This window comes from Campylobacter sp. VBCF_04 NA7 (assembly GCF_027737405.1).
GTDB lineage: Bacteria > Campylobacterota > Campylobacteria > Campylobacterales > Campylobacteraceae > Campylobacter_B.
On record NZ_JAOVTT010000003.1, the window covers coordinates 1 to 115,343 of the forward strand.

At 40.5% G+C, this 115,343-nt stretch carries 110 protein-coding genes, 1 tRNA gene, 1 other RNA gene and 1 CRISPR repeat array (1 of these 113 running past the window's edge); of the genes, 59 read left to right on the forward strand and 53 right to left on the reverse strand.

The features are described from left to right. The first annotated feature begins 215 nt into the window (after positions 1–215). Both OFO00_RS03325 and OFO00_RS03330 read left to right on the forward strand, forming a co-directional pair. Positions 216–419 (forward strand): hypothetical protein, encoded by a 204-nt coding sequence (locus tag OFO00_RS03325; RefSeq protein WP_270864868.1) that lies wholly within the window; start codon positions 216–218, stop codon positions 417–419. 84 nt (positions 420–503) lie between these two features. Then, a tRNA-Glu gene (locus OFO00_RS03330) sits at positions 504–578 on the forward strand. Positions 579–729: 151 nt separating this feature from the next. Here the strand turns inward: OFO00_RS03330 and OFO00_RS03335 are convergent. The 9 genes from OFO00_RS03335 to OFO00_RS03375 all read right to left on the reverse strand — a co-directional run bounded on the left by OFO00_RS03335 (position 730) and on the right by OFO00_RS03375 (position 10,674). Further along, positions 730–1,068 carry a chaperone NapD gene (locus OFO00_RS03335; RefSeq protein WP_270859412.1) on the reverse strand — a complete coding sequence of 113 codons (339 nt, stop codon included), beginning with the start codon at positions 1,066–1,068 and terminating at the stop codon, positions 730–732. Continuing rightward, positions 1,065–1,967, reverse strand: coding sequence for a WD40 repeat domain-containing protein (locus OFO00_RS03340; RefSeq protein ID WP_270864869.1), 903 nt, complete (start codon positions 1,965–1,967; stop codon positions 1,065–1,067). Before OFO00_RS03340 ends, OFO00_RS03335 begins: the two co-directional genes overlap by 4 nt. 55 nt (positions 1,968–2,022) lie before the next feature. Then, positions 2,023–2,742 carry a nitrate reductase cytochrome c-type subunit gene (locus tag OFO00_RS03345; protein ID WP_270864870.1) on the reverse strand — a complete coding sequence of 240 codons (720 nt, stop codon included), beginning with the start codon at positions 2,740–2,742 and terminating at the stop codon, positions 2,023–2,025. Beyond that, positions 2,739–3,518, reverse strand: coding sequence for a quinol dehydrogenase ferredoxin subunit NapH (napH, locus tag OFO00_RS03350; RefSeq protein ID WP_270864871.1), 780 nt, complete (start codon positions 3,516–3,518; stop codon positions 2,739–2,741). Before napH ends, OFO00_RS03345 begins: the two co-directional genes overlap by 4 nt. Next, the gene (gene napG / locus OFO00_RS03355) at positions 3,515–4,255 is read right to left on the reverse strand and encodes a ferredoxin-type protein NapG (protein ID WP_270859416.1); all 741 of its coding nucleotides are present in this window, start codon (positions 4,253–4,255) and stop codon (positions 3,515–3,517) included. The genes napH and napG overlap by 4 nt, the downstream gene beginning before the upstream one ends. A gap of 2 nt (positions 4,256–4,257) precedes the next feature. Next, the gene (gene napA, locus OFO00_RS03360) at positions 4,258–7,035 is read right to left on the reverse strand and encodes a nitrate reductase catalytic subunit NapA (protein WP_270864872.1); all 2,778 of its coding nucleotides are present in this window, start codon (positions 7,033–7,035) and stop codon (positions 4,258–4,260) included. A gap of 293 nt (positions 7,036–7,328) precedes the next feature. Continuing rightward, positions 7,329–9,200 carry a molecular chaperone DnaK gene (gene dnaK / locus OFO00_RS03365; RefSeq protein ID WP_270864873.1) on the reverse strand — a complete coding sequence of 624 codons (1,872 nt, stop codon included), beginning with the start codon at positions 9,198–9,200 and terminating at the stop codon, positions 7,329–7,331. A 68-nt stretch (positions 9,201–9,268) separates the two neighbouring features. Continuing rightward, positions 9,269–9,889: a nucleotide exchange factor GrpE gene (locus tag OFO00_RS03370; protein ID WP_270864874.1), complete on the reverse strand. Its 621-nt coding sequence runs from the start codon at positions 9,887–9,889 to the stop codon at positions 9,269–9,271. Then, on the reverse strand, positions 9,886–10,674 hold the full coding sequence (locus OFO00_RS03375; protein ID WP_270859420.1) for an HrcA family transcriptional regulator: 789 nt from the start codon (positions 10,672–10,674) through the stop codon (positions 9,886–9,888). Before OFO00_RS03375 ends, OFO00_RS03370 begins: the two co-directional genes overlap by 4 nt. Positions 10,675–11,013: 339 nt before the next feature. Here OFO00_RS03375 and OFO00_RS03380 point away from each other — a divergent pair, with 339 nt between their 5' ends. The 3 genes from OFO00_RS03380 (at position 11,014) to OFO00_RS03390 (ending at position 12,598) form a co-directional block, all read left to right on the forward strand. Beyond that, the gene (locus OFO00_RS03380) at positions 11,014–11,259 is read left to right on the forward strand and encodes an XRE family transcriptional regulator (RefSeq protein WP_270859471.1); all 246 of its coding nucleotides are present in this window, start codon (positions 11,014–11,016) and stop codon (positions 11,257–11,259) included. Position 11,260: 1 nt separating this feature from the next. Further along, entirely contained in the window at positions 11,261–11,386 is a 126-nt protein-coding gene (locus OFO00_RS03385; RefSeq protein WP_270859421.1) for a hypothetical protein, read from the forward strand. A 390-nt stretch (positions 11,387–11,776) separates the two neighbouring features. Continuing rightward, on the forward strand, positions 11,777–12,598 hold the full coding sequence (locus OFO00_RS03390; protein ID WP_270864875.1) for a hypothetical protein: 822 nt from the start codon (positions 11,777–11,779) through the stop codon (positions 12,596–12,598). Between the two features lie 523 nt (positions 12,599–13,121). Here OFO00_RS03390 and OFO00_RS03395 read toward each other — a convergent pair. Together OFO00_RS03395 and OFO00_RS03400 are read right to left on the reverse strand one after the other, a co-directional pair. Then, positions 13,122–14,186 (reverse strand): tyrosine-type recombinase/integrase, encoded by a 1,065-nt coding sequence (locus tag OFO00_RS03395; RefSeq protein WP_270864876.1) that lies wholly within the window; start codon positions 14,184–14,186, stop codon positions 13,122–13,124. Then, positions 14,183–16,780, reverse strand: coding sequence for a YhdP family protein (locus OFO00_RS03400; protein ID WP_270864877.1), 2,598 nt, complete (start codon positions 16,778–16,780; stop codon positions 14,183–14,185). The genes OFO00_RS03395 and OFO00_RS03400 overlap by 4 nt, the downstream gene beginning before the upstream one ends. 107 nt (positions 16,781–16,887) lie before the next feature. Here OFO00_RS03400 and mltG point away from each other — a divergent pair, with 107 nt between their 5' ends. From mltG to OFO00_RS03415, 3 genes are read left to right on the forward strand one after another with little or no spacing between them, the layout of a single operon-like run. Next, positions 16,888–17,844 carry an endolytic transglycosylase MltG gene (gene mltG / locus OFO00_RS03405; protein WP_270864878.1) on the forward strand — a complete coding sequence of 319 codons (957 nt, stop codon included), beginning with the start codon at positions 16,888–16,890 and terminating at the stop codon, positions 17,842–17,844. Between the two features lie 15 nt (positions 17,845–17,859). Continuing rightward, positions 17,860–20,043 carry an NADP-dependent isocitrate dehydrogenase gene (locus tag OFO00_RS03410; RefSeq protein ID WP_270864879.1) on the forward strand — a complete coding sequence of 728 codons (2,184 nt, stop codon included), beginning with the start codon at positions 17,860–17,862 and terminating at the stop codon, positions 20,041–20,043. Further along, positions 20,043–20,924 (forward strand): lactate/malate family dehydrogenase, encoded by an 882-nt coding sequence (locus tag OFO00_RS03415; RefSeq protein WP_270864880.1) that lies wholly within the window; start codon positions 20,043–20,045, stop codon positions 20,922–20,924. The genes OFO00_RS03410 and OFO00_RS03415 overlap by 1 nt, the downstream gene beginning before the upstream one ends. Positions 20,925–21,034: 110 nt before the next feature. On the opposite strand, the gene OFO00_RS03420 is transcribed toward OFO00_RS03415, so the two are convergent. From OFO00_RS03420 to OFO00_RS03435, 4 genes are all read right to left on the reverse strand, one after another. Then, a complete protein-coding gene (locus OFO00_RS03420) occupies positions 21,035–21,241 on the reverse strand; it encodes a hypothetical protein (RefSeq protein ID WP_270864881.1) in 207 nt (68 codons plus the stop codon). Between the two features lie 41 nt (positions 21,242–21,282). Beyond that, a complete protein-coding gene (locus OFO00_RS03425; RefSeq protein ID WP_270864882.1) occupies positions 21,283–22,173 on the reverse strand; it encodes a radical SAM protein in 891 nt (296 codons plus the stop codon). A 91-nt stretch (positions 22,174–22,264) separates the two neighbouring features. Continuing rightward, complete coding sequence (locus OFO00_RS03430; RefSeq protein ID WP_270858981.1) at positions 22,265–22,585, reverse strand: ArsR/SmtB family transcription factor; 321 nt, start codon at positions 22,583–22,585, stop codon at positions 22,265–22,267. Between the two features lie 83 nt (positions 22,586–22,668). Beyond that, the gene (locus tag OFO00_RS03435) at positions 22,669–23,172 is read right to left on the reverse strand and encodes a hypothetical protein (protein ID WP_270858980.1); all 504 of its coding nucleotides are present in this window, start codon (positions 23,170–23,172) and stop codon (positions 22,669–22,671) included. Positions 23,173–23,259: 87 nt separating this feature from the next. Here OFO00_RS03435 and OFO00_RS03440 point away from each other — a divergent pair, with 87 nt between their 5' ends. Next, positions 23,260–24,138, forward strand: coding sequence for an aminotransferase class IV (locus OFO00_RS03440; protein WP_270864883.1), 879 nt, complete (start codon positions 23,260–23,262; stop codon positions 24,136–24,138). Positions 24,139–24,823: 685 nt separating this feature from the next. Here OFO00_RS03440 and OFO00_RS03445 read toward each other — a convergent pair. Further along, positions 24,824–26,167 carry an ATP-dependent DNA helicase gene (locus OFO00_RS03445; protein ID WP_270864884.1) on the reverse strand — a complete coding sequence of 448 codons (1,344 nt, stop codon included), beginning with the start codon at positions 26,165–26,167 and terminating at the stop codon, positions 24,824–24,826. Positions 26,168–26,222: 55 nt separating this feature from the next. Here OFO00_RS03445 and OFO00_RS03450 point away from each other — a divergent pair, with 55 nt between their 5' ends. Both OFO00_RS03450 and OFO00_RS03455 read left to right on the forward strand, forming a co-directional pair. After that, complete coding sequence (locus tag OFO00_RS03450; RefSeq protein ID WP_270864885.1) at positions 26,223–27,554, forward strand: SH3 domain-containing C40 family peptidase; 1,332 nt, start codon at positions 26,223–26,225, stop codon at positions 27,552–27,554. Next, positions 27,551–28,501 (forward strand): hypothetical protein, encoded by a 951-nt coding sequence (locus tag OFO00_RS03455; RefSeq protein WP_270864886.1) that lies wholly within the window; start codon positions 27,551–27,553, stop codon positions 28,499–28,501. The genes OFO00_RS03450 and OFO00_RS03455 overlap by 4 nt, the downstream gene beginning before the upstream one ends. A 50-nt stretch (positions 28,502–28,551) precedes the next feature. Here OFO00_RS03455 and OFO00_RS03460 read toward each other — a convergent pair whose 3' ends face one another. The 5 genes from OFO00_RS03460 to OFO00_RS03480 all read right to left on the reverse strand — a co-directional run bounded on the left by OFO00_RS03460 (position 28,552) and on the right by OFO00_RS03480 (position 33,893). Continuing rightward, positions 28,552–29,895: an anaerobic C4-dicarboxylate transporter gene (locus OFO00_RS03460; RefSeq protein WP_270864887.1), complete on the reverse strand. Its 1,344-nt coding sequence runs from the start codon at positions 29,893–29,895 to the stop codon at positions 28,552–28,554. A 70-nt stretch (positions 29,896–29,965) separates the two neighbouring features. Beyond that, the gene (locus OFO00_RS03465) at positions 29,966–31,375 is read right to left on the reverse strand and encodes an aspartate ammonia-lyase (protein WP_270864888.1); all 1,410 of its coding nucleotides are present in this window, start codon (positions 31,373–31,375) and stop codon (positions 29,966–29,968) included. A 134-nt stretch (positions 31,376–31,509) separates the two neighbouring features. Then, on the reverse strand, positions 31,510–32,112 hold the full coding sequence (locus tag OFO00_RS03470) for a DedA family protein (RefSeq protein ID WP_270864889.1): 603 nt from the start codon (positions 32,110–32,112) through the stop codon (positions 31,510–31,512). A gap of 78 nt (positions 32,113–32,190) precedes the next feature. After that, positions 32,191–33,003: a peptidylprolyl isomerase gene (locus tag OFO00_RS03475; protein ID WP_270858971.1), complete on the reverse strand. Its 813-nt coding sequence runs from the start codon at positions 33,001–33,003 to the stop codon at positions 32,191–32,193. 113 nt (positions 33,004–33,116) lie between these two features. Then, positions 33,117–33,893: a MetQ/NlpA family ABC transporter substrate-binding protein gene (locus OFO00_RS03480; RefSeq protein ID WP_270858970.1), complete on the reverse strand. Its 777-nt coding sequence runs from the start codon at positions 33,891–33,893 to the stop codon at positions 33,117–33,119. Between the two features lie 188 nt (positions 33,894–34,081). On the opposite strand from OFO00_RS03480, the gene OFO00_RS03485 reads away from it, so the two are divergent. Continuing rightward, a complete protein-coding gene (locus OFO00_RS03485; protein ID WP_270858969.1) occupies positions 34,082–34,729 on the forward strand; it encodes a ferritin family protein in 648 nt (215 codons plus the stop codon). Positions 34,730–35,085: 356 nt separating this feature from the next. Here the strand turns inward: OFO00_RS03485 and OFO00_RS03490 are convergent, their stop codons facing one another. The 3 genes from OFO00_RS03490 to ppk2 form a co-directional block, all read right to left on the reverse strand. Continuing rightward, complete coding sequence (locus OFO00_RS03490; protein ID WP_270864890.1) at positions 35,086–36,357, reverse strand: ankyrin repeat domain-containing protein; 1,272 nt, start codon at positions 36,355–36,357, stop codon at positions 35,086–35,088. Between the two features lie 77 nt (positions 36,358–36,434). Then, positions 36,435–38,024, reverse strand: a complete 1,590-nt coding sequence (locus OFO00_RS03495; RefSeq protein ID WP_270864891.1) for a long-chain-fatty-acid--CoA ligase — start codon at positions 38,022–38,024, stop codon at positions 36,435–36,437. Positions 38,025–38,146: 122 nt separating this feature from the next. Then, positions 38,147–39,067 (reverse strand): polyphosphate kinase 2, encoded by a 921-nt coding sequence (gene ppk2, locus OFO00_RS03500; protein ID WP_442867879.1) that lies wholly within the window; start codon positions 39,065–39,067, stop codon positions 38,147–38,149. 101 nt (positions 39,068–39,168) lie between these two features. Here ppk2 and dsbD point away from each other — a divergent pair, with 101 nt between their 5' ends. After that, the gene (gene dsbD / locus OFO00_RS03505; protein ID WP_270864892.1) at positions 39,169–40,959 is read left to right on the forward strand and encodes a protein-disulfide reductase DsbD; all 1,791 of its coding nucleotides are present in this window, start codon (positions 39,169–39,171) and stop codon (positions 40,957–40,959) included. A gap of 188 nt (positions 40,960–41,147) precedes the next feature. Further along, a complete protein-coding gene (locus OFO00_RS03510) occupies positions 41,148–42,086 on the forward strand; it encodes a hypothetical protein (RefSeq protein ID WP_270864893.1) in 939 nt (312 codons plus the stop codon). Between the two features lie 100 nt (positions 42,087–42,186). Here the strand turns inward: OFO00_RS03510 and OFO00_RS03515 are convergent, their stop codons facing one another. Further along, positions 42,187–42,372, reverse strand: coding sequence for a hypothetical protein (locus tag OFO00_RS03515; RefSeq protein WP_270864894.1), 186 nt, complete (start codon positions 42,370–42,372; stop codon positions 42,187–42,189). Positions 42,373–42,669: 297 nt separating this feature from the next. Here OFO00_RS03515 and OFO00_RS03520 point away from each other — a divergent pair, with 297 nt between their 5' ends. The 9 genes from OFO00_RS03520 (at position 42,670) to rnpB (ending at position 48,754) form a co-directional block, all read left to right on the forward strand. After that, the gene (locus OFO00_RS03520) at positions 42,670–42,894 is read left to right on the forward strand and encodes a hypothetical protein (RefSeq protein ID WP_270864895.1); all 225 of its coding nucleotides are present in this window, start codon (positions 42,670–42,672) and stop codon (positions 42,892–42,894) included. A gap of 96 nt (positions 42,895–42,990) precedes the next feature. Further along, positions 42,991–43,479 (forward strand): KdsC family phosphatase, encoded by a 489-nt coding sequence (locus OFO00_RS03525; RefSeq protein WP_270864896.1) that lies wholly within the window; start codon positions 42,991–42,993, stop codon positions 43,477–43,479. Further along, positions 43,470–44,000, forward strand: coding sequence for an LPS export ABC transporter periplasmic protein LptC (gene lptC / locus OFO00_RS03530; protein WP_270864897.1), 531 nt, complete (start codon positions 43,470–43,472; stop codon positions 43,998–44,000). Before OFO00_RS03525 ends, lptC begins: the two co-directional genes overlap by 10 nt. Continuing rightward, entirely contained in the window at positions 43,964–44,479 is a 516-nt protein-coding gene (gene lptA, locus OFO00_RS03535) for a lipopolysaccharide transport periplasmic protein LptA (protein WP_442867904.1), read from the forward strand. Before lptC ends, lptA begins: the two co-directional genes overlap by 37 nt. Continuing rightward, positions 44,476–45,114: a GTP-binding protein gene (locus OFO00_RS03540; protein WP_270864898.1), complete on the forward strand. Its 639-nt coding sequence runs from the start codon at positions 44,476–44,478 to the stop codon at positions 45,112–45,114. Before lptA ends, OFO00_RS03540 begins: the two co-directional genes overlap by 4 nt. After that, the gene (locus OFO00_RS03545; protein ID WP_270864899.1) at positions 45,111–45,710 is read left to right on the forward strand and encodes a GNAT family N-acetyltransferase; all 600 of its coding nucleotides are present in this window, start codon (positions 45,111–45,113) and stop codon (positions 45,708–45,710) included. The genes OFO00_RS03540 and OFO00_RS03545 overlap by 4 nt, the downstream gene beginning before the upstream one ends. Then, positions 45,677–46,165, forward strand: a complete 489-nt coding sequence (locus tag OFO00_RS03550; RefSeq protein ID WP_270862396.1) for a hypothetical protein — start codon at positions 45,677–45,679, stop codon at positions 46,163–46,165. The genes OFO00_RS03545 and OFO00_RS03550 overlap by 34 nt, the downstream gene beginning before the upstream one ends. Next, positions 46,162–47,982, forward strand: a complete 1,821-nt coding sequence (gene mrdA / locus OFO00_RS03555; RefSeq protein WP_270864900.1) for a penicillin-binding protein 2 — start codon at positions 46,162–46,164, stop codon at positions 47,980–47,982. The genes OFO00_RS03550 and mrdA overlap by 4 nt, the downstream gene beginning before the upstream one ends. Before the next feature lie 445 nt (positions 47,983–48,427). Next, positions 48,428–48,754, forward strand: an RNA gene (rnpB, locus tag OFO00_RS03560) — RNase P RNA component class A. Between the two features lie 28 nt (positions 48,755–48,782). On the opposite strand, the gene OFO00_RS03565 is transcribed toward rnpB, so the two are convergent. From OFO00_RS03565 to rsmH, 4 genes are all read right to left on the reverse strand, one after another. Continuing rightward, positions 48,783–49,196: a DUF4156 domain-containing protein gene (locus tag OFO00_RS03565; RefSeq protein WP_270864901.1), complete on the reverse strand. Its 414-nt coding sequence runs from the start codon at positions 49,194–49,196 to the stop codon at positions 48,783–48,785. Positions 49,197–49,230: 34 nt separating this feature from the next. Further along, entirely contained in the window at positions 49,231–49,641 is a 411-nt protein-coding gene (locus OFO00_RS03570; protein ID WP_270864902.1) for a hypothetical protein, read from the reverse strand. 490 nt (positions 49,642–50,131) lie between these two features. After that, positions 50,132–50,509 carry a hypothetical protein gene (locus tag OFO00_RS03575; protein WP_270864903.1) on the reverse strand — a complete coding sequence of 126 codons (378 nt, stop codon included), beginning with the start codon at positions 50,507–50,509 and terminating at the stop codon, positions 50,132–50,134. A 128-nt stretch (positions 50,510–50,637) separates the two neighbouring features. Then, the gene (gene rsmH, locus OFO00_RS03580) at positions 50,638–51,573 is read right to left on the reverse strand and encodes a 16S rRNA (cytosine(1402)-N(4))-methyltransferase RsmH (protein WP_270864904.1); all 936 of its coding nucleotides are present in this window, start codon (positions 51,571–51,573) and stop codon (positions 50,638–50,640) included. A 63-nt stretch (positions 51,574–51,636) separates the two neighbouring features. Here rsmH and OFO00_RS03585 point away from each other — a divergent pair, with 63 nt between their 5' ends. The 5 genes from OFO00_RS03585 to OFO00_RS03605 all read left to right on the forward strand — a co-directional run bounded on the left by OFO00_RS03585 (position 51,637) and on the right by OFO00_RS03605 (position 58,741). After that, positions 51,637–52,203 (forward strand): class II aldolase and adducin N-terminal domain-containing protein, encoded by a 567-nt coding sequence (locus OFO00_RS03585; protein ID WP_270859434.1) that lies wholly within the window; start codon positions 51,637–51,639, stop codon positions 52,201–52,203. 127 nt (positions 52,204–52,330) lie between these two features. Beyond that, positions 52,331–53,788, forward strand: coding sequence for a peptidylprolyl isomerase (locus tag OFO00_RS03590; RefSeq protein WP_270864905.1), 1,458 nt, complete (start codon positions 52,331–52,333; stop codon positions 53,786–53,788). Then, positions 53,781–55,160 (forward strand): cell division protein FtsA, encoded by a 1,380-nt coding sequence (gene ftsA / locus OFO00_RS03595; protein WP_270864906.1) that lies wholly within the window; start codon positions 53,781–53,783, stop codon positions 55,158–55,160. The genes OFO00_RS03590 and ftsA overlap by 8 nt, the downstream gene beginning before the upstream one ends. A gap of 20 nt (positions 55,161–55,180) precedes the next feature. Next, complete coding sequence (gene ftsZ, locus OFO00_RS03600; RefSeq protein ID WP_270864907.1) at positions 55,181–56,341, forward strand: cell division protein FtsZ; 1,161 nt, start codon at positions 55,181–55,183, stop codon at positions 56,339–56,341. A gap of 216 nt (positions 56,342–56,557) precedes the next feature. Then, entirely contained in the window at positions 56,558–58,741 is a 2,184-nt protein-coding gene (locus OFO00_RS03605) for a TonB-dependent siderophore receptor (protein ID WP_270864908.1), read from the forward strand. Between the two features lie 70 nt (positions 58,742–58,811). Here the strand turns inward: OFO00_RS03605 and OFO00_RS03610 are convergent, their stop codons facing one another. Beyond that, the gene (locus tag OFO00_RS03610) at positions 58,812–59,120 is read right to left on the reverse strand and encodes a heat shock protein transcriptional repressor HspR (RefSeq protein WP_270859439.1); all 309 of its coding nucleotides are present in this window, start codon (positions 59,118–59,120) and stop codon (positions 58,812–58,814) included. Positions 59,121–59,129: 9 nt separating this feature from the next. Further along, entirely contained in the window at positions 59,130–60,005 is an 876-nt protein-coding gene (locus OFO00_RS03615) for a DnaJ C-terminal domain-containing protein (RefSeq protein WP_270864909.1), read from the reverse strand. Positions 60,006–60,171: 166 nt separating this feature from the next. On the opposite strand from OFO00_RS03615, the gene OFO00_RS03620 reads away from it, so the two are divergent. Next, positions 60,172–61,584 (forward strand): DegQ family serine endoprotease, encoded by a 1,413-nt coding sequence (locus tag OFO00_RS03620; RefSeq protein WP_270859441.1) that lies wholly within the window; start codon positions 60,172–60,174, stop codon positions 61,582–61,584. Positions 61,585–61,697: 113 nt separating this feature from the next. Here OFO00_RS03620 and OFO00_RS03625 read toward each other — a convergent pair whose 3' ends face one another. Next, entirely contained in the window at positions 61,698–62,663 is a 966-nt protein-coding gene (locus tag OFO00_RS03625; RefSeq protein ID WP_270859442.1) for a methionine ABC transporter ATP-binding protein, read from the reverse strand. A 46-nt stretch (positions 62,664–62,709) separates the two neighbouring features. Continuing rightward, entirely contained in the window at positions 62,710–64,341 is a 1,632-nt protein-coding gene (locus tag OFO00_RS03630; protein WP_270864910.1) for a cation:proton antiporter domain-containing protein, read from the reverse strand. A 169-nt stretch (positions 64,342–64,510) separates the two neighbouring features. Between OFO00_RS03630 and OFO00_RS03635 the strand changes: the two genes are divergently transcribed. The 4 genes from OFO00_RS03635 (at position 64,511) to OFO00_RS03650 (ending at position 69,617) form a co-directional block, all read left to right on the forward strand. Then, positions 64,511–67,129: a valine--tRNA ligase gene (locus OFO00_RS03635; RefSeq protein ID WP_270864911.1), complete on the forward strand. Its 2,619-nt coding sequence runs from the start codon at positions 64,511–64,513 to the stop codon at positions 67,127–67,129. A gap of 43 nt (positions 67,130–67,172) precedes the next feature. After that, positions 67,173–67,541, forward strand: coding sequence for a DMT family protein (locus OFO00_RS03640; RefSeq protein ID WP_270864912.1), 369 nt, complete (start codon positions 67,173–67,175; stop codon positions 67,539–67,541). A gap of 115 nt (positions 67,542–67,656) precedes the next feature. Beyond that, complete coding sequence (locus OFO00_RS03645; protein WP_270864913.1) at positions 67,657–68,640, forward strand: diaminopimelate dehydrogenase; 984 nt, start codon at positions 67,657–67,659, stop codon at positions 68,638–68,640. Between the two features lie 98 nt (positions 68,641–68,738). Beyond that, positions 68,739–69,617, forward strand: coding sequence for a restriction endonuclease (locus OFO00_RS03650; protein ID WP_270864914.1), 879 nt, complete (start codon positions 68,739–68,741; stop codon positions 69,615–69,617). A gap of 165 nt (positions 69,618–69,782) precedes the next feature. On the opposite strand, the gene OFO00_RS03655 is transcribed toward OFO00_RS03650, so the two are convergent. Continuing rightward, positions 69,783–71,186 carry a DUF4139 domain-containing protein gene (locus OFO00_RS03655; RefSeq protein ID WP_270864915.1) on the reverse strand — a complete coding sequence of 468 codons (1,404 nt, stop codon included), beginning with the start codon at positions 71,184–71,186 and terminating at the stop codon, positions 69,783–69,785. A 98-nt stretch (positions 71,187–71,284) separates the two neighbouring features. Between OFO00_RS03655 and OFO00_RS03660 the strand changes: the two genes are divergently transcribed. Continuing rightward, the gene (locus OFO00_RS03660) at positions 71,285–71,926 is read left to right on the forward strand and encodes a Crp/Fnr family transcriptional regulator (RefSeq protein WP_270864916.1); all 642 of its coding nucleotides are present in this window, start codon (positions 71,285–71,287) and stop codon (positions 71,924–71,926) included. 118 nt (positions 71,927–72,044) lie between these two features. Here OFO00_RS03660 and OFO00_RS03665 read toward each other — a convergent pair whose 3' ends face one another. Continuing rightward, positions 72,045–74,333, reverse strand: coding sequence for a hypothetical protein (locus OFO00_RS03665; protein WP_270864917.1), 2,289 nt, complete (start codon positions 74,331–74,333; stop codon positions 72,045–72,047). A gap of 107 nt (positions 74,334–74,440) precedes the next feature. On the opposite strand from OFO00_RS03665, the gene OFO00_RS03670 reads away from it, so the two are divergent. Beyond that, complete coding sequence (locus OFO00_RS03670) at positions 74,441–75,349, forward strand: helix-turn-helix transcriptional regulator (RefSeq protein ID WP_270864918.1); 909 nt, start codon at positions 74,441–74,443, stop codon at positions 75,347–75,349. Positions 75,350–75,903: 554 nt separating this feature from the next. Next, positions 75,904–76,080, forward strand: a complete 177-nt coding sequence (locus tag OFO00_RS03675) for a YgaP family membrane protein (RefSeq protein WP_270864919.1) — start codon at positions 75,904–75,906, stop codon at positions 76,078–76,080. 32 nt (positions 76,081–76,112) lie between these two features. Here OFO00_RS03675 and OFO00_RS03680 read toward each other — a convergent pair whose 3' ends face one another. Genes OFO00_RS03680 through OFO00_RS03695 form a run of 4 tightly spaced genes read right to left on the reverse strand, consistent with a single transcriptional unit; the run spans position 76,113 to position 78,903 of the window. Beyond that, positions 76,113–77,186 (reverse strand): TRAP transporter substrate-binding protein, encoded by a 1,074-nt coding sequence (locus OFO00_RS03680; protein ID WP_270864920.1) that lies wholly within the window; start codon positions 77,184–77,186, stop codon positions 76,113–76,115. Positions 77,187–77,217: 31 nt separating this feature from the next. After that, positions 77,218–77,451, reverse strand: coding sequence for a hypothetical protein (locus tag OFO00_RS03685; RefSeq protein ID WP_270864921.1), 234 nt, complete (start codon positions 77,449–77,451; stop codon positions 77,218–77,220). Further along, positions 77,441–78,487 carry a DHH family phosphoesterase gene (locus OFO00_RS03690; RefSeq protein ID WP_270864922.1) on the reverse strand — a complete coding sequence of 349 codons (1,047 nt, stop codon included), beginning with the start codon at positions 78,485–78,487 and terminating at the stop codon, positions 77,441–77,443. The genes OFO00_RS03685 and OFO00_RS03690 overlap by 11 nt, the downstream gene beginning before the upstream one ends. Continuing rightward, on the reverse strand, positions 78,487–78,903 hold the full coding sequence (locus tag OFO00_RS03695; RefSeq protein WP_270858996.1) for an Rrf2 family transcriptional regulator: 417 nt from the start codon (positions 78,901–78,903) through the stop codon (positions 78,487–78,489). The genes OFO00_RS03690 and OFO00_RS03695 overlap by 1 nt, the downstream gene beginning before the upstream one ends. A 108-nt stretch (positions 78,904–79,011) precedes the next feature. Here OFO00_RS03695 and rpsO point away from each other — a divergent pair, with 108 nt between their 5' ends. Continuing rightward, positions 79,012–79,284: a 30S ribosomal protein S15 gene (rpsO, locus tag OFO00_RS03700; RefSeq protein WP_270858995.1), complete on the forward strand. Its 273-nt coding sequence runs from the start codon at positions 79,012–79,014 to the stop codon at positions 79,282–79,284. Positions 79,285–79,424: 140 nt separating this feature from the next. On the opposite strand, the gene proC is transcribed toward rpsO, so the two are convergent. The 7 genes from proC to ilvC are packed head-to-tail and all read right to left on the reverse strand — an operon-like array spanning position 79,425 to position 85,915. Then, a complete protein-coding gene (gene proC, locus OFO00_RS03705) occupies positions 79,425–80,198 on the reverse strand; it encodes a pyrroline-5-carboxylate reductase (RefSeq protein ID WP_270864923.1) in 774 nt (257 codons plus the stop codon). A 10-nt stretch (positions 80,199–80,208) separates the two neighbouring features. Beyond that, positions 80,209–81,456 carry a glutamate-5-semialdehyde dehydrogenase gene (locus OFO00_RS03710; protein ID WP_270865048.1) on the reverse strand — a complete coding sequence of 416 codons (1,248 nt, stop codon included), beginning with the start codon at positions 81,454–81,456 and terminating at the stop codon, positions 80,209–80,211. Continuing rightward, on the reverse strand, positions 81,457–82,575 hold the full coding sequence (gene proB, locus OFO00_RS03715; RefSeq protein WP_270861904.1) for a glutamate 5-kinase: 1,119 nt from the start codon (positions 82,573–82,575) through the stop codon (positions 81,457–81,459). It abuts the gene before it with no gap. Between the two features lie 36 nt (positions 82,576–82,611). Beyond that, positions 82,612–83,004 (reverse strand): Holliday junction resolvase RuvX, encoded by a 393-nt coding sequence (gene ruvX / locus OFO00_RS03720; RefSeq protein WP_270864924.1) that lies wholly within the window; start codon positions 83,002–83,004, stop codon positions 82,612–82,614. 19 nt (positions 83,005–83,023) lie between these two features. Continuing rightward, a complete protein-coding gene (locus tag OFO00_RS03725; RefSeq protein ID WP_270864925.1) occupies positions 83,024–83,815 on the reverse strand; it encodes a DNA-processing protein DprA in 792 nt (263 codons plus the stop codon). Beyond that, on the reverse strand, positions 83,799–84,890 hold the full coding sequence (locus tag OFO00_RS03730; protein WP_270864926.1) for a divergent polysaccharide deacetylase family protein: 1,092 nt from the start codon (positions 84,888–84,890) through the stop codon (positions 83,799–83,801). Before OFO00_RS03730 ends, OFO00_RS03725 begins: the two co-directional genes overlap by 17 nt. Positions 84,891–84,892: 2 nt before the next feature. Further along, on the reverse strand, positions 84,893–85,915 hold the full coding sequence (gene ilvC / locus OFO00_RS03735) for a ketol-acid reductoisomerase (RefSeq protein WP_270859109.1): 1,023 nt from the start codon (positions 85,913–85,915) through the stop codon (positions 84,893–84,895). Between the two features lie 108 nt (positions 85,916–86,023). Here ilvC and OFO00_RS03740 point away from each other — a divergent pair, with 108 nt between their 5' ends. The 6 genes from OFO00_RS03740 (at position 86,024) to rpsR (ending at position 91,116) form a co-directional block, all read left to right on the forward strand. Beyond that, entirely contained in the window at positions 86,024–86,824 is an 801-nt protein-coding gene (locus tag OFO00_RS03740; RefSeq protein WP_270864927.1) for a hypothetical protein, read from the forward strand. Continuing rightward, positions 86,821–88,743, forward strand: a complete 1,923-nt coding sequence (locus OFO00_RS03745; RefSeq protein ID WP_270864928.1) for an RNB domain-containing ribonuclease — start codon at positions 86,821–86,823, stop codon at positions 88,741–88,743. Before OFO00_RS03740 ends, OFO00_RS03745 begins: the two co-directional genes overlap by 4 nt. Further along, positions 88,743–89,726, forward strand: a complete 984-nt coding sequence (locus OFO00_RS03750) for a hypothetical protein (protein WP_270864929.1) — start codon at positions 88,743–88,745, stop codon at positions 89,724–89,726. Before OFO00_RS03745 ends, OFO00_RS03750 begins: the two co-directional genes overlap by 1 nt. 109 nt (positions 89,727–89,835) lie before the next feature. Beyond that, positions 89,836–90,243 carry a 30S ribosomal protein S6 gene (rpsF, locus tag OFO00_RS03755; RefSeq protein WP_270859105.1) on the forward strand — a complete coding sequence of 136 codons (408 nt, stop codon included), beginning with the start codon at positions 89,836–89,838 and terminating at the stop codon, positions 90,241–90,243. A gap of 11 nt (positions 90,244–90,254) precedes the next feature. Next, complete coding sequence (locus OFO00_RS03760; protein WP_270864930.1) at positions 90,255–90,842, forward strand: single-stranded DNA-binding protein; 588 nt, start codon at positions 90,255–90,257, stop codon at positions 90,840–90,842. Between the two features lie 13 nt (positions 90,843–90,855). After that, entirely contained in the window at positions 90,856–91,116 is a 261-nt protein-coding gene (rpsR, locus tag OFO00_RS03765; protein WP_270859103.1) for a 30S ribosomal protein S18, read from the forward strand. Between the two features lie 46 nt (positions 91,117–91,162). On the opposite strand, the gene OFO00_RS03770 is transcribed toward rpsR, so the two are convergent. The 5 genes from OFO00_RS03770 to hemW are packed head-to-tail and all read right to left on the reverse strand — an operon-like array spanning position 91,163 to position 95,630. After that, positions 91,163–92,212 (reverse strand): hypothetical protein, encoded by a 1,050-nt coding sequence (locus OFO00_RS03770; protein ID WP_270864931.1) that lies wholly within the window; start codon positions 92,210–92,212, stop codon positions 91,163–91,165. Then, positions 92,209–93,225 (reverse strand): tRNA preQ1(34) S-adenosylmethionine ribosyltransferase-isomerase QueA, encoded by a 1,017-nt coding sequence (queA, locus tag OFO00_RS03775; RefSeq protein ID WP_270864932.1) that lies wholly within the window; start codon positions 93,223–93,225, stop codon positions 92,209–92,211. Before queA ends, OFO00_RS03770 begins: the two co-directional genes overlap by 4 nt. Next, on the reverse strand, positions 93,225–94,010 hold the full coding sequence (gene tatC / locus OFO00_RS03780; protein ID WP_270864933.1) for a twin-arginine translocase subunit TatC: 786 nt from the start codon (positions 94,008–94,010) through the stop codon (positions 93,225–93,227). The genes queA and tatC overlap by 1 nt, the downstream gene beginning before the upstream one ends. A gap of 3 nt (positions 94,011–94,013) precedes the next feature. Further along, positions 94,014–94,514, reverse strand: a complete 501-nt coding sequence (gene tatB / locus OFO00_RS03785; RefSeq protein WP_270864934.1) for a Sec-independent protein translocase protein TatB — start codon at positions 94,512–94,514, stop codon at positions 94,014–94,016. Between the two features lie 57 nt (positions 94,515–94,571). Beyond that, positions 94,572–95,630, reverse strand: coding sequence for a radical SAM family heme chaperone HemW (gene hemW, locus OFO00_RS03790; RefSeq protein ID WP_270864935.1), 1,059 nt, complete (start codon positions 95,628–95,630; stop codon positions 94,572–94,574). Positions 95,631–95,743: 113 nt separating this feature from the next. On the opposite strand from hemW, the gene OFO00_RS03795 reads away from it, so the two are divergent. The 16 genes from OFO00_RS03795 to OFO00_RS03870 all read left to right on the forward strand — a co-directional run bounded on the left by OFO00_RS03795 (position 95,744) and on the right by OFO00_RS03870 (position 113,643). Then, positions 95,744–96,208: an RNA pyrophosphohydrolase gene (locus OFO00_RS03795; RefSeq protein ID WP_270859098.1), complete on the forward strand. Its 465-nt coding sequence runs from the start codon at positions 95,744–95,746 to the stop codon at positions 96,206–96,208. Further along, positions 96,208–97,413 carry an aspartate kinase gene (locus OFO00_RS03800; RefSeq protein ID WP_270861890.1) on the forward strand — a complete coding sequence of 402 codons (1,206 nt, stop codon included), beginning with the start codon at positions 96,208–96,210 and terminating at the stop codon, positions 97,411–97,413. Before OFO00_RS03795 ends, OFO00_RS03800 begins: the two co-directional genes overlap by 1 nt. Further along, the gene (locus OFO00_RS03805) at positions 97,413–97,946 is read left to right on the forward strand and encodes a HobA family DNA replication regulator (protein WP_270861889.1); all 534 of its coding nucleotides are present in this window, start codon (positions 97,413–97,415) and stop codon (positions 97,944–97,946) included. Before OFO00_RS03800 ends, OFO00_RS03805 begins: the two co-directional genes overlap by 1 nt. Continuing rightward, complete coding sequence (locus OFO00_RS03810) at positions 97,943–98,560, forward strand: DNA polymerase III subunit delta' (RefSeq protein WP_270861888.1); 618 nt, start codon at positions 97,943–97,945, stop codon at positions 98,558–98,560. The genes OFO00_RS03805 and OFO00_RS03810 overlap by 4 nt, the downstream gene beginning before the upstream one ends. Then, entirely contained in the window at positions 98,560–99,696 is a 1,137-nt protein-coding gene (gene folP, locus OFO00_RS03815; protein ID WP_270864936.1) for a dihydropteroate synthase, read from the forward strand. The genes OFO00_RS03810 and folP overlap by 1 nt, the downstream gene beginning before the upstream one ends. 74 nt (positions 99,697–99,770) lie before the next feature. Beyond that, on the forward strand, positions 99,771–100,712 hold the full coding sequence (locus OFO00_RS03820) for a TAXI family TRAP transporter solute-binding subunit (RefSeq protein ID WP_270864937.1): 942 nt from the start codon (positions 99,771–99,773) through the stop codon (positions 100,710–100,712). An 8-nt stretch (positions 100,713–100,720) separates the two neighbouring features. Further along, positions 100,721–102,760 (forward strand): TRAP transporter permease, encoded by a 2,040-nt coding sequence (locus tag OFO00_RS03825; protein ID WP_270864938.1) that lies wholly within the window; start codon positions 100,721–100,723, stop codon positions 102,758–102,760. Continuing rightward, on the forward strand, positions 102,761–103,000 hold the full coding sequence (locus OFO00_RS03830; RefSeq protein WP_270864939.1) for a hypothetical protein: 240 nt from the start codon (positions 102,761–102,763) through the stop codon (positions 102,998–103,000). It begins immediately after the preceding gene. A 28-nt stretch (positions 103,001–103,028) separates the two neighbouring features. Continuing rightward, positions 103,029–105,173: a CRISPR-associated helicase Cas3' gene (gene cas3, locus OFO00_RS03835; RefSeq protein ID WP_270864940.1), complete on the forward strand. Its 2,145-nt coding sequence runs from the start codon at positions 103,029–103,031 to the stop codon at positions 105,171–105,173. A gap of 9 nt (positions 105,174–105,182) precedes the next feature. After that, positions 105,183–105,908 carry a type I-C CRISPR-associated protein Cas5c gene (gene cas5c / locus OFO00_RS03840; protein WP_270864941.1) on the forward strand — a complete coding sequence of 242 codons (726 nt, stop codon included), beginning with the start codon at positions 105,183–105,185 and terminating at the stop codon, positions 105,906–105,908. After that, a complete protein-coding gene (gene cas8c / locus OFO00_RS03845) occupies positions 105,902–107,680 on the forward strand; it encodes a type I-C CRISPR-associated protein Cas8c/Csd1 (protein ID WP_270864942.1) in 1,779 nt (592 codons plus the stop codon). The genes cas5c and cas8c overlap by 7 nt, the downstream gene beginning before the upstream one ends. Next, the gene (cas7c, locus tag OFO00_RS03850; RefSeq protein ID WP_270864943.1) at positions 107,670–108,533 is read left to right on the forward strand and encodes a type I-C CRISPR-associated protein Cas7/Csd2; all 864 of its coding nucleotides are present in this window, start codon (positions 107,670–107,672) and stop codon (positions 108,531–108,533) included. The genes cas8c and cas7c overlap by 11 nt, the downstream gene beginning before the upstream one ends. Continuing rightward, positions 108,530–109,138: a CRISPR-associated protein Cas4 gene (gene cas4 / locus OFO00_RS03855; protein ID WP_270864944.1), complete on the forward strand. Its 609-nt coding sequence runs from the start codon at positions 108,530–108,532 to the stop codon at positions 109,136–109,138. Before cas7c ends, cas4 begins: the two co-directional genes overlap by 4 nt. Next, on the forward strand, positions 109,123–110,145 hold the full coding sequence (gene cas1c, locus OFO00_RS03860; RefSeq protein ID WP_270864945.1) for a type I-C CRISPR-associated endonuclease Cas1c: 1,023 nt from the start codon (positions 109,123–109,125) through the stop codon (positions 110,143–110,145). The genes cas4 and cas1c overlap by 16 nt, the downstream gene beginning before the upstream one ends. Positions 110,146–110,153: 8 nt before the next feature. Beyond that, complete coding sequence (cas2, locus tag OFO00_RS03865) at positions 110,154–110,444, forward strand: CRISPR-associated endonuclease Cas2 (protein WP_270864946.1); 291 nt, start codon at positions 110,154–110,156, stop codon at positions 110,442–110,444. Positions 110,445–111,010: 566 nt separating this feature from the next. After that, positions 111,011–112,992: a CRISPR direct-repeat array (repeat unit 33 nt; unit sequence GTCGCGCCCCACACGGGGCGTGTGAGTTGAAAT). A 147-nt stretch (positions 112,993–113,139) separates the two neighbouring features. After that, positions 113,140–113,643: a hypothetical protein gene (locus tag OFO00_RS03870; RefSeq protein ID WP_270864947.1), complete on the forward strand. Its 504-nt coding sequence runs from the start codon at positions 113,140–113,142 to the stop codon at positions 113,641–113,643. Between the two features lie 365 nt (positions 113,644–114,008). Here the strand turns inward: OFO00_RS03870 and OFO00_RS03875 are convergent, their stop codons facing one another. Further along, the gene (locus tag OFO00_RS03875; RefSeq protein ID WP_270864948.1) at positions 114,009–114,773 is read right to left on the reverse strand and encodes a septal ring lytic transglycosylase RlpA family protein; all 765 of its coding nucleotides are present in this window, start codon (positions 114,771–114,773) and stop codon (positions 114,009–114,011) included. A gap of 14 nt (positions 114,774–114,787) precedes the next feature. Beyond that, a protein-coding gene (locus OFO00_RS03880; protein WP_270864949.1) for a lytic transglycosylase domain-containing protein crosses the window boundary here: on the reverse strand, positions 114,788–115,343 show its 3' portion. The gene runs 497 nt beyond the window's last position; only the last 556 of its 1,053 coding nucleotides appear in the window; its start codon lies off the right edge, out of view — the gene reads right to left on this strand; it ends in the stop codon at positions 114,788–114,790.

Here is a 115,343-nt window from a genome sequence, read left to right on the forward strand (position 1 = left end):
TGAATTTGAAATTGTGAATTTGAAATTGTGAATTTGAAATTGTGAATTTGAAATTGTGAATTTGAAATTGTGAATTTGAAATTGTGAATTTGAAATTGTGAATTTGAAATTGTGAATTTGAAATTGTGAATTTGAAATTGTACTAAATTTGCCCGCAGAATTTGCATTTAAAATTTGCTCATTGAATTTGAATTTGTGCGCAAATTTAGGTTGATTTGAGAGAAATTTTCGCTGTTTTCACACGCTGTTTTCACACGCTGTTTTCACACGCTGTTTTCACACGCTGTTTTCACACGCTGTTTTCACACGCTGTTTTCACACGCTGTTTTCACACGCTGTTTTCACACGCTGTCTTGGCGGGCTGTTCATTTCCGCGCCAAATTTCAAAATTTGATTTTAAATTTAGCTATTTAACTTAAAATTTGAAATTTAGCGCAAATTTGCTTTCAAATTTATCTTAAATTTATAATCCTTTGGGTAAAATCATATTTCTTATTTTTTGTGGCCCATTCGTCTAGCGGTTAGGACACTGGCCTCTCACGCCGGTAACAGGAGTTCGAGTCTCCTATGGGTCACCAAAACATTTCTATACGCAATTTTAATCAGCTAAATTATCGTTTTTTTCTATCTTTAAGGTAAGTTTATCGGTAAGTTTTGAAATTTTTAGTAAGTTTTGGATTTATAAAAAGGCCAAATTCTGCCAAATTCAGCCTTTAAAAAGAGGTAAATTTAGATATTTAAACTACCACCGTATTTGATTTTTTTGATTTCTGGTTCTTCGTCGATTTTTTGCATAATCTCTTCTATATTGTTGCTGTTCGCGGCGTCGATTTGTTCGTCTAGGTCTTGGTATGAGTATATCATAGCTACATCGCTTACGCCTTTTAGGGCTTGCATAGCCTTAAACGCGCCCAGCTCTTGATCTAGGCTCTCGGTTTGGATAGTCGCTACGATTTTGCCATCTTGTGCAGCCACGACTTCGCAAAACTCTATCTTTGCCACGAGAGCGCTAAGCTCGTCCAAATTTGTCTTATTATCTGTGTAGATTATCACACTTGAAATGTTCATTTATAGCTCCAAAAATGAATTGTTTTGTCGTATCCTGCGCCAACTAAGCGATCGCCATAAAATGTCATGTTGTTTATGATTTCACCATCATAAGGGATTTTTTTGATGATGCTTCCGGCTTTGTTTATGATATTTATGCCATCAAGTGTCGTAAATGCGCCAAAATCCTCGCTTAATGCCACGCTATACACGATAAAGCCAGTTTCGAAAAATTTAGACTCTCTTGCGTTTTCGTAATAGCAGGTTTTGTCGTTTGAGCCAGTTATCACCCTCTCGCCTACAAAGGCTACATTGAAGACATTGTCTTTGTGGATACTTTTTTCGCGTAAGAATTTTTTCTCTTTTGTGTCAAAAAAGTAAATCATACCGCCTTCGTTTGAAAGAAGCAATAAATTTTTCTCGCGGTCAAAGCTCACGCCACCAAAAGGTGAATCTGAAATTTTGTGCTCAAATTTCACAGATTTTGAGGCTATGTCGTAGTATAAAATTTCGCTTCCCACGCCTAGTAAAACGATAGTATTGCTATCTAGCAAAAATAGTCTTTTGATACCAGTTATCGGTAAATCAAAGGTGTCAAGCGTGCCATTTTCATACACGGCGAGTTTTTTGTGCATATAATCGCCATTTATCAAAAGGGCAAATTTTTCACCTAGTTTATCGACATCGATGACCTTAGAATCGATATCGCCATCGACATAGCTTTTGACTTGCGGAAGAGCTAAAACAAGAGTAGCGTTCTCATCGCTCCCGCTTATACTAAAAAGCTTTCCAGTGTCCGTGCCAGCATAGATTTTTTCATCCATTTGCTTTAAAATCGCGATGTTGCCATCTACTATGACTTTGTCATTTGCAAAAAGAAAGGTTGCTAAAAAGATAAAAGCAACGAATAATTTTTTCATTTTTTACCTCGTAAATTTTGTGTGAGTTTGGAGGTCCAAACTCACAACAAAATGGTTATTTGATATCAGCGCCCTGATTTAAAATGTCAAGCAAATTTGAGCTAGTATTTGAGTCTGCAAAGCGACTAAAATCTGCTTCAAATTTGTTTTGAACTAGCTCGGTTGCGTTTGTTTGAGTGACATGGCAAGAAACGCAGTCGTATCTAGCCATAGAAAGTGCGCCATCAAGGCTCTTTTGATTCTCATCACGCAAATCTGCTAAGTGGCTTTGTGGGACCGATTTGATCTGCATAGCCTGTGCAGCCTCTGGAAGGTGGCATGTGGTGCACATGTTGTTTTCGGCTGTGATAGGTAGCATATCGTCCAAAGTGTGTGGGATTAGCGGAGGAGCGTTCTCGAAGCTTCTCTCGAATACCATATTTTCGCCTGGTGCGCCACCTTTTACCTCATAAGTAGGCAAGGTTAGGTTTTCGTTAGTGTAATCCTCTCTAAATTTAGGACTTTGCGCAAGCTCTAAATTTGGTATATCTTCCTTTTTCTCGACAACCGGCGCTGGTGCGGCTGGCTCTTGTGGTGCAGCAGCTGGCGCTACCTCTGCCTTAGGCGCTTCTGCTTTTACTTCGTTAGTAGCAGCAGGTGCTGAGGCGGCTTGTGTTTGCGCTACTGGTTGGTTTGTATTTGAGCTCGCTTTGCCTTTTTCATCTTGGCAACCGCTCAAACCCAAACAACAAATTGTAGCTGCAACAAGGCTTAAAAAAGCAAATTTCTTTTTCATTTTTTTACTCCTAGTATGCTAAAATTTAACGCATCATCATCGCAAATTTGGACACATCTACCGCAACTTATGCACTCAGAATCGATTTTAAAACTCTCTTTTGAGACCATTTTTAGCACCTGAACCTCAGGGCAAACGCTCTTGCATTTGTTGCATTTGGTGCATTTGTTTGCATTATGATAAATGCGAATTAAGCTAAATTTACTTGCTATCGCCCAAAATCCCCCTAGTGGGCATATATGGGAACATATTATTCTATTTCCTGCGAAAATTTCAAATATCACAATGATTGCGGCTATACTAAATGCGCTAACGCTAAGGCTAACGACCGCTCTTGTGAAAAATCCGACGAAATTTAGTATCTCAAAGGCTGCTATACTAAACAATCCGCTACAAAGTAGGACTAAAACTAACAAATAGTATCTAGCGTTTTTGCTAACGCTAAACATTTTGGTTTGGATATTTAAAACTTTTCTTATCCAAGCTGCCAAATCTGTTAGGATATTGATAGGACATACCCAACCGCAAAAAGCTCGTGGCGCAATCAAAGCGTAAAACGCAAATATGATTAACGCGCCAACTATGCTAAGCGCACCTAGGCTAAAACTTGCCAAAACTAGTTGAAGCACGGCAAAAGGATCGCTTAAATTTATAACTCCAAAAAGCACTGACGAACTTAAATTTCCTTGCAAAATTTTAAATCCATAGCAGTTTCCGGCTATGAAAAGGCCAAGGATTAGGAATTGAACTAATCTTCTTAAAAGTGTGTATTTCATAGCTCGCCTCCGTTTAAGTAATCAATACCTTTTTTCAAATTTAAGTTGATTTGGCTATCAGCGTCTTTTAGCTTCGCGTCATCGCCTTCGATCCAACCTTTGACATAGTTGTCATTTACCTTGCCTAAAACTGAATTTCGTGGTAGCACCGTAATGGCTGCTTTTTCGGTTATACAGGCTTTTTCGCATTTTCCACACCCTGTGCAGTAATCGCTATCTACAACAGGTAGCAAAAATGCGTGTTTTTCTGTTCTTGTGTTGCGTTTGTATTCGATAAATAGTGCCTTATCCATGACAGGGCAGGCTCTATAACATGCATCGCATTGAATTCCAAAGTATGCAACGCAGTTTTTCTGATCCACTACTGCAACGCCCATTTGTGCTTTGTTGATATTTAATTTGTCATTTTCGCTAACATTTTGTTTATCTAACGCGCTAGTTGGGCACGCTACTGTGCAAGGGATATCCTGGCACATATAGCATGGAGTTAGTCTTGGCTGGAAAAACGGAGTTCCGTTTGGCACTCCGCTATCGCCAAATTCTGCTAGTTTTAGCGTATCAAATGGACATGCTTCGACGCACAGCCCGCAACGAATACATTTGCTCATAAATTCTTTTTCATCAAGGGCACCTGGCGGTCTTAGACGGATTTTATCCTCTGCTCTGGCAAATTCACAAAATCCACTTCCGCCTGCTACAAGCAGTCCTAATAAACCTAAAACTTCGCGTCTTTCCATAATTATGCCTTATAAATTTTTACTGCGCATTTTTTATAGTCTGTCTCTTTTGAAAGAGGGCAGGTCGCGTCTAGACAAACTTTGTTGATAAATACATTTTCATCAAACCAAGGAACATAAACAAGACCCACAGGCGGAACATTTCTACCTCTGAAATCTACTCTTGCTTTTACTTTTCCTCTTCTTGATTCTACCCATACAATATCATTTTGAGCTATGCCCATTTTATCGCCGTCTGCTTTGTTCATAAAGCATAGAGCTTCTGGAACAGCGCGGTAAAGCTCAGGAACACGCATTGTCATAGAGCCTGAGTGCCAGTGTTCTAGGACGCGTCCAGTACATAGCCAGAACGGATACTCTTCGCTTGGCATTTCGCATGGATCCATGTAAGGGCGGAAGAAAATTTTACCTTTGTTTTTAAATGAAGTTTTCTCATCGCCTGAGGTTGTGCTTTTCATATCGCCTGTCGGAAGTGCGCCTTGGTTACCATAAAATGCGAAATCGCCGTCTGGATTAGCTTTTTTAGCGTAAGTGTCGTATTTGGTATTAAATCTCCATTGAGTCTCTTTACCATCGACAACTGGCCATCTAAGACCTCTAACTCTGTGATATGTATCAAAATCAGCTAAATCGTGTCCGTGTCCGTCGCCGAAAATTCTATACTCTTCGAATAGATATTTATGCACGAAGAATCCATAGCCTTTAAATACCTCTCCGTCGCTTCCTACGACATTTCTGCTATCGCCGAAAACTTCGGTGCAGTCAAAGCCTGCGATGATTGGATCATCTGCTTTGTATTCAAGTGCGCGTTTGTTAGCGAACAATACATCAAATAGAGTATCTTCTGGATCGTAACCCATTTTTTTAGCTTCTTCTAAAACATCTGGCAAGGTTAGCTTATCATCGATTTTTCTCTCGCCCCAGAAATCTTTAATTTTAAAGCGTTTTGAGAATTCTAAAATTTGCCATGTATCACTCATCGCTTCGCCTACTGGCAATACTTGTTGTCGCCAGTGTTGAGTTCTACGCTCAGCATTACCATAAGCTCCCCATTTCTCATAAATCATAGCAGTTGGCAAAATCAAATCCGCTACTTTTGCAGATACGCCCGGATATGGATCGCTTACTACGATGAAGTTATCCATCTCTCTTGCTGCTTTGATCCAGTGGTTGGCATTTGCGGTGTTGTGCCATGGGTTATTTACATGAACCCAAGCAAATTTAACCGCTCCGTCTTCAATGTCTCTCATAAGTTTTACATAAGGGAAACCTGGGCGTGGGTTGATTGTGCCAGCAGGGATTTGCCATACTTTTTCTGTCATTTCTCTGTGTTTTGGATTTGCTACGACCATGTCAGCTGGCAATCTGTGGCAGAAAGTTCCTACCTCGCGTGCAGTTCCGCAAGCGCTTGGTTGTCCTGTTAGTGAGAACGCACCTTCGCCCGGTTTTGCTTGTTTGCCTAGCAAGAAATGCACCATATAGCTTTGCTCATTTACCCAAGTTCCTCTTTGGTGTTGATTCATACCCATTGTCCAGAAGCTTACTACTTTTCTGCCTTTTTCGACATATAAATCAACTAAGCCTTGAAGTTTTTTCTTGAAAGTTTCTAAATCCTCGTTGTCATCGCCTTTGGCAAGCTTGGCAACGAAATCTAGTGTATAAGGCTCTAATGCTTTTTTGAAATCTTCAAAACCGATTAACCAGTGAGCGTCGGCTTTGCCATTGTTTTTATTTTCTAGCGTATCGCCAGCTTTCATACCAAGGTATGATAGTGTCACACCCTCATCTTCGCTAAGAACTTTTGATAGCTCTTTTTCTACTGTATCGACCTCTTTTGGATCAAATTTAGGGTGTTTTGGATTTGGTCTCATACCATAACCGATATCAACTGGACCTGTTGCAAACACGCAGTGATCTTTGACAAATTTCTCATCAAACGCTTCTGGGTGGTTATAGACAATCTCGTGAGCAATCAAATTCCAAATCGCAAGGTCAGTATGAGGTTTGAAAATAATCTCAATATCTGCAATGCTAGAAGTTCTGCTTGAAAAAGTTGATAAATTTACAACTTTGTATTTATCAGGATTTTTAAGTTTAGCGTCATTTACGCGAGACCACAAAACTGGGTGCATTTCGGCCATATTCGCGCCCCAGCAAACAACTGTATCAGTTAGCTCGATATCATCGAAGCAGCCTGACGGCTCATCTATACCAAATGTTTGCATAAACGCAACAACCGCACTTGCCATACAGTGGCGAGCATTCGGGTCGATATTGTGAGATCTAAAACCTGCTTTGATAAGTTTGACAGCAGCGACACCTTCCATGATAGTGTATTGACCGCTACCAAATACAGCTAGACCGCTTGGACCTTTTTCCTCGTAAGCTTTTCTGAATTGCGCTTCCATGACATCAAAAGCTTTTTTCCAGCTAACTTCGCCGAATTTACCTTTTTTGTCAAATTCGCCTTTTTCGTTCATACGCAAAAGAGGTTTTGTGATACGGTCCTCGCCATACATAATCTTAGCATTAAAATAACCTTTAATGCAGTTAAGACCACGATTTACAGGGCATAGTGGATCGCCTTTTACAGCTACGATTTTTCCGCCTTTTGTGGCAACCATAATACCACAACCGGTTCCGCAAAAACGACAAGCCGCTTTGTCCCAGCGCCAGTCTTTTTCGCCGTCAGCGGCACTAGCTAGGCTTGGGGCAGAAATTCCAGCGGCACTACACGCAGCAGCAGCTGCTGAACTTTTGATAAATTCTCGTCTGTCCATAGAATTATCCTTTCTTTCAAAGAAATTTGTGAAACACAAGGCAAATTATAACAAATTATTAATCAAATTTATTGATTTAAATCAATAAAATTTGCAATAAATCCCTAAATTTCTAATATGTATAAAATTATAATTTTTAAATTTAAATAAATTTAGCACGATTTTGCGCTAATAATCGAATTCCTAGAAATTTTGTATTGATATAGAATATTAATGTATATGGATAAAATTAAAATTTGATATTTTGGAAATTTGGGCGGAAATTTGAGCTAGCAAGCTAGCTCAAATTTTATTTATTCGACTTCTGCGTCGATGACATCATCGTCTTTTTTAGCGTTGTTTGAATTTGCGCCTTGGTTTTGGTTGGCGCTGGCTGCTTTGTAAAGATCCTCAGCCGCCTTGCTTAGGGCATTTACCTTAGCGTCAATTTGATCTTTTGTCGCGTTTTCGTTTTTGAGAACTTCTTTTAGATCATTTAGTGCGCTTTCGATATTTGCTCTTAGCTCGCCTGGGACTTTTTCGCCCATTTCAGCAAGTGATTTTTCTGTTTGGTGAGCGATAGCGTCAGCGTGGTTTCTAGCATCTACGCTTTCTTTGCGCTTTTTATCCTCTTCTTTGTGAAGTTCGGCGTCTTTTACCATTTTGTCGATTTCTTCGTCGCTTAGACCGCTTGAACCAGTAATGCGAATATCAGTTGCCTTGCCTGTGGCTTTGTCTTTTGCGGTAACTGTTAAAATTCCGTTTGCGTCGATGTTAAACTCAACCTCGATTTGAGGCACACCGCGAGGGGCTGGCATAATGCCTTCTAGATTGAAATTTCCTAGCGATTTGTTATCTCTGGCAAACTCTCTCTCGCCTTGCAAGACATTGATCGTAACGGCTGTTTGATTATCCTCAGCAGTCGAGAAGACTTGCGATTTTTTGGTTGGGATTGTAGTGCCTTTGTCGATGATTTTAGTCATTACATTGCCAAGCGTTTCGATACCAAGGCTAAGTGGCGTAACATCGAGTAAAAGCACATCTTTTACATCGCCTTTGATAACAGCGCCTTGCACGCTTGCACCGATTGCGACGACTTCGTCTGGATTGACGCTTTTATTTAGCTCTTTGCCAAATGCTTTTTTGACCTCTTCTTGCACAAGTGGCACGCGAGTAGAGCCACCGACCATAACGACCTCTTTGACATCGCTCATACCAAGACCAGCCTCGCTAACGACGCGTTTTAGAGTATCGATTGTTTCATCGACTAGATTATCAATCATGCTTTCAAATTTAGCCCTAGTTATGGTTTTCATAAGGTGTTTTGGACCTGTGGCATCAGCTGTGATAAATGGTAAATTTACAGTTGTTTCCATTGCGCTTGAAAGTTCTTTTTTAGCGTTTTCAGCAGCTTCTTTTAGGCGTTGCATTGCCATAACATCGTTTTTGAGGTCGATTCCGTTTTCTGCTTGGAATTCGCTTGCTAAAAAGTCGATTACTTTGTTATCAAAATCATCGCCACCAAGGAAGGCATTTCCGCCAGTTGCTAGCACTTCTACTACGCTATCGCCAGTTTCTAGCACGGTAACATCAAATGTTCCGCCACCCAAATCATAAACCACGATTTTTTCGGCTTCTTTTTTGTCTAATCCATACGCCAAAGCTGCCGCAGTTGGCTCATTTACGATACGAAGGACATTTAGCCCCGCGATTGTGCCAGCTTCTTTTGTCGCTTTTCTTTGGCTATCGTTGAAATACGCAGGCACAGTGATGACCGCATCGACCACAGGCTCGCCCAAGAAGGCCTCTGCGTCCTCTTTTAGCTTGATTAAAACTTTTGCTGAAATTTCTTGTGGGGTATAGACTTTGCCCGCGATTTCGACCGCGCACGCACCGTTGCGATCTACGATTTTATACGGAAGGCGTTTTTTGGCCTCTTGCGCGTTTTTCTCGTTCATCATCAAACCCATAATTCTTTTAATCGAATAAATCGTTTTTTCAGGGTTTGTTACGGCTTGGCGTTTTGCGCTATCGCCGACTAAAACTTCGCCTTTGTCGGTAAATGCGACAACTGAGGGAGTTGTGTTTTTGCCCTCTTTGTTAGGAATAATCTTGCTTTCGCCACGCTCAAAAATGCTAACGCAAGAGTTGGTTGTTCCTAAGTCGATACCAATTACTTTTCCCATGTTTTATCCTTTTTATTAAATTTTATTTCTTTAAATTTTGTAAATTTGCGAATTCGTAAATTTCAAATCTACTTCGCCAAAATAACCATTACAGGGCGTAAAATTCGCTCTTTGTAAAGGTAACCTTTTTGCAAAACTTGAACGATTTCGTTCGTTTTTGCGCCATCTTTTTCTACGAGTTGGATTGGGTAAAATTTACCGCTTTCGCTCTCGTAGCCATCGTCCGTTGAAATCGGCGTAATGCCGTATTTTTCAAATGTGCTTAAAAACAAATTTATACATTGTTTCACGCCTTCTTCGATTTTATCGGCTAGTTCATTGCCCTCAATGTCGATTTTCGCGGCCTCTTCAAGTGCGTCGATTATCGGCAAGAGATCTTTTGCGAATTTTTCCGCCGCATACTCCACGGCTGTGGTTTTTTCGCGCTCCAAACGCTTTTTGATATTGTCGAAATCAGCACTAGCGCGGTAAAATTTATCTGTAATCTCGCTAAGTTCGTTTTGTAGCTTAGTGATTTCATCATCTTGCGCGCTTTCGCACTCACACTCGCTTTGTACCTCTTCGCTAAATTCATCGCCGTCGTCAGCTAGCGGGCTTTGGCAGCCGCAACCAGCGCCGCAGTTTTTGTGCTCTTTTTCCTCAAATTCACCTGCTGAATTTTGCGTTTTCTCGTCAAATTCTTGGCTCATGCTACTCCTTTACTAAATTTAAAAAATTTTTCATAATCCTCATAAACACTTCCAGCGCAAATCATCGTAGCGTCCTTGTTTTCGAATTTTACTGGGCATTTTATCCCCATAAAACCAGGCTCGAAATAGGGCGCAAAGATTAAATTTTTGTCAAAATTCACGGCGATTGAGGGGTTTAGCAAAATTTTAAATCTCTCATCTTTAAAAATTTTATACGCCATGACCTCGTTTGCGATAAACTCGATTTTTGAGTTTTTCAGCTCGCGGATTTTGGTGTTTAGCTCTCTAAGACCGATTTGCATAGAGGCGACTTCCAAATCTTTGAGCGAAATTCCGATTAAATTCGACAGAAGCTCGAAAATTCTGTTATCAAATTTCAAAATAATCTCATCTTTGTCGAAAACCAAAATCATAAAACGCTCATCGTGCTTTATGACCTCGGTCAAACACTCGCTTTCTGCGCTAAAAATCATACAATAAATATCAAAATCCTCTAAGATTGCTTCTAACTCATCGCCGTCTCTTAGCGATAAAATCTCGCTAAAATCGAGTTTAGCGCGCCAGTAATCTTGCATGGTAGCTACTGTGGGGATTCGTCCGCCACTGACATGAAGTTGCGTGATTGCGCCCTCGTCGCTGAGTTTTTTGAAATACACCCTAATCGTCGAGGCTGGTATAGCGACCTCCATGCGCCCGCCTAACTGCGACGAGCCAATCGGAGCGTTGAGGTCCAAATAGGCTTCGATGATAGAATCAAGTATCAAATCACGCTTGTTTGTTTTCATTTATTAGCACTCTTTCGTTTTGATTGCTAATATTATACAACATTGAGTGGCAAAATGTCAAGGTTTTTTAAAAATTTTAGCACTTTACTTGTTTGTTTGCTAAAATTTTGAAATTTCAAAATTTGGTTTTGAGTGCAAAATTCGGCGGTTTCATAGCTAAATTTCCCCCTTAAAATTCTTGGAAATTTTGTAAAATTTTATGTTTGTTTTATGAGAAATTCTGTATAATTCACACGATATAACGCAAAAATTTACTAATTTTGCTTATAAACAATACAAAATTTAGATAAACTATACAGATTAATGTATAATTAATCCTAAAACTTGTATAATTTTGGCATGTTAGAAACGAGCGATATATTCAATATTTTGCATAATGCCGTCGAGGCAAAAAATATGGGCAAAAAGATTTCTCACGCTGTAATGGCGAAAAAGCTTGGCGTGTCGATGAGGACATACCAGGATTGGCGCCTTGGCACGACCAAACCGCAGGCAGCGACTGCGATTTGCCAAATGCTCTGCGAGCTCGATAGCGACGAGGCTTCTTTTGTGCTACATAAAATAAAAAAATTATTAGGAGACTGATATGTATAAGATCACATTGCAAGAAAAAATGGATTTACAAAGCGTATTTTGCGCAATTTATGCAAAAAAAGAGTCAAAATTTAGCGCATTTTATCGCGCGTTTTTTAGACGAATTTTGGCTAGATAATTTTCGTTAAATTTTATTTTTAGATACTGCCGCGGCTGAATTTAAATAGCCAAAATTCAGCCAAATTTTAAATTTTACACATTTTATCATTAATTAAATATGCAGTTTTGTTCGATTTGTCATTGCGAGCTTTCGTAGAAAGCGAAGCAATCTACGAGTTTAAAATTCCGAAGTGTCGGTTTTGCAAAAACACAAACCTTAAATTTTAAGTTCATAGACTGCTTTGCTAAGGCTTTGTTTTTCTTTGCAATGATAAATCAAGCAAAGCCAAAATTTCAATAATTCAAATCAAAAAATTTTCAAATTTCCTCGCAAATTCTCCAAATTTTAGCCCATTTTAAGGGGGGGGGGATACAATATAAACTTTATTTTTTTTACAAAGGGCGGAAAATGATTGATAGCGTGGTTGCAAGCGAGCTGTTTATAAATGAGGATATTTTGACATTTTGGGCGGGCAGAAACAAAGAAATTTGCGATATGTGCGTGGCAAACGAAAATTTCGATCGTATCAAACGCTACAATATTTCGTTATCGAATCTCAAAGTCGATACTTTCAGAGCTGGCCATGTGCTTTTTGGCGATGTGGGCGATATATTTTTGAAATTCAGCGCGGGGCGCATTAGGTTTTACGGCGACAAGGCTCCGAGGCTGTATCAGGGCGTGTGCCATACCAAAACCAGAATCGGGCGAAAAGATGTGGAGTTTCACTTCGTCTATGCCTCAGCTTACGACGCTAGCGACAATCTCGTCGAGGTTTTGCACATCGCAAACGACAAAGAGACTATGTTTTGCCTCGTCGATATCATGCTAAATGGCCAAGATTTCAGCGTCGATGAATACCATGCGCCGACTAAGATCGACCTTGACGCTGACCACACTAGAAGGGTTGCGAGCGTAGATGTGCGAAACCAGCAGTGGAACATAAATGCCGCCAAAACCGCCGAAAAAGCAAAAAACGAAAATTTAGATAGTGAGCTTATGAAACGCTCTAAATTCGAGGTTGCGGGGCAGATTTCGACACTGCTAGAAAAGCATAAAGAGACGCTGAAAAATATCACAAATAGAAGTGGCGAGAATTTTTACGATTTGTATGCGAAATTTAGCGTTTATGACGATTTTTTGAAAATCGAGAGCTACAAAAGCGCGCTTGGCGATATCCAAACAATCCTAAATAAAATTTATAAAATCAAATTTGACAGGCTTTTGGACTGAAATTTGGGTCAAATTTGGCTTTTTGTTTGAAATTTGCGTGAAATTTTACGATAAATTTTATGATAAATTTTGCGCAAAATTTCAAGTAAAATTTGGGCTTGAATTTTTGATTTTTTTTGTCATTGTGAGCGGGCGACAGCGAAAAATTTGCCTGATTTGTCATTGCGAGCGAGCGTAGCGAGCGCGGCAATCTAGAAAAATTTTTTCATCTCTGATTTGTCATTGCGAGTGAGCGTAGCGAGCGTGGCAATCCAGAAAAATTTTTTCATCTCTGATTTGTCATTGCGAGCTTTCGTAGAAAGCGAAGCAATCCAGTAAAATTTAGTGCGAATTTAAAATGTGCGAATTTAAATTGATTTAAATTTCCCTGGATTGCTTCGACGATACTCGCCTCGCAATGACAGCAAATTTAGCGTAAGTAATTTCAGGCTCACAGATTGCTTCGTCGCTTTGCTCCTCGCAATGACAAATCAAAAAATTTTCAAAATTTCACGCTTAAATTCCGCAAATTTCATGCCAAATTTCACTCACCAGAAAAGTCCTCCGCTACCATTGCGGCTAGGCGGAGTTTTTCGTTGTCAAAATGCGTGTAAATGCGCGAGGTATTCAGGCTCGCATGCCCTAGGGCTTCTTGGACTAGCACCAAATCTTTTTCGCGTTTGTAAAGCATGGTCGCGAAGGTGTGGCGTAGCATGTGCGCGCCGTTTTTTTTCTTTCGAATTCCTACGCTTAAAAGCAGTTTTTCTACGATTCTGCTGATATAAGCCTGTGTGAGCGCCGAGCCTTTTTTGTTGGTAAAGACATAATCATCTTTGTTTGCAAAATTCGTTTCCAAAGCGTCCAAATCGCCCTGGATAAGGCGCTTTTTTATCATTACGACGCGGTATTTATTTCCCTTGCCTCGTATCCGCAATATATACAAATCTCCGTCTTCACTGATATCCTTGCGGCGCAGGTTTATCGCCTCTCCCACACGGATTCCTGTGTAGATAATCATCTTTAAAATAAGGCGATTTCTATGGGTAAATTTCTTAAAATCCGCACTATTTATCGCGCCGATAAATTTTGAAATTTCATCTTCGCTTAAAAATTCAGGCAGTTTCACGCCACGATTTCCGCTCACGCCACCCCAGCTTTTAAGCTCTATTCCGTAGTTGTGCGAGGCGCCATTAGTTTCGTTTTGACGGTCGATGAAGCCAAAAAAGTTTATCACGGCGATTCGGTAGTTTTTTTTACTCGCATCGCTAAGCCCTCCCGTGATAGAGGCCAAAACCTCGCTTAAAAGCTCTTCGTCGATATTTTTCATGCTTTCTAGCTCGTAGGATAAAAGCGCGTTATAGAGCTTAAAAAGCGGGTTGAAATATGTATTAATGCCCGTTAGCCCTGCGTTTCTAGCGTCTTTGGCTAGGGTTGAGAGAGCCCCTATATTTGGGACATTTTTGGCTAGTGCCATTATGGTTTTGCTAAACAGCTCTTCGTTTTTAAGCTCTTTGTTTGAAAGCGAGCTTAGCTTATACCTGACGAATTTGGCCATCCAAAAAAGTAGCGAAGAGGCGAAATTTTCTTTGGCGTCTAGGGGTTGTTTCATTTCTCGTCCTTAAATATCACAAACGGCAACATTAGCGTGTTTTTGATGAGATTATATGGGGTTTTTAAAACATCTGTTGTAACGGCTGTGGAGTAGGTCGGCTTGCTCATAGTGCCACGAATTTCGATGATAGTCGAGATTGTCTTATCCTCGCCCAAGATTATTTGATTTAAAAGCGGGATTTTCGAGATTATCGAGCTTGCGTCTTTGAGATATTTTAGCTCCAAATCAATATTTAGCGCGCCTGATTTTAGATTTACTTCGCCGTTTCCTGCGATATCTGCGCTCGTGCCCTCAAACTGCATTGCGTTTAGATAAATTTTATCCTCGCTGCGGCGGAAGTAAATTTTGCCGTTTTTCACGCTAAATCCGCGGTCATTAAAATCTGGCGTTTTAAAGGCAAGTAGAGAGGGGACGGAGTTTAGGAAGCTAAGGAGTTTTTGATAGACGATATAATCTTTCAAAAATGTATTTTCGACCAAAATCTCCCCTCGATAGTTTCTCGGATCGATTCCGCTGGCTTTGAGCGTGAATTTTCCGCTATCGAAGCTTTGCGAGCCGATGATTTGATTCAGCTCCCTGCCACTGATATTTTGCGCGAAAATTTGAAATAGGCTTTTTTTGAAAATTAGCTTAAAATCGCCTTGCTTGAATTTCGCGTTTAGGTTCATATCCTTGCCAGAAAGCGAGCCTGAATACGACACCAAGTCGATAGTTTTGTTCATATCGGTTAAAATCACAGATGAATTTGTGCCAGAAAAGTTAAATTTAGAGCGCGCAGAATTCGAGCCTGAGTTAAATTCGCTGGTTTGGACGCTAGTATTTATCATGATATCGAGGTCTTTGAGCGTGATATTTGTGCCAGCCTTGCCACTACTAAAACTTAGTTTGCCATTGCCCGTAGCGCCATTTAGCGAGCTTCCTGCGACCTTTAAATTTAGGCTGTCGCTATTGTAATACCTGCCATTTTTTTCTATCAAACCAAAGTCAAATTTCAAATTTTTGCTAGTAATTGTGAAATTTGAAAAATCAGCCGTGCTAATGTGCGCATCACCGCCCGTGATTCCGATAGTTTTGAGGGTTTTGGAAAAATTTATTAGATCTTTTATCTCGGCTACATTTATGTCGATTTTATCGCCAAATCTCATATCCGCACCTAAAAACTGCGAGTGCAAAATCGGCGCAGTCCCGCTAAAATCGAGTGTGAGATTGTCTTTGACATTTGAGAATTTTAAAATTTCATTATCCCCAGCCGTGATATTAAAGCTTTTTATCTCGCCACTAAATTTAGCCTTTCGCGTGGTAAAATCAATAGTCCCGTCAGCCGTGGCGTTGAAAATTTCATTGCTTAGATTTGAGTTTTTGATATCAAGCTTTTTCTCCGTGATATGCACGCTAGCATGCGAGCTTTTAAATTTCGCCTTTGAAATCATAATTTCGCCGTTTTTTAGGCTCACATTTGCATCTACGGCTGCGCTTTCATGCACTGGGTCGATGTCGATTAGCACTCGTGCGTCGATTTGCTCGGCCTTGCTGACATATACTGGCTCATTTATGCCATAAAATGCTAAAATATCAATCAAATCCTTGCCGATATTTTCTTTGGTGCGCAAATCAAGCGCGACAATCGGCTCTCCGCTAAAAATTTGCTTGATTTTTACCCCAGAGCCATCAAGGCTAATGCCATTAAAGGTCGGATTGCCGATAGCGATATCTAGGGTGCCATCTTCTAGCGTGATATCAGCGCAATCAGCGATAACTGGCGAAACGGTGCTAGCGAAGCTCACATTTAAATCCTGCGCACTGGCTCTTGCGAAAATGCGCTTCTCATCGGCGTGGGGATCATCTAAATCAATGGCGATTTTTAGGGTGTCGATGTAGTATTTCTGCGCTACGACCAGCCCATAAATCCACTCTTTGGCGTGAGGATTAAGGCCTGTGAGCGCGCCAAGCTCGTCCATAAAGCGTTTTAGACTCGTGGCGTGGGCGTTTGAAACCTCTAAGCTCAAATTCGAGCCTATATTTAGCGCAGAAATTTTGCCTGAGATTTCATGCGAAGCAAATGTGCCGTTAAAATCATAAATGCTAGATTTGAAATTCGCGCTAGCCTCGCCTTTAAGCGTGGCGTTGAAATCTTTGAGTGAGATTTCATTTACGCTTACTTTTAGTCCGTTGCTAAGCTGGCTAAGGCCTGCGTTTATACGAAAATAGCGAGTGTCGATGAAAAATATATCATCGTGGTATAAAACCTCGATTTTATCCTCGCCAATGCGTAAATTTTGGATATTAATTTCCTCGAAAAATTTCATCGCAAGGGTAAATTTCTTGCTATATTCGATGAGTTTTTCGTTTTTTTCCCTAAGCTCGGCTGGGGTTTTTGGCGTAGGATTTGCGTTTGAGAGCTCTTTTTTGTTGATTTGCAGATCTTTTACGCGCAAGATTAGATTGTTTTCAAGCTTTAAAAAAAATCCCTCGATTTTGACGAATTTATTCTCAAATTTATCGATTTTTACCCCTATTTTTATAAAGATAATTCCACTCATAAAAAGTAAAAGCAAAATGGTAAAAAATCCGTAGATTATCTTTCGTATCACACGCTCTCCAAACTTTTGGCTAAATAAATTTGTGCGTATAATATAAAATTTAGGCAAAATTTGGGCTTATTTTCGTATAATTTCGCAAAATTTGATTAAGGAAAATTATGCAATCTTTGGGCAGGCTTATCCGTTTTTTATCTTTTGTAGTTGAAATTTTACTAATTTTCGTAGCAGTTATTTTCTGGGATTTTCACCAAAGCGCGCAAAATCCAAAAATCGTCGCAGTAGGCCAAGGAAGCGCGGTAAAAATTTTATCTTCGCTGGGGACTGGGGCGAGATTTGGCAAGACTCACGCTAGACTTCTCTCGCTTTATGGTGGCGCAAAAACCGGTGAATTGGAGCTTAGCGCGGAAAATTTACCAAAATATAGATTTTTATACGAGCTAGCTCACGCAAAGCCTGTGATGAACGAAATCAAGCTGATTCCTGGCGAGACCACGATAGTATTTTTGCAAAATTTAGCCAAATCCCGTGCGTTAAGTTTTGAAATTTTAGAGAGCGAATACAACGCAACTGCGCCGTTTTACGAGGGATTTTTGGTGCCTGAAACCTATAAAATTAATAAAAACGAAAACGAAAAAAATATCATTAAAATTTTAAGTGCGAGTGCGAATAAATTTCACGCCGAATTTAGAGAAAAACACTGCGCCGATTGCAACGATACAGCCTATAAAGAGGCGCTAATCAAGGCTTCGATTATACAAAAAGAGGCCGCAAACGCTGATGAAATGCCAATCGTAGCCTCAGTGATTGAAAACCGCCTAAAAATCGGCATGCGACTTCAAATGGACGGCACGCTAAATTACGGGCTGTATTCGCACACTAGGGTTACGCCAGCGCGTATTCGCACCGATACTAGCCACTACAACACATACCTAAACGACGGACTGCCACACGAGCCTGTGTGTGTGGTCTCGCCAAACGCGATAAAAGCGGTCTTTGCGCCAGCAAGCACTGAATTTTTATATTTCATGCGAAATAAAAAAACAGGCTTGCACGATTTCGCTAAATCGCAGGCCGAGCACGAGCGCAATGTCAGAGCCGCACGAAATGCAAAATAACAAAAAGGAGAGATTATGGCGATTTACTACACTTACACGGACGAATCCCCAGCCATAGCCACACACTCGCTACTACCGATAATTAGGGCGTTTTTGCGCTCGGAAAATATCGAGGTAAAAACGGCTGATATTTCGCTTGCTAGCAGGGTTTTGACGAATTTTAGCGAGTATTTAAGCGATGAGCAAAAAACTAGCGATGATTTGGCGTTTTTGGCAAATTTGACCAAAAGTAGCGACGCAAACATCATAAAACTACCAAATATTTCAGCCTCGCTTCCACAGCTAAAAGCCTGCATTAGCGAGCTTCAAGCGAAGGGTTATGCTTTGCCAAACTACCCAGATAACGCGCAAAGCGATGAGGAAAAATCTATCAAAGCCCGCTATGCAAAGGTGCTAGGAAGCGCGGTAAATCCAGTCCTTCGTGAGGGCAACTCAGACAGACGCGCCGCAAAAAGCGTCAAAGACTACGCTAGGGCAAATCCTGTGTGGAGTGCCCAGTGGAGCGGGAGCGAGCAAACCTGCGTGGCAAGCATGAGCGGGGGCGATTTTTACGCTTCTGAGAAATCGAAAATTTTCGCTAATGGTGCAAATTTAAGCATAAATTTCACTTGTGCTAGTGGAGAGAAAACCTGCCTAAAAACCCTAAAAATCGAAGCTGGCGAGGTCGTGGATAGCGCGTTTATGAGCGTGAGTGAGCTTGGTAATTTTATCGCCGCTAGCGCGCAAATGGCGAAGCAAAAAGGGCTAGTGTATAGCGCGCATTTGAAGGCTACGATGATGAAGGTAAGCGATCCTGTGATTTTCGGACGATTTGTGAGCGTGCTATTTGGGGGAGTTTTCGCTGAATTTAAAGACGAGTTTAAAAGTCTTGGCATAAATGCAAACGACGGGCTAAAAGGAGTCTTTGAAAAAATAAAAAATTTGCCAAATTTCGCCCAAATTAAGGCTAAATTTGATGAAGCGTTTGCGAATTTGCCAGAAATTTATCATATCGACGAAAATACGACAAATTTCGATATGCCAAATTTGGTGATAATCGACGCCTCAATGCCTGCGATGATACGAAACGGCGGGAAGCTACGCACCAAAAGTGGGCAAATGCGCGAAGCAATGGCGGCGATCCCTGATAGAAGCTACGCTAAAATTTACGAGGCGATGATTGAGGATTTGAGGGCGCATGGGTTTTTGGACCCTGCTAAAATCGGGGCCGTGGCAAATGTGGGATTAATGGCGCAAAAAGCCGAAGAATACGGCTCACACGATAAGACCTTTATCATGGAAAATGACGGGCGTATCGAGGTTGTAAGCGAAAATGGCGAGGTGGTTTTTGCGTATGATTTGCAAAAAGGCGATATTTTTCGCATGACGCAAACCAAAGAAAAAGCAATTAAAAATTGGGTAAATTTGGCGTTTTCGCGCGCTAAAATCAGTGGCGAGAAGCTGATTTTTTGGTTAGATGAGGCTAGGGCGCACGATAGAAATATAAAAGAAATTTTGCTAAGCCAAATCGCTCAAAATGCCGAATTTAGGGGCGCAAATTTTGAAATTTTAGATCCGTATGAAGCTGTAATTAAGACAAACGAGATTATTCGAAGCGGACAAAATGTCATAAGCGCTACGGGCAATATTTTGCGCGATTATTTGACCGATTTATACCCGATTTTGGAGCTTGGAAGTAGCGCGAAAATGCTCTCAATCGTGCCACTTTTGGAGGGTGGAGCGATGTTTGAGACGGGTGCTGGTGGGACTGCGCCGGATTTGGTGGCTATGATGAGAGAGCAAAATCACCTTAGCTGGGATAGTCTGGGCGAGTTTATGGCGCTGTGTGAGGCGCTGGAATTTGTAGCGCAAAAAGAGCAAAACAAAAAGGCAAAAATCCTAGCAAATGCGCTAAATGCGGCTATTTTTAGATATTTAAATGAAGCAAAATCCCCAAGCCGCGAAGTAGGGCAAAATGATATTCGCGCAAGCCACTATTTTTTGGCTAAATTTTGGGCGGAAGAATTGGCAAAATTCGAGCCAAAATTCGAGCAAATTTATGCAAAATTTAGCGAAAACGAGGCGCAAATTTTAGATGAATTAAACGCAGGGCAGGGCAAAGGCGTGGATTTTGGCGGATATTTTATGCTAGAATTTGACAAAATGCAAAAAATCATGCGCCCAAGCAAAATTTTAAACAAAATCATAGAGGAAATTTAATGAAAATAGCAATAATCGGAGCTGGAAATATCGGCGCAAATGTCGCAAACAATGTGATTGTAAATGAAAATTTAGCCAAATCTATCAGCGAAATCGCGCTTGTGGATATCGCAGAAAATATCGCGCGCGGTAAGGCGCTGGATTTGGCGCATTTAGCGAGCCTTTGCGAGTGTGATATGAAAGTGTGCGCTGGAAGCAAACCGGAGCTTTTAAAGAGCGCAGATATCGTCGTAATCACGGCTGGGCTAACTAGAAAAGAGGGTCAAAGCAGGGAAGATTTGCTAAGAGCAAATGCCAAAATCGTGAGCGAGTGCGCGAGGAACACAGCTAAATTCGCCCCTAATGCGATAATCATCATCGTAACAAATCCGCTTGATTTAATGGTTTTGTGCGCGCAAAAAGCAAGCAATTTTGCCCCTAGTCGCGTTATCGGCATGGCTGGCGAGCTAGATAGTGCGAGGCTGAAATTTGAGATTGCGAAATTTAGCAGAGATAAAATTTCGGCTCTAAATGCCCCAGTGGTAGGCACTCACAACGATGAAATGGTGATTTTAAAGGACGAGATAAATGCCGAAATTTCACCCGCTGATTTAAACACTGCCTCGCAAAATACACTAAATAGCGGGAAAACCGTCGTTAGTCTGCTTGGCACTTCGGCGTATTTTGCCCCTGCTGGCGGGATCGTAAAAATCATAAAAAGCATAATCGCAGATGATAACAAAACCCTAATTTGCTCTGTGGTAGATGAAAATGGCGTGCCATTTGGCAGGTTTGTGAGTATCGGCAAAAACGGCGCGACACCCCTAGAATTCGAGTATCCGTTGGAATTTAAGAAAAAATACAACAAAATGGGGCAAAGTATAAGAGAGCTTGAATTTTAAATTCGTGGCAAATTTGCAAAAACGCAAATTTGCCTAAATTTCAAAACGCCCTAACTATCATTTTGCGATACTGGCTAAGCTTTTTTTCATCGCTGTTTTGCATAAATTCTTTAATGTAAGCTAGCAAATTTTCTTTTGTATGGGTCTGCAAACCCTGCGGCGGCTAAATTTCGAATCTGCTCGGCGCTTTTGTCGTAGAAATTATCTATTCTAGCGTATCCGCCGATACTTTCCACGCTTGGGACATATTTGTGAAGCAGTTCGGCGACTCTCATTAGTGTATCGTAACTAGCCGCAAAGCCGTCCGCGCCCTGCAAAAATATCCGTTTTGGTGCGCCAAAAACGCTTGGTATCTCCTTTATAATCTTCCGTCAATCGACACTCTGCTTAAATTTTTCTCGCCGATAGTTTTGATTGCAAAGTCTAGTTTGCTTAGCATTTTTTCTTTGTGAGTGTTAAGCATGCCGTCAATTCTCACGCTATCAAACGGGTGCAATGCCCAAAAATATGTGCCTTCAAGCTCCAAATTTGCGATAAACTCGCGCTCTTCTTCTAAAATTTCTTTTTCGCTGGCTGGGATAAATTCGCCGTTTAAAATTTGCTCATTTAGCCTCGTGTCCCTAAACGCGGTCATTGTGTTTAGCAAAATTTTGCTTGGTCTGATTTCGTTTTCTAACCTCGCCATTGCCCGTGCAGACTCACTCGCCATGCCGCGTCCAGCCGTGCCAAGCATAAGCAAATCACAATGCGAAATGCCGATTTTATTTAGCCTTAGGCACTGAGTTTTGCTATCATCTGCGTCGTAACCTTTGCCTAAATTTCGCATTACGGCGTTAAGACCGCTTTCTATGCCGATGTATAAATCATCTACGCCAGCCTCTTTTAGCGCGATTAATTCCTCGTCGCTTTTGGCGGCGATATTATCGATCCTAGCATACATTGTGATAGTTTTGATATTTGGCAAATATTTTTTGATTAGCTCGATTCGTGCTAAAAGTTTTTTCGTTCCTAGCGCAAATGGATCGCCACCTACTAGGTAAATGCGCGTAGCTTCCCTTGCGTATGAGCCGTGAAATTTGGTGATTTCGGCTAAAAATTCCTCGACTTCTGAAAGGCTTAGCATACGAAATTTCACATTTGCATACATATTGCAATACGAGCAAGAATTGTGCGAACAGCCCTCAGTAATGGGGAGTAAAAGGGTGTTTGCCTCCACTGGTGGGCGGTAGATTGTGCCGTTGTAGTTCATTTTTTCTCCTTATTTTTAAAATTCGATATTTTTATGATTTTAGAAATGTAAATTTAAAAAAAGTAAAATTTGAAAATTTATAAAATTTGGGTTACAACTCTTTGATTATATAGCTAGCTAGCTCTTTTATCGCCTCTTCATTTCTGCGATAATATGTCCATTTGCCGTGTCTTTCGCAGAGCAAAAGCCCAGCTCTTTGGAGCATATCGAGGTAGTTTGATACGGTAGAGGGCGACAGACCTGCCTTTTCTTGGATACTGCTGACGCACACGCCACCTTTTAGATCGACTACTTCGCCAAGCGAACTGCCTTGTGGCGGGAAATTCGCGTCTGGGTTTTTGAGCCAGTTAAGGATATTTAGTCTAGTTTCGTTGTTTAGAGCTTTGCAAATTTCAATTACATCAATTTTCATTTTTTACCTTTTTTAAAATTGCGAGATTTTATCATACATTTCGATAATTGTCAATATATCAAAATAGCTCAAATTTTAAAATTTTATTCTTCTGGGTTGATTTCGACTATTTTATTTAGGACATATTGTTCTAAATCTCGTTTGGCGATATCGTTTTTAAGGGCTTCGTTGTAGATTTTTTCGACAGGTTTGGAGTATTTTTCGTATGGAAAATACAAAAAGTGATTTGCCCAAGCTTTTTGGATTAAATTTTTAGTGATTTCCTTGCGCCCCCATGCTTTAAAGCAGTCAAATCCGATAAAGACAGCAGAGGTCAGCAAAATGGTAAAAAGTATGGAAAAGTGAAAGTCGATTTTGGTAAAAAGCAGGTGAGTAATGCCTATGGCAAACATCACAAAAACAAAGGCAAATGTCCCAAAAATCGCATACGAACGACCATAATTAAATCTGAAATTTAGCTTAGCGGGATCTACTAGCATACCGTCGTTAAACTCAGCGTTTGCCTCCAACAAATCGCGGAAAAGCACAGGTTTATCCGAGATATGAAACATAATATTTAAAATTTTGTCTTTGCAGTTTTTATTCATCTTTTTTCCTTGTCAAATTTGGTGCCATTATATCTGAATTTTAATTTTTATAAGATAAAATCACCTTTTAAATTTAAGGAGAGCGTAATGTTTGAGATAGCTAATATGAATAACGATGATTTTGTCTATATCAATGGCGAAATCGTGCGCGCCAAAGACGCTGCGATAAGCCCATTTGATCGCGGTTTCATGCTAGGGGACGGCATTTATGAAGCTGCGCCTGTGATAAATGGCAAAATTTGCGATAAAGCCGATTTCTGGGAGAGATTTGAAAATTCTGTCGCACAAATCGAGCTTAAAATCCCATATACTCACGAAGAATACGAGGCGTTTTTAAACGAAGTCATCGCTAAAAACGGCGTCAAAGAGGGTGTGGTTTATACGCAAATCACCCGTGGTGCGGCGTTTAGGGACTTCGACTATACTGATACGAAGCCGACCGTGTTTGCCTATGCCTTTTCGAAAGTGATTTTCGATAATCCTCTTGGCACCAAAGGTATCGAAATCGTAAGCCTGCCTGAGATTCGCTGGCATAGACGCGATATCAAATCAATCTCGCTTCTAGCGCAGTGTATCTCAAAGCACCTAGCGCACAAGGCTGGGGCTTTCGAGTGCTTTTTGGTAGAAGACGGCTTGGTGACTGAGTGTTCGAGTTCGAGTGCGTTTATCATAAAAGACGGCGTTTTGATTACTAGGCCGCTATCGCACGACATTTTGCCGGGCATTAGACGCAAGGTGATTTTGGGCTTTGCGGGCGAGCTTGGGCTAAAAGTCGAGCAAAGGGCGTTTAGCATGGAGGAAGTCTATGGCGCAGACGAGGTTTTCATCAGCGCAGCTTCTTTGATGGCGATCCCTGTCATCAAAGCCGACGGCAAGCCGATAAATGGCGGTAAAATCGGCAAATTTACCCCGCTAATTCGCGAGCGTTACGCCAAACACCTAAAAGAACAAGCTGGGCTTTTATAATTTTGCTTTGAAATTTTGCTCGAATTTTCTTTAAATTTGGGCAAAATTTGGCAAATTTAATCAAATTTTTAAAATTCAAAATTCTAAAATTTCGCTTCGCAACCCAGAAATACTGCACCTGGAATTTTGCTTTTTGATTTTGTTTGATTTGGCGTGGCAGAAATTCTTGTTTGGCATATCGACAAGCAAGTATCTCCGCTCTACGGTGCTTAAAATTTGGATTTCAAGGAAAAACTATGTTAGATATTGTAGAGATGATTTTAGGCTATATAATCCCATACGAATTATTTTTATATATGCCGTTTCAGGTTATTTTATTTGTTTTTTTCACATGGTTTTTGATGATAATTTCATTGTTTGGAATTTTAATTTCTGCATTTTTTAAACGAGTTGCATACAAAAAAATACTCATAAAGTTATTAAAAATTACCATGCTTTTTATGTGGTTAAGTTTTATAATTTCATATTGCTATTATTGTGGCTATGTCGCTAGTTACGGAATATCGCAAGTTCATATTTATAAACCTGTTTTTTATCTATTTGGAATTGTAATAGTGAATATTTTAGTTTATTTGTATATGATATCAACGAAATAGTAAAAGAAGCTATTTTTGAATTTAGTCTCGTAGGGCGGGGGTATCCTTGCCCACCATAAAGATTAAAACAATAAATCTAATGCAAAATTTCACAAAATTTGATTATAAATTTTAAAAAATTCATTTTCTTCGTAAAATTTCACCACGGCTTTGTCGATTTTGACTATGCGCGAAAGGTAGGCGTAAAGACCTTCTTTGCGCGTGTAGAGGATTTTTAAGCCATTTAGGCTCGTGGCGCGTGAGAGCGCGACATAGAGTTGGCCGTTGGCAAAAATCCTATCTATATCGCAGGCTAGGTTTTCGATACTCATGCCTTGGGATTTGTGGATTGTGATCGCGTAGGCGAGTTTTAGCGGGAATTGATAATACCGCGCGATTAAAAAATCGCTCGCCTCGTCCTCGTCCGCTCTAATCTCGCTGTAATCATACCCCGCGCGCTCGACTCGCACGAAGGCGCCTGATTTTTTGCGCACTACGATAGATTCAATTTCGCCAAAGCCGTTTAGCTCGATATTTTCTACCACGCCACTTTCGCCGTTGTAAAACTCGCCTGATTTATTCATCGTAAAAAGCACTTTTGCGCCGACTTTTAGGCGCAGGGATTGGCTCAAATTTAGCGAATTTAGCCATTTTGAAATTTTATTATCATCGTAAGAGTTTTCGTGGATTTCGCACAGCCCCTCGCATAGATACAGCCTCGAATCTAGCGCGGCTAGCTTAGCTTCGTTTATCGCATCGACCTCGGCATTTCGCCCAGAGATTATGGTCGCATCATCATCTAAACTCTCACGCGGAGTGATTAAATTCGCCAAAAATTTGGCTAAATTTTCGCTGATTTTGCCAAGCCTGATTTGCGATAAAATTTCATACAAACTCTCATCATCCGTGCGCTTAGAACCTAGCATTTCTATGTAGAAAAACTGCATCGTCTCCCATGCGTGCGTGCCAAAGGCATACTCGCTCATACGCAAAAGCGAGCCTTGTTTGCTAGCACTTAGCTCGTCTTTTTTGACGACTGGCGGGAGTTGATAAAAATCGCCCGTTACTAGCAAATGACCGCTAAATTTGGACTTTACGAGGCGGTATTCGATCATCTCAAAGACATCAGCGCCGACCATTGAAATCTCATCAAGCACGATTAAATCAGTAATTGCGAGAATTTTGTTGAGTTCGGTTATTTTGGCTTTTTGCGAGCGGTCTAATTTTTTTAGCTCTTCAAAATTTTTGCTAATGCCAAATTTAAAAAAACTATGCAAGGTTACACCGCCGATTTCTACGGCACTAATGCCGGTTGAGCCTAGCACGATAACGATTTTGCCGTGAGTGCGAAACTTTTCGATGACGCCTTTGACGACATAGCTTTTGCCTACACCGCCACCGCCTGTGATAAATACATTTTGTGATTTGAGCTTTTGTGATACGAAATTAATCAAATTTTATCCTGTTTTTTGGCAAAATTATAGCCAAAAATTTTTAAAGGTAGCAGTTTTGAGAAGGCAAATTTTAATATTTATAACATTTATGTGGATTTTGGCTGGTTGTGCCTCACACGCGCCACAAAAATCCAAATTTATCCCCGAAAATCCAGAGGTTTTGGCGTTAGAATTCGAGCAAAGTGCGGAAATTTTGCCACCTGTAAGCGCCCAAAGCGTAGCAAGCGGGGAGAATTTCAGGGAAAGATATTTTCGCGTTTGGGACGCTGAAAAAATCACCGCTAGCCCAAAGGACGCATTTTGGGGGCTAAACTACGCTAAGGGCAGGCATTTTGATCTAGGGGGAAACATTTACCCGCAAGCTGTGTATGATGCCATGCACGAAAATGCGAACAAAAAAGCCCTTGGTAGCGTAAATACCCCAGCAATCACCATAAAAAACACGCTTTTGCGAAATATTCCAAGCGATATGCCGATTTTCGGCGATCCTAGCGAGCCGGGCGAGGGCGAGCCTTTTGATTATGCGGCAAATTCAGCTCTTGGCGTGGGATATCCGCTTTTTATCTCGCATTTTAGCAAAGACGGCGTCTGGGCGTTCGTGCAAAATGACGGCGTGTGGGGCTGGGTGAGGGCTAGCGATATCCAAGAAATGGGGATAAACGGCGCTAGTGCGTATAAAAATTCGAAATTTATAGCGATTTTGCAGGATAATGCGCCGATTTTTGACGAGAATAGGCGTGAAATTTTTAGAGCGCGCACGGGGACGATTTTGCCGTATGATTTCGCTGGTGGCGGGCTATATGGTGGCAAGATGATTAGCAAAGAGGGCGTGAGAGCGTATTTTGTGGAGGATAAATTTGCTAGAATTTGGCCAGCTGAGCTAAATAGTGAAAACGCAAAACTAATCAGCGCAAGTCTGATAGGGCAAAAATATGGCTGGGGCGGATACAAACTGCTGCGCGATTGCTCGCTACTGACAAAGGATTTTTTGGCGAATTTTGGGCTTTGGCTCCCAAGGAATTCAAAGGCGCAATCAAAGCGCGGAAGGACATTTTCGCTAGCAAATTTGAGTGCGAGCGAGAAGCTAAATTTGATCAAAACACACGCCAAACCTTATGCGAGCGTGATTTATATGCCAGGTCATGTAATGCTCTATGTAGGCGAGATAGAGGGCGCACCAGCCGTGCTTCACAATGTCTGGGGGCTAAGGCGCATGAATAAAGAGCGCGCGGTGATTGGCAAAACGGCGATTACCTCGCTAAGCATAGGCGAGGATAGGGCTGATATCGCAGAAGATAGATTGCTAATCTCGCGTATTAGCGCATTTAGCGTGCTTAGCGAAGATGACGGGGTTAGCATACGAGAACTTTTTGGACTAGAAAAATGAGATCGAAACTTTACAACGACAATCTTTTAATCGAAGCCCAAACCCATATTGATAGACTTCATTTAAATATCGCGTGGGAGCGGTTTTGTGAATTTTACAAAAAGGCTGGCGCGATACGCAAAAACGATGAGTATTTGCTAGGGCTTTTTGGGGCGTGTTTGGGATATCTGCCTGATGAGGGTATGAAATTTATGGACTATGGCGCGCATATCATAGATGAGGGCAGGGTCATAGGGATAATCGAAATTTTAAACGAAGCAAACCCTGATAAAAATTTGGTTATTCCAAGGGCGTTTGCTAGGCTTGGCGAGCACGAGGAGGCTAGATATCTCATCATCACAGATAAAAAAATTTTGCGATTTTACCTAGATTATGAAGCGCAGTGGCAGAGCTTTTATTTTGAAGATTTGGATTTTTTGGAATTTTGCAAATTTTACGCACTGCTAAATTACAACGCCCTAAAATCTGGTATCCCAGTGACGATGAGAGAGCGCACGGCGTATCGCGAACAAGACATTTCTAGCAAACTTTACCGAAATTTTAAAATTTTTCGTATGTCGCTTTTCGAGGATATGTGTATCCAAAACGAGAGCTTAAATCATCTTTTGCTAAGCGAGGCGTTAAATAAGCTTTGCGATAGGATAATTTTCGCGATTTATGCTTCGCATAACGAGCTTTTGCCAAGTGGAGCGCTAGAAAGCGTGCAAACATATGATGAGCTAAAAAGCCTTTTTGCGCTTATTCACACGGGGGAGCAGGGCGTGGTAAAATTTAATGGCGATTTGTTCGCGCCTGATTTGCTTTTAGATAATCTTAAAATTAGCGATTTGGCATTGGAGTTAAATTTGATTTCCAAATACGATTACAAACTCGATGTTACGCCAGATATGCTCTCATACATACTATCGCAAATTTACAATTTCGAAGAAATTTTTCAAAAGAACTGAATTTTAAAATTTAAAATTTCTTGCAGAATAAATTCTGCAAGAAATTAGTATTAGATTAAGGCAGGAGCTACTAAGAAGCCTAACGCTACTGATAGCGCGACCATGATAGTTCCTGGGATGAAGAAGCTGTGATTGAATACATATTTTCCAACTCTTGTTGTGCCTGTATCGTCCATAGCGATAGCACCCAAAGTCGTAGGATATGTAGGTAATACGAAAAGACCTGATACAGCAGCAAAAGAAGCAATCAAAACCCAAACTTGTCCAGCTGTTTCTGGGCTAGTCATACCAAGTGCTAATGCAACTGCTGGCATCATAACTTTTGTAGTTGCAGCTTGTGAATATAGCAAGCAACTTAGAAAATATAAAACGATAGCTAAAACAAATGGATAGTTGCTAACGATATTTTTCGCTACATCTTTGAAAAGATCGATGTGGCCATTAACAAATGTAGTTCCAAGCCATGCGATACCTACGACGCAGATACAAGCGCTCATACCGCTTTGGAAAGTGTTTGCTTGTAATAGTTTGCCTGTATCGACTTTGCACAAAACTGTGATAAAAAAGCCGATTGTAAGCATAAAGCTAATAATAGCAGCGTCGCGAGATAGGATTGGTTTTTCGACCAAACCAACGCTTTTTGAGATAGCAAGAGCGTAAGCAACGACAATCAAAACACCGATAGCAAAAATCGCAACTGAGCGTTTTGCAAATGGTTTTGGCTCAGCGTATTCTGTAACTTTAACCTCTGAAACTAAACCTTTTGCTAGTCTTTCTTGATAGATTGGATCTGATGAAAGATCTAATTTAAAAAATGTATTTACAATAATTGCTGTAATAATCATAGCAACAAAGGTTGTTGAAATACAAATGAAAAGTAGTTTTGGATAGCTTACACCTAGTGGCTCAACAACACCTGTCATAGCTACGAACGCAGCTGAAATAGGTGAAGCTGTAATAGCGACTTGGCTTGATACAACTGAAAGCGCTAGTGGTGCGCTTGGTTTGATGTTTTGACCCTTAGCAACCTCTACGATAACCGGGATCATAGAAAACGCAGTGTGACCAGTACCAGCTAGGATTGTTAGCATATAAGTAACAGTCGGAGCTAGGATATTGATTTGTTTTGGGTGTTTGCGCAAAATTCTAGACGCAATTTGAACCAAATAATCCAAACCACCTGCAACTTGCATAGCAGCAATCGCTGAAATAACTGATGCGATGATCAAAATAACATCTACTGGAATATCTTTGAATTCCACCTTCATACCGATAATCGCCATAACGACGATACCTAAACCGCCGGCGTATCCGACGCCCATGCCGCCTAAGCGAACGCCTAGGTAGATACCAGCTAGCAATACGGCCAGTTGGACAAATAGCATAATATCCATGCAAGACTCCTTTGAAAATTCAAAACTCTAAATTTAGGGTAGGTCAAAATTTGACCTACCACGATAAAATTTATTTACCTGTTTTTTTCATGCCAGGATTTAGCATGTTTTTAGGATCTAAAATTTTATCAATTTCTTCTTTTGTTAAATAACCGCGCTCTAAGCAGATATCGCCGACTGCTTTACCAGTTTGGAGAGCTTCTTTTGCGATACTTGCTGATTTTTCATAACCTAAAATTGGGTTAAACGCAGTTACGATACCGACTGAGTTTAGCACTGATTTTAAGCAAGCTTCTGGATTTGCAGTTAGTTTTTTGATAGCTTTGTCGCTTAGTGTTTTAACTGCGTTTTCCAAGATTACGATTGAGTTAAATAGATTATAAGCAATGCCTGGTTCGAAAGCGTTTAGCTCGAAATCGCCTCTTTCAGAGCATAGCATGATAGATACATCATTGCCGATGACTTCGTAGCATGCCTCACCTACAACTTCGCAAATTACAGGATTTACCTTACCTGGCATGATTGAGCTACCTGGTTGCATTTGTGGTAGGTTGATTTCGCCTAGACCGCATCTTGGGCCTGAATTCATTAGGCGTAAGTCGTTGATGATTTTGCTGATTCTTACAGCAGCTGTTTTTAGTGCGCCAGATACATGCACGAAATCGCCTGTATCTTGTGTAGCTGCGATAAAATCCTCAGCTGGTTTGAACTCGACGCCAGTGATTTGGCTTAGGTGTTTTTCTACTACAAATTTATAATCTGGGTGGCAGTTGATACCTGTGCCGATCGCAGTTGCGCCCATATTTAAAAAGCTCATTGACTCTCTTGCAGCTTTGATTTTTGCTATATCGCTTTTAATGTAGCTTGCAAAAGCGTGGAAGGTGTTGCCAAGTGTAGTTGGGACAGCGTCTTCAAGCTCTGTTCTACCCATTTTGATGATATCTTTGAAAGCCTCAGCTTTTTTCTCTAATTCGCCTTTTAGCTCTTCCATAGCAGCTAGCAAATCTGTAAGTTTAGCGTAAGCTGCGACTTTGATTGAGCTAGGGTATGTATCGTTTGTGCTTTGGCCTAGGTTTGTGTGATCGTTTGGATGGATAAATTGATATTCGCCTTTGGCATGACCTTGAATTTCAAGAGCGACATTTGTCAAAACCTCATTGACATTCATATTGGTGCTAGTTCCTGCGCCACCTTGGATCATATCTACTACGAATTGATCTGCGAATTCGCCTGCGATAACCTTGTCGCAAGCAACTACAAGCGCGTCAGCAATCTCTGGTTTTAAAACGCCCAATTCTTTGTTTGAAAGTGCTGCTGCTTTTTTGATTTGTGCAAATGCTTTTACAAAAAATGGATAATCGCCAAGTTTGCGACCTGTCATTTTGAAGTTGTCCAAAGCTCTGAAAGTCTGAACGCCATAATATTTGTCGTTAGGAATTTCAAGCTCACCTATAAAATCGTGTTCTTTTCTAGTTTCCATCACTAGTCCTTTCTGAAAGAATTTATGTGATTGTATTATTAAATACCTAAAAACAATCTTAAATTTTTGTTAAAATGTTACTTTAAATTCAAAATTTTATAATTGTTAGTTTTATTTTAAGATTTTTTTTAAATTTAGTGATTTTTTCGCTTGATATGAAGTATGTAAATTACAGAAAGAAGTAGGACAAATCCCAATAAAAGAAGCGTGATTATATGCAATTTTTCCTTAATTAATTCTTGATTTTCGCCGATAAAATATCCAAGTAGCATCAAAATCAGCACCCAAATCCCAGCACCAAGTGCTGTAAATGTGCAAAATCGCGCTAAATTCATCTTTGCAAGACCTGCTGGCAGGCTGATGTATTGGCGGATACCTGGGATTAGTCTGCAATTAAATGTAGAAATTTCGCCGTGTTTGTTGAAAAATGCTTCAAATTTGGCGAATTTTTCATTTGTTACGCCGATAAATTTGCCAAATTTATCAATAAATTTGCGCCCGAAAAAATAGCACAAATAGTAGTTAAACACAGCCCCAGCCACGCTCCCTGCTAGCCCGCACGCAAATGCTATGGCAAAGCTCATTTCGCCCTTGCTGGCAAGATATCCTGCTGGAATCATCACGACTTCGCTTGGAAATGGAAAAAAACTGCTTTCTAAAAACATCATCACAAAAATGCCGAAATATCCCCATGCTGCGACGAATTCTACGATAAAATTTACGATTGATGTAAGCACGAATTTTCCTTAAATTTGAAATTTAGAATTTGCGCGAAACTTAAATTTTATTAAATTCCGCGCATTAAATTGAAATTTTTATTTTGCGTATTCTACTGTCTGTTTGCTAAATAGCTCGTTTGCGATATCGTCGATTTTTTTGTTTAGTTTGCTTGGCGCAATTTGAGCTTTTATCATCTCTTTTACTTTGTCAAATTCCACAGGAGCGGCCTCTTTCAGGTCTTCTTTATAGATGACATGATAGCCAAATTGAGTTTTCACAGGGGTTTTGCTAATCTCGCCTTTATTTAGCGCCCACGCAGCCTCTTCGAACTCGCTTACCATCATACCTTTGCCAAATGAGCCCAAATCGCCGCCGTTTTCTTTGGCGCTTGGATCTGTTGAAATTTCTTTGGCAAGTTTGTTAAATTCGGCTTTTAATTTGTCTTTGCTGACTTTTTCTAGCTTAGCGATAGCGTCTTTTGCCTCTTTTTCATCTTTTAGCAAAATGTGGCTAGCTACGACGCTTTCTGGTTGCATGAAGCTGTCTTTATTATCATCATAGATTTTTTTGGCCTCTTCGTCGGTTACTTTGACATCTTTTGTTTGCTCTTGTTGCCACAAAGCAAAGGCGATTTCATCTTTTGCAAGCTCGACTTGTTTTTTGTATTCTTCACTATTTACGATACCGCTTTTTTTGGCCTCGGCAATCATAAGTTTAAATTTAATCATTTGATCGATTAGTTGTTTTTTATCCTCATCGCTTGGGGTAGCGTGTGGGTTTTGAGCGAAAACTGGTGCGATATCCTCGTCTGTAACCGTGATATCTGTGCCTTTGACACTAGCTAGCACGCCAGCATTTAGCGAAAGCGCCATAGCGGCGACGAAACTGATTGATAAGAATTTTTTCATTTTTTTCCTTTTTTGAAAATTTTTGCGCGCATTATAAAAAAAGATTGTAAATATATGCGTAATATGATAAAAAATGCGAAATTTAGCCTACGAATTCGTAGGCTAAATTTGGATTAAAACGACGGAACAATCGCGCCTTTGTATTTTTCTTCGATAAATTTTTTCACACTTTCGCTTTGAAGTGCGCTATCAAGGGCTTTGATTTTTGGTAGGTTTTCATTGCCTTCTTTGACGACGACGATGTTTGTGTATGGGTTGCCGACTGCTTTTTCGATGAAAAGTGAGTCTTTAACTGGGTTTAAATCCGCGTTGAAAGCGAAATTTGAGTTGATTACAGCGATATCGACATCATCAAGTGTGCGAGGCAAATTTGGACCTTCAAGCTCTAAAATTTGGATATTTTTAGGATTTTTTGTTACATCTAGGGCTGTGCGAAGCTCTACATCTTTACTAACTTCGATTAATCCTGCATCCGCAAGAACATCAAGAGCGCGAGATTCGTTTGTAGGGTCGTTTGGCACAGCTACTTTGGCGCCGTCTTTTAGGTCTTTTAGATCTGTGATTTTTTTGCTATAAATTCCCATCGGTTCTAAATGCACGCCAACTGTTGTTTTGAGTTTTGTGCCATTTTTGGCGTTAAATTCCACTAAATATGGCTCGTGTTGGAAATAGTTCGCATCCACACTGCCGTCATCTGTGGCTAAATTTGGAGTAACATAGTCGTTGAAAACTTTGACTTCGAGCTCGTATCCAGCGGCTTTTAGCTCTGGTGCGATATGCTCTAAAATTTCAGCATGTGGCACAGGAGTAGCTGCGACAACTAATTTTTCTGCCAAGGCAAAACTTACAACGCTTGCACTAAGAAGTGTAGTTAGAAATAATTTTTTCATTTCTTTCCTTTGATGAGAATTTAAAAAGGGCGATTTTATCATAAAATTTGGGCGCAAAACACAACAATTATTAAATTTATATGTAAATTTGTATTTGAAATTTCACTTCTAAATAATAATTTTTATTAAGTAGAGTTTAATGAGCTTTTGGTTATCATAAATTTTGAATTTTTGATAAAGGAGAGAGTATGAGACAATACGAAACATACAAATGCGACAAATGCGGCTGTGAAGTCGAAGTGCAAAAAGTAGGCGAGGGCGCAGTTTTGACATGCTGTGGAGAGCCGATGAAATGTATCACTGAGGATTTGACACAGGTAAATTTAATGAAGGCGTTTGCCGGCGAATCACAAGCTAGAAACAAATACGATCTTTACGGAGATTTAGCCAAAGAAGCTGGTTTCCACGCTATCGCGCGCCACTTTTACGAAGCAGCTGAAAATGAAAAATGGCACGCAAGAGCCGAGCTCAAAGCCCACCACGCAGCCGCTGGAATTCCGCTAGATAAAATGGATAAAAACCTAATCGACGCCGCAGCTGGCGAGAGATACGAGCATGAGAGCATGTATCCTGCGTTTGCTCAAATCGCCACAGAAGAAGGCAAAAAAGAGGTCGCAAGGCTGTTTAACGCTATCGGCAAGGTCGAAGTCGAGCACGAGAGAGAATACAACGAGCTTCAAAAAATCTTGCTTGAAGAGGGATTTTTCGAAAGTTTTGATGAGGAAGTTTGGGTTTGCGAAGTGTGCGGTCATGTGCATCGTGGCAAAAAAGCCCCAGGTGCCTGTCCTTTATGCAAGGCTCCAAAAGAGTATTTCAAAAAACAAAGATTAGTTTAATCTTTCAAATTTTGGCGTCAAATTCGGCGCCAAAATTTATTACTTCTACTTCTTGGATAAAAATTTCAGGCTCATAGCTCAAAATAGACATTGATTTTTGGCGAGTTTGTAGAAATTTTGTAGATAAAAATGCGAATTATAGTGAAAAATTCTAAAGTTGCAATTTGAATAAAATTTTTATTTAAATTTAGTTATTGGTTATAGCGTGTGAATAGCTTCGTATAAAATGCCTCAAAAGCGCGCATGTGCAGTGGATAGAAATGTAATACCAAAAAAATCACTTATAGCGGCGCTAAATCTTTGCTCACTAGCTTCTATGTTTTCTGTTGTCATTTTTTCTCTCCTTAAAGATATTTTTATTCTAAATTGTTGTTATATTTGCTTTGAAGTTTTTTAATTTCATCGGAAGTGATATTCATATCTACACGATTGTTTCCGTAGCCAAATTTCCTTTCTTCGCTTGCTGTTATTTTATTTATAATTTTCATTTGTTGATAAAAAACTATATACTCTTCTATGTTTTCAAAAGTGTCATTTTTATCCAAACAATTTTCGTATAAAAATTTGGTTCCACGATCTTGTATTCTTAAATAATAAGTCTCCCCATTTTTTCTAGGACTAAATTCACTTCTCCAAGCACCGTAGCACTCGTTATCATATAATTCTTTCAAAAATTCCTTGCTTGGGTTCCAAGCGTCTATTGGGACATTATATTTTCTAAGTAGTGCTATTTTTGGTTTTGGATGTGGGGATTGAGATATTGGAAAATATAATGAATGTCGAAAACGAGCTAATTCTATATTGTTTTCGTAATTGTTTGGAAATTCAACATATTGTCTTTCTATCTCTGCAATATCGCTTGTAGCCTTATAATTATCATCACCAATATGATATTGGTATAAATATGGCTTATACCCACTTTGCAATACAAGCTCTAAAATATCAAGTTGGTTGTTTCTTAACAGAGATCTGAAAAAATATTCGCTCAAATAGTCATGTTCTCCGCTGTGCATATCATCAAAGCTTTTCCAGATAAGATGAGCTGTGTTATTTTCATCAAAATATGGTTCAAATTCCCAAAAATCACTTAATCCTAAAACTCCAAGTGGTGTTTGTATCATAGTAACTTCATCAAATTTAACACCGTTTTCATATAAAAGCTTTACCGCTTTTGTAGAGTTGTTTTCCATAGCGTATGCCATAGGGCTAAGCTTATGCCTATCTTTTTTATGTGGGTCTGCTCCTAAATTTATAAGCTCTTTTGCTGTGTTTATGTCATCATAAAAACTAGCATACATCAAAGGCGTTACACCTTTATGAAGTGGTTCATCTACGCTAATGTTATTATCTTTCATATAAGCTAAAATTTCTTGTGTGTTTTTTGATTTTAGTAGTAGTCGCAAGGCTTCCATTTTTTCGTTATTTTTAACCATATCTTCATTAATATTCCAGTGCCTAAATGCAAAGGTTTCAACTTCTCGTTGTGAGACATACTTTGAAATTTTTGAGTTTTTAGATATGTTTGTATCGGCTGTAACTACAAAATTTGACTTTTTCTTATCTAGTTCTACAATCCTTAGTATAATAGCTAAGAAAATAACAGGTAAAATCCATAATAAATTTTTCATACATTAAATCTTTTATAAAATTTACCAAATTTAACCCACAAATTGTGGGTTAAATTTAGCGTGATAAAAGGTGAAATTTACGCGTTATTACCTTTTGCGATCTGCTCTTTTAATGCGCGTTTTAGAACCTTGCCAGTGGCGTTGCGTGGCAGGTCTGGCACGAAATGCACGACCTTTGGAATTTTGTAGTTTGCTAGGTGATTTTTCAGATAAGTTTTGATTTCGCGCTCGCTTAATTTTTGATTTTCTTTGAGTTGCACGAAGGCTACGACCTCCTCATCTGCGTATTCGTCTCTGATACCCACGACTGCGCAGGCTTCGACTTGTGGCATTTTGTAGATGATTTCCTCGACCTCGCGTGGATAGACATTTATGCCTTTGGCGATGATGATATCTTTGATACGATCGACGATATAGATAAATCCCTCATCGTCCATATATGCAAGATCTCCCGTGCGAATCCAGCCGTTTGTGAGAGTCTCTTCCGGTGGGATATTTAGATATCCTTCCATGACGCAATCTCCGCGCACGATAATCTCGCCGATCTCGCCACGAGCGACTTCCATGGTTTCATCATTTACGATTTTGACCTCGTATCCATCAAGCGGTGTGCCTACGCTTAGGATTTTTTGTTTGTCGTAGTAGTTTAGCGATACGATAGGCGAACACTCGCTAAGTCCATAACCCTCGATAAGGTGGGCTTTTGGGAATTTTTTGTAAAATTCGTCGATTGTTTGTTGTGCAAGAGGGGCTGCACCTGACATAAATACTCTAAGCTTATTAAACCATCTGAATTTCCAGCCAAGTTTTGCCTTGCCTAGCATTGTATAAACAGACGGGATTCCCAAAAATACCGTTGCTTTGCGTTTTAGGGCGGTATTTAGGACATTTGTGATAGGGAAAACTGATTTTAGAGCGATTATGCTCGCGCCGTTGTATAGCGATAAAATCAGCGTCGCAGTCAGCGTGAAGCTATGAAACATCGGCAAAAATACCAAAAATCTATCCTTACCACTCACATTGTAGCGAGGAGTGGCTTTATCGGCGTTTGAGAGTATGTTTTTGTAGCGAATCATAGCGCCTTTTGGCCTGCCTGTCGTGCCTGAGGTATAGACGATATGGCTTAGATCGTTTTCGGTCGGAGATTTCGCTATTTCTAGCTTGGTTTTACAGGCTAGGACAGTATCGAAGCTGACATTGTGCTCGCTAAGTGCGCCTTGTGTTTGCGCGTTTGGAAGGGCTGAGTTTGGGGTTGGCTCATCGCTTTTGCTTTTGACCCAAATTATGCGTCTGATATCTGGTGCGCTAATGCTTTTAAGCTCCTTGCTAAGGGCGGTCGAAGCGAAAATCATGCGTGAGCGCGAATTGTCTAAAATATACTCAATTTCCTCGTTTTTAAGGAAGGTATTCATAGGCACAGCGACCGCGCCGATTGAGGTAATACCTAGAAAAATGGTGAAAAACTCATAGCCGTTTTGCACATACATAGCCACTCTATCGCCGAAGCGAATTCCACTATTTTGCAAATACGCGCCAATTGCATCGACTTTGGCTTTAAGCTCTGCGTAGCTAATCTCCATATCTTCATCGTAAATCGCTATATGGCGAGATTTTTCGCTCGCATAGAAACTTAAATTTTGGTATAAATTTTCGAATTTATATGTCATGTTTTACCTTTGTGTGGTTTGGTTTCCCGCGAATTTTATCAAAATTTATATAAATTTAGTTAAATTAAATCAAAAATTTAAGAAAAGATAAATTTAGACGCACAAACGGCGTCTAAATTTGGTTATTTTTTATCTTTTGGCTTACCTGTGCCTAGTTTTACCTGTTTTTCGGCTTTTTGCGCTTTTTTTAGGGTTTCTAGTTTTTCCAAGCCCTCGTTTCTAAGGCTATTTTCCATAAGCATGATTTCTTCTGTGCCGGTTCTGACCAAATCCACATCGACTTTAAATTCGCTAGGATCGATTTTTTCATCATAATCAATTCTGGCTAAAATGCAGCGAAACGCATTTAATCTTGCGGCTTTTTTGTCATTACTATCTAGCACGATCCATGGCGCGATATCGGTGTTTGAGGCTAGTAGCATTGAGTATTTTGCCAAAGTGTATTGCTCCCAAAGTTCTTGCGATTTGGCATCTACTGGGGAGAGTTTGTATTGTTTAAGAGGGTCTGTGCGGCGCGCCTCGAAGCGTTTTTGTTGCTCCTCTTTTGAAACTGAGAAATAAAATTTGAACAAAATAATGCCAGAATTCGCTAGCATTTCCTCGAATTTCGGCACTTGGCGCAAAAATTCTTTGTGTTCAGCATCGGTGCAAAATCCCATTACAGGCTCGACCATAGCGCGGTTATACCAGCTTCTATCAAAAATCACAATCTCGCCCGCACTTGGCAAATGCGCGACATAGCGTTGGAAATACCATTGTGTTTTTTCGACATTGCTTGGCTTTTCGAGTGCGACTATGCGGCAACCGCGTGGGTTTAGGTGCTCGGTTAGGCGTTTGATTGTGCCACCTTTGCCCGCTGCGTCGCGACCTTCCATGATGATTAGGACTTTTAGCCCTTTATCTTTGACATAGCGTTGAAGTTTGAGTAACTCGATTTGAAATTTTACAAGCTCGCTCTCGTAAAATTCTTTATTCATTTTTTTGATTTTTTTGCCCTCGTATGCGATTTGTTTGAGTTGTGTATCGCTTGTTTGTTCAGCCATTTTGTTCTCCTTTTTTGAAAATAAAACTTAGATTATACATTTAAAAGAATTAAAATTTAATATGTTTTTGATAATATTACGAAAAAATTTCAAGGCAAATAATGAGAATTTTATCTTTTCTTTTTTTATTTTTTATTGCACTTTTTGGCGAAGTAATCGCGCCAAATGAGGCCTTTATCGTCGATACAAACACAAGCGAAAGTGAAATTAGCTTAAATTTTCGCGTCACAGATGAGATCTATATTTACAAAGATGAGATAAAAATTTTTATTGATAATGCCGAAGTTGGCGCGCTTTTAAATTTACCAGAGCCAAAAGCGTATAAAAATCACCAAATTTATGATGGAAATTTCAGCATTGCTCTGCCTATGGGGCTAGTTTTGGCAAACGCAAAAGATAGCAAAAATTTTCAAATTTTAGTGAAATTTCTTGGTTGCACTGTGGGCGGGTTTTGCTACGAGCCACAAAACAGAGGCTTTGCGCTAAATAAAAGTGGCAAGAGCTATGAAATTTCGGCCTTGCAAAATCCCGGCGCAGGTATTTCGGGGCAAAATTTAAGTCAAAATTTAGAACAAAATTTAGAGCAAAATTCGGGAAATTTTGGCTCAAATTTAAGCCAATCGCAAATTTTAGAAATTTTCGAAAACAAAAGCTTTTTTATGACCTTGATTTTATTCTTTGGTTTTGGCGTTTTGCTCTCTCTGACACCTTGCATTTACCCGCTCATACCGATACTCTCGTCGATTATCGTGGCTAAAACAGCTAGCAAGCCAAGCGTGAAATTAAGCCTGATTGTAAGCGTGATTTATGTGCTTGGCATGGCGAGTTCGTATGCGGTTTTGGGCGCTGGTGTGGCGGTTTTGGGCGAAAATTTGCAAGGTATTTTGCAAAATAAAATCGCCCTAATCATCACGGCAGCTATTTTTGTAGCTTTGGCGTTTTCGCTTTTTGGGCTTTATGAGATTAGGCTTCCTAGTGGGTTGCAAAATTTCCTAAGTGCCAAAAGCGACGCGAGAAGCGGATTTGTGGGCGTTTTTTTAATGGGGGCGATTTCATCACTTATGGTTAGCCCTTGCATTTCAGCCCCGCTAAGTGCTGCGCTAATATACATCGCAAATAGCGCAAATATAGCACTTGGAGCTAGCGCGCTTTTTGCTTTGGGGCTTGGAAGCGGGGTTTTGCTCGTAATAATCGGGCTTGGAGGCGCGCTGCCGCGTCCAGGCGAGTGGATGGAAGTGGTGCCAAAAATCTTTGGATTTTTGCTTTTGTTTATGGCGGTTTGGATAGTGCGCTTTATAATCGGCGAAAATTTAGCATTGCTATTTTACGCGATTTTGTGCGCGTTAATGGCTGGGGTTTTGGGATTGTTTGATGCGCGCGCAAACGCACTAAAACGCGCACTCGCGCTTTTAACGCTAGTGTATAGCGTGCTTTTACTCATCGGTTTTGCAAGCGGGGCGAGAGATTTTGCTAAGCCACTTAGCGAAATTTCGGCACAAAAGGGCGTAGCTGCGCAAAAAGGCGATATGACGCAAAGTGCGAAAAATGGGGAAAGATTTATTTTCGTGCGAGATTTGGGCGAGTTACGCTCGATAATTGAGGGCTCGCAAAAGCCCGTGATTGTGGATTTTTGGGCGCAGTGGTGCAAAAACTGCGAAGAGAGTGAGGCGGCGTTTGGCGATGAGAGTTTGGCTGAGATTTTGTCAAATTTCACTCTTGTTAAGGTTGATTTGACCCAAAACAGCCCCCAAATGAGCGAGATTAAAAAAGAATTTGGCATTATGGGACCGCCTGCGATTTTGTTTTTTAAAAACGGCAGTGAGTTAGAAAACCTGCGCCAAATCGGCTCGCTAAATTCAGCGAAACTAGCGCAAATTTTATCTCAAATTTGAAAATTTACTAATTTATTTGCCTTAACGCCAACGATTTGTCATCGGATAATCTATGAAGTGCAAAACCACAGACGCTGAATTTACAAAAAAATTAGTATTTGATTTTTTTAATTTGATGTAAAATAACGCTAAGAAAAGTAAAAGTCACAGCAAAAAAGTGGCGTAAATTTGAAATTTAAAGGACAAAAATGAAAAAACTATTTTTGATGATACTGTGCGCATTTTGGTTAAGCGTAAATTTTATGATGGCAGAAAGTGTAGAAAATATGTCGAATTTTAATCAAAATTCAAATTTTAATATCAAAAATCAAAAATGTGAAAATAATGACGCAAAAATGTGCATTGAAATAGCGCAAGAATTTTATGGCGACGATAAACAAATAAGAAAAAAATATATGCAACAAGCTTATGATATTTATGATAGCAAATGTAAAGATGGCGATAACATAGCGTGTTTAGATAGCGCCTATGTTAATGTGGTAGAAAATGTAGGTGATGATACAAATGCTTTTGAACGCGCAAAACAAAACTGCAACGAAAGAGAAAGTCGCGGTTGCTTTATAATGGGGATTTTTTACCGAAAAGGCAAAATTGTTGCCAAAGATAGTGAAAAAGCTTTGGAATTATACGAAAGAGCATGTCACAAAGCCTCGATAGGACGAGCTTGTTTTTATTCATGGTTTGTGTATTTTTACAAAGCATGCGAATTGGGAAACAACGAAGCTTGTTATTTATACGGCAAAGCAAACGAAAACAACAATACGCCAAATAACGCTATAAAAATTGCTTGCGAAAACGGATATAAAAAGGCTTGTAATGTCAATCATATAAAATTTTTTGAAAACGATAAAGCAGATACTAAAATTTTAGATTTAAATAAAGACAAAAATCAGTGTAATGTAGAAAAAAATAGTAATGCTTGTTTTAATGTAGCAAAAGCATATATGCGACAAGGATGTAATAATGATGAAATTTGTTTTTATAATACAGGGAAAATTTATGAAGGGGAAGAGCGCTATATCTCTGCCTTTGACGCATACAAAAAAGCTTGCGAATTAAAATATAAAGTTGCTTGTGACAAAATTAATGATTATGTAGTAATCGATAACAAATTTAAATTGAACTAAGGAGAAATTTATGCCAAAAATTACAGATATATTTGGATATATGGAGATTTGGGCAAAACGCAGAACAGGCTAGCAAAGTTGGTGGTTTTGTAAAAAATCCTTAGCACCAGGTCTCCATATCCCGCAACCAAATTTTGCGTTTGATATCTATGATCCACTCGTGCTCGACCTTGACGGCGATGGCGAATTTAGCGTGGTAAATAGTGATAATTCGCAAATTTATTTTGATTATATGGGAGAGAATATTCTTGTCAAAACTTCGTGGGTATGGGGAAATACTAGCCATTGTCGTTGCAAGAGGACAATGCTGTTTAACAATCCACAAATACAAAATTCAATGTTGGCATCTTTATATAATTCATAGAATTTTGGAATTTATAAAATTTGCAAATTTAGCGTTTTTAAATTTTTTGACCCACAGATTGCTTCAAAACTGCGTTTTATCGCAATAACAGATTAAAGAAAAATGAAAATTTTATGATTTCTACCGATGAATTATCTTTTTTTGCAATGAGAATTGTAAAAATTATTTGCACAATCAATGGAATTTGCGCTAAAATTTAGCGAAATTTAAAGGATTAAAATGCAAACAACTCTTGCTTTGGCATTTCTTGGATTTTTACCACTTTTGTGGATAATTTCGCTTTGTTTTTTGATTTATTATATTTTTAGATTTGCGCGCACGCCGAATTTTAGCGACCAAAGAGCGTATTACAAAAGGCGAATAAAAAGTGTGCTTTGCATTTTTGCGATAATCTTGCCGATTTTGTTTTGTTTGGTTTATATTTTTTCGATTTTTATTTATTAACCAAAGCTTTAAAATTTTACTTTAAAATGGCTGTTTTATAAGCAAAATTTGGCTAAAATCATTAGCTTTTAAATTTACGAAATTATGGGAAAATTTATGATAAAAATTATTTTTTTAGATGTCGATGGTTCGCTCACTGACGGCGCGCTGTATCACGCAGAGAGTGGCGAGACGATGAAGAGATTCGATGTCAAAGACGGCTTTGGGATCCAAGAATGGCAAAGGTGCGGTCTTTACGCTGCCATAATCACGGGCAAAAGCTCACAAATCGTGGCAAATAGGGCAAAAGAGCTTAAAATTCCTTTTGTTTTTCAGGGCGAAAAGGACAAATTCGGCAGAGCTAGCGAAATACTTGCGGAGCTTGGGCTCGATTTTAGCGAGGCTGCGGCGATTGGCGATGATTTAAACGACGCAAAACTCTTAAACGCTGTTGGTATGAGTTTTAAACCAAGCGACGCGCTAAATTCGCTAAGGGCTAATTATACGCTAAATGCGCGTGGCGGGCATGGGGCGGTGCGCGAGATGATTGAAATTTTGGTCGATAAAAACAATATGCGAGAGATTTGGAACTCTAAATGGTTATAAAAATTTTCTATGTCGTAATCGCGATTTTTAGCGTCGCTATGGTGTTTCTAAGCGTGCAAACTCCGTATTTTGAGGAGATGTTTAAGGAAAATTTAAATGTCTCAAATCTCGAAATGCAAGGCGTGAGAGATTATCAAGTGGGCGAGAAAATCACTGGTGAATTCAGGGCGAAAAACGGGATTCGCTACAAAGACCGCGATGAATTTTACGAATTTGACGCTGTGATAATAGACGACATAAATCATACAATTAGCTCAAAATTAGCCGTTAAAAAGGGCGATAATATCAAATTTAGCGGTTCGGCGCATTACCGCAACAGCGACGAAATAGATTACAAATCCGAGCAAATCACCTACAATCTCAAAAACAAAATCGTTCGCTCAGATGTGCCATACACCCTCACTCAGGGCGAAAACAAAGTAACTGGCGAAAAAATCAGTTACGATACAAAAAATAAAAAAACAAACTCAAAAGGAATTCACGCATGGTATTACACGCAGGACAAAAATTCATCAAATTAGCGATTTTTTCATCACTTTTGGCTTGTATGAGCGCATTTGGCGCACCTGAGCTAGTCGAGGTTACGGCGGATAATTTTTTTGCTGACGAGGTCAAACAAATCAGCACCCTAACGGGCAATGTAAAGATAAAAAAAGGCTCTTATGATACGCTGACTTCGGATAAGGTTACGATTTATTTCGACGCAAAAAAGCAACCCACAAAATATGTCGCCACAGGAAATGCGAAATTTAAGGTGCTAGTAAATGACAAACACTACGACGGACAGGGTGCGGTGCTGACATACACGCCGGGAGTCGAGACATACACGCTCGAAGGAAACGCGCATTTACACGAAACTGAGACTAAAAAAGAGGTCTTTGGCGAGCAGATTGTGGTCAATCGCACCAAAGGCACCTACGAAGTCAAATCCGCGCCAAATGGTGGTTCTGGCAAAAAGCCTGTGAGATTAATCTTTCAAGTAGAAGATCAGCAAAAATGATAAACATAAACGACGCGAAATTTATAACTTCCGCCGCAGGGATTGCCGATAGCCCAGAGTTTGCGATGAGCGAGGTGGCGTTTTTGGGGCGCTCAAATGTGGGCAAATCCAGCCTGATAAACGCTCTAACTCAGCGCAAGGGGCTAGCCAAATCAAGCTCGACGCCGGGCAAAACGCAACTTGTGAATTATTTCGAAGTAAAATTTGGGCAAAAATTTAGCGAAAATGAAAAATTTGATGAAGCTTTGGCAAATTTAGGCGAGAATTTTTCGCTTATGTTTGTGGATTTGCCGGGTTTTGGTTATGCAAAAGTGTCGAAAAAAATGCACTATATCTGGCAGAAAAATTTGGACGAATTTATCAAAAACCGCCCAAATATCAAGCTTTTTGTCCATTTGATAGATTCGCGTCAATTCGATTTGGATATTGATAGAAATTTGCGCGAGTATGTGGAGAGCTTTTTGCGGGGCGATCAGCAAATTTTGCGCCTTTACACGAAAGCTGATAAGCTAAATCAAGCTGGGCGCGCAAAATTGCTTAAAAGCGATCCTGGCGCACTTTTTGTCTCGACGCTAAAAGGTTCTGGCATAGCCAAAGCGCGCGAATTGATCATAAAAAGGGCGTTTGGACTATGATAGTGTTAGAAAAACCGCGTCTGTGCGACATAGGCGCAATGCAAGAAATGATAAAAGCCGAAGTCGAAAGCGGTGTGATTTTGCCTAGAAGCGACGATGAGATCGCCACATATATCCGCTCATACACGCTAGCGTATGTTTGCGATGAGGCGTGCGCCAAGCCAGAAAACACTGAGCCGAAATTTGATAGCGAAAATTTAGGGGCAAATTCTAGTGAAATTTCAAACCAAAATTCCCAAATTTGCGCCTCTTACACGCAGTATTTCGCCCAAAAACCACAAAATGCCGAGCTTGCAGGATATGCGTCTTTGAAAATTTTCAATGCAGATCTTGCAGAAATTCGCTCGTTTGTCGTCTCACCGAAATTTCGCAGGCGAGGAATCGGCTCAAAAATCGTCAAAGCTTTATTAGACGAGGCGAAATTTTATGGCTTAAAACATGTCTTTGCGCTAACTTATCAAAAGCATTTTTTCGAGCAAAATGGCTTTAAAGAAATCAGCAAAGACGAGCTTCCAGCTCAAAAAATTTGGGCAGATTGTATATCTTGCAAAAAGTTTCCAGTATGCAACGAAGTCGCGGTAATTTATACCTTATAGTCGATTTTGCCCTGAGCTTTGGCGTCGCGTTTTATCTGCTTTTAAGCGTGATGTATCGGGGACTGCCACCACTTTTGGGATTTTTTTTCGTGACTTTGGTGGTGCTGAAATTCGAGCATGAAAACAAATTTAAAAAATACAATTTCACTTACTATTTTGCGATTTTTTATCTATTTTGCGCCGAGCAAATTTACGGATTTAACCTATTTAGCATTGCGCTAGCTTACATTGTTTTTTACACTTTTATCTACGAATTTAGCCTGCGAAATATCAAATTCCGCAACTTTTTGCTGGCTTTGTATGTGCTAATCGCTTATGCGCTGATTTTGGGGGTAAATGGCGCGATTTCGTATATCAAAAAAGCTGACGCTATGAGTGTGGGAAGCGAGTATTTAAGCTATATCGTGGTCGATATTTTGCTTAGTTTGCTCTTTTTTAAGGGGCGATTTGTATGAGATTAAAATTCGTCTTTTTCTTTGTTTTGGCGTTTTTTACCATGCTTTTGGTTAGGGTGTATTATCTAGCTATCAAATCAAACGAATTTTACGAGCAAATCGCCAAAAACAATGTCGTCTCGACCGAGTATATCCCGCCTGTGAGGGGGCAGATACTAGACGCCAAAAATCGCCCGCTAGCGATTAATAATATCGGATTTTCACTTTTGATTGCGCCACATTTAAAAGATAGCGCGCTGGACGCTGAGCTAGCAAATATCAGCAAATATTTCGCGGATTTAAACACCACGCAAATGCGTAAAATTTACAAGGACGAAAACTCGGTTTATAACCAAAATTTTATCGAAGTCGTTAAATTTTTGGATTACAACGAAACAATCGCGCATTTTGCGAATTTGAATCTGCACGAAAATATCCGTGTCGAGCCTGCTTCGCAACGCTACTATCCGCACAATCATCTCGCCTCGCATATCATCGGCTATGTCGGACGCGCGAATAAAAAAGATATCAAATCCAACCCCCTCTCAGCCCTTACTGGATATAACGGCAGAAGCGGTGTGGAGGGGTATTATAATGAAATTTTACAGGGCAAAAGGGGCGAGCGCAAGACCAAGGTAACCGCGCTAAATGAGGTTGTCGAGGAGATTTCATACGAGGAGCCAAGCAGTAGCGAGATTTCGCTGACGATTGATTTGGAATTCCAAAAATATTTAGAGGAAATTTTCAAAGACAAAGACGGCGTGGCGATTGTGATTGATCTCAAAGACGGCGCAATACTGGGCGCTGGAAGCTTCCCTGAGTATAATTTAAACACCTTTGTGGGCGGAATTTCGCAAGCTCAGTGGGACGAGCTAATCAAAGATCCGCGCCACCCATTTACAAACAAGCTCGTAAATGGCCTCTATCCGCCAGGCTCGGTAATCAAAATGGCTGTTGGAATGAGCTTTTTAAACAGTGGCAAGATAAATGAGAATTGGAGCGCGTTTTGCGGTGGTGCGATTGAGCTTGGAGGGCGCAGATTTAGGTGTTGGAGTAGTGGAGGGCACGGCAGAGTGAGCCTAGTGCAGGCTATCAAAAGTAGCTGTGATATATATTTTTACGAAGGCTCGCTGATTGTGGGGATTGATTATATGTCAGCTTACCTTAACCGCATGGGATACGGCGTGAAAACGGGCGTGGATTTGCCGAACGAATTCGTAGGTACCATGCCAAATAAGGCGTGGAAAATGCAAAAATTCAAACGCCCATGGTATCAAGGCGAGACCGTAAATGCCTCAATCGGTCAAGGCGATGTGCTAGTAACACCTATGCAAGTAGCCAAAAACACAGCCCAAATCGCCACAGGCAAGGCGATAATCCCGCATTTTTTAAAGAGCATTGACGGCGAAGAGATTAGCTTCGAGCCGGGCGAGCTTTTCACTCCGGCTGAAAAAAACCAACTCCCGCTTGTAAGGCGCGGTATGTATGAGGTGGGAAACAACCCAAACGGCGGAACTGCGTATAAAATCATGAAAGACGCTGTCGTCCCGCTCGCGGTCAAAACAGGCACCGCGCAGGTCGTAGGACTATCGCAAAAGACAAACAAACGCCTAAAAGAGTCGCAAATGGATTATTTCCACCGCTCGCATGCGTGGATGACGAGCTTCGGTCCGTATGAAAACCCTAAATACGCCGTTACGGTGCTAGTTGAGCACGGAGGCGGTGGCGGAAGCGCAGCAGGTCCTGTGGTGAAAAAAATCTTTGAAAAACTCGTGGATATGGGCTATATCGACACAAACGCCACGGCAAATTCTACGCAAAATTCAAAGAAAAAGTAGAATTAAAATTTCAAATTTCTTGCTGACGCAATCCTTAAACACTGCGCCGAAATTTTGCCCTAAGTGTCATTGCGAGAATTTTGCGTAGCAAAATTCGTGGCAATCTACAAAGTTTAAATTAAAAGTCGGGCAAATGGCAGAATTTCGCAGAATTTTTGAATTTTAAAATTCTGCAAATTTTGCTTTTTGGTTGTTTAAATTCGTAGATTGCTTCGTCGCTTCGCTCCTCGCAATGACAAATCAAACAAAATTTGCCATAAGTGTCATTGCGAGGAAAGGCGTAGCCTTGACGAAGCAATCTACAAAGTTTAAATTAAGAGCAGGGTAAATGGCAGAGTTTTAGAGAATTTTAAATTTTAAAATTCTAAGCTCATAGCTTAAAAATTACAAATTTTTCCAAATTTGGCGTTTGTGAAATTTAAGCATAAAAAGCTATAATTGCGCTTCGGCGTGGCGAGCGGTCGCTTGTGATAAACAAGAGGAAAGTCCGAGCTGCAATAAGACAGAGTTGCGTCTAACGGACGCCGTGGGAAACCATAGGGAAAGTGCAACAGAAAGCAAACCGCCATAGCGTTCGCGCTGTGGTAAGGGTGAAAGGGCGGGGTAAGAGCCCACCGCGCGCATGGAGACATGGGCGGCAGTGCAAACCCAACTCGCAGCAAGAATAGAAGGTAAGGTCTTATGAAATACTATTCGCTAGAACTGGTTTGCAAAAACCAGTGTAGATAAATGACCGCACAGACAGAACTCGGCTTATAGCCACGCCTTAAATTTGCATTTTTATTTTTAATCTACAAATTTTAATTACAATTAAAAACGATAGCTTTATACGCTACCGCAAAAAGCGATTTTTTTCCACTTATTGCTTCTTTATAGCTACACTCATATCCTTGTTGTGTGCTTTTTTTCTTGCCACATATATATCCGCTTTCGATGATTTTTATTACAGGTCTATTAGCACTCGTTTTTTTGGCGGCTTTATTTTTCAAATCATTGATAGCACCTTTGCTTAATAGATCAAAAGAAACTAAACTTTCATTATTTTTTCTATAATCAACAGCTTCGACTTCGCCCACACTTTTACACCCCTTAGGTGTTTCATCTGTTATGATAACTTTTGCTCCCCTAGAAGTAAGAGTTTGAATTTTATGCGAACTCGCATATAACCCATTAACATAAAAACAAATAGCTGTAAAAAATAATAATTTTTTCATCAAAGACCTTTTTAAAATTAAAATTGAAAATTCATTAATTGCATTTCATAATTTCGGCGGTATAATTTAAACTCGTAACAAGTGCGTCTGGTTTGATATTGTCATAACTTCCATAAACTTCCATACAATCTTTCCAAAAATGACGACACATTATTTTTTTATCTATAATTCTAAGTTTTATATTGTCGTTGTTTTTCGCAAAAACAGAGGCTTGATTTCTTAAATCATTTCTTGCAAATGTATCGAATTCGTGAAAATATTGATAGTTTTCAAGATATTGCACGCTAACGCTCGATTTTATATCGCCTATTATTTTGCAGCCACTTTTGTTATCTGTAAAAACAACCAATTTGCCATATTCGTTAAGATACGGAGCAGCCTTGCTTTCTTTGTAAAAACAACCTGTTAAAAACAGTAAAGCAAAAATTAAAATTAAATTTTTCATTTTTGAATTCCTTTAAAAATAAATGCGAGATTTTACCCCCCCCCCCATTAAAATCGGTTGAATTTAAAGATGAAATTTAGGTAGAAGTAGGGTGCGGAATTTGAAATTTTGCTTAATCTATCATTGCGAGGAAAGTAAAAGCTTGATGAAGTAATTAAGAAAATTTTAAAGTATGTTTTCTGCTTAAATTTTGCGTCTGATTTTGTCATTGCGAGCGAAGCGAAGCAATTTATGAGTTTAAAATTTAGGGTTAGTTTGTTTGCTAAAATTTTGAAATTTATGGAATTTTATAAATTTTGCGAATTTATTGTTCGGTGATTTTAGCTCGTGGATTGCCACGAATTTTGCTAACGCAAAATTCTCGCAATGACAGGTTAAATGATAAATCAAAATTTCGGGGCAGTGTTTCAGACTTGCGGTAGCGAAATAAATTTAAAATTAATCACATAAATTTTTTGTTAGTTAGTGCGTTAGTTGGCCAAAATGGGCGTTAATTCGGTTTGTCATCGAGATTGACGGCGTCGATGATCTCTTTTTTGAAACGCAAAAACTCGATATTGTTTTTAAGAGCGCGGTTTTCTTCGAGTAGGACCTCGTGTTTGGTGCGAAGCTCTGCGATGTCGCGCGAAATGTAGTAAATCTCGTTTCGGATAAAAATCGCCGGCACGGTTAGCAAAAACACGAACATCATTATCAAATAGGTCATCAAAAGTTTGTTTAAGGATAAATTTACCTCTTTGAAATTTGTGGTTTGGTAGTTTTGCAAAATTTGGTTTTGTTCGTCGCTGATATATTCGCTCGTCTTGGGTGTGGATTTGGTCCTGTTTGGGACGGAATTATTTATGATAAAATCATATTCGTTATTCAAAATTTTCTCCATTTAAATTTTAAAATTTTCAAAATTCGAAAAATTATAAGTAAAATTTAGCATAATATTTTACACAAAATTTTGCTTATAATTTTTAATAAAATTTTACTAAAATAGCCTAAATTTGGCTATTTTATCTGAAAAATTCTCAGCTTCGCACTACTTGCGCGAGAATTTTGTGCTAGCTCTTCACTGCTAGCGGTGATTGGCTTTTTGCTTATGATTTTGCCTAGATTGTGGTTAGCTCCACACTCACATTTTAGTGCAAATTCTGGGCAAATACACGCTTTTTCCCACTCTTTAAAACGCGTTTTTACGATACGATCTTCGAGCGAGTGAAAGGAGATTATAGCAATTTTTGCATTAGTTAAGACTTTATTTTTTGCTTTTTGTTCGATTAAATTTAAAAGCTCGCCAAGCTCGCCAAGTTCGTTATTTACCTCTATTCTGATTGCCTGAAATGCGAGGATTGCGGGGCTTACGCTTCTATTTTTGGCTGGTCTAGTGCCGATTATTTGTGCCAAATCTTTCGCGCTGGTAATCGGTGAGAGTTTGCGTGCTTGGATAATTTTTTCAGCGATTTGATATGCGTTTGTTAGCTCGCCATATTCACGCAAAATCCGTGTAAGCTCATCTTTTGTATAATTATTTACTATAAATTTCGCGTCTTTTGAGCAGGAGCTGTCCATACGCATATCTAGCTCATCGCTTCCTAGCCCAAAACCGCGCTCGTTTTTGTCGATTTGAAGCGATGAAACGCCGATATCGGCTAAAATTCCCCTTATGTTTTTGATTTTTTCATCTGGCAAAATTTTTAAAATTTCACTAAATTTTGCCTTATGGATTTGCATGCGATCTTTGAAATTTTCTAGCCTTTTACTCGAAAAATTTATCGCCTCGCTATCCCTATCGCATGCGATTAAATGGACATTTGGTAGGCTTTGCAAGATACCTTGGCTATGTCCTGCGTATCCTAGGGTGCAATCAAGTATGTAGCCACCCTTGGTGTCCGAAAATGCGCTAAGTGTTTCGTTAAACAAAACTGGAATATGAGGAATTTGCAAATTTAATCCTTTTAAAATTTCTAGTTTAGTATAATAGCGCATTTTTTAGGTAAAAGGTAAAAAATGGACGAGTATTATTACGAAATTTTGCGTAGAATTTCGCTTTCGATGTTTAGAAAGGAGCTTTTTGGCATTTTTCACGGCTCGATTTCAGCCAAAGTTAAGGATAATCAATTCATTATCAACAAAAAAAATGCCATTTTTGACAGCCTAGGCTTGGACGATTTCGTGGCGTTGTTTGCCAAAAAGGACTATCGCTGGGAAGAGGCGAGTATAGATAGTGATATACATTTAAATATATATAAAAATATTAAAGAAGCCAAATTCGTTGCTTACGCTATGCCGCCGTATTTGCTTGCATATACCTTAGAACACGACTTTATCATACCGCGTGATTATTATGGTGCGACTATCATCAAACGGCTTGAAATTTACGATCCGAAAAATTACGATGATTGGCACGATAGGGCACCGCACGAAATTTACAATTATATGATGAGTGAAAATAGTGATATCATCGTGGTTAGGGGATATGGCGTGTTTGCGTATGCCAGAAGCGCGCAGAGCCTTGCGAAAAAAATCGCTGTTTTGGAAAATAGTTGCAAAATGCTTTTACTAAACCATAATTAACTTTTTTGTAAAAAAATGTTACTAACGCGTTATAAAATGACAAAAATGCCTATTTTTCAGTGTTACATAAGGTTTTTATCTGTATAATACTAACACATTTTGTTAGTTGATTAAAGGGAAATAATTTATGATCAATTGGATGCAAAAGCATAAAAAGTCGCTCATACCTACTATCTGGATTAGCACGATAGCTTTCGTCGGTGCTGGTTTTGTGGGCTGGGGCGCGTATGATATGAACGCAAACAGAGCTGGTTCTATCGCAAAAGTAGGACAAATTTCTGTTACTAACCAAGAACTAAATACGAAATATTCTGAGCTTTACAATCGTCTTTATAGCATGAGTGACGGCAGATTTACTAGGGAGCAAGCCGATCAAATGCGCCTAGACGAAATCGCTGCAAACGAGCTTATTAAAGAGGCATATTTTTTAAATTTTGCTAACGATTTGGGGCTAAGGGCTACGGAAAAAGATGTGGCCCAGTTTGTAGTAAATGCGCCAGTCTTCCAAGAAAACGGCGTTTTTAATCAGACTTTATACGATAACAGCGTCAAAAATTCAGGTCTTACCAAAAAAGAATTTGAGCGAAATTTGCAAAAAGCAATCACGCTAGAAAAGCTTAGCGACGCGATAAAAGTCGTGCCAAATATGGATATCGTCGAGGCTATCACGGCCTCTGGTTTGGTGCAAGATAGCGTGCAAGCGCAGATGATTTACGCTGATGATAATGTTAGTTTTAGCGACGATGAGTTAAAGAAATTTTGGGAGGGCGAAAAAAATCACTATATGAGTGAGAAAAAATACACCCTAAATACATACTTCATGCCGACTAAAACAGCAGAGGCTAGCGACGCCGAACTGGAAAAATTTTATAACGAAAATCGCTCGGCATATCGTGGAAGCGATGATAAGGTGTTAGATTTCGTCGCAGCAAAAGATAGCGTGATTAAGGATTTTAGCGTCGATCAAGCCAAAAAAACAGCGCTAAAAAAATATTTGGAAATCAAAAAAGGCGAAGCTGACACCAATGAAACCATTATCGCCACGCCTAGCACATTTCCTGTGGGTGAGCTTGGAGAGGCTAAGGTCGGCGAGATTTTAAAACCTTTTGCTTACAATGACGGAAATTTAATCGTAAAAATCGCTAGCATAGACGAGCCAAAACCTCTTAGTTTCGAAGAGGCAAAAGATTTAGCGGCGGCTGATTACCGCGTGGTTAGGGCTAGCGAGGTTTTAAACGAAAATGCGCAAAACGCACTTAAAGATTTCAAAGGAACTGAATTTGGCAAATTTACGCTAAATTCACAAAATACAACTTCGCTTAGAGATGATGAATTTTATAAATTTATCAGCGAAATGTTTTCTAAACCTGCCAAAGAGGGCGTTGTGCTTTTTGACGATAAGGCTTTGGTCTATAAAATCACAGAACAAAGCTTAGGTGATGATACTAGCATAAACGAAAACAAATCTATGGTAGCGCAAAAAATCGACGGTATGATAAATTCAAATCTTCAAGGCGATTTGTTAAAACTTCTTGAAAAGCGTTATAAACTCGAAAGATATTATAAAGGTAGAGATAGTGAGTGAGTATATCTTAGGCTTAGACATCGGGTCTAACAAAATTCGTGCTTTAATAGCCAAAAATGACGGCGAGTTGAGCATTAGCGGAGTAGGTGTAGCTGATACCTTAGGTATAAAAAAGGGTGTGATTACTAACATCGAGCAGGCTGCTAGCTCAATCAAACAAGCTGTAAAAGGCGCTATCAAAAGTGCTGGTCGTAACTACGATAGAGCGGTGGTTTCGATATCTGGTTCGTATGCCAAAAGTGTCAAATCGCGTGGCGTAATCACTATGGAGCGTGAGATCGGTATCCACGAGATAGATCGTGCTATGAAGGTAGCCCAAGCGCAAGCCAATGTCCCGAACGACTATACTATTTTGCATGTGCTTCCTTATGATTTCAAAATCGACGAGCAAGAGCATATAGAAGATCCTCTTGGCATGAGTGGATCGAGGCTAGAAGTATCGGTTCATATCATAATCGCTCCAAAAAGCTCAATCCAAAATTTGAAAAAATCAGTAGAAATGGCAGGGGTAAAGGTTAGCAATATAGTCTTATCTGGCTATGCCTCATCAATTTCTACGCTAACAAAAGATGAAAAAGAGTTAGGCGTAGTGCTTATAGATATGGGCGGAGCGACTTGCGATGTGGTTATTCACCTAGGCAATTCGTTGCGTTATAACGATGTGGTTATGTTAGGTTCGAATAACATCACTAACGACCTTTCTCGCGCGCTTCACACACCGCTACCTTATGCAGAAAATATAAAAATCACATATAATGATTTGATAAACGAGGGCGACAGCGAGGTAAATTTGCCTATCATGGGTGAAAGGGAAGATGAGAGCAAGTTGATTTCCCTTGAAATTATTTCGCAAGTAATATTAGCAAGAGTTAAGGAAATATTCGATCTTTTAGCCGATAAAATAGATAAAAGTGGCTACAAAGACAGGCTTGGCGCTGGCGTAGTCATCACTGGCGGTATGGCTAAGCTAGATGATGTTAGAGATCTAGGCACTATGGTTTTTGATAACATATCTGTTAGAGTGGCTAGACCAAAGAGCGTTAGTGGGCTTTCTGAGATTTCTTATGATAGCGCTAATGCTTGCGCGGTTGGACTTTGTATGTATGGATTTGGCGATTTTACGCCGTATGAGATTGATTCTAACGGCGAGCTTCGTTACAAAGACGAAACTATAAAAATCTCTACTGGCAGAGAGAGTTCGACATACTATGAAAAAGAAGTAACGCAAGCGATAGAAACAGAAGAGGTAAAAAGCAGTGTTACTAACACTAACACTACGGCAAATAGCGGCGGGTTGGGCATTGGGCTTCCAGAGAAAAAGAAGCCAAATATGCTTGAAAAATTTATGACAATGATTAAAAATAGCTTTTAAATTTAATAGAGGAGATTGCAATGAAAGGATTTATTGTGGAAGAAAACAAAGGTGTTTATGGCGCCAAAATGAAAGTAATCGGCGTCGGCGGCGGCGGTTGCAATATGATTAATCATATGATTAGAGAGGGTTTTACTAAGGCTGATGTCGAGCTTATGGTAGCTAACACAGATGTTCAAGCACTAGAAAAATCAATCGCAAAAACTAGAATTCAACTTGGACCAAATTTAACCAGAGGGCTTGGTTGCGGTATGGATCCTACTATGGGTCGTGGCGCTGCTGAGGAGAGCTATGAGGATCTAAAAGATCGCCTAGATTACGCTGATATGGTCTTTGTAGGCTCTGGTTTTGGTGGTGGCACAGGCACTGGCGCGGCTCCAATCGTAGCAAAAGCTGCTAAGGAGAAAAAGGCCCTAACAATCGGTATCGTTACAACTCCGTTTGATTTCGAGGGTAAAAAACGCATGCGCCTAGCGCAAGAGGGCTTGGAAGAGCTTAAAAAAGAGTGCGATTCTGTAATCGTAATCCCAAATCAAAATTTATTGAAAATCATTGATAAAAAAACAGGTATCAAAGAGGCTTACAAAAAGGTCGATAATGTCCTAGCACAAGCTGTAAATGGTATGATTTCTGTGATTTTAGAATCAGGCGATAGCGATATGAATGTGGATTACGCTGATGTTCGCAAGGTAATGCAACACCGCGGTATGGCGCTAATGGGCACGGGTGTATGCGACGGCGAGGACGCGGCAGAGGAAGCGATAAAAGCAGCTATCCAATCACCGCTACTTGATAATGTTTCAATCAACGGTGCACAAGGCGTTTTGGTTCATTTCAAAATTTCACCTGATTGCTCGCTTATCGAAATCGAGTGCGCTATGAATATCATCAGAGAGGCTGTCAGCGAGGACGCGGATATAATCTTTGGAACGACAACAGATGATAGTATCGAAAACAACCGCGTAGAGGTAACTCTGATAGCTACTGGTTTCGAAAAGAGCGCCGCTGAAAAAAAGCAAGTAACTAAACAAAGCGTCGCTGATAGCAGACAAGCTATCCTAGCAAGCTACGCTAGAAGCTCATTTTCCGCTAAACAAAAAGTAGCTAGTGGCGATTTCAACGGCGATGAAACTTATGATGAGTTAGAAGAGCCGACATTTTTACGCAAACAAATGGATTAATAATCCTTTAAAAGCAATTCTTCTATTATCGGTGCGCACCCCGCGCACCGGTTTTTATATTTTATTACTTAGTTTATTTGTATTATTTTAAAATTTAAAATTTTTGTTTTTTATACTTATGTATTTTTGCTTACATATTTAAATTAAAATTTATTATCAATTTAGTATAATTCCCCGCTTTTAAAATTTCAATAATCATTATTATAAGGGGATATTATGAAATACAGTTTGCCTTGTATTTTAGCTATTTCGTTGCCTTGTTTGGTTGTCGCTGATGAGCTTGCACCTATTGTGGTTATAGACAATGCGGATGATAATTCAAGCTATACGGTTAGTTCGACCAGCGTTTCTACTGGGCTTGATTTGAGTTTAAAACAAACTCCACAATCTGTTAGCGTTCTAACATCAAAGCGCATAAAAGATCAAAATTTAAAAAATCTCGATGACGCTATGAAAAATGTCACAGGCGTTACAGCCTTGCAATACCAAGGACAAAGCCAGTATATGAGCAGGGGTTTTGTCATGGAAAATATCCAAACTAACGGCGTTAGTAAAACTGACACCGCTAGTAAAACCGGATCAATCGAGGTCGCTACCGCGCCAAATAACCTAGCCAAATACGAAAGAGTGGAGGTTGTCAGGGGAGCAAGCGGACTTATGCAAAATACAGGCGAACCGGGTGGTGTGATAAATTTAATACACAAAAGAGCGACTAGGGATTTCGCGCTGGGCGTGGATTTGAGTGCCAGTAGGTGGAATAATTATGGCGCGACACTTGATCTTGGTGGCCCGATAGCAAAAGATGGCGCACTTCGCGGTAGATTTGTGGCTGATTTTAACACGGGCGATTCTTTTGTGGATTATGTCAAAAACGAAAATGTAATGCTTTATGGAATTTTAGAGTATGATTTTAGCGATTATACGACCGGTTTTGTAGGGTATAGTTACGACTGGGTTGATAACAATCCTAATTGGAGTGGTGTGCCTCTTAGCGTAGATGGTTTGGATTTGGGGCTTTCTAGATCGACATATTTTGGGGCTGATTGGAACAGGGCTGTGTATAGGACGCATGAAATTTTCGCTGGTTTGGAGCATAATTTCAACGACGATTGGAAAGGCGCGATCAATTTCAATCACACCCGTTCAAACGCTCAAAAGAAATTTAGCTATCTCTACACAGGCGGTTTTAACGGCCTTGATGATAGCGGAATACTACCTAGCAATCCAAAGTATAATTACGACAACGATTCAAAGCAAGTCGGTGTCAATGCTAAGCTAAATGGCAAATATGAGGCGTTTGGTAGAGAGCATGAGCTAATGCTTACTTATGATTACACGAACGAAAATATGAATAATAAACGAAAAATGTTCGCTGCTGATCCTAGCGTAACATACAACGCCTTTAATTTCCATGCTTCGCAAATTTTAGAGCCTGATTGGTCAAACCCGCAAAGGTATAATAACTACAAATATAAAATAATCCAACAAGGCGCAGCGATTGCGAATAATTTTGAAATTTTCGAGCCTTTGCATTTGATTTTGGGTGCAAGATACAGTATGTATAAATTCGAAGAAAATTATTACAATCTACTAACAAACGAACATACATATAGTGATAAATTTTTCAAAGGTGGGCAAGTAACGCCGTTTGCTGGACTAACATTTGATATCAATGATAATTTTACTTGGTATGCTAGTTATTCTGACATTTACAAGCCTACTTATAGCACTGATATAAATGGTGATTTCTTGGATCCCACAGAGGGGCATAACTATGAAACTGGCATAAAAGCGGCGTTTTTCGATGATAGATTAAATGCAAATTTATCATTTTATAGAATTACGCAAAAAAATCGCCCTGTTTATGTAGCTGGAATTCCAAATAATTATGGTGGAATTGGCTATTCTGAAAATGGTGGCGAGGTGCTTAGCAAGGGTTTGGAATTTGAAATTAGTGGCGAGGTTAGCGATGATTTACATATTTTCGCTGGCTATACATACAACAAAAACTACTATAAAAAGAGCGAAAGCGACACAAATCCAGCAAACCAACAAGGTCATAGTTTCAGATCTTATGCGCCAAAACACATTTTTAGAGCCTATGCGGATTACACACTGCCTGGGGTTTTGCATGATTTTAGCGTAGGTCTTGGTGTAAAAGCCCAAAGTGATACTATAAGATACAGAAATAATAATGTCGAAGAAATCAGACACCCAGGATATGTTACTTGGGACGCAGCGATAAATTACAAACCAACCCAAAATTTAAAGGTTAGCTTGATAGCCGAAAACCTCTTTGACAAACGCTACTATACAGATTATGACTCATTTCACAAAGGCGGATTTAACTACTACGGCGAACCGCTAAATGTAACATTAAAGCTAAGCTATACTTATTAATTTCATTTGAGAGGGAGCCAAAACGGCTTCCTTTTTAAATTTGAACTAAATTCCAAATTTTGCTAAATTTTTAAATCTCGCCACCGAGTTCTAAGATTTTGCTGCGCAAAATTTCGATCTCTTTTTCGTATTCGCTGATTTGATCTTGCAGTCTAAAAATCACATCCACGCCCGCTAAATTCACGCCGAGCTCCTTTGTGAGATTTACTATCATACGGATTTTATCCATATCGCGCGCCGAATACAGCCTCATTTTGCCGTCCGTTCTACCCGGCTTGACTAGCCCCTCGCGCTCGTATTGGCGCAGGGTTTGGGGGTGGATATCTAGCACCTTGGCTACGATTGAGATTAGATAAACCGGCTCGTCATAATCGTGCATATTTTCTCCTTATAAGCTTTCTAATGCCTCGCGAACCTCGTCGCTTAGGCTATCAGCGTCTGGCAAGACGATATTTACTACGGCGTAGAGGTCGCCCAAAATTTTGGTTTTGCGGTTTTGCACGCCATAGCCTTTGAGGCGGTATTTTTGGCCGTTTTTGGTGTTTTTGCTGATTTTAATCGTGGCTGTTTTTTTGGGTGTGGCAACCTCGATTTTGCCACCAAAAAGCGCAGTTTTTAGCGGGACATCGATTTTTTTGCTCAAATCATCTCCGTTTCTCTCGTATTCACTACTTGGCGAAATTTTAATCTCTAAAATCAAATCTCCATTTTGCTTACCGTTTGAATTTCCTTTGCCTCTAATTCGCAGTTTTTCGCCAGTATTTATCCCTGCTGGGACTTTAAATTTGATATTTTCACCATTTAAATTTACGCTCATCTCCCCGCCATTTATGGCTGTATCAAATGGAATTTCAATCGCGCTATGTCTGTCCAAATCCATACCAAAATCAGAGTTAAATTCAAACGGATTAAACCCGCCACCAAAATCAAAGCCCCCGCGCGAGCCCTTCGCGCCAGAAAATCCGCCAAAAATGCTGTTTAAAATGTCGTTTAAATCGCCCATGCCAGCCGAACCCTTGGCGAAATCGTGGAAATTTTGACCACCAAACATAGAATCGCCGTATTGGTCATACTGAGCGCGTTTTTTCTCATCGCTTAAAATTTCATACGCTGCGTTGATTTCTTTGAATTTTTCCTCTGCGCCGGGGTCTTTGTTGATATCTGGGTGATACTTTCTAGCGAGCCTGCGATAGGCTTTTTTAATCTCGTCAGCACTGGCAGATTTGCTAATGCCGAGAGTCTCATAAAGGCTAGAATTTGCCATTTTACCTTCCTTTTTTGTCTAAATTTTATATTGATTATATCATAAAAGTTTAGTCTATGTCAATCAAGTTTAATATATTTTGTTTATAAATCTTGTAATTACATTAAACAAATATTAGCCCTAGAAATTTATAATTGCACGAAAATTTTATTCAAAAGGAATTTAAATGAAAAAAACCATTTTGCTATCTTTGGCACTTAGCGCTTCGCTTTTTGGCGCGAATATCGATATCAGCGAGGCTGGCGCGAAATTTGATCGTGTAAATCCTGAGTTTAGCAAGGATGTCGTTCTCTCATACCACAGCTCGATTGCCGAGGCGAAAAAATCTGTCGTCAATATCTCGACCAAATCAAAACACAAAGTCGCAAACAACCCAATGGCGGAGATGTTTAACGATCCGTTTTTTAAGCAATTTTTCGATTTTAACCTGCCTAGACAAGAGCGCGAGGTCAGCTCTTTGGGATCTGGTGTGATTATCTCAGATGACGGATATATCGTCACAAACAACCATGTCGTCGAAAATGCCGATGAAATCGTAGTTACACTGCTCGATAATGACAAAGAGTATAAAGCCAAGGTCGTAGGAACGGATTCGAAAACAGATTTGGCGATTATCAAAATCGAGGAAAAAAGGCTATCTGCGATTAAATTTGGGGATTCGTCAAAGGCTGTGGAGGGCGATATAGTGTTTGCTATCGGAAATCCATTTGGCGTGGGCGGCACGATTACGCAAGGAATCGTCTCTGCGCTAAATAAAAACAATATCGGGCTTAATCAATACGAAAATTTTATCCAAACAGACGCTTCGATAAATCCTGGCAATTCAGGCGGTGCGCTAGTCGATAGCCGTGGTGCGCTCATTGGTATAAACTCAGCGATTTTAAGCAGAAGTGGCGGAAACAACGGCATAGGATTTGCAATCCCGTCAAATATGGTCAAAGATATCGCCAAAAAGCTCATTAGCGACGGCAAAATCGAGCGCGGATATATCGGCGTAACGATTAGCGATATGTCAAAAGAGCAAAAAGAGATTTACAATAGCAAAGAAGGTGCGCTGATTTCGAGCGTGGAAGAGGGCTTGCCAGCGGATAAAGCGGGCATTAAAAGGGGTGATTTGATTATAAAAGTCGATGATAAACCTGTCAAAAACGCAAACGAGCTTAAAAATTTGGTCGGCTCGATGAATCCGGGTAGCAAGGTCGAAATCGAGTTCGAGCGCGACGGCAAAAACCAAAAAGTAACCCTCAAACTAGATAGCATGGATAAATCATCTAACGCTGGTAGCTCAAATGTCGATGAGGGCGCATTAGAGGGGCTAAGCCTTAAAAACCTAGATGATGAAATTCGCTCAAAATATGCGCTAAATAAAGATCTAAAAGGCGCAATCGTAACAAATGTAAAAGCTGATTCAAAAGCGAGCGAGTATGGGTTTAGAAAGGGCGATATAATTATCCAAATCGGTCAAAACGATGTCGAAAATATAGATGATTTTAACAAATATATCAAAGCCTACAAAGGCAAAAAAGTCCTAGTTTGGGTTATTCGCAACGGTATCCCGCAAGGGCTAGTAATCCGCTAAATTTGGCAAATTTGGCAGAGCTTAGGCTTTGCCAAATTTCACTTGGCGAAGTCAAATTTCAAATGACTTCGCCGATTTTATTTTTAATTTTAATTATAATTTTTTGGGAAAAATTATTTTTTCTCCACGACTTCGTAAATCACGCCCTTTTCGCTGATATATTTCTCTACGGCTTCGAGTTGGGTTGGTAGGACATTTATCACGAGCGAGCCCACGACGCTTTTATCAAGGCGTTCAAGTTTGCCCCAGACGATATTAAAATTTATGCCAAGCTCGTGCGCCATGTGCGTGATAATGCTATCAAACGCGACATCTGGCGGGAAAAACAGCCTTACATTTATATTATTTGGTGGTAGCACTTCCTCTTCGCCTAGGAATTCCTTCATATGCTCATCAGGGTGCAAAAACAGCTCCACGATATCGCCAGAGCCCACGACAACGCCGTGTTTTAGGAGCATGGCGCGGTTGGCTATGCTTTTGACGACCTCCATTTCGTGCGTTACCAAAACTATCGTAATGCCAAGCGAGCGGTTGATTTCTTTAAGCAAATTTAAAATTTGCGTCGTTGTGTTTGGATCGAGCGCTGAGGTCGCCTCGTCGCTAAGTAAAATTTGCGGTTTTAGCGCTAATGCCCTAGCAATGGCTACTCTTTGCTTTTGACCACCGCTAAGCTCGCTAGGATAGGCGTTTGCTTTGTCTTTGAGGCCGACTAGTTCGAGCAGTTCGGCCACGCGCTCTTTGATATATCCTTCCTCAAATTTCCAAAACCTAAGCGGTGTGGCGACATTTTCTGCGACCGTTTTTCGGCTCATCAGCGCGAAATGTTGAAAAATCATACCGATATTTTTGCGAAATTCGCGCACTTCATCGCCTTTTAAATCCGCCACCTCTTTGCCAGCGACTTTTAGACTGCCGCTTTGGTAATTTTCTAGTCCGTTTATACAGCGAAGTAGGGTGCTTTTGCCCGCGCCACTTTGTCCTACGATAGCGAAAATTTCGCCTTTTTTAATCTCTGCGCTGACACCTTTTATGATTTCGGATTTTCCGAAACTTTTATGCAAATTTTCGATTTTTATCACTAAATTTCCTTTATTTTTTCTATATTCTACTTAAATTTTTAAAATTTTAGCTTTGTAATTTTTGTCTTAACGCCTCTTGCAAAAGCGAGCCAGCCAGCATGCGCTCTTCCTTCATAAATATAAAATTCTCTCCGAATTCGCCCTCTAATTCGACCTTGCGATACGGCCCTGAATACATCACAATGATTTTTGCGCTTAAATTTTCCTTATTTAGCATATTTGCTACGATATCGAGTTTTTCTTGGTTTGTGAGCGTTAGGATTATCACAGATGCCTGACGCAGGCTAAATTCGTCGATGACGCTTTTTTGCATCATATTTGCAAAATGCACATTTTCGCCACGAGATTTACCAAGATCGACAAGCTCCAAATCGCTTTCAGCCACGATATATGGCAGGCCGTTATCGCGTAGTCTAAGCAGTATTTCTTGTCCTACTCTGCCGTATCCAACGATGACAAAATGGTTTTTCATAGGCGAAATTTTGACCTTATGCACCTCGTCTTCGAGTTTTTCGACATTTGATTCGAAGCGGTTTGCGATGCGGTTTAGGTTTTTTAAGATAAATGGTGTCAAAATCATCGTCGCCACAACGATTGCGATTAGAATTTGAGCGTTTTCTTTGTTTATTAAATTTTTGGAGATTAAAAGTGCGAAAATCGCTAGGGCAAATTCGCCGATTTGCGCCAGAGATAGGGCTGATTTGAGCGCAATTCTTTTGTGAGTTGAAAGGATTAAAATCGCATAGACAATGCCGGCTTTTAGCGCCATTATAATAATAATGCCTAGTAAAATTACGCCGTAATGGTTGGCGATGATGTCAAATTTAATCTGAATTCCGATTGTGATAAAAAAAAGTCCTAGCAAAATATCGCGCAGCGAGCTCATACCAACGGCGATTTCGCGCTTGTATTCGGTCTCGGCAATCAGCATGCCAGCGATAAATGCGCCCAGCGTGTAGCTAAATCCAAACACATGAGCCAAAAAGCTAGCCCCGATTACCACGAATAAAACCGTGGCGATGAAAATTTCTTTGGAATTTAGCTTTGTAACATAGCCTAGCAGGGTGTTTAGCAGGAATTTGCCGATTAAAAAAAGCGAGACTATTACGATTGCTGCGCTTATGGCTGTGCGCAAAACCAGCTCATTTACGGGCGTGCTATCTGTGGAGGCAAAAATATCAATCATCAGCAAAATCGGAATCACGGCTAAATCTTGGAAAAGCAAAATTCCAAGCACCTTTCTGCCGTAGTTGCGATTAATCTCGCCTGAGTCATTTAGGCTTTTTAGCACTATTGCGGTAGAACTTAGAGAGAGCGCAAGACCGATAATAATGGCTGTTTTGATATTTTCGCTCAAAACTTGATCTATTATGAGAGTGAGTATCAGCCCAGTGCCCGCAACCTGCAAAAATCCGTTGAAAAAGACATCTTTTTTCATACTCATTAGGTGCTTGAAGCTAAACTCTAATCCTATGCTAAACATCAGAAAAACCACGCCAAATTCGGCGATTTGCGACATATACATACTCTCGTCGCGTGTGAGGCTATAAATCTGCGTAAAACACACACCTGCGACGATATATCCGATAATGCTAGGGATTTCAAAAACTTTAAAAACTATGTTTAGAACGATTGCAAGTGCAGTAATCGTCAAAAATAGCTCGATAGCAAAATCCATTTGCAACCTTTCTGGGGGAAAATTTTAAATCTTTGATTTTACTAAAATTTAGCTTAAAATATCGCAAATTTAGGGCAAATTTGGCGATAAAATTTCGAATTTTAACTGGTTTTTAGTGAAATTTAACTATAATCATCAGTTTTTAAAATCAAATAAAAAGGCAGTTAAAATGGCAGATTTTTACAATCCAAAAGAAGTTGAAGAAAAATTTTATAAAATTTGGGAAGAGCGCGGTTATTTCGAGATCGACGGCAACAAAAATATCCAAGAAAAAGGCAAAACATTTTGCATTATGATGCCACCGCCAAATGTAACGGGCGTTTTACACATAGGACACTCTCTTACTTGCACCTTGCAAGATATTATGACGCGCTATAAACGCATGGACGGATACAAAGCGCTGTATCAACCAGGACTCGATCACGCTGGAATCGCTACTCAAAATGTCGTCGAACGCGAACTTTTAGCCAAAGGCATAAAAAAAGAAGAAATCGGCAGAGAAGAGTTTTTAAAACATGTTTGGAAATGGAAAGAGCAAAGCGGCGGCACGATAGTTCGCCAAATCCGCCGTCTTGGCGTGGGTCCTGCGTGGAGCAGAGAGAGATTTACCATGGATGACGGGCTTAAAAACGCCGTGCGAAAAGCCTTTGTAAATTTATATGAAAAGGGCTTAATCGTGCGTGGCAATTATATGGTGAATTGGTGTACTCACGACGGCGCACTTAGCGATGTCGAAGTCGAACACAAGGCAAATAAAGGCAAACTTTACTATGTGAGGTACTTCCTTTGCGATGAAAAAGATAAATTTATCGTTGTAGCCACAACTCGCCCTGAAACATACTTCGGCGACACTGCGGTCATGGTAAATCCTAGCGATGAACGCTATAAAAATTTAATCGGAAAATTTGTAGAACTCCCTATTATAGGGCGAAAAATCAAAATCATCGCTGACGAGCATGTCGATATGGCTTTTGGAACAGGTTGCGTAAAAGTAACACCAGCGCACGATCAAAACGACTACGAAGTCGGCAATCGCCACGATTTGGAATTTATCACAATATTCGATGAAAAGGGCATTTTAAACGAATATTGTGGCGAATTTGCTGGACTTGAACGCCTTGAAGCCAGAGATAAAATCGTCGCAAAACTTGATGAGCTGGGCTTCATCGAAAAAATCGAAGATTACGAAAATCAAGTCGGGTATTGCTACCGCTGTAAAAATGTCGTCGAGCCCTATATTTCAAAGCAGTGGTTTGTCAAATCTGACATCGCTAAAAATGCCATAAAAATGGTAAATGACGGCGGGGCTGAGTTTTTCCCAGCGCACTGGATAAACAGCTTTAATGCATGGATGAGAGAGCTAAAAGACTGGTGCATTAGCCGTCAGCTTTGGTGGGGACACCGAATTCCTGTGTTTTACTGCGAGTGCGGACATGAGTGGGCGGACGAGTGCGAAAACCCTAGCCAATGCCCAAAATGCGGAAGTGCGAAATTTACGCAAGACCCGGATGTCCTTGATACTTGGTTTTCAAGCGGCTTGTGGCCGATTTCCACACTTGGTTGGGGCAACGGCAACGCTCTAAAAGATGAAAAATGGCATGAGAGTGATTTGGAGGAATTTTACCCAAATACTATGCTTATTACGGGCTTTGACATACTTTTCTTTTGGGTTGCAAGAATGTTTTTTCAATGCGAAAACGCTACTGCCAAACTGCCATTTCACGATGTCTATCTTCACGCCCTTGTCAAGGACAAAGACGGCAAAAAAATGAGCAAATCAAGCAAAAATATCGTCGATCCGCTCGATAAAATCGATGAGTATTCAGCCGATATTTTGCGATTTACGCTAACCGTTTTGTGCGTGCAGGGACGGGATCTGCGCCTAAGCGACGATAAACTTTTGATTTATCGAAATTTCGTAAATAAACTTTACAATGCAAGTAAATTTTTGCTTTTAAATTCGGCTAAATTCGGTGATTTGGACGAAAATTTGGTTAAAACGAAGCTTGGAGAGTATATGCTAAGCCGTTTTAAGGCGTGTGTAAATTCGGTCAGGGCAAATCTCGACGCATACCGCTTCAACGACGCTGCGACTGATTTATACAAATTTTTCTGGGACGAATTTTGCGACTGGGGGATTGAGCTTAGCAAAGCAAACAAGGCTGCAATCCCTGAGCTTGGTATGATTTTTAAAGAAGCCTTAAAGCTTCTTAGCCCATTTATGCCGTTTATCAGCGAGTATCTCTACCACGAGCTTAGCGGGACTTCGTTGGAGAGCGGAGAATCCGTAACCATGATGAGATACCCAAAAACTTCGGCGCAAAACGAAGGGATCGAAAAGCTTTTTGAGCGCGTGATTGAAGCGATTGTGAGCATTCGTCGTGCAAAAGCGACGATTGATTTAGGAAATGCCAAAATCGCAAAAGCTTCTGTGCTAAGCTCATTTGATTTAAGCGGGGCGAAAGATTATATCAAAACACTTGCTAAATGCGATGAAATCGAGTTTGTAAGCGCCCCTATGGCAAATGCCGTGCGTGATGTGAGCGCGAATTTAGAAAGCTTTGTCGCGCTTGAAGGCGTGGATTTAAACCCTATCATAAATCGCTTAAATTCGCAAAAAACCAAGCTTGAAAAAGAAATCGCAAAGCTAGAAAATATGCTAGGAAATGAGAAATTTATGGCTTCAGCCCCTGCTAGCGTCATCGAAACCAATCGCAACGGCTTAGCAAACGCAAAAGAGCAATTTAACAAAGTTTGCGGGGAACTAGCAAATTTGGGAGTGAAGTGAAGAATGCGAAAGAGTATAAAATTAAAAATTTAGGTGGCGCACAATGAAACCATACTACACCATAATCTTACTGATTTTTTCAAATGTTTTGATGACGATTGCGTGGTATGCGCACTTGAAATTTACCAAAATTCCGTTTTTTAGCAACCTTGGGCTTTTTGGGATTATTCTATTTGGCTGGTGCGTGGCGTTTTTCGAGTATTGTCTGCTAATCCCAGCCAACAAATACGGCTACATCGGCAACGGCGGTTCGTTTGACATTTGGCAGCTCAAAGTCCTGCAAGAAGTCATCACGCTTAGCGTTTTTAGCGTGTTTGCACTGCTGATTTTCAAAAGCGAAGCTTTTCGCATTAACCACATTATAAGCTTTGTTTTCCTAGTTTTGGCTGTGTATTTTATGTTTAAAAAATAGGAAATTTTATGATATTTTTTGGTTTTTCAAAACGATTTTGGCGATTTGAAATGGTGCCGTGAAAGCCCAAAAATAGGCAAAATTCAGAAATAAAATTTAATAAAAAGGATAAAAAATGAGTAAAATCAAAGTAGGAATTTTAGGTTATGGAAATTTAGGTCGTGGCGTCGAACTAGCCGTGCGAAACACAAGCGATATGGAAGTTTTTGGCGTTTTTTCTCGCCGTGAGCCAGCTAGTGTGAAAACCTGCGGCGCGAGTGTGTTTAGCATAGATGAAATATTAAATTTCAAAGGCAAATTCGATGTTTTGGTGCTTTGCGGTGGTTCGGCGACTGATTTGCCAACACAAACGCCAGAATTTGCGAAAAACTTCTGCGTCGTCGATAGCTTCGATACACACGCTAAAATCCCTGAACACTTCGCAAATGTCGATAAGGCAGCCAAAGGCGGCGGAAATGTCGGCATTATCGCTATTGGCTGGGATCCGGGTCTGTTTTCGCTAAATCGCCTTGTGGGCGAAAGTGTGCTAGAAAGTGGCGAGAGTTACACATTTTGGGGCAAAGGCGTGAGCCAAGGGCATTCTGACGCTATCCGTCGAATCAAAGGCGTAGTCGATGCTAGACAATACACAGTGCCGATTGAAAGCGCGTTAGCAAGTGTCAGAGCCGGAGAAAATCCAAATTTAAGCACCCGTGAAAAACATTTGCGTGAGTGCTTCGTGGTCGCCGAAGACGGCGCCGACAAGGCGAAAATCGAAAACGAAATCAAAACAATGCCAAATTATTTCGCTGATTATGATACGACCGTGCATTTTATCGACTTAGAGACGCTTAAACGCGAACACGGCGGAATCCCGCATGGTGGCTTCGTGCTAAGAAGCGGTAGCACAGGCGAACACGGCGAGACAAAACACCTAATCGAATTTAGCCTAAAACTTGATTCAAACCCTGAATTTACGGCTAGCGTGCTGGTAGCTTACGCAAGAGCGGCATATAGACTACATAAGGACGGCAAAAGTGGTGCGTTTAGCATTTTTGACATCGCACCGGCTCTTATCTCGCCAAAAACCCCTAGCGAGCTCAGAAAAGAGATTTTGTAAATTTACTTGCCGTGTGAAATGCCAAATTTGGCGAATTCGCACGGCGAAATTCGTTTTTAGCAAAAATTTAGCTTAAATTTATAAAAAAAGGAAACAAGATGAAACAAAATTCAAATTGGAGAATATTGAGAGATAAATATTCATTTGATAAACTTATAGAAGCTACATTTTTGGCTTTAAAAGAAAAGGGAAATTCTGCTTCAAATACTGAAATTGTTGATAAAGTTACTGAAATACTCAATATTGATGATAAAATTTTGGAAATTTTGCATGCTAATACTCAAAAAAGCGAACTTGAATATCAGTTGGCATGGGCGAGAACATATTTAAAAGCTTTTGGAGTAATTACGAATAGTGAGCGTGGTATTTGGTCTGTAACGCCAGAATTTGCAAAATTTGCAAATATAAATCCGCAAGAAATAATCGAAGAATTTAATAAAAATAAAAAAATAAAAGAAAACAAACAAAATGACAAAGATTTGGAGCAAAAACTAGAATATGTCGAAGAAAATGAAGAATTTCAAACTTGGAAAAATAGATTATTTAAAATATTAACAAATATGAACCCTTTTGCTTTTGAAAAACTTGCGCAAAGATTGCTTAGAGAGTGCGGTTTCGTAGATGTCGAAGTTACTAAAAAAACAGGCGATGGCGGAATAGACGGAACGGGAAAATTTAAACTAAATGGAATTTTTACATTTAATGTTGCATTTCAGTGTAAGCGATATAGTGGTTCTGTAAGTGCTTCTGCGATACGGGATTTTCGCGGTTCTTTAACAACCGATATAGAAAAAGGTTTATGTATAACTACGGGAAGTTTTACGCGAGATGCCAAAGAAGAGGCTATGAAGTCAGGTAAAAAACAGATTGATTTAATCGACGATGAAGAATTTATGGAAAAATTAGCTCAATATGGGCTTGGTTTAAAAGAAATAAAAGATTATGAAATTGACGAAAAGTTTTTTAATAATATTTGAGCAAAATTATTGTCAGCAGTTGTGTAAAGAAAGAATTGATTACTAAAAATAGTTAAAAGCTCAGGCAAAATCTATGTAAATTTTGTGGAAAAATTGAACTTTCCTTAGCTTTAAATATACAAAATCCGCCCGAGCCTAACTAAATTTAGCCACCAAATTCAAATCTCACTCGCTTCTAGCGTCGCTGATTTCATATCCGAAATTTATCGTTTTTGCCTCGCCGTTATTTAGCCTGAATTTCCAGCTTGCTCGGCCCTCAGTGTCGATATTACCTATTTTCGTGCCACTTTTATCAGTGATTTTGACTTTCTCGTCCGCGCTTAGTGGCATTTTGGCGAGTAGTTCGATATCCCAAGCCCGCTTGCTTGTGTTTTTCACCTCGTAATTCCAGCTAGAAATCGTGGTTTTTTTGGTGCCAAAAAAGTTTTCTTTGGTGTTTTTCTCATCGATTTTTTTGGTGACTTTGATTAGGCGATTTTGTCCTAAAAACACGCTGATATCCACACCAGCAGGTATTTCCTCGCGCCAGTCCTGGCCTGCATTTACCCCATCAATTTCGATTGTCGTAAGGGCGTGGTTGAGTGGTTTTTCAAGCTTTGTTTTGGCTTGCAAAAACGCTAAATTTTGGCTGTATGCGTCGATAAAAATGCTAAATTTCGCCTCTAAAATTTGCTCGTCAAAGTCGATTTTCGCGCTCTCATTTGGCGCAATGCTTAAATTTTCAATCGTGTATGAGTTCGATAGTGTGAGCTGGGCATTTGTCGCCTGCACGGCGCGGTTGCTCATAGCAGCCCTTGGCGCGGCACTTAGCATGGCTTTTTGCATATACACGCCATCTGCTTCGTAAGTTTGCCCACCGATATATTGCGCCCGAAACGGCCTTGGGGCGAGCAGGGCAGAATACGCATACGGATAAATCGCCACACTAAGCGCGTCAAGAGCCGAATTTAGCGGGTTTTTCACGCGGATTGATTGCGTGATAGCAAGTTTTTGCTTCTCTGTATCGGCACTGATTTTCGCGCTCGCTCCCTCGTTTAAAAACGCCGCGTATCGCAATGCAACGCTCTTTGGCGCGCATGCAAAGCTTAAATTCGCATGCCTCATTTGCGCGCTAGGTGTGCGTGCGATTTGCTCGTTTAGCGCGCTCTCATCGGCTTCCAGCTTAGCGATATTTTCAAAATCTCTTAGCGTGCTTGCATAAAATTCATCTGCATTTCCGCTACCAGAACTAGCCAAATTTTTGCTAAATTCAATCTTAGCCTGGATTGCCTTTTTTTGCGCTACTACCTTTGCAAGGGCTTCTTCTAGGCGTTTTCTCTCATCGCTTTTTATCTCATAAATCCCGCTGTCTTCAAGGTTTTCTAGCTCGCACTCGCTTTTGATTTCAAGCAGACTTAAATCGAGCGTGGCAGGGATTTCTACGCTAAATTTCGCAGTGCCCGGGCTAAAAGTTTGGGTCAAAAAACTATCGTTTTGATAAATTTCGATGAAATTTTGCTTTGGTTTTTCTAGCTCGTTTGCGCCACAGAGCGCGCACGATACGATTAGTGGCAGGGTTAGGCTTTTCATTGTATCTCCTTAAAAATTTTCAAAATATTAGTAATTTAAAGTAAATGGTAGTTTAAAAGTGTAAAATGAAAGCTTTATAAAATTTTTAGGGGTGAAATATGCTAGAAGCGCAAGACTGGGAGTTTTTGAAGGGAAATTTTTGCGATAAATTTGATTTTGAGGGCGATGATTTGGGCTTGATTTACAAAAACGCGTATAAAAAGCGCCTAAGAGCGGGGCAGATAATCTATGCTAGCGAGGATTGTCTGGGCTATGTTTTGCTTCGTAGCGGGCTTTTGCGCGCATTTATCGGCACTGGGGGCAAGGAACTGACCGTTTTTAGCATACAAAACGGCGAGAGCTGTATGATCTGCGATACTTGCAAGTTCGCCCTTGCCCAAAACCGCCTTAGCGTCGAGGCTAGAAGCGAGTGTGAGCTTATCGTAATCCCGCCAAGCATTTTTAAAATCCTAAAAGAACGCTACCCTGCTGTGCTAAATTTCGCCCTAGAAATCGTAGCCAAACGCTTTTCGCAAGTCATAATGGCTAGCGAGCAGGCGATTTTCGCGCCACTTAGCGAGCGCATAATGGGCTTTTTGCGCGAAAATTTGGGCGCAAACGGCGAAGTGTGCGCGACACACGAAGATATAGCCAATCATATCGGAAGTGCCAGAGAGGCGGTATCGCGCGTGCTAAAAGAGATGGAAAAATCAGGCAAAATCGCCCTTAGCAGGGGCAAGGTCGTGGTGATTGAGATTTGAAATTTTGAAATTTTGCGTTTTGTTTAAATTTTGGCTTGCAAAATACTGCGCCGAAATTTTTTGAAATTTTAAAAATTTTAAAATTTGGCTAAATCTTAAAATTTAGCCAAATTTTGCGCTAAAACAGCCCCTTTAAAATCCCTTTAACAGCCTCTTTTGCCTTGTCTTCACGGCTTTTTTCTTTGGCGTTGTTTTGCGCGTTAGAATTCGCGCCAGTGTTTTGCCCTGATTTAGACCCCTTATCGCCTAAGAGTTTGTCGATACCTTTGCTGATTTCTTTGTTTAATTTTTCCTTTAAATACGCAGAATCGACGCTATATTTTGGGTTTTGCGTGGTGCCAGTGATTTGGACGCTAATATCCGTTTTTTCGATATTTGCCTTAACCGGGATATTGATTTGCTTGCTTTGGGTGTCAAATTTGCCCGCACTTACATTTAGCTTGCTTTTTTGTGCGCTCATATTTGTGTTAAAAGTGATTAAATTTTGCACGATTGTGCCATCAAGCGTTACATTATTATAAACTTCGCTCGCCAAATCGCGACCTAAAATTTTGCTTACGACGCCCATAAAATCGCTACTTTTGAGGCGTCCTTGATTTATGAGGGAGTTGAATTTGCCCTTTTTTGCCTTTGTGTTGTAGCTAAAATCCATGTCCCCAACGCCGTCGTAAATGTGGCGCACACCGAGCATATCGGTCAGGTCTTTGACTGCGAATTTCGTGAGTTTGACGCTGACATCATCGTTTATCATTTTGCCGTTCATCGCCCCGCCAAGGATATTTGACGCAAACGAAACGGCGAAATTTTTAGGCTTGTAATCAATTTTGCCGTTTCCATTAAATTTGCCAAACAGCTCAATGCCAGTTAAAAATTTCATCTTGCTTAAATTTGGCACATTTACGCCATAATCGGCGTTTAGAGTGCTAGTTTTGAGATTGTAGGTGCCTGAAATTTTGTCGAAATTCGCCAAATCTGAGCCGAGTTTGGCAGTAAAATTCGCAAGCGAGTTTTTGATATTCGCGCCCAAATTTAGGCTAAATTTCGTATCGCTTGGGAAAGATTTGCCACTAAGTTTGTCAAGGTATTTTTTATAAAGCACGCCATTAGCGATATTTGCGCTAAGTTCGCCGTTTATGCCAGAATCTAGATTTAGCTTAGCTTCGCCGTTTATCGCGCCATTTCCGATAGCTTCCATGCCCAAAAACGAGGTTATAACTGCCAAATTTAGCGATTTTGCGCGCACGCTTAGCGCGCTAAGGTTGCCACTAGCTATCAAATTTCCGCCAAGCGCGTCGAGATTTAGGGCTAGGTTAGCTAGTTTGCCCGATTTTAGCGTGATATCAGCCACACCCTTGCCAGAGCCTGAAAATTTCTGCCCTGTGATGTGAGAGAGTTTGGCAAAGTCGCTAATAGCGAAATTTGCGCTTGCTTTGCCGTCTTTGCTAGGCGCATTATACGCGCCATTTATCACGGCTTTAAGCCCATTTTTAAAGGCGTTTATGTTTGTGTTTTTTAGCGTGAAATCCTTAAAATCGCTGATTAGCTCGCCACTAGCGAGTAAATCGCCAGAGGTTTCGTAGTTTATGATTTTGGCTAAATTTTTAAGCTCAGGCACGCTTAGAGTAAAATCGCTTTGAAGGGTGCGTTTTTGCATATCAAAAACGCTTTGTTTTGCGCTCAAATTTGCCAAATTTGAGCTGATTTCGCTCGTGGCTTTGGCAATACCCTCGCTCACGCTGATATCAGAGTTTAGCGCGATTTTAACGCCACTTGGGATAGTTATATTTAGATCTTTTAGCGCCTTTTCATTTAGCAATAAATTTTGCGATTTTATGGTTGCACTGCCTTCTGGTGCGCCGTTTGTGGCGATGATATTGGAGTTAATGGCGACATTTCCAGTGGCGTAAAGCGGCTGACCTGCCACGGCTAAAATTTTGGCGACATTTAAATTTGGCGCTACGATTTGCAGGTCTGTGGGCATAAAATCTGTGAGATTAGCTAGAAATTTCACATCGCTATCAAACGCCCGTCCTGCGCCGTTTGCGCTGATTTTTTGCATATTTCCTAGCACGCGACCATTTAGCGAAACCCTTTCGCCGTCAAGTGCTACGCCAAAGCTTTTTAGATCTTTTGCATTTAGCTCGTAGTTTGTGTCGAAGCTTTTGGAAAAAATGTCGTATTTGCCCACCAAATGCGCTGAAATTTCGCCATTAATTAGCGCCGTAATGTCGAAATCGTCGCAGTTAAGGTCGAATTTATCTAGCCTTATATCAAAGCCTGTTTTTTGCGAAAGGTATCGCTCGATATATGGCTTAGTGATAGAGTTGCCAAAATCGCTCCAAAGTAGCGCGAAAACCCCGCCGAAAATCAATCCGATAAAAACCAAAATTCCTATGATATATTTCATAATCTGCCCTTTAAAATTTTTCGTAAATTTTATCGCATTAGATTAAAATTTTATGCCAAAAATTTTGATAAAATAGGGCAAAATTTACTAAATTTCAAGGATTTTTCATGCTACCGCTAAAACAAGTGGAAAATAAAAAAAATAAAAGATTAAATCAAATTTTTGAATTCGTCAAATCCCGCCCCGCAAAAACGCAAGAATTAGCTCAAATTTTCGGTGTCAATGCAAAGACGATAGGTAGAGATATGGAGATTTTAAGGGATTATGGCGTGGTAAAAGAGGGGTGGAGCTGGAAATACGACCCTAGCGCACAAATGCAGGATTTAAGCGACGAGGAGAGGCTGGTGCTAAGCCTGATAGCAAGTCTGTGCGAAAACATATCCTCTGATTTTTATTTCAAAAATAGCGAGCTGATTTCTGGCCTGCTTGGGGGCATGGACGAGCAGATTTTGGCGTTTTTTGGCAACGAAAAGCTGGATAAAAAATCAATAGAAAAATTTAGCCTTGTCCAAAAAGCGATAAAAAACAAAAATATTATCAATTGCACTTACGGCAAGCATGAATTCAGAGCAAAACCCCTAAAAATCGCGTTTTTGGAGGGGTTTTGGTATTTGTTTGTGTTCGATTGCGGCGAAGGGGATAGGTTTAAGAAATTCCATTTCAAAGATATCGAAAATATAAAAATCACGCCCGAGGTTTTCAAAACATCCGCACAGGTGCAAAAGCGCATAAAACAGGCGCGCTCAGTGTGGTTTGAGCTAGAAGACAAGTATAGGGCGAGGCTGTGGATAGATGAAGTGATCGCGAAGTATTTTAGGCGCAAACCATATATCAACTGTGATTTTACAAGGGAGTGCGAGGACGGCTCGATCGAGATTGAGTTTGGGTTTAGCAATCCTATGGAGGTCAAACCACTGATTTATCGGTTTTTGCCACATATCAAGGTCGTCGAACCGGCCTGGCTAAATGATGAGATAAAGGCGCAAATCGCGGGGTATCTAGGCGAGATAAGCTAGTCTTGCAAACTTTGGCTTATCGTGCGATTATCACAAATAACTAGCTTCAAGCCTATCGTTTATGCCATCTAGTCTGTGCTCTAAATCATTTATCATATTTTCTAAAACCGCTATTTTCTCTTCTAAATTTGATATTTTTTTCTCCAAATTTCGCTCGTTGTCTTGCACATCGATTATTGTGTCTTTTACAAATTCTATATCGTTTTTAAATCCGATACTCTTTTTTTTAAACTGTCATCGTAGTATGGCGAATAATCAGTAATTTTTTTATCGCCAACTTTGAAATCTTTGATTATTTTTATAGCTTCTTCTTCGTCCTTGACACTAAATGTGCCAAAATGAGCACCTGCCGGTCTAAAAAGTTCAAAACTAATCTTGTTGTCTTCCTTTAAATTTCGATTGGATTTTACTCAAAATTTCAGACACTTTTGTGTCAAATTTAGCCACGAAAATTTCTAAATTTGACAAATTTTCGGTGATTTTATCACTATGAGAGCGCTCTTAAAATGCTATAATCGCGCCAAATTCGTAAAATTTAGAAAAAAGGAGAGAGTATGCAAAGCATAAAAACCCGTATGATTCGCATAGTAATCGGCGCGATAATCATGGTAGTCGGGGCGTTTTATCACAGCTGGTGGGGCGCAGTGGGGCTAGTGCCGTTTGTCGTGGGGGTGAGTGGATTTTGTCCTGCGTGCTATTTTTTGAATCGTTGCAAACTGCCACAAAATTAAAATTTAAAAGTAGGGCAAGCTTGCCCTACAAATTAATTCGAAGTATTTGAATCGCTTGAAGTGTTGTTGATATAGGCGTTTGTGCTGATTTTGTTCCACTCGCGACCGATTTTTAAAAACGCCCTTTGGCTATCCAAAATCTCTTTGAAAAGCGGATCTTTCGCGCTTTCTTCATCTAAAATTTCATTTGTCGCGCTTCTTAGTTTCTCGACTACATCGGCTGGGAAATTGCGGACTTGCACATTTGGAAACTGCGCTTTAAGCTCTGCCCAAATTTTAGAATTCTCATAAAAGCCCTTGTTTTGGAAGTTTTCGCCAGCCATACGAGCTGCTGCTTCAATGATAGCTTGCAAATCAGCAGGAAGCTTCTCGAAAGCCTTTAAATTCACTAAAATTTGGCAATCACCAGCTGGTTCTTGCCAGCCTGTGTAGTAGTAGTTCGCCACTTTGTGGAAGCCAAGAGGCATATCATACACCGGGCTTACCCACTCCACAGCGTCGATTGTGCCCATTTCTAGCGCCATAAAAAGCTCGCCAGTTGGGACAGTGTTTATCGTAGCGCCTAGTTTGCTCATTACTTCGCCACCAAAGCCCGGAATTCTAAATTTAATGCCTTGCAAATCAGCTAACGAGTTGATCTCTTTTTTGAACCAACCACCCATTTGCATGCCGGTTGAGCCCATTAGAAATGTCTTCATGCCATACGCGCTAAACATTTTGTCATTTAGCTCTTTTCCGCCACCATAATAATACCACGCATGTTGCTCATCAGTGGTCATACCAAACGGCACGGCAGTCCATAGCATGGTCTTTGCGTCCTTGCCTTTGTAATAATACAGCGAAGTATAGCCTAAATCATACTGACCGCTTTTGACGAAATCAAAAACACCAAAGCTGGCTTTGTGCTTTGACGGAGTGTCGATACGGATTTCCAATCGTCCGCCACTTAGCTCTTCGGCGTATTTTTTAAACTCATTAGCCGCGTCGCCCAGAACTGGCATAGTGCTCTCCCAGGTGCTAGCTAGGCGCAAGCGGTATTTTTTATCCGCTGCGAAAGCGTGTGTCGAAAAAAGCATTACAAATGCTAAAACTAAAAATTTTTTCATAAAATCTCCCTTCAATAAATTTTTTAAAATTTTAATTAAATAATTCAGGTTTGTTTGCGCGCAAAAACTCCACCACAGCGATTGGCTCGTCTGCACCCTGCGCGTCTGAGTTTTGCAGGACTTCGTCGATATTTTCGATATAGGCTTGCGCGGCGGCTTGGAGTTTGTCGCGCTTAACGCCAGCGTAGATTAGCATGGCTTCGAGTGTGATATTTAGCTCGTAGATTAAATCATCGTTGCTTAAATTTTCGTTTTCAGATTTCATTGTCTGCCTTTTGGGTTTTTAAATTTATAAGTTGTTCGATTTGGGACTTTATCGCTTCGTATGAATTCGCGTCCTTAAAGCCGATGAAAATCCCGCCACTAGCGTTCGCGTGTCCGCCACCGCCAAGTAGATTTTTCGCCATTGCGCTCACATCGACTTTGCCGTTTGCACGGAAACTTAGCGTTTTTTTCGAGGTTACATCAATGAAAAAGTCCATATCAGGGTTGCGCGTCAAAAAGTCATTTCCGATGACGCTGACATTGCCGATATTATAGGTCAAAATACCCTTAAAGCCCTCGTATTCGATACTAAATCTCTCTTTTTGCGCGCCAAGAAGAGTTACGACATAATCCGAGATTAGGTTGCTTAGTGTGTCGTTTCGCTCACTATTAAAAAAGCTTTTTTTGATAGCGTGAAGTGCGTCATCTAGGGCGATGTGAGGCTCATTTAAATTTTGAAATTCAAAAATTTTATTTAGCAAAAAATTTATATACTCTCTGCTTTGCTCTTCGAACATAATTTTGTTGATCTCTTTTGCGCCCGCGACCATACCAAGGCAAACCTTGCCAAGCTCGAACTCGCTCTCATCTTTTAGCCAGATATCGACTGCATTTACGACTTTGACAAATTTCGCTAGCTCTTCGTCCTCGCCAAAAATCGCGCTGAAAAAATCATAGGTGATTTTGGTAGCGCAACGAGAGTTATCTAGCAGATACCAAGGGTATTTTTGCGCGCACTCTGCGCCACTTTGGTGATGATCGAGCAAGAAAATTTTGGCGTTTTTTTGCGCTAATTGTGTTTGAAATTTCTCGCACTGAGTGGGGAGTAAATTTAGATCAGTTATCAATACAAGTGATTTTGCGTCTGGGTTAGTTTTCAAATTTTCATCGATTTTGCCCAAAATTTGCTCAAATTTTTCGACTATTTCTTTGCCATAATTTGCGTTAAAAAACTCCACGCCACTAAGGTAGTGCGCGACTACGAGCTGGGCAGAGTATCCGTCTAAATCGGTGTGGCTTAGGTGGTAAATTTTCATTAACGCTCTTTTTTGATAATGTCTTGCAAGGTGACATTTTGCATATACTCATCGACTTTGTCTTGAAGCTCGTTAAACATGAGATTTACGCGACACAAAGCCCGTCCGTTTGGGCAACCTTTGGTGCCTTCTTGTGTGCAATCAAAAATCGAAGCTTTGCGTTTTTCGGCACTTGTGATGATTTCAAGTAGGGTGATTTCGCTAGGTTTTTTGGCTAGGCTAAATCCGCCTTTGGCGCCTTTAAATGAGTTTAAAAGCTTGCTTCTAGCTAGGCTTTGCAAAATTTTGGCTAAAAAACTGCGTGAAATTTGAAGTTTTTCAGATATCGTATCGACATCCACAGATTCGCTATTTTGATTTTGAGCTATGCAAATCATCGCAAGTAGGGCGTATTCTGACGCTTTTGTAAAGAGCATTTTCTCTCCTTTTTTGATAAATCCGACTATTTTACCCAAAAAAAGCAAAAATTTAGGTAAATTTAGTATAATTACCGCTTATTTTATTTCACCGATCAGGAGGTCATTATGGCTTTAGACACGGCTCAAAAAGCACAAATAGTTGCGAAATTCGCTAGAAAAGAGAAAGATACAGGTTCAGCAGAGGTGCAAATCGCGCTACTTTCTGCAAAAATTGCATATCTTACAGATCATATCAAAGCAAATCCAAAAGATTTCTCATCTCGCCTTGGACTACTTAAAATCGTAGGTCAAAGAAAAAGAATGATGAAATATCTAAAAAACAAAGATTACGCTACATATTCAAAACTAGTTGCAGAACTTGGTTTAAGAGATAAATAATTTCAGTTTTTATTTTGTCTTAAAGCGCGTCTAGCTCCGCTAGATGCGCTTTTTTTATGCTTTTAAATTTTGAAAATTTTGAGCGATGAGCTAAATTTCGTAAAAATGTAAATTTGGCTAAATTTTGCAAAAAGCTAAATTTAGCCTTTTGCCTTTTCTTCGCAAGCTTTTATCGCTTCGATGATAGCGGTGGCAAAGCCCATTTTTTCGAGTGTTGCGACCATTTCTATGGTGGTGCCTCCCGGCGAGCAGACCTCGTCTTTGAGTGCGCGCGGGTGGGCTTTGGTGCGAGCGCATAGGCTAGCTGAGCCAAGCACGGCATTAGCGATGATATCGTGCGCCATTTCGCGCGCTATACCACCGCGCACAGCCCCGTCGCTAGCGGCTTCGATTAGGTTAAAAATCATCGCTGGCAAGCTTCCGCTAATGGCTGTGAAAATCGCAAATTTGCTCTCGTCAATCTCGTAAGTCTGCCCAAATGCGCTAAAAATTTCCCTGATTTTGGCTTTTTCCTCTTCGCTAACTCCGCTAAAACACAGCGCAGTATTTCCAAGCGAAATTTTAGCGGGAGTATTTGGCATGGCGCGAACGATTTTTTGCGCCCCGCAAAGCTCGCCAATGCGCGAGACGCTGAAATTTGGCGCAAGCGAGATTAAAATTTTATTTTCCAAATTATATTTTATTTTTTCCAGGACGCTCTCATAAACGGCAGGTTTGATTGCCAAAATAATAATATCGGCAAAATTTGCAAGCACTGCCTCATTTTTAGCGGATTTTATGCCTAGTTTTGCGCAGAGCTTCTCGCCTTTTTCTCTGCCATAAACGCAAATTTTATCCTTTTCAAATTTCGCCCCCGCAAGCGCCTCTATCATCGCTGCGCCCATATTTCCTGCGCCTATAAATCCTATTTTCATCGCATTTTCCTTATCTGATTTGTCCATCGCCACGCACGATGTATTTCGTGGTAGTGAGTGCCTCCACGCCCATTGGACCGCGCGCGTGAAGCTTTTGTGTGCTTATGCCGATCTCGCCACCGAATCCAAACTCGCCCCCGTCGCTAAATCTGGTCGAAGCGTTGGCATAGACGACTGCGCTATTGATTTCGTTTAGAAATTTTTCGATATTGGCTGAGTTTTGGCTTAAAATCGCTTCTGAGTGCGCGCTGGAATTTTCGTTGATAAACTCAATCGCTTCGGCGGTGTTTTTTACGATTTTAACAGCCATTATTAGTGATAAAAATTCCGTCCCAAAGTCGCTAGAATCCGCTTTTTTGGTGTTTGCGAAATTTGTAAATTTCGCGTAAATTTTCTCGTCTAGGCGAAATTCTACTTCGTTCATTTCCTTTAATAAAATCGGCAAAATTTGCTTTGCGATATTTTCGTGCAAAACTAAGCATTCTAGGGCGTTGCAGACACTTGGGCGCTGGGTTTTTGCATTTTTGATAATCTCTACTGCTTTGCTTAAATTCGCGCTCTCATCGACGAAGGTATGGCACACGCCAGCCCCTGTGATGATGACTGGGATTTGCGCGTTTTGCGTGATGAAGTCTTTGAGATTTTTGCCACCACGAGGGATTAGCACATCGATCCACTCTTTTAGCTGAATTAGTTTTAGCACATCTTCGCGCTCTTTGGATTTTATGAGTGATACTGCGCCGCTAGGCATGCCAAATTTCTCTCCCACACGGCAAAAAATTTCGCTTAGGCAGATGTTTGAGGCAAGAGCGCTAGCTGAGCCTCGCAAGATTATCGCATTACCCGCTTTTAGCGCGAGTGCGGCGGCATCTATGCTGACATTTGGTCTGCTTTCATAAATCATAGCGATTACGCCAAGAGGCACACGCACTTTGGCGATACTCATGCCGTTTTGGTGTCGCCAGCCTCCCACGATCTGCCCGATTGGATCAGGAAAATTGGCTAACTCTTTTAAAGCCACGCTCATTGCGCTAATCCTGCTATCATTTAGCGTGAGTCTATCAATGAGAGCCTCGGAGATACCTGCCTCGCGCGCGTTTTTTATGTCGATTTGGTTTTGCTCTTTGATAAGCTCTTTTTGAGCGATTAGCTCATCAGCCACGCCAAGCAAAATTTGATTTTTTTGCTTGCTACTTAGCTTTGCGACCTCGTTGCTTGCGCGTTTTGCGCGTTTTGCTAATTCTAAAATTTCCATAATCTATCCTAAGACAATATTGTTTGCATGCACGATATAATCATCGCTCACGCTAGGTAAAATTTTCTCATATTCGCTCGATTTTTTCCCCATAATCAGCGAAATTTCAGAGGCGCAGTAGTTTGCGATACCACGCGCGATACGCTGTGAATCCGCGCCCAGTATTTCGATGACATCGCCCCGCTCAAACTCGCCACTCACGCCCACAATTCCCACGCCTAGCACGCTTTTGCCGTTTTTTATGGCTTTGCATGCGCCCTCATCAAGGCTGATTGCGCCACGCACATTGGCACCATAAGCGAGCCAGTATTTTTTCGCACTAATGGATTTTTCCTCTTTGCAAAAAATCGTTCCGACCTCCTCGCCGGCGATGATTTTGGCTAAAATTTTACTCTCTTTTCCATTTGCGATTATCATATTTGCACCGATTTTATTAGCCATTTTAGCGGCACCAAGCTTTGTTGCCATGCCCCCAGTGCCAAATTTCGACCCCACATCGCCTGCCATTTTAAGGGTGTTTTCGTCGATAAAATTTACGATTTTTATTAGTTTTGCGTCAGGGTTCGTGCTAGGGTTTTTATCATAAAGCCCGTCGATATCGCTTAGAAGCACGAGCAAATCAGCGTCGATTAGTCCAGTTACTAGCGCGCTCATCGTGTCGTTATCGCCGATTTTAAGCTCATCGCCACTGACTGGATCGTTTTCGTTGATGATAGGGATAATGCCTTGCGAAAGCAGGGCGGTAGCGACATTTCGCGCACTTAGGTAGCGCGCGCGGTCGCTAAAATCAATGCGCGTCAGCAAAAGTTGCGCGATAATCTCATCATGTGCCCAAAAAAGCCTCTCATACAGGTGCATTAAAGCGACCTGTCCCACGGCGGCTAGGGCTTGTTTGGCGCTTAGTTCTTTTGGTTTTTGCTCGATTTTTAGTATGCCCATACCAGCCCCAACCGCGCCAGAGGTTACGAGCACGACCCCAAAGCCTTGTTTTTTGAGTTCGCAAATTTGAGCCACGAGCGATTTGATAAAGCCCTCATTTAGCGAGCCGTCACTATGAGTTAGCGTGCTGGTGCCTACTTTGATGACGATTCGTTTGGTGTTTTTTAGTAGATTTTTTCTCATTTTTTGCCTTTTGAAATTTTGGTATTTTACCTAAATTTAGCCATTTTTCGCCAAAAATCGCTCTAAAATTATCATCGCTGCGACGCTGTCAAATTTCTCATTTACACCACCTTTTTTCGTGCTTTTTAGCGCGAATTCCTTCGCCTCGACACTAGAAAAGCTCTCATCTTGGTAGCAAATTTCGCCATTAAATTCTAAAAGCGAGACAAAATGTTTTATGCGACGCTCCATTTCTTCTTCGCTTGCACCGCCTTTGGGAAGGCCAACGACGAGTTTTTGCGCCCCTCTTGTGCGCAAAAACTCGCTAGCTTCCCTGGCGGCTTGGTTGCGGTTTTTGCGCAAAATAGGCTCGCTAGGAAGGGCTAGTGCGCCATTTGGGCTGATTGCTACGCCGATTCGTTTAAGTCCCACATCGAAAGCTACTATCAAATTTAATCCTTTTTTTTGGTTACGCAAGCGAAATTTTCGTCGCTTCTATTATGATTTTTCCCTCTAATTCGTATTCGTAAATGCGCTCGCCAAATTTCATCAATGCTTCATCTAAGCTCGAATTTAGCGCGACAAAATCCAAAATTTCATCGCTGTGCGAAAAGAGATTTTTGGGTTTTTCTCTTCCGCTAAATTTAGCCACAAATTTATCCAAATCGCTAATTAGCGTGGCGTCTTTTTTGGCTAAAAGCTCGTTGGTGCCGATACTCTCGTCGATTCTGTGTGGCAGGACAAAGACAGGGATTCCAAGCTCTCTTGCGATACGCGCGCTTTGAAGCGAGCCTGATTTTGGCTCGGCTTGGGCTACGATTAGGGCCTGGCAGAGGGCTACAACTATGCGGTTGCGCTCTAAAAACTGAAAATTTCGCGCAGGCGTGCCGTCTTCGTATTCGCTCAGTGCAAGAGCGTCCTTGTAAATTTTGCGTATCATATCCTCGTTTTGTTTGGGGTAAATTTCATCTAGCCCGTTTGCAAAAACAGCAATCGTGCGCGAAAATGCGCCCTCATGCGCTGCGATATCACAGCCAATCGCAGCCCCTGAGACCACGCAAATACCAGCGCCACTTAGCTTTTGGGCTAATTTTGTGATTAAATTTTTGGTGTAAATGCTCATTTTGCGAGAGCCTACGATTGCGATTTTTGGCATATCCAAAAGCTCTAAATTTCCCTTGTAATACAGGGTTTTAGGCTCTGTTTTGCCCAGTCTGGATAGGGCAGGGATTTTGAAATTTAGCTCATTTGTAGTATTCATAAATTTCGCCTAGATAGATGACTTCGACGCCGTTTAAAATATCTGCGCTATTTGCTAGTGCGGTGAAGGTGGATTTTTTGGGGTGGCCGATAGCTATGGCAAAGCCCCTTTTCTGCGCGATTTGCACGGCTTTTTGCAGCATTTGGCGCACAGCTTTTACCTCGTCAGTGTTGTCGATAAAAACATCTCTATAAACATAGCGCAAATTTTGCCTTTTAAGCTCGTCGGGTGCCTTGGTCTGCGCGCTCGTGCGAGAATCGACGAAATAAAAATCGTATTTTTGCATAGCTTTGATTAAATTTCGCATTGAGGCTGAATTCGCCGTAAATTTCGAGCCTGTGTGGTTGTTGATAAATTTAGCGTGCGGGAAATCAGCTCTGATTTGCGCTAGAAAATTTTCGATTTCTTTGTAGCTATCGCCCACTTTTAGCGCCTTTACATCGTGAGCGAAGACCTCTGCCTCCATTGGCAGGTGAATTGCGAAATTTTGTAAATTCTTAGCCAGAGCCGGGGTGTTTTTGTAATTTTTCGCTGGCGGGAAAATTGATGGCGTAACCTTTATCGGCAGAGCCTTGATACGCGTTATTTGCGCGCTTGTGGAGATATCGTCCATTATGATAGCTAGTTTTGGTTTTGAGCCTTTTGGCAGGGTTTTGGCTGGTTTATTGCTAGGGGCTGAAATTTTTGGCTCTGTTTTTTCCTGCGATTTTGGCGTGATTTCGCCTATACTTTGGGCTGCGATTTTGGCTAATTCATCCTTTATAATTTCCTCTTTTGTTTTTGAAATTTGGGTTAAATTTTGCTCTTTTATCTCAGGCGAAATTTGGGGCGCAGGTTTTGCCACGCTTAAATTTTTATCTTTTTGAATTATGGGTTTTGAAATTTCGCTTTTATTCTCATCGCGCGGGAGTTTAAGCACAATTTTTGGCTCGTCTTTGAAAAATTTATTTAGCACGGCATACGAAAGAGCGGCGCAGGTAAAGCAAAAAATTGCGATTAAAATGTATTTTATGAAATTTGGATTGAAATTTAATAAGGGCGCGTTTTTGCGCCCTTTGGTGCGTTTTTTAGCCAAGATTAGTTTTTATCTTTGTCGATGATTTTGCCGCTTGCGATCCATGGCATCATACCACGAAGTCTCTCGCCTGTCTTGGTAATCAGCGCGTTTGCGGTCATATTGCGCTCTGCGTTCATTTTGACATAGCCAGCTTGGCGCTCTAAAATGAAGTTTTTCGCAAAAGTTCCGTCTTGGATCTCTTTTAGGATTTTTTTCATTTCGGCTTTTGATTGTTCGTTGATGACGCGTGGCCCGCTGACATAATCGCCAAATTCAGCTGTGTTTGAGATAGAGTATCTCATATCAGCCATTCCGCCTTGATAGATCAAATCTACGATTAGTTTCATTTCGTGTAAGCACTCGAAATACGCCATTTCTGGGGCATATCCAGCCTCTACTAGGGTCTCAAAACCAGCATTTATTAGCGAGCATAGACCGCCGCACAAAACTGCTTGTTCGCCAAATAGGTCTGTTTCGGTTTCGTCTTTAAATGTAGTCTCGATGATACCGCTTCTGCCACCACCAATCGCGCTAGCATAGCTTAGAGCGATCTCTTTTGCCTTACCACTTGCATTTTGCTCTACTGCGATTAGATCAGGGATTCCACCACCATTTACAAATTCATTGCGCACAGTGTGTCCTGGGGCTTTTGGTGCTATCATAATTACATCTATGTTTTTTGGAGCTTTGATTTGTCCGAAGTGGATATTAAATCCGTGAGCAAACGCGATTGCTGCGCCGTCTTTTAAATTTGGCTCGATTTCGTTTTTGTAAATTTCGGCTTGAAATTCATCTGGGGTTAGTATCATTATGACATCTGCCTCTTTTGTCGCATCAGCTACGCTTAATACTTTAAAACCCTTGTCCTCGGCCTTTTTCCAGCTTGCGCCACCTTTTTTTAATCCGACCACTACTTCTACGCCACTATCGCGTAAATTTTCAGCGTGAGCGTGACCTTGCGATCCAAAGCCAATCATAGCCACTTTTTTTGAGCGAATTAAATTTAAATCGCAGTCTTTGTCGTAATACACAGTAATTGCCATGAGCCATCCTTTTCAAAAAAAAATTTGCGTGATTTTAGCGCAAAAATGCTTTTATGTAGCTTTTTTGTGATATTATAAACGCAAAATTTATGAACGGAAAATGTAGATATGCAAAGCTTTATTAGCGAAAAAATCGCTTCAATGCCTAAATTTAACGATAAAATTTTAAAAATTTTAAGTTCATTTGACAATGCTAGTAGCGATGATGAGATTATTTTTCAGATTATGAATAACCCAGAATTTGAGAGTAGGATACTAGACTACGCATTTAGCACTTTTGCGCAAATTAGCATGGAAAAAACCCTTCCAAACGCCTTTAAATTTTACGGACGAGAGGGGGTTAGGGCGCTATTTTTGTTTAGTATTTTTAAGGGTAAATTTGAGCTAAATTTCGAGTGTTATAAGACAAATCGCGCTAGATTTAATGAAATTTCATTAAAACGACATCTGTTTTTGAAAGAGTGGATTAAATTTTACCCAGAGATTTCGCCAGATATCCTATCTAGCGTGATTTTAATGGATTTTGGCAGGGTTTTTATCAGCGAGTATATCGCTAAGCACGATAAAAACAGCGAGTTTTATCTGCATATCAAAAACTGCCTTTTCCCGCAGGATTTCACCGATGTGGAAATGCGATTTACCGGTATGAGTAGAGAGAGCGTGGGGGAGGTTTTGTTTAAGCATTTTGGGCTAGAAAAAATCGCCAAAGACATATATTTTTCTGATTTAATCGATGAAGCGCCATTTGAGAGTGCGAGGCGATACGAAATGCTAAAAGTAGCCAAAACCGTAATGGGGATTTATCACTGCTTCGATGAGCGCAGTATCGATAATGCGCTAAATTTGCTAGTGGAATTTGGCTTGGAGCAAGAGGCGTTTTTCGAAGCTAAAATAAGGGCTGGATTATGAAGGAATTTTTAAGCTCGCTTAGCCTTGGAGTGGTGGAAAAAAATCTAAATTCTGACCAAAAAGAGCTAGTGCGAAATTTGCTAAATTTAGGCGCATTGAGCTCTCACAAAGGCAAAATTTATCTAAATAATAGCTATGTTTTTGGCAGGCTCGATATCGCGCGCGATGGGACTGGGTATTTGCAAAGCTACGATGATAGATACAAAAAAGATTTGATAATCGAAAACAAATACCTAAATGGCGTGCATTTAGGCGACATAATCCTAGCAAAAATCATAAACTCAAAAAAGGCTAGAATTCACGCAAAGGTGCTAATGTGCGTAAAACCTGCCTTTTCATCAAGCGTGGTTTATACGAAGAATTTCGGGCGCGAAATTTTGGGCGTAAATGTCAAAACTGGTCTTGCAAACCCGCTTAAAGCCACGCAAAAATCGCTTAAAATGCTTCCGCCTGGCACGCTTTTGAAAATTGATAATTTAAGCAATGAAATTTGCGAAGTTTTAGGGAATTTAGATGATCCATGGGTCGATGAGAAAATTTCGCTTGCGATTTATAACAAAAACGACGAATTTAACGAAGCCTGCAAGGAACAAGCCCTTAGCTTTGGCTCGTCGGTCGATCCCACGCTCTACCCAGATCGCGTGGATTTGCAAAATTTGAGCTTTTGCACGATTGATCCAATCGACGCCAAGGACTTTGACGACGCGATTTATTATGATAAAAAAAATCGCACAGTCTATGTCGCAATCGCCGATGTGAGCGAGTATGTCAGCGAATACTCGCCGATTGACAAGGAGGCAAAGGTGCGCGGGTTTTCGATATATTTCCCGCATAAATCCGTCCCAATGCTTCCGCGCGAGCTTAGCGAAAATATCTGCTCGCTAATGCCGAATTTACCGCGCTTGGCATTTGTTTTTAAAATTTGCCTTGATGAAAATTTGAGTGTGATTAGTGAGGAGCTGTTTTCAGGCATAATCAAATCAAAAAGGCGTTTTAATTACGATGAGGTCGATGAGATTTTGCGCACAAAAAGTGGCTGCGAGAGCGAAATACTAGACTGGCTACTCCCGCTAAATGAGCTTTGCGAAAGGCTTAGAGCGCAAAGATTAAAGCATGGATTTGACTTTCGCACAAAAGAACTTCGCATGAGTATCGATGAAGCGGGGCTTTTGAAATCGACTAGATTTGAGAGCGATACACCCTCGCACAAGCTAATAGAAGATTGTATGCTCTTAGCCAACAAAGCCGCCGCAAAGCGCATAGAAACGGGCGTTTTCCGCAATCACGGCGCAGCTGAATTAAAGAAAATTTTCGCACTTTTGGACGATTTGGCGCTGTTTGGAATAGATGCGATTTATAAGCCAAATTTGGCAAAAATGATAGGCGAAATCCAAGCCCAAGCTGATGCACTTGGCATGCGAGAAGAGGTAGATAAACTCATAATCAAAGCGCAAAAACGCGCCGAATACGGCTCGATTTCGCGCGGCCATTTTGGGCTTGGTTTTGATACATACACTCATTTTACAAGTCCGATTAGGCGGTATTCGGATCTGATTTTGCACAGGCTTTTAAAGGCGCAAAGCAGGGGCGATGAGAAATTTTATAATTACTTGCTTTTAAACATAGACGCGACTTGCGAGAGGCTAAATGAGCTAGAAAGAGAGGCTGATAAGGTCGCATTTGACTTTATGGATCGTAAATTTGCGCGCTGGGCGAGAGAGAATTTGGGGGCTAAATTTCGCTGCTATATCGACGAAAATGCAAATGTCGTAACTGCTAAACTCGATGATAAATTTAAGGGTGCGAAAATTTTTATTACAAATTTTACCGCCGATATTTTAACGCCAGTTTTGGTCGAAATCACAGACGCAAATATCGCAAGTGGCGTGATTATGGGAAGAGTGGTGAAAAAAATATAATGTATAAAAGAGATTTTGACGCTAGGATTGCTTCTGGAAATGTGGCGAATTTTATCTTGCTTCGAGGCGTAGATGACTTTCAAAACGAGCTTTATGCGTGGAAGCTCAAACAAATTTATAATGCCGAAAATTTTATGAGTTTGTATTTTGGCGAGTATGAATTTAGCGTGGCAAAGAGCTTTTTGGAGCCATCACTTTTTGGCGAGAGCAACACGCTTCATATAAAAACAAACTCTTGCATAAAAAAAGATGAAATTCGCCGTTTGATTGAGTATTGTAAAAACGACGAAAACAACCATTTAATCTATGAATTAAACGAGAGCGAGGGTGCGGCAAGTAGCGATTTTGTGCGGGAGTTTGGCGGAAATGAGGTGAGGTTTTTCCGCCCAAGCAGTATGAAGGAAGCCATGGGATTGCTAGCGCAAAAGTGCGAAATGGTGGGGATTTTCGCAAACAGCGCCGCGCTAAATAGAATTTATCAAATTCACAACGAAAACCTAAATTTAAGCGCAGCCGAGATTGAAAAATTCGCAAATTTGGGGATTGAGCTAAATTTGGAAAATGTAAATGATATGGTCTATGGGCTAAGCGAGATAAGCTACGAGGAGCTTTTCGATAAAATTTTCACCCTTAGCGATTTTCGTAAGGATTTTTATAGATTGGCGCAAAATGGCGGATACAACGACATGGAGCTGATAAATCAATTTTACAGATTTTTGCATAGAATTTTTAGGCTTCATATCTCGATAAAAACCGCGAATAATTCCGATTTTAAGGTGATTTTCGGATACACTCCGCCGCCAAATATCGCAAACAAGCTAAAAACATACGCTCAAAGTTTAAATGAAAATTTATTTCGCAAAATTTTTATCCATTTAAATAAACTCGAATTTGCGCTAAAAAGCGAGAAAAATTTAATCAAAGATGAGTATTTGCTCGCCTCACTTTTGGAATTGCAAAGAATTTTATCAAAGAAAAACTAGGCTAAAAAGCAAAGATTAAGTCAAAATTTTGTAATATACAGGTTGCATTTTTTGCAAAATCCTTGCCCGCAGATTACATTTGCGAGCTAAAAATCCATAAGGAGAATTTATGAGAAATTACGAGGTTTTATTCATTGTCAAGCCTACGCTGACTGATGATGAAGTAAAAACAAAAGTTGATTTCGTTAAAGAAATCATTACAAAAAATGGCGGAAATATCGCTTCTGTCATCGAAATGGGCGCACGCAAACTTGCCTATAAAATCGATAAATATGAGCGCGGTGTTTATTTTGTCATTTACTTTACTGCCGAGCCAAGCTTGATCGCTGAGCTAGTTAGAAATTTGCGTATCACAGAGGATATCATTAGATTTTTGACTGTGAAATACGAGACAAAACGCGAGGTTTTGGCATGGGAAAAATTAAGCAAAGGCATTAAACTTAGCCCAGCTAAAAAAGAGCGCGAACCACGCGTAGCACCTGAGGCAAAAGAACAAGCAGAGCAAACCGCTGAATAAAAGGATTTTAGATGTTTAATAAAGTAGTTTTGGTTGGAAATTTAACTCGCGATATTGAGCTTAGATATTTACAAACTGGCACCGCAATCGGTAAAACTGGCATTGCTGTAACTCGTAAATTTAATGGCGGAAATGGCGAAAAACGCGAAGAGACTTGCTTTATTGACATTGATTTTTGGGGACGCACAGCAGAAATCGCAAATCAATATTTAAGAAAAGGCTCAAAAGTGCTAGTTGAGGGGCGTTTGAAGCTCGATCAATGGCAAGACCAAAATGGTCAAAACCGCTCAAAACACAGCGTAGTGGTAGAGTCTATGGAAATGCTAAGTGCTCCACAAGGTGGAAATGGCGGAAACAATAGCTACGGCGCAAATAGTGGAAATTACGGAGCAAATAGCGGTAATAGTTATGGTGGCGGATACAATCAACACTCAAACTACTCTAACCCAAATCGCCAAAGCTCTGGCGGATATGGCGCGAACCAAACCGCACAAAATCACTATGAAGCACCGAAAAAAGAGAGCTATGAGAGCCAAATTCCAGAATATGATGTTGATTCGGACAAATATGACGAAGGCAACGATACAATTCCATTTTAATTAAGGAAAAACAATGGCAGAAAAAAGAAAATATAGCAGAAAATATTGCAGATTTACAGAGGCTAAAATCGAATTTATCGATTACAAAGACACAGGGTTACTAAAATATTGCCTTTCAGAGCGTTTTAAAATCATGCCAAGACGCCTAACTGGCACTAGCAAAAAATATCAAGAGATGGTTGAAAAAGCAATCAAACGCGCTCGCCAAGCAGCTCTTATCCCTTATGTCGTAGATCACAACGAAGTCGTTACAAATCCATTTGAAAATCTATAATTTTTCTTAGGCTAGGATTTTTCCTAGCCTATTTTTTTTCTCTTTTTTACTCTACTTTCAAAAAGTCTTTGTCTATTTTTAGCTGTTTTACTAGATCCAAAATAGCGTAAATTTCATCGTGAAAATACGGCATATCCAGCTTGAAAAAGTTAAATTTCAAATCATTTAATGCTTTTTGCGAATTTGCATTTTTGCGCAAAAATACGAAATGTGCCTCTTCCTTGTCGATTAAATTTAAATAAGCAATCGCAGTTGAGTCTGTGCGCAAAATCTCGCTATCAATTAGCACGATATCGGCCTTGTAAATGCGGTCTGCTAGGTGTGTTTTGAGATTTTCCCAGGTGTTGTTTGGCACTACATTACAACCTGTGCTATCTAAAAAATCCTTCAAATCATCGAAAATTTCTTTATCTTTGTGCGCGATTAAAATTTGATAATTGTATTTTTTGGCCCTTAGTCTGTTTTCTTGCTCCAAATACGAGCACTGAGCGTGCAATTTGATATGGGTTCCGCCATTATCGTTGCTTAGCTCCGCGATTTTGCCGACATCGCCTATGCTTTGTTTGGCTTTGGAAATGTATGGGTCGTTTATGGCTTTACCGCTTATGAGGGCAGTTTTTAGGTTGTGGATATATGTGGTGCGGATCTCTTTTTTGACGCTGATATCGACTAAGAGTTGCATCCTTGATAGTCCTGGCTTATCATCTCGCACGGAAAATACGATTTTTATAAGGGTAGGGTCTTTGACATTTTGCAAGAAAAATAGGCAGATATGGTAAATCGCATTTGAGAGATTTATCACATATCCATCATAATAGCGTGGCGCGTCTGGCGGGAATTTGATAAAGACCGAGCTATCGTATCTGCTGCACTCTTCGAATAAAATTTCGCTTTGAAATTTAAGCGGTTTTAAGATATCGACTTGATTTATCGGGATAATTTTCTTTTTTACAGGTTTTATTTCGACTGGCTCTTTTTTAGGGAAAATATCGCCCTTATACGCTCTGCGCCTAAGTGCCTTGCGAAATACGATCCTATACACCAAAACTAATGCCAAAAGTCCTAAAATCCCAAGTAACGCGTAATCTTTAATCATAGTATTATCATCCCGTCGCCATAAGAATAAAATCTATACTTTTGCTCCACTGCTTCGCGGTAAATTTCAAGGGTCTTTTCAAGGCCGATGAAGCTAGCAACTAGCATAATTAAAGTAGATTTTGGTAAGTGAAAATTTGTAAGCAGATAATTTTGCCTAATAGGCGGATTATTTGGGTGCAAAAACAGCTCACAAGCCCCAGATCTCGCGCCATTTCGTGCGAAATTTTCCACAGTTCTAGTAACCGTAGTGCCTACACCTAAAATTTTTTTATCGCTTTTTAAAATCTCAGCCGTATCTTGCGCAATGCTGTAAAATTCGGAGTGCATTTTATGCTCTCTTAAATCCCTTGCCTCAACCGGCTTAAATGTCCCAGCACCCACATGCAGGGTAATATAGTAAATCCCGTGATTTGCTCTAAGCGCGCGTAGCATTTCCTCGCTAAAATGCAGGCTCGCAGTTGGAGCTGCCACAGCCCCAGCCTCGCGCGCGAAAATGCTTTGATACCAGCTCTCATCGTCTTTGGTGTCTTCGCGCTTGATATATGGCGGTAGCGGGACATGGCCGATTTCATCGGTGAGAGCGAAAATTTCGTGCGTGCCAAGCGCATGATTATCACGGCTAAACTCCACCACTCTAAGCCCGTCTTCACAGCACTCTACGACCCGCGCGCGCAAATTTTTATCAAAAACTAGCTCGCTACCCACGCTTACTCGCCCTCTGATATATGCGCTAAATTTATTATCATTTAACGGCGAATTTAGCAAAAGCTCAATCTTGCCACCACTTGATTTAGCCCCGAAAATTCGCGCTTTTATGACCTTGGTATCGTTAAAGATAATCTCGCAAGGTGGTAAAATTTCAGCCAAATCGCCAAATTTAAGGTGTGAAATTTTATTTTTTTCTCTCTCATAAACCAAAAGCCTTGCGCTCTCTTTTGGCATTAGTGGGGCGTTTGCGATTAAATTTGGCGGCAGGTAGTAATCATAGCTATCTACTAAATTTAAATCCATTACGCCTCTTTTACTGCGCCTTGTGCGCTTTTCTCGCTCTCTTCGTCCTTGTCTGCCTCGTCCTCGTCATCGCCTGCCTTGTATGGATTTACCATTTTTGCGATGAGGATTGAAAGGGCGTAAAGCACGATTAACGGGCCAGCTAGCATGAATTGGCTCAAAATATCAGGCGGTGTCATAATCGCGGCAAAAACGAAGATTATAACAATCGCAAAGCGGAAAAAACTAGTCAAGCTTTTGTTTGTGATAAGCCCTAGTTTGGCTAGGAAAAATGTAACTACTGGAAGCTCAAAACTAATGCCAAAAGCCACAACTAATTTTGTGAAAAATCCGACATATTCGCCGATTTTAAGCATTGCAGAGTAGGCCTCGCCACCGAAATTTATCAAAAAGTTAAAAGCTACTGGAATTACGAAATAATAACAAAACGCAGCCCCTAAAAAAAACATCACACTAGCGCTTAGCACAAATGGAATTACATATTTTTTTTCGTTATCATATAGCCCTGGGGCGACGAAAAGCCACGCTTGCCAGAAAATTATCGGCATAGAGAGCAAAAGCGAGGTAAAAAACGAAACCTTCATCGCTGTAAAAAAGGTTTCGCCAAGTTGGGTGAATACGACTTTGCCGTCATCTGGAAGGACTTTGACGAGCGGAGCTTTCATAAAATCTAAGATTATTTCCCAATAATTAAAGCATACGACAAACATAAGAATTACCGTGATTACGCAGATAACTAGGCGTTTGCGAAGCTCGGCAAGGTGTGGTTTTAACTCTTCGAACATATTTTACTCTTTTGAATTTTGTGTTGGATTTGAATTTTGCGCCTGCGGGTGCGCTTCTGGTTGCGGGTGCGGTTGCTCTTGCGCCGAATTTGGCGTAGAATTTTGCGCTAAATTTTGCGTAGAATTTTGCTTAGAATTTAGCGAATTTTCCGCTTCATTTAGCGTGGTATTAACAGAGCTTTCTATATCGCTAAGACCCGCATTTAGCGTATCTTTGACCGAATTTAGCCCGCTTTTTATCTCGTCAAGCTCCTCGAAGGTAAGCTTTTTGCGCATGGTTTCTGTGGTTTTGCTAATGCTTTCTTTGTATTTTTTGGCGTCCTCTTTGAGTTCGGCTATGCGGACTTCTTGGTCGAAAGTGGCCTTTGCGTCGTTGATTGATTTTTTGATGACTTTGAAGTATTTTGCAATCTCAACTAGCGCGCTAGGGAGCTTTTCAGGGCCTAGGGCGATGACTGCGACGATTAAAATTATCGTAATTTCAGGGAAACTGATACCAAACATTAAAATTCCTAAACAAAAAGATTGCGTATTTTAGCTAAAACTTCATTAATATTAAATTTAATGCTCGCTCACAAATAGGGCGATTTCGTCGGCTAGTAAGAAATTTGGATTGTAAAAAACGCTGTTTTTGAAATCCAGCTTGCCCTCTGCGCTTAAAATTTGGGCGTTTTTAAGCTCTCTTTCGCGCAAAATTTCGCCCCTCACGCCCAAAAACGAGCGAAATCCAAGGAAAATTTTCTCCAAAATTTTATCCTCTAAGCTTAAATTTTCCACGCTTTTTGCAAGCGGATTTTGTATGTATTCCTCGATACTACCTGCGCCGCTGTATCGCACAAATCCGCTCGTGCCCACAGCGTGCGCGCCAAATCCAGCGTAATCCTCGCCACTCCAATACGCCACATTGTGCGCGCAAAGCTTGCCATTTTTGGCGAAATTTGAAATTTCGTATTGCGTAAAGCCTAGCTCGCTAGCTTTTTTAAAGAAAAATTTAGCCAAATTTTCATCATCTTTGGCAAACTCTGCGCGCCCAAAAAATGGCGTGCCAGGCTCCAATGTAAGGGCGTATGCGCTTAGATGCGAAACCCCTGCGCGCGCAAACTGCGCAAGCTCAAATTCTAAATTTTGCTTATCATCAAATTTGCTAGCGTAAATTAAATCCAAATTTATATTTGAAATTCCCGCGTTTTTGGCGTTATCCACGGCTTCGAAAATTTCATTTTTTCCGTGTGCGCGACCTAGAAATTTGAGTTTTTCATCATTGAAACTTTGTGCGCCAAAACTTATGCGATTTACGCCAAATTTTCGCATTTGCTCTATCCATTTGGGCTTGGCAGAATTGGGGTTTGCCTCGGTTGTAATCTCGGCGTTTTGGGCGAAATTTGGCGAGAGTTTTTCAAAAATCTTTTCATAATACTGCGCCGATACCACACTTGGCGTGCCGCCGCCGATAAAAAGGGTTGAAATTTTGAAATTTTTATTTTTTTTAATGAAATTTGAAATTTCGAAATCCAGCGCGTCAAAGTAGTTTTTAGCTAATTTAAATGCGTCCATGCGTGAGCCAAACGCGCAATACGGGCACTTTGAGGTGCAAAACGGGATATGAATATAAATATGCAAAATTTCTTCCTAGCCAAATTTAAAGGGCGAAATTTAGCAAAAATTCTTTGAATTTTAGCCAAATTTATACCTATTTTCGCTAATATTTTGCAAATTTTTTTCAAAGAGCTAATATGGAGAAAAATTACAGACCAAATGTCGCAGCTATCGTGCTTGCGCCTTCGTATCCGTTTAGTTGTGATGTGCTTATCGCCCAGCGCAGTGATATACGCGGGGCTTGGCAGTTTCCCCAAGGCGGTATCGACAAGGGCGAGACGCCAAAAATGGCGATTTTACGCGAGTTAAAAGAAGAGATAGGCACAGATGATGTTGATATCATAGCCGAGTGTCCGCAGTGGCACAGCTACGATTTTCCGGAGGCTGTGGCGCAAAAAATGCGCCCATGGGACGGGCAAATGCAAAAGTATTTTTTACTAAGATTAAAAAGCCTAAAAGGGCTTGATATCAAAACGCATAAGCCTGAATTTGATGATTTTAAATTTGTAAATGCAAATCAAGTTTTAAAGCATGTAAATCACTTCAAAAAGCCGATTTATGCGCTTGTTTTAAAATATTTTAAAGAGGAGGGATACCTTTAATGCTTATAGTTCAAAAATACGGTGGCACTAGCGTAGGCACATTAGAGCGCATAGAAGCGGTTGTCGAGCGCGTGATAAAGACTAAAAACGAAGGCCATGATTTAGTCGTAGTTGTATCTGCGATGAGTGGCGTTACAAATAGATTGGTCGAGTATGGAGAGTATTTTACAAAAGATCTAAACACTCGCGAAATGGATATGATGCTAAGTGCTGGTGAGAGGGTTACTAGCGCGCTTTTAGCCCTTGCGCTAAATGCAAAAGGCTACCCTGCGGTGGCGTTTTCTGGCAGACAGGCTGGTATCGTAACCGATACAATGCACACCAAAGCTCGCATTAGCTTTATCGATCCGACTAATATGAATAAAGCCATAAAAGAGGGCAAAATCGTCGTAGTAGCGGGATTTCAGGGCATTACCGAAGAGGGCGATATCACTACTCTTGGCAGAGGTGGAAGCGATCTATCTGCTGTGGCGATAGCTGGGGCGATAAATGCTGATACATGCGAAATCTACACAGATGTCGATGGAGTATATACGACCGATCCACGCATCGAGCCAAAGGCTAAAAAACTCGATAAAATCAGCTATGAAGAGATGTTAGAGCTTGCTAGCATGGGGGCTAAGGTTTTGCAAAATCGTAGCGTGGAGTTAGCCAAAAAGCTTAAAGTAAATTTGGTAACTAGAAGTAGTTTTAATAACAACCAAGGAACACTAATAACAGGAGAAGAAAATATGGAAGACGCAGTAATCAGCGGAATAGCATTAGATAGAAATCAAGCAAGAATCACAATCAGAGGCGTAGATGATAGACCGGGCGTTGCGGCTGAGATTTTTTCATCTTTGGCGCAAAAAGAGATAAATGTAGATATGATAGTCCAAAATATCGGCATTGACGGAGCGACAAATTTAGGCTTTACGATCCCACAAAACGAAATGGAACCAGCCCTAGAAATCATGCGCTCAGTAATTTCTAATCCAAAATGCGTAATCGAAAGCGATAATGAGGTCGTAAAGGTCTCAATCGTGGGTGTGGGTATGAAAAGCCACAGCGGTATCGCTTCGCTAGCGTTTCGCACACTAGCAGCTGAGGGTATCAATATCCAAATGATCTCAACTAGCGAGATTAAAATTTCGATGATTGTGGCTGAAAAATACGGCGAGCTAGCAGTTAGAGCCTTGCATAAAGCATATAATTTGGATAAATAATGCAAGATTTATACACTTGGAGCGCTAAAACTCTGCAAAACGAGCGAGATATGGAGTGGCTCGAAAATCGCAAAGAGCACTGGATACCGCTATTAGCGACAAAAATGCGTCTGCTATATAGCGGGTATTCGTTTGTGGTGATGTGCGATGATGAGAGAAGGTGGTTTGGTGAATATATCGTCAGCAAGATAAACGATAGCAAAAACACCAGACCGCTTCTGCCATTTTTCGAGTTTTCATCGCTTTATAACCAAGAGATTACCTCCCAAGAACAGGTCGCTTTGCTAAATGATATGCTCTCGCTCTCATTTAGCAACGGCTTCATTTATTTTTACATAGGCAGGGGCGATCACACTTACGCCAAAATAGCCAAAAGCCACGAGGATAGCTATTTGTGGCTCATCGACGAGGCATTGCCAAACAGCTTTCAGCTAAGCGAAAATGATGAGAGCCTAGATATCAAACTGCTTCAACTCTTTAAAATTTTAAACAAAAGTATCGACGCGGTGCTTTTTGGTGAAGTTGTGCTTTGAAACTCATTAATCAAATTTTTATAACGAACGATTATGCTGGTTTTAAAGCAAAAATTCTATCTGAATTTTCCCCTAAAAATTTGCGCTTTTTCGAAAGCGATGAGCTCAAAATCGACGAAGCTAGAAAGATAATCGACGAAGCCTATATCGCCGAGGTAGAAAACAAAATCATCGTAATTAGCGCGGTTAAATTTCGCGATGAGGCGCAAAACGCGCTTTTAAAAATCCTAGAAGAGCCACCGCGCAATACCATATTTTTCCTCGTTGCGCCCTCGATTACACTGCTACTGCCGACGATTAGATCTAGGCTAATGGTGCAAAATTTGCTTGGCGAGAAAAAGCGCGAGCGCACGGGGCTAAATTTGCGAAAAATAGATTTGAGGCAGATTGATGCGTTTATTAACGAGTGCATAAACAAAGAACGCGTCGGCTCACTCGATAAATTTGCCCTAAAATCGCTTGTCATGCAACTTGTCATCGAGTGCTTCGAAGCAGGGATTAAATTTAGCCAAGCCGAGCTAGAACACATAAATAAGCTCGTCTATCTCGTCGAACACAACGCCAAATCCCACGCTGTATTGCCACCGCTATTTTTGATAATCAAAGGCAAATAATGAAAATTTTTAAAATTTCAAATAGTGCCGATTTTATGGCGCTTTGCGCGCGCATTAATTGCACAAAAGAGGGTGCGAAAATCATGCGCAAAAAATCAAATTTGAACTTTTTTTATATCAAAGATTTACGCACCCCTGCGGCAAATATCTTAAAGCAAGATGCCCTTAGCATAGGCGCAGAGCTCGTAACGGCTGAGCATGTGATCACAGGCGGAGCAAACTCAGACGCGCTTTTGATTGCAAACGATAAGCAGGTTGAAATTCTCTCAAAAAAAGAAAAAGCGCAGGATTTTGGGCTAAAAAATTTGGCGCAGTTTTTGGGGCAAAATTTCAAAAAACCCAAAATTTGCGAGATTATGGGGGTTTTAAATCTAAATTTCGATAGTTTCAATCCCGCTTCTCGCACCCAAAATTTAAACGAAGCAATCACAAAAATTGAAAAGATGATTGAAGATGGAGCCGATTATATCGACATTGGCGGGGTTAGCTCGCGTCCTGGGAGCGTGTATTGTGGCGGGGAAGAAGAGTTTGCGCGCATAAATGGCGTAATAAGCGAAATTTATAGGCAAAATTTACACAAAAAGGTCAAATTTAGCCTTGATAGCTTTGATAAATACTGCGCCCGTTTCGCGCTAGATCACGGATTTAGCCTTATAAACGACATTAGCGCAAATTTAAATTTAATCAGTGTTATCAAAAATTACGGCGCGAAATACTGCCTAATGCACATGCAAAATTCGCCCCAAAATATGCAAAACTCGCCACATTACGATGATTTGCTAGGCGAAATTGATGAGTTTTTCGCGCGAAATTTGGCGCAAATCGTCCAGCTTGGCGTGGAAGATGTGATTTTGGATGTGGGGATTGGCTTTGGCAAAACGGCTGAGCAAAATTTGATTTTAATCAAAAATTTAGAGCATTTTTTGCACCATGGAAAACCGCTTTTGGTGGGGGCTAGCAGAAAAAGCGTGATTGATTTTTACCACAAATCAAGCGTGGAAGAGAGATTGTCTGGGTCTTTGTATTTGCATTTGCTAGCAGTCCAAAATGGCGCAAGTATCATCAGGGTGCATGATGTGAAAGAACACAGGCAAATGCTGGATTTAAAATCGGCTTATGATAAAATTTTGTTGTGAAAATGGCTAAATTTTATTAGAATTTTATCCAAATTTAGCAATACTTATCAGCTTAAATTTCACAAGGAGGGAATATGAGAAAAATTTGTGTTGGTGTCGCTGCGTTAGCGATGTTTGCAGGTAGTTTGAGTGCGAAAGAATTTATCAATATCGGCACAGGTGGAATGACAGGGACTTACTATCCTGTGGGCACTGCGATTTGTCGCCTTGTAAATACCGATAAAAATTTTAAATGCTCAGTTCAATCCACAGGCGGATCGACATACAATGTCAATAATGTCCTTAAAAAAGAGCTAAATTTCGGCTTCGTTCAAAGCGATGTCGTTTATGACAAATACAATGGCAAGGGCAAATTCGAGGGCGAGCCAAATCCAAAACTTCGCTCAGTTATTTCGATTTATCCTGAGCTTTTGGCTTTCGTAGTTGCAAGAGATAGTGGAATCAAGGCTTATGCTGACATAGATGGCAAAAAGATAAATTTAGGAAATCCAGGTAGCGGAAATGAAGTAACAAGCACTTTGATTTTTAATGAATACGGCATTGATTTAGCTAAAATGGCGCAACGAAGCGTGCTAACCGTGCAAGAGTGCCCAATGGCGCTAAAAGATAAGAAAATCGACGGATATTTCTTTATGGTAGGACACCCAACCGCAAATATCATCGATGTAGCGACATCTATGCCAGTTGATTTGGTTAGCATTGATGAAGCCACAGCTGATAAAATCGTAGAAAAATACCCATATTTCGCAAAAGGCGTGATTCCAAAAGGCCTTTACGAGGGGATTGATTACGATACTACGACGATTGGCGTAAAGGCTGTGTTAGTCGCTGATGAGAGCGAGAGCGATACAGCTGTAAGAGCGATTGTAAAGGCTATTTTAGATAATTTTGACGAGTATAAACAGCTTCACCCTGCGCTAAATTTGGTTAGCAAAGAATCCCTAATCGAAGGTCTTAGTGCACCACTTCACCCAGCGGCTGAGGCGGTATTTAAAGAAGCTGGAATTTTAAAATAAGGCAGTAGATGAAAAAAGACGAGCAGGTATTAGAGGTAAAAAGTAGAGAATTTTCGTCGAAAAAGCTATTTTGGCTTGTGACGCTAGTGTGCTTTGCGTGGGCTGTTTTTCAGCTTTATATCGCGTATTTTCCGATAAATGGCACGCGCGCTAGATCTATCCACTTAGGATTTGCGATTTTTATCATTTTCGCTCTTTTTCCTGCTCGTTCGCACTCTAAGGCGCATTTTTACATACCATTTTATGATTATATTTTGCTGGCTGTGGGGACATTTGCGATACTTTATCCTGCGATTGATTTTTACGGGATTGCGCAAAGGCCAGGCGATTATTTGCAAAGAGATGTGGTAATTGCGTTTTTAGGAATTTTTGTTTTATTCGAAGCTGGGCGCCGTATGATGGGCTTAGCGCTTCCGATAATTGCATTTTTGTTTTTGCTGTATTGCTATTTTGGGCAGTATATGCCAGATGTCATCGCGCACCGCGGCGCAAGTATCGAAAAGCTAGCCGGACACATGTTTCTTACCACAGAGGGCGTTTTTGGCGTGCCTGTGGGAGTTAGCACAAATTATATTTATCTATTTGTGCTTTTTGGTTCGCTTTTAGAGCGCGCTGGTGCGGGACAGTATTTCATAAATGTAGCGTTTGCGCTTTTGGGTAGATTTCGTGGCGGACCAGCTAAGGCTAGCGTTATTGCTAGTGGGCTAACTGGCATGGTTAGTGGAAGCTCGACTGCAAATGTCGTTACCGTGGGAACCTTTACGATTCCGCTTATGAAAAAAGCAGGCCTTAGCCCAGTCAAAGCAGGCGCTATCGAGGTCGCAGCTGGCGTAAATGGCCAACTCATGCCACCTATCATGGGTGCGGCTGCCTTTATCATAGCGCAGTTTTTGGGTATGGAATACACGCACATTATGATTGCTGCGCTAATTCCTGCGTTTGCGTGCTATGCGGGGCTATTTTTTATCGTGCATTTGGAGAGCTGTAAGCTAGGGCTTAAAGGAAATTCAAACTACAAAAGAGTTTCAAAACTAAAACTAATTTTAAGCGGAATTCACTTTTTAATCCCGATCATGGTGCTTTTATACACGCTTTTGATTTTGAAGCAAAGTGCCTTTGCAGCGGCATTTAACGCGATTGGCGTGCTATTTATCATAATGGTTTTGCAAGAGCCGGTTCGCAAACTAATCTACAAAGAGCAAATTTTAAGGCAAGATTTTATCCAAGGTTTTAGCGATATTTTTTGGGCTATGGTCGCAGCGTCGAAAAACATGGTAACAGTCGCAGTCGCCACTGCGTTAGCTGGTGTCATCATCGGCTCTATTTCGCTAACTGGGCTTGGAGCTGTGCTATCTGATCTAGTCGAGGCTGTGGCTGGGGATAATATTTTGTTGATTTTGCTAATGACGGCGATAATGAGCCTAATTTTAGGCATGGGGCTTCCGACTACGGCGAATTATATCGTGGTTTCTAGCCTAATTGCGCCTGTGATTTTGATTTTAGCTGATAGAAATGATTTGCTTGTGCCTGCGATTGCGGTGCATTTGTTTGTGTTTTATTTCGGAATTTTAGCTGATGATACTCCGCCTGTGGGAATTGCAGCGTATGCCGCCGCAGGTATTGCTAAGGCAAACCCTGTAATCGTGGGCGTGCAGGGATTTATTTATGATTTGCGAACAGCGATTTTGCCGTTTGCGTTTTTTTTCAATAACAAACTTCTTTTAATCGAGTCAATCACCACCCCAATGGATCCAAAGGGCATTACATGGATCTCAGATCCCGCTCAAATCGCGCTTATTTTTGCTAGCGCGCTCATTGGTATGTTTGCGTTTAGCTCCGTGCTTCAAGGCTGGTTTGTGAAAAAATGCAACGCCTTAGAGCGCGCATTGCTACTATGCGTCGTGCCACTAATGCTCGTGCCAAATATGTGCGTGAGATATTTCGATTTCATCAGTAGCGAATATATCTGCTATGGGGCCGCTTTGGCGATTTATGTGGGGATTTTTGCGTGGCAGTGGTTCGCAAAACCAGCTAGCGAGCAAGCTTAAATGCAAAATTTCAAATGGCAAATTTCAAAGCAGTTAAAAACTGCAATGAGGCAGAAAAATATAGATAATTTTAGCCTTGTTGATTTGGTTGGGGCCCTCTACGACGAGGCGCACCCAGGTCATAGCGAGGATATGAGAGCAGAGGTTTTTGTCATACTCGATGAATATAATCCAAATTTAGATATCGAAATTTTTGATATGGTTTGCAGGGCCTTGGGTATCAAAATCACACTCGGATAAATTTAGCTTTTAAAATTTGGGGGCGATTGTGGTTTTTATAGCACACAAAAGAGAAAACGGCGATATTCAAACCCTAAAAGAGCATAGTCAAAACTCAGCAATATTATGCGAAAATTTCGCTACCGCCCCTTTTAAAAGTCTAGCGTATTTGTGCGGACTTTTGCATGATTTGGGTAAATATCAAAAAGATTTTCAGGCAAGGATTAATGGCAAAAATATCCGTGTGGAACACTCGATTTGTGGGGCGCAGTGCGCGCGTGAAAAATACGCGCAAAACCCAGTTGGCTCTTTGATAGCGCAATACGCCATAGCAGGTCATCACGGCGGAATCCCAAATGGTGGCTTTGTAAGCGATACGCCAGATGATAGTTCGCTTCAAGCTAGATTAAAGCGAAAAATGCAAGATTATAGTTTTTACGAATTTGATTTGCCAAATTTAGACGATAGCGAGTTGGCGAAATTTATTCAAGAAACGCCAGATAGAGAGATTGTAATCCGCAAATTTGCATTTTTTACCCGTTATATTTTTTCGTGTTTAGTCGATGCAGATAGCACCGATACGGCGCAGTTTTGTAGCGGCACAAACCCTCAAAGCTTAAAAAGTGATTTTGAAAAATGTTTGGAAAAAATCAATGCAAATTTAAAATCAAAATCCCAAAACACAAATTTGCAAAAAGCAAGAAGCAAAATTCAAAGCGAGGTTTTTACAAATTCGCAAAATTCGCAAATTTATCTTTTAAATATGCCAACGGGCAGTGGCAAAACCCTAACGAGCATGAAATTTGCCCTGCAAAAGGCGATAAATTTGGGCAAAAAACGGATAATTTATGTTATTCCATACAATAGCATTATCGATCAAACTTACGCCGAATTTGAGCGAATTTTTGGCGAAAGTGCGCAAATTTTGCGTCATCAAAGCACATTTGACTATGACGAAGCGAGCGCGGATGAAGATTATGCAAATATCGCAAAAAACGCAAGCGAAAACTACGACGCCGATATTATCATCACTACTTCGGTGCAGTTTTTCGAGTCGCTTTACTCAAACAAACGCTCCAAACTGCGTAAAATTCACAATTTCGCTGATAGCGTTTTGATTTTTGACGAGGCGCATTTGATGCCAAGGCAGTATTTGCAACCCTGCCTCGAAGGCGTTGTATTTTTAAGCAAATATCTAAATTCCACTACGCTATTTCTCACGGCTACTATGCCAAATTTTAGAGATTTAATCACCGAATTTGTCAAAACGGATATTAAAATTCGTGATTTGATAAGCGATAAAAGCGAATTTGGGGCTTTTAAAAAATGTGAATTTGAAAATTTAGGCTCTAAAAGTATGGAAAATATCATAAATTTAGCACTAAATCATCAAAACTCATTGATAGTTGTAAATTCTCGCAAAAGTGCAAAAGAATTTTATAAAATCGCCAAAAATATCAAAAATTTTCGAATTTTTCATCTTTCTACCTATATGACGCCAAGTGATAGAAAAAGAAATATCGACGAGATAAGAAAAGCTCTAAATTTAAATCAAAAAATTATCGTAATTTCGACTTCGCTTATAGAAGCCGGGGTTGATTTGGATTTTGGCGCTGTTTTTAGGGAGCTATCTGGGCTAGATAATATACTCCAAGCAGGCGGCAGGTGCAATAGAGAGGGCTTGCGGGATAAACGCGAGAGTAAAACTTATATTTTTGAGCTTGAAAATGCAAAATTTAGCTTGATAAATGCAGAAATCACGCGCGGATTACTAGAAAAATATAGCGATATTTTAGAGCCAAAATGTATAAGTGAATATTATGAAAAGCTATTTTTTATGGAAAAAGATAAGGTTATGAAAAATATGATTTGCGCCGATTGTTCAAATTTGCTAAATATCAAATTTAAAGATTATGCCGAGAATTTCAACATAATCGACAGCGATGATATTTCGATAATCGCGCCTTGCGATGAAAATAGAGATTTGATTGAAAAATTGAAATTTCAAATTTCAAGCTCTCTTATGCGAAAACTTCAAATTTACGCTTTTAGCGTGAAAATTTATGAATTTCAAACCTTGCAAAGTTTAAATGCACTTGAAAATATAAATGGAATTTGGGTTTTAAAAAATGAAAATTTATATGACAAAAACGCGGGAATTAGCTTTGAAACAAAGGATTTTATAATAGATTAAAGGAGCGTTATGAATAGTTTTAAGATTATCGTAAGTGGGGATTTTGCTTGTTGGACGCGCCCTGAGCTAAAAGTCGAGCGTGTCAGCTACGATGTGCCAACGCCAAGTGCGCTAATAGGGCTTTTAAAAAGCATTTACTGGAAACCAGCCATTAGCTATGAAATCGACAAAATTATCGTTTTTAATCCGATAAATTTCATAAATTTTAGGCGAAATGAGGTGAAAGAAAAAATTTTATTTAGCAAAATAAAAGCCCAAATGAACGGCAAAGACGATGATATCAGCATTTATGCAGACGAAGCTAGAAATCAAAGAGCCACAATGGCGCTTAAAAATGTCAAATACGGCATAGAATTTCGGCTGAAATTAACAGGGCTAAAAAGCGAAAATGAGGAAAACTCACATATCAAACACGCTGAAATTTTGCGTCGCAGACTCGAAAAGGGGCAGGTTTTTCGCACGCCATGCCTTGGGTGTAGCGAGTTTAGCGCGCGTGAGATTAGATTAGTGAGCGAGTTTGATTACTCGCAAATTTCGCCAGAAATTTTAAATTTGGGCGAAGTTGATTTGGGCTTTATGCTTTATACTTTGAAATTTAAAGACGGGGGCAAACCGATAAATAACGACTGGGAAAATCCGCGATTTAGCGACAGCGCAGAGGCGCTTTATTATCGTCCGCGTATGAAGGGCGGTGTAATCAATGTAGCGGATTACAAAGGAGATTTAAAATGCTAATTAGTGCATTGTGCGAGTATTACGATGTCCTAGCGAGCAAGGGCAGGGCGATAAAAGACGGATATAGCAGTGTGGAGGTTGATTATTTGATTTGTCTGTCGCTAGGTGGCGAAATGCAAAACATAATAAATATCCAAGAAAAAGTCCAAAATGGCAAAAAAGAAGTTCTAAAATCAAAAAGCGTAATCATGCCACAACGCTCACAAAAACCTGGAATTGACGCAAATATAATCGAGCATAGGAGTTTGTATATTTTTGGTCTAAATTACGAAAACGACGAACTTACGCCAAATGATAAAACGCAAAAAGCCAAAAAATCACATGATGATTTTGTAAGTAAAAATTTGGAATTTTTTAGTGATATAAATTCTGATTTGGCGCGGGCTTTTGCAAAATTTATACAAAACTGGGAACCGCAAAATGAGGTTAAAAACGAGCATTTGCTAAATTTGGGCAAAAAGTTATCAACTGCTAAATTTGCATTTTGTCTAAGTGGTGCGCCAGATAGGCTTTTGCACGATGATAAAGCCGTGCTTGAAAAATGGGAGGCAAAATTCACGCAAGATAGCGAGAATAAAGATGAAATCAAATCGCAATGTGCTATTTTAGGGCAAAATTTATCACTTGCTAGGATTCATAATAAAATCTCAGGTATAAAAGGCGGACAAGCAAGCGGGACTTCGCTAGTATCGTTTAACAACCCGTGCGATGAGAGTTACGCTAAATCGCAAGCTTTTAATAGCAATATTTCAGAACTTGCTATGAAAAAATACACTCAAAGCCTAAATTTTTTGCTATCTTCGCCAAAAAATCATATATTTTTCGATGATTTGACGATAATTTTTTGGGCAAGTGACGCGAACGAAAAGGCGCAAGATTTGATGAGTGCTTTATTTGGCGATAAATTAGATAGCCAAAATTTGGAAAATTTGATTTTAAATTTGCTAAAAAATGCACGAGAAGCAAATCTTTTAAAAGAACAGCTAAATGTGCAAGGGATAGACGAAAATACCAATTTCTACATACTCGGCATAAAGCCAAACGCCAGCAGGCTTTCGCTTAAATTTATCTACAAAAACGCCTTTGCCAAGGTTTTGGAAAACATCGCCACTCATCAGCAAGATTTGCAAACTAGCAATGAATTTAAAAAAATCCCGCTTTGGCAACTAAAAAATGAATTAAAATCGCCAAACAGTGGCGACGAAGCACTTGACCCATCTCTTGGGGTAAAAATTTTCGAAAGCATAGTCCAAGGTGCAAATTATCCTGCGTTTTTGCTCGAAAAGGCGATTTTAAGGGCAAAAATAGACAAAAATATAACCCAAATCAAAGCAGGTATCATAAAGGCGTATTTAAATAGAAAATCAAGGTTAAATAATCAAAGAGAGGAGATCAAAATGTCATTAGACAAAGAAAATCTAAACCACGCATATTTGTGTGGTAGGCTTTTTGCTGTGCTTGAAAAGGTGCAAGAAAAAGCCAGTGGCGGTGGGCTAAATCGCACTATCAAAGACGCATATTTTGGCTCGGCTATGTCAAATCCAGCCGCTGTTTTCCCAAATCTGCTAAGGCTTTATGGAATTCATCTAAAAAAGATAGACAAAGAAGCCTTTGTGGTCTTTTATGAAAAGCTTGTGGGCGAAATAATGGATAAATTAGGAAGTGAGTTTAAAAAGACGCTTTTACTAGACGAGCAGGGTAAATTTATTTTAGGCTATTATCAACAAATCCAAGATTTTTATACCAAAAAAGGAGACAAAGATGAACAATAAGTATGAATTCGTAATGCTTTTTGACATTACAAACGGCAACCCAAACGGCGATCCAGATAATGCAAACGCACCAAGAATGGATATAGAGACAAACTATGGCTTAGTTAGCGATGTATGTATCAAACGCAAAATTCGCAACTTTGTCGAGCTTACTAAGAGCGGCGAGGCTGGATATAATATCCTTGTGAAAATGGATAGTTCGCTAAATTCGAAATTTAGCGCTATTTACGATGAAGCAGGGCTTGAAAAAGGCAAAAAAGGCGCCAACAAAGACGATGTCAAAAAAGCTAGAAATTTTGCTTGCAAAAACTACTTTGATGTGCGCGCATTCGGTGCAGTGATGAGCACTGGCGATAATCCTTGCGGTATCGTGAGAGGCCCTGTGCAGATAAATTTCGCTAGAAGCATTTCGCCGATTTTTATAAACGAAATTACCATTACTAGACAAGCCGTAACGACAGACAAAGACTTTGGTAACAAAGATAACGAAATGGGGCGCAAAAGCATAATTCCTTACGCGCTTTTTAGGGCAGAGGGCTATGTAAGTGCAAATTTGGCAAACAAAACAGGCTTTAATGAAGCAGATTTGGAGCTTTTGTGGCAGGCGATAATCAATATGTTTGAAGAAGACCATAGTGCAGCGCGTGGCAAGATGTGTATGCGAAAGCTTTATGTTTTCAAACACGACGGAGTGCTTGGAAATGCGCCATCGCATAAGCTTTTTGATTTGATTAAAATCGCTCAAAAAAATGAAAATCCACCGCGCGAATTTAATGATTATGAAATTTGCGTAGATAGTGCGAATTTGCCACAAGGCGTGGGTCTTAGCGAGAAAATCGACGGAAATTTATGATAGAGATTTCTATTCGCTCGTTACAGCATTTTTTGTATTGTCCCCACCGCTGGGGACTGCTCGAAATCGGCAAGGTTTGGGCTGAAAACTACTTTGTCACAAAGGCGAATTTACTGCACGAGCGAGTCCATAGTGGAGAAAATTTTAGCTCTTTGGGTAAAAAAATCTTTACTGCCGTGCAGGTTTATAACGATATTTATGGGCTTTTTGGCGTAGTAGATGTGTTAGAAATAAAAGGCGATGAGGTTTGCATAGTAGAATACAAACCCCGCGCACCCAAAAATACTTCGTATAATTTCGACGATTTGATGCAGGTTTTCGCTCAAAAAATTTGCGTTGATTTTGTTTTCAACACAAATTCAAAAGGGGTGATTTATTACGCAGATTGCAAAAAGCGGGTAAATTTGCCCTTAAATGAAAATTTCGCCGAATTTGAAGCGACGCTAAAATCTAGCCTGCAAGAAATGCGAAATTTGCTAAATTTGGGGCAAATTCCACCCATAAATAAAACCCAAAAATGTAGTGGTTGCTCGCTAAAAGATCTATGTATGCCAAAAATAAAAAAGCAAAAAAGCATAAAGGAGCAAATTTGCGAAAGCTTTTAAACACCCTTTATATCACCAATGAAAACGCCTATTTAATGCTCGAAGGCGAAAATTTTGTCTGCAAAATCGACGGGATGGATAAATTTAAAATCCCTTTTGATAATATCGAAAGCGTTGTCTGTTTTAGCTATTTGGGCGTTTCGCCTGCGCTTATGGGCAAATGCGCCGACAAGCAAATTCCTATAAATTTCATCTCTCCAAATGGTAAATTTTTAGCCAAAGTAATTAGCGGGGCGAAGGGAAATGTATTTTTGCGAGTTGCGCAGATTGAAAAATTCAGAGAAAAAGCATTAAATTTGACGCAAAATTCCATAGCGGCAAAATTTGCAAACTCAGCTTTTGTGATTAAACGAACCCTGCACGATAATCCAAATTTGCGAGATGATAGCGAAATTTTGGCTGTTTTGGAAGTTTTACGCACTGGCACACTTTCGCTTTACGAAGCCAAAAATGCTGATGAAATCCGCGGTATCGAAGGAAGCTGTGCGAGTGCGTATTTTAGTATATTTGATAAACTTATCACAAACGAAAAAGTGCCTTTTAAATTTGAATTTCGCTCTCGCCGTCCGCCGCTTGATCCCATAAACGCCACGCTTTCGTTTGCCTATACGCTGCTTACTAGCGAGTTTGCTTCTGCTCTTGAAACCGTGGGGCTAGATAGCTATATCGGCTTTTTTCACACTCTGCGTAGCGGTAGGGCAAGTCTAGCGTGTGATTTGGTCGAAGAAGCAAGGGCTTTGGCTGAGAGATTTGTTTTGACACTTTTAAATTTGCGAATTTTAGGTGAAAGCGACTTCGAAACTCAGATTAGCGGCGCTGTTTTGCTAAATACAGACGGCAGAAAAAAATTTATAACCGCATGGCAAGAGAAAAAACGCACTGGGATCACTCATCCATATCTGAAAGAAAAAATCGAGCTTGGCCTTTTGCCCTATGTGCAGAGCAATCTACTGGCTAAATTCGTTCGTGGTGAGATAGATGAGTATCCGGCGTTTTTGCTGAAATAGGGGGAGAGATGTTTGTGATAATCAGCTACGATGTCAATGTTACAAGCGAAGGTGGCGCAAAACGCCTTCGCAAGGTCGCCAAAGAGTGCCAAAACCACGCCCAAAGGGTGCAAAATTCGGTATTTGAGGCGAATTTGGATTATTCGAAATTTTTGAAGCTCAAAGCCAAGCTTTTGAAGCTCATCGACGAAGACTGCGATAGTTTGCGCTTTTATTATCTGGGCAACGACTGGAAAAAGCGTGTCGAGCACTTCGGCGCAAACAAGGGCTACGACTCGGAGGGGGTGATAATTATTTGAAATTTGAAATTCGCAAAATTTGCAAAATTTGAAATTTGATAAATTTTGCGGGAAATTTTAAATTTTAGAATTTTTAGAAATTTTGAAATTTTAGAAATTTTCAAAATTCGTGTTCATTAAAAACTTATTGTCAAATTTTATAGCTATGAAGTGCTTATGATTTGTCATTGCGAGCGCGCTTCGGCTGTCATTGCGAGGAGCGACAGCGACGAAGTAATCTACGACTTTGCATAACCAGACGCTTTATTTGTCATTGCGAGCGAAGCGAAGCAATCCAGAGAAATTCCATTGCCTCCAATCCGTCATTGCGAGAGCGCACAGCGTGCGTGGCAATCTACGAGCCAAAACAGCCGAATACTATAATTCGTGTCATAAAATTTATTTTCGCAATTTCGCAAAAGCCAAAAATCATAAAAGCGCAACTGCTTAGGCGAACCTATGGTGACTTTGAAATCCTGCGGAGGTTCGCCTAAATTTTATGGTAAAATACGCCGAATTTGGCAAAATTTGCCAAAATTTTCCGCCCCCAGTCGGGGCGACTGCTTTGAAACTTCGATTTTTAGGCAGTCGCGCCCCACACGGGGCGTGTGAGTTGAAATGAAGCAGAACGCTATGAGTATTTGCGATTAATGGGTCGCGCCCCACACGGGGCGTGTGAGTTGAAATTATTAAGCTTGCTTTTGTCTTAACAGTTAGATCAGTCGCGCCCCACACGGGGCGTGTGAGTTGAAATGCGGGGACAGAGTGAATTGCCGTTGCACGAGCGGTCGCGCCCCACACGGGGCGTGTGAGTTGAAATGATGTTGCTATAGGAACACAAACTTATCAAGACGGTCGCGCCCCACACGGGGCGTGTGAGTTGAAATTGCATTAACGACTACACAAAAAAAGCAATTTTAGTCGCGCCCCACACGGGGCGTGTGAGTTGAAATTGCAATTTGTGTCGTATGGGATATAGTTAGGTATAGTCGCGCCCCACACGGGGCGTGTGAGTTGAAATGCCTATTGCGCCAGTGTTATAGCATTTTTTGCTAGTCGCGCCCCACACGGGGCGTGTGAGTTGAAATTTGCTTTTGGCTCTTGCTTTTGCTTTTGGCTCTCTCGTCGCGCCCCACACGGGGCGTGTGAGTTGAAATTGGTGCGACTGCGTTTAGTGGTAAGGCTAAAAATGTCGCGCCCCACACGGGGCGTGTGAGTTGAAATGATACAAAATACTCTAACTTTTTCAATACTGCCGTCGCGCCCCACACGGGGCGTGTGAGTTGAAATCGCTGAAAAATGGCTGTCCGTCATAGCACTCGCGTCGCGCCCCACACGGGGCGTGTGAGTTGAAATTGCGAGTGAAGCAATGAAGCAAGGCAATATCAATGGTCGCGCCCCACACGGGGCGTGTGAGTTGAAATATTTTTACATATTTTTAACACATTTTCACAATTGTCGCGCCCCACACGGGGCGTGTGAGTTGAAATTCTTTTGCTTTTTTCTCTCTTTGGCTCTTTTGGCGTCGCGCCCCACACGGGGCGTGTGAGTTGAAATGGCTTTGGCGCAAAAAAGACACACAATCAAAACAGTCGCGCCCCACACGGGGCGTGTGAGTTGAAATTTTAAGTTGCATTTTTTTATCGTTATCAATCACGGTCGCGCCCCACACGGGGCGTGTGAGTTGAAATCTGGTGGCATTATATCAGCGATTAGCCCGTCGCTAAAGTTGCGCCCCACACGGGGCGTGTGAGTTGAAATTAATTTCTAGCGTTGTGTTGTCTATGTCGAAAAGTTGCGCCCCACGCGGGGCGTGTGAGTTGAAATTTTTGGCTCTGGGTCAAATGAAAATTCTATATGTGTTGCGCCCCACGCGGGGCGTGTGAGTTGAAATTTTGTATTTTTAGATTTGTAGCCAATAGTTCTAGCGTTGCGCCCCACGCGGGGCGTGTGAGTTGAAATCCTTTTTTGCTTACGAAATGCCCTTAAAATGGGGGTTGCGCCCCACGCGGGGCGTGTGAGTTGAAATTATTAAAAGGCCAATAAACCATCAAGTTAAAAGGTTGCGCCCCACGCGGGGCGTGTGAGTTGAAATTGATTAAACTAAAAACACCAAAGGGAGAATGTAATGTCGCGCCCCACACGGGGCGTGTGAGTTGAAATTGCCGAAGAAGCCGTGCGTATCGCAAAACTAGCAAGTCGCGCCCCACGCGGGGCGTGTGAGTTGAAATTATTCGTGTGATGATGAAATTTCCGTTGGCGTTAATAGTCGCGCCCCACGCGGGGCGTGTGAGTTGAAATCTCCATGGGAGGAAGTATTTGAGCCTCAAACTGGCGTCGCGCCCCACACGGGGCGTGTGAGTTGAAATCTAAGCCACGCTAATGTTCGCTCATTTGGTAAAGTCACGCCCCACACGGGGCGTGTGAGTTGAAATTAAGCAAATCACAATTCAGGGCGCAACAGGAGCGTCACGCCCCACACGGGGCGTGTGAGTTGAAATTAATCATAGATAGTGATTTTAATTTAATCGCAGGAGTCGCGCCCCACACGGGGCGTGTGAGTTGAAATAAAAATAAACAAACACAAAAATAGCATAAATTTTGAAAGATAATTTTTAGTATTTCATAGGTATTTGAAAACCAAAGCCAAAAATGCTAAAATCTCGCCTTTTTATCAATTCTCTTTGAAAAAAACAATATTTATAATGGTGAAAATATGAAATTTTATGTTTTTGACGATGGATTATTTTTTGTAATCGCAATTGATGAAAAATGCGAAAAAATTTTTGATTGGTGCGGTGGTGAAATAGGTGATATTTACGCCGATTATGTCTGCGAGTATATGGATGACGGGGTCAGAAAAAGCTTTGTTTTCGAAGATGGCGAGGTTTTTAAAGGCGATTTTAGCGATTGCGTTTTGCGAGCAGATGAAAAGCGCAAACAATACAAAATAAAAAATCAAAAAAATTTTAGAAAATTTAAAATTTCATCTTGTCCGAATAAAAAGTGGCAAATCAAGCTAAAAGGCTATGGTGGCGATGAAATGCTAGGGCGTAATGGCGAGTTTTGCTACTTTTGCGATACGGGCGACATAGATGAGTGGCATTACGAGAGATTAAAATATTTTAAGGATGAAATTTGCATTTTCGCATATAAAAATACTACTTTTAAGGGCACATTATACGATGCGTTAGATTTCATTAAAGAGATAAAATTTTGAGGTGTGGTCGATGGGTTTTTAATAATCTTTTGAAGCGATGATAGGTGGTAAATCATAAAATTTCAGTAGTTAAAATAATGGTTGATTTTATCATTTTTGATTATTTTTGATAATGAAACACCACGAAATCAATCTCTCTTTATTGATTAAATTTAACCACCAAACGCCCTTAATTTGTCTTTTAAATTTTTGAAATTCCAAGCCTTGCAAATAATCTTTGGTAATAAATTTCCGCTTTTTATGAGACTAAACGAATCGGGGCAGTGTTTAAAAATTGCGTTAGCGTGTGAAAAAAGATAAGATTAAAAATTTGGATAAATTTAACCAAATTTAGGCGAAATTTCGCCTAAATTTAGCCATAAATTTTACTCACGCACGAAAAATGCGTTTTGAAGTGAGCCGCTGGCGATGAAATCGCGCGCTTCGCTCTCACTTTTAAATCCGCTTAAAAATACCCTATAAATCGGCGCGCCGTCTAGGTCGAACTCGCGCATTACGCTAGGATATCCGTGCAGAGCGTCGTTTTCTCGCGTGAAGCGTGCTGCGCCAGATTGGTTTCTAAACGCTCCGATTTGCACCATAAAATTTCCGCCCACAATCGTCGCATTTGGCGCGCCTTTTTTGATAGTTTGACCATAAAATCCCACGACTTCGAGCTTCACAGGAGCCGTGCCTTTGGCGAAGACGCCGACTTTATTGGCTGCGCTTTTGCTAAGGTCGATTACGCGCCCGCTCACAAACGGCCCGCGGTCGTTTATGCGCACGGTCGCACTTGCGCCAGTGTCGCGGTTGGTGACCTTGACCATGGTGTTCATCGGGTAGGTTTTGTGCGCGGCGGTCATGGCGTTCATATCGTAAATCTCGCCATTGCTTGTCTTTTTGCCGTTAAAGCCCGGTCCATACCAGCTAGCAATGCCTGTTTGTGTATCGCCGATACTGACCTGCTCGGGATAGTAGGCTTTGCCATTTATCTTGTAAGGGCGCATGGTTGCAGGCGAGTTTTTGCCGATTTTAGGGGCTTTTGAGCCTGAACTAGGACTAGATGACGGATAATTTCTGTGTGATGAAAAACACCCAGCAAAGATTAGCGCGACAAGCGCGCTAAAAATTATTGATTTTTTAAAATGCAAAATTTACTCCGAATTTAAAATTTAAGATCAAACGCCATTGCGACTGTGCGGATTTTTTCGTCAGTTTTAGAGGCAAATGTCGGAGTGGTTTTTTCGATCTGTTCGACCTTGATCATATGCTCGTGCTGAGGCTTAAATTTCGAAAAACTTAGCTTTGGACGATTTTTTATAAGGTTTGGTTCATACGCCTGAAAATCGCCTCTGCTTAGGACAAATTCTGTATATTTGCTCTCTGGGATATAGAAAAAATACTTGCCGTTGCTCGGTGAGACGCCGTTTGTAATGTGTGCATTGTAGCTATTCATTTGGGTTTGCGAAATGCCGATTTGTTTGGCAATCGCGCTTAGCTTCGTGCCTGGGGCTACGGCAATGCGTTTTAGCGCCCACGGCTCGTTTTCGAATCTTAACACCTTTTGCATACTATCGCTTTGGGCGATGTAGGCGAATTTGATAATTCGCTTGATGAAATTTTTGGTCTCTTTTGGCACTGCATTGCTAGAAAGTAGGGTGCCTAAATCATCGTTTCCAGCCGCTTTTATGGCTCTGTTCATACAGCCTTCACCACAATTA

Excerpts from the sequence above, each read along its gene's own strand:
- OFO00_RS03335 (WP_270859412.1), bottom strand. The coding sequence starts at position 1,068 with ATGAACATTTCAAGTGTGATAATCTACACAGATAATAAGACAAATTTG.
- OFO00_RS03340 (WP_270864869.1), bottom strand. The coding sequence starts at position 1,967 with ATGAAAAAATTATTCGTTGCTTTTATCTTTTTAGCAACCTTTCTTTTT.
- OFO00_RS03345 (WP_270864870.1), bottom strand. The coding sequence starts at position 2,742 with ATGAAAAAGAAATTTGCTTTTTTAAGCCTTGTTGCAGCTACAATTTGT.
- napH (WP_270864871.1), bottom strand. The coding sequence starts at position 3,518 with ATGAAATACACACTTTTAAGAAGATTAGTTCAATTCCTAATCCTTGGC.
- napG (WP_270859416.1), bottom strand. The coding sequence starts at position 4,255 with ATGGAAAGACGCGAAGTTTTAGGTTTATTAGGACTGCTTGTAGCAGGC.
- napA (WP_270864872.1), bottom strand. The coding sequence starts at position 7,035 with ATGGACAGACGAGAATTTATCAAAAGTTCAGCAGCTGCTGCTGCGTGT.
- dnaK (WP_270864873.1), bottom strand. The coding sequence starts at position 9,200 with ATGGGAAAAGTAATTGGTATCGACTTAGGAACAACCAACTCTTGCGTT.
- OFO00_RS03370 (WP_270864874.1), bottom strand. The coding sequence starts at position 9,889 with ATGAGCCAAGAATTTGACGAGAAAACGCAAAATTCAGCAGGTGAATTT.
- OFO00_RS03375 (WP_270859420.1), bottom strand. The coding sequence starts at position 10,674 with ATGAAAACAAACAAGCGTGATTTGATACTTGATTCTATCATCGAAGCC.
- OFO00_RS03380 (WP_270859471.1), top strand. The coding sequence starts at position 11,014 with ATGTTAGAAACGAGCGATATATTCAATATTTTGCATAATGCCGTCGAG.
- OFO00_RS03385 (WP_270859421.1), top strand. The coding sequence starts at position 11,261 with ATGTATAAGATCACATTGCAAGAAAAAATGGATTTACAAAGCGTATTT.
- OFO00_RS03390 (WP_270864875.1), top strand. The coding sequence starts at position 11,777 with ATGATTGATAGCGTGGTTGCAAGCGAGCTGTTTATAAATGAGGATATT.
- OFO00_RS03395 (WP_270864876.1), bottom strand. The coding sequence starts at position 14,186 with ATGAAACAACCCCTAGACGCCAAAGAAAATTTCGCCTCTTCGCTACTT.
- mltG (WP_270864878.1), top strand. The coding sequence starts at position 16,888 with ATGCAATCTTTGGGCAGGCTTATCCGTTTTTTATCTTTTGTAGTTGAA.
- OFO00_RS03410 (WP_270864879.1), top strand. The coding sequence starts at position 17,860 with ATGGCGATTTACTACACTTACACGGACGAATCCCCAGCCATAGCCACA.
- OFO00_RS03415 (WP_270864880.1), top strand. The coding sequence starts at position 20,043 with ATGAAAATAGCAATAATCGGAGCTGGAAATATCGGCGCAAATGTCGCA.
- OFO00_RS03425 (WP_270864882.1), bottom strand. The coding sequence starts at position 22,173 with ATGAACTACAACGGCACAATCTACCGCCCACCAGTGGAGGCAAACACC.
- OFO00_RS03430 (WP_270858981.1), bottom strand. The coding sequence starts at position 22,585 with ATGAAAATTGATGTAATTGAAATTTGCAAAGCTCTAAACAACGAAACT.
- OFO00_RS03435 (WP_270858980.1), bottom strand. The coding sequence starts at position 23,172 with ATGAATAAAAACTGCAAAGACAAAATTTTAAATATTATGTTTCATATC.
- OFO00_RS03440 (WP_270864883.1), top strand. The coding sequence starts at position 23,260 with ATGTTTGAGATAGCTAATATGAATAACGATGATTTTGTCTATATCAAT.
- OFO00_RS03455 (WP_270864886.1), top strand. The coding sequence starts at position 27,551 with ATGAGATCGAAACTTTACAACGACAATCTTTTAATCGAAGCCCAAACC.
- OFO00_RS03460 (WP_270864887.1), bottom strand. The coding sequence starts at position 29,895 with ATGGATATTATGCTATTTGTCCAACTGGCCGTATTGCTAGCTGGTATC.
- OFO00_RS03465 (WP_270864888.1), bottom strand. The coding sequence starts at position 31,375 with ATGGAAACTAGAAAAGAACACGATTTTATAGGTGAGCTTGAAATTCCT.
- OFO00_RS03475 (WP_270858971.1), bottom strand. The coding sequence starts at position 33,003 with ATGAAAAAATTCTTATCAATCAGTTTCGTCGCCGCTATGGCGCTTTCG.
- OFO00_RS03480 (WP_270858970.1), bottom strand. The coding sequence starts at position 33,893 with ATGAAAAAATTATTTCTAACTACACTTCTTAGTGCAAGCGTTGTAAGT.
- OFO00_RS03485 (WP_270858969.1), top strand. The coding sequence starts at position 34,082 with ATGAGACAATACGAAACATACAAATGCGACAAATGCGGCTGTGAAGTC.
- OFO00_RS03490 (WP_270864890.1), bottom strand. The coding sequence starts at position 36,357 with ATGAAAAATTTATTATGGATTTTACCTGTTATTTTCTTAGCTATTATA.
- OFO00_RS03495 (WP_270864891.1), bottom strand. The coding sequence starts at position 38,024 with ATGACATATAAATTCGAAAATTTATACCAAAATTTAAGTTTCTATGCG.
- ppk2 (WP_442867879.1), bottom strand. The coding sequence starts at position 39,067 with ATGGCTGAACAAACAAGCGATACACAACTCAAACAAATCGCATACGAG.
- dsbD (WP_270864892.1), top strand. The coding sequence starts at position 39,169 with ATGAGAATTTTATCTTTTCTTTTTTTATTTTTTATTGCACTTTTTGGC.
- OFO00_RS03510 (WP_270864893.1), top strand. The coding sequence starts at position 41,148 with ATGAAAAAACTATTTTTGATGATACTGTGCGCATTTTGGTTAAGCGTA.
- OFO00_RS03515 (WP_270864894.1), bottom strand. The coding sequence starts at position 42,372 with ATGGCTAGTATTTCCCCATACCCACGAAGTTTTGACAAGAATATTCTC.
- OFO00_RS03520 (WP_270864895.1), top strand. The coding sequence starts at position 42,670 with ATGCAAACAACTCTTGCTTTGGCATTTCTTGGATTTTTACCACTTTTG.
- OFO00_RS03525 (WP_270864896.1), top strand. The coding sequence starts at position 42,991 with ATGATAAAAATTATTTTTTTAGATGTCGATGGTTCGCTCACTGACGGC.
- lptC (WP_270864897.1), top strand. The coding sequence starts at position 43,470 with ATGGTTATAAAAATTTTCTATGTCGTAATCGCGATTTTTAGCGTCGCT.
- lptA (WP_442867904.1), top strand. The coding sequence starts at position 43,964 with ATGGTATTACACGCAGGACAAAAATTCATCAAATTAGCGATTTTTTCA.
- OFO00_RS03540 (WP_270864898.1), top strand. The coding sequence starts at position 44,476 with ATGATAAACATAAACGACGCGAAATTTATAACTTCCGCCGCAGGGATT.
- OFO00_RS03545 (WP_270864899.1), top strand. The coding sequence starts at position 45,111 with ATGATAGTGTTAGAAAAACCGCGTCTGTGCGACATAGGCGCAATGCAA.
- OFO00_RS03550 (WP_270862396.1), top strand. The coding sequence starts at position 45,677 with ATGCAACGAAGTCGCGGTAATTTATACCTTATAGTCGATTTTGCCCTG.
- mrdA (WP_270864900.1), top strand. The coding sequence starts at position 46,162 with ATGAGATTAAAATTCGTCTTTTTCTTTGTTTTGGCGTTTTTTACCATG.
- OFO00_RS03565 (WP_270864901.1), bottom strand. The coding sequence starts at position 49,196 with ATGAAAAAATTATTATTTTTTACAGCTATTTGTTTTTATGTTAATGGG.
- OFO00_RS03570 (WP_270864902.1), bottom strand. The coding sequence starts at position 49,641 with ATGAAAAATTTAATTTTAATTTTTGCTTTACTGTTTTTAACAGGTTGT.
- OFO00_RS03585 (WP_270859434.1), top strand. The coding sequence starts at position 51,637 with ATGGACGAGTATTATTACGAAATTTTGCGTAGAATTTCGCTTTCGATG.
- OFO00_RS03590 (WP_270864905.1), top strand. The coding sequence starts at position 52,331 with ATGATCAATTGGATGCAAAAGCATAAAAAGTCGCTCATACCTACTATC.
- ftsZ (WP_270864907.1), top strand. The coding sequence starts at position 55,181 with ATGAAAGGATTTATTGTGGAAGAAAACAAAGGTGTTTATGGCGCCAAA.
- OFO00_RS03605 (WP_270864908.1), top strand. The coding sequence starts at position 56,558 with ATGAAATACAGTTTGCCTTGTATTTTAGCTATTTCGTTGCCTTGTTTG.
- OFO00_RS03610 (WP_270859439.1), bottom strand. The coding sequence starts at position 59,120 with ATGCACGATTATGACGAGCCGGTTTATCTAATCTCAATCGTAGCCAAG.
- OFO00_RS03615 (WP_270864909.1), bottom strand. The coding sequence starts at position 60,005 with ATGGCAAATTCTAGCCTTTATGAGACTCTCGGCATTAGCAAATCTGCC.
- OFO00_RS03620 (WP_270859441.1), top strand. The coding sequence starts at position 60,172 with ATGAAAAAAACCATTTTGCTATCTTTGGCACTTAGCGCTTCGCTTTTT.
- OFO00_RS03630 (WP_270864910.1), bottom strand. The coding sequence starts at position 64,341 with ATGGATTTTGCTATCGAGCTATTTTTGACGATTACTGCACTTGCAATC.
- OFO00_RS03635 (WP_270864911.1), top strand. The coding sequence starts at position 64,511 with ATGGCAGATTTTTACAATCCAAAAGAAGTTGAAGAAAAATTTTATAAA.
- OFO00_RS03640 (WP_270864912.1), top strand. The coding sequence starts at position 67,173 with ATGAAACCATACTACACCATAATCTTACTGATTTTTTCAAATGTTTTG.
- OFO00_RS03645 (WP_270864913.1), top strand. The coding sequence starts at position 67,657 with ATGAGTAAAATCAAAGTAGGAATTTTAGGTTATGGAAATTTAGGTCGT.
- OFO00_RS03650 (WP_270864914.1), top strand. The coding sequence starts at position 68,739 with ATGAAACAAAATTCAAATTGGAGAATATTGAGAGATAAATATTCATTT.
- OFO00_RS03655 (WP_270864915.1), bottom strand. The coding sequence starts at position 71,186 with ATGAAAAGCCTAACCCTGCCACTAATCGTATCGTGCGCGCTCTGTGGC.
- OFO00_RS03660 (WP_270864916.1), top strand. The coding sequence starts at position 71,285 with ATGCTAGAAGCGCAAGACTGGGAGTTTTTGAAGGGAAATTTTTGCGAT.
- OFO00_RS03665 (WP_270864917.1), bottom strand. The coding sequence starts at position 74,333 with ATGAAATATATCATAGGAATTTTGGTTTTTATCGGATTGATTTTCGGC.
- OFO00_RS03670 (WP_270864918.1), top strand. The coding sequence starts at position 74,441 with ATGCTACCGCTAAAACAAGTGGAAAATAAAAAAAATAAAAGATTAAAT.
- OFO00_RS03675 (WP_270864919.1), top strand. The coding sequence starts at position 75,904 with ATGCAAAGCATAAAAACCCGTATGATTCGCATAGTAATCGGCGCGATA.
- OFO00_RS03680 (WP_270864920.1), bottom strand. The coding sequence starts at position 77,186 with ATGAAAAAATTTTTAGTTTTAGCATTTGTAATGCTTTTTTCGACACAC.
- OFO00_RS03685 (WP_270864921.1), bottom strand. The coding sequence starts at position 77,451 with ATGAAATCTGAAAACGAAAATTTAAGCAACGATGATTTAATCTACGAG.
- OFO00_RS03690 (WP_270864922.1), bottom strand. The coding sequence starts at position 78,487 with ATGAAAATTTACCACCTAAGCCACACCGATTTAGACGGATACTCTGCC.
- OFO00_RS03695 (WP_270858996.1), bottom strand. The coding sequence starts at position 78,903 with ATGCTCTTTACAAAAGCGTCAGAATACGCCCTACTTGCGATGATTTGC.
- rpsO (WP_270858995.1), top strand. The coding sequence starts at position 79,012 with ATGGCTTTAGACACGGCTCAAAAAGCACAAATAGTTGCGAAATTCGCT.
- proC (WP_270864923.1), bottom strand. The coding sequence starts at position 80,198 with ATGAAAATAGGATTTATAGGCGCAGGAAATATGGGCGCAGCGATGATA.
- proB (WP_270861904.1), bottom strand. The coding sequence starts at position 82,575 with ATGAGAAAAAATCTACTAAAAAACACCAAACGAATCGTCATCAAAGTA.
- OFO00_RS03725 (WP_270864925.1), bottom strand. The coding sequence starts at position 83,815 with ATGAATACTACAAATGAGCTAAATTTCAAAATCCCTGCCCTATCCAGA.
- ilvC (WP_270859109.1), bottom strand. The coding sequence starts at position 85,915 with ATGGCAATTACTGTGTATTACGACAAAGACTGCGATTTAAATTTAATT.
- OFO00_RS03740 (WP_270864927.1), top strand. The coding sequence starts at position 86,024 with ATGCAAAGCTTTATTAGCGAAAAAATCGCTTCAATGCCTAAATTTAAC.
- OFO00_RS03745 (WP_270864928.1), top strand. The coding sequence starts at position 86,821 with ATGAAGGAATTTTTAAGCTCGCTTAGCCTTGGAGTGGTGGAAAAAAAT.
- OFO00_RS03750 (WP_270864929.1), top strand. The coding sequence starts at position 88,743 with ATGTATAAAAGAGATTTTGACGCTAGGATTGCTTCTGGAAATGTGGCG.
- rpsF (WP_270859105.1), top strand. The coding sequence starts at position 89,836 with ATGAGAAATTACGAGGTTTTATTCATTGTCAAGCCTACGCTGACTGAT.
- OFO00_RS03760 (WP_270864930.1), top strand. The coding sequence starts at position 90,255 with ATGTTTAATAAAGTAGTTTTGGTTGGAAATTTAACTCGCGATATTGAG.
- rpsR (WP_270859103.1), top strand. The coding sequence starts at position 90,856 with ATGGCAGAAAAAAGAAAATATAGCAGAAAATATTGCAGATTTACAGAG.
- OFO00_RS03770 (WP_270864931.1), bottom strand. The coding sequence starts at position 92,212 with ATGATTAAAGATTACGCGTTACTTGGGATTTTAGGACTTTTGGCATTA.
- queA (WP_270864932.1), bottom strand. The coding sequence starts at position 93,225 with ATGGATTTAAATTTAGTAGATAGCTATGATTACTACCTGCCGCCAAAT.
- tatC (WP_270864933.1), bottom strand. The coding sequence starts at position 94,010 with ATGTTCGAAGAGTTAAAACCACACCTTGCCGAGCTTCGCAAACGCCTA.
- tatB (WP_270864934.1), bottom strand. The coding sequence starts at position 94,514 with ATGTTTGGTATCAGTTTCCCTGAAATTACGATAATTTTAATCGTCGCA.
- OFO00_RS03795 (WP_270859098.1), top strand. The coding sequence starts at position 95,744 with ATGGAGAAAAATTACAGACCAAATGTCGCAGCTATCGTGCTTGCGCCT.
- OFO00_RS03800 (WP_270861890.1), top strand. The coding sequence starts at position 96,208 with ATGCTTATAGTTCAAAAATACGGTGGCACTAGCGTAGGCACATTAGAG.
- OFO00_RS03805 (WP_270861889.1), top strand. The coding sequence starts at position 97,413 with ATGCAAGATTTATACACTTGGAGCGCTAAAACTCTGCAAAACGAGCGA.
- folP (WP_270864936.1), top strand. The coding sequence starts at position 98,560 with ATGAAAATTTTTAAAATTTCAAATAGTGCCGATTTTATGGCGCTTTGC.
- OFO00_RS03820 (WP_270864937.1), top strand. The coding sequence starts at position 99,771 with ATGAGAAAAATTTGTGTTGGTGTCGCTGCGTTAGCGATGTTTGCAGGT.
- OFO00_RS03825 (WP_270864938.1), top strand. The coding sequence starts at position 100,721 with ATGAAAAAAGACGAGCAGGTATTAGAGGTAAAAAGTAGAGAATTTTCG.
- OFO00_RS03830 (WP_270864939.1), top strand. The coding sequence starts at position 102,761 with ATGCAAAATTTCAAATGGCAAATTTCAAAGCAGTTAAAAACTGCAATG.
- cas5c (WP_270864941.1), top strand. The coding sequence starts at position 105,183 with ATGAATAGTTTTAAGATTATCGTAAGTGGGGATTTTGCTTGTTGGACG.
- cas8c (WP_270864942.1), top strand. The coding sequence starts at position 105,902 with ATGCTAATTAGTGCATTGTGCGAGTATTACGATGTCCTAGCGAGCAAG.
- cas7c (WP_270864943.1), top strand. The coding sequence starts at position 107,670 with ATGAACAATAAGTATGAATTCGTAATGCTTTTTGACATTACAAACGGC.
- cas4 (WP_270864944.1), top strand. The coding sequence starts at position 108,530 with ATGATAGAGATTTCTATTCGCTCGTTACAGCATTTTTTGTATTGTCCC.
- cas2 (WP_270864946.1), top strand. The coding sequence starts at position 110,154 with ATGTTTGTGATAATCAGCTACGATGTCAATGTTACAAGCGAAGGTGGC.
- OFO00_RS03870 (WP_270864947.1), top strand. The coding sequence starts at position 113,140 with ATGAAATTTTATGTTTTTGACGATGGATTATTTTTTGTAATCGCAATT.